Source organism: Chitinophaga caeni (assembly GCF_002557795.1).
Taxonomy (GTDB): domain Bacteria; phylum Bacteroidota; class Bacteroidia; order Chitinophagales; family Chitinophagaceae; genus Chitinophaga; species Chitinophaga caeni.
Genome location: NZ_CP023777.1, coordinates 2,631,716 through 2,747,058, shown reverse-complemented (window position 1 = coordinate 2,747,058; position 115,343 = coordinate 2,631,716). Strand labels below are relative to the sequence as shown.

General features: G+C 42.3%; 92 protein-coding genes, 4 tRNA genes and 1 riboswitch (2 of these 97 running past the window's edge). Of the genes, 37 read left to right on the top strand and 59 right to left on the bottom strand.

Annotated features, from left to right (window positions below; translation table 11 throughout):
• On the bottom strand, positions 1-2,031 hold the 5' portion of the coding sequence (locus tag COR50_RS11665; RefSeq protein ID WP_098194145.1) for a SusC/RagA family TonB-linked outer membrane protein. Its footprint begins 1,041 nt before the window's first position; only the first 2,031 of its 3,072 coding nucleotides appear in the window; its start codon is at positions 2,029-2,031; its stop codon lies off the left edge, out of view.
• Positions 2,032-2,395: 364 nt separating this feature from the next.
• Between COR50_RS11665 and COR50_RS11660 the strand changes: the two genes are divergently transcribed.
• Genes COR50_RS11660 through COR50_RS11650 form a run of 3 tightly spaced genes read left to right on the top strand, consistent with a single transcriptional unit; the run spans position 2,396 to position 6,150 of the window.
• Positions 2,396-3,562, top strand: coding sequence for a glycoside hydrolase family 130 protein (locus tag COR50_RS11660; RefSeq protein ID WP_098194144.1), 1,167 nt, complete (start codon positions 2,396-2,398; stop codon positions 3,560-3,562).
• A gap of 28 nt (positions 3,563-3,590) precedes the next feature.
• Positions 3,591-4,976 carry an MFS transporter gene (locus COR50_RS11655; RefSeq protein WP_098194143.1) on the top strand — a complete coding sequence of 462 codons (1,386 nt, stop codon included), beginning with the start codon at positions 3,591-3,593 and terminating at the stop codon, positions 4,974-4,976.
• On the top strand, positions 4,960-6,150 hold the full coding sequence (locus tag COR50_RS11650; protein WP_098194142.1) for an AGE family epimerase/isomerase: 1,191 nt from the start codon (positions 4,960-4,962) through the stop codon (positions 6,148-6,150). Before COR50_RS11655 ends, COR50_RS11650 begins: the two co-directional genes overlap by 17 nt.
• 1,037 nt (positions 6,151-7,187) lie before the next feature.
• Here the strand turns inward: COR50_RS11650 and COR50_RS11645 are convergent.
• Positions 7,188-7,733 carry an REP-associated tyrosine transposase gene (locus tag COR50_RS11645; RefSeq protein ID WP_098194141.1) on the bottom strand — a complete coding sequence of 182 codons (546 nt, stop codon included), beginning with the start codon at positions 7,731-7,733 and terminating at the stop codon, positions 7,188-7,190.
• Between the two features lie 220 nt (positions 7,734-7,953).
• Between COR50_RS11645 and aqpZ the strand changes: the two genes are divergently transcribed.
• Positions 7,954-8,670 carry an aquaporin Z gene (gene aqpZ / locus COR50_RS11640; protein WP_098194140.1) on the top strand — a complete coding sequence of 239 codons (717 nt, stop codon included), beginning with the start codon at positions 7,954-7,956 and terminating at the stop codon, positions 8,668-8,670.
• 117 nt (positions 8,671-8,787) lie between these two features.
• On the opposite strand, the gene COR50_RS11635 is transcribed toward aqpZ, so the two are convergent.
• Positions 8,788-10,194 (bottom strand): acyltransferase domain-containing protein, encoded by a 1,407-nt coding sequence (locus COR50_RS11635; protein ID WP_098194139.1) that lies wholly within the window; start codon positions 10,192-10,194, stop codon positions 8,788-8,790.
• A gap of 379 nt (positions 10,195-10,573) precedes the next feature.
• On the opposite strand from COR50_RS11635, the gene COR50_RS11630 reads away from it, so the two are divergent.
• A complete protein-coding gene (locus COR50_RS11630; RefSeq protein WP_098194138.1) occupies positions 10,574-11,023 on the top strand; it encodes a GNAT family N-acetyltransferase in 450 nt (149 codons plus the stop codon).
• A gap of 83 nt (positions 11,024-11,106) precedes the next feature.
• Here COR50_RS11630 and COR50_RS11625 read toward each other — a convergent pair whose 3' ends face one another.
• The 10 genes from COR50_RS11625 to COR50_RS11580 all read right to left on the bottom strand — a co-directional run bounded on the left by COR50_RS11625 (position 11,107) and on the right by COR50_RS11580 (position 27,574).
• Complete coding sequence (locus COR50_RS11625; RefSeq protein ID WP_098194137.1) at positions 11,107-12,726, bottom strand: PKD-like family lipoprotein; 1,620 nt, start codon at positions 12,724-12,726, stop codon at positions 11,107-11,109.
• 29 nt (positions 12,727-12,755) lie between these two features.
• Positions 12,756-13,577, bottom strand: coding sequence for a DUF4843 domain-containing protein (locus COR50_RS11620; protein WP_098194136.1), 822 nt, complete (start codon positions 13,575-13,577; stop codon positions 12,756-12,758).
• 29 nt (positions 13,578-13,606) lie between these two features.
• Positions 13,607-15,010, bottom strand: coding sequence for a RagB/SusD family nutrient uptake outer membrane protein (locus tag COR50_RS11615; protein ID WP_098194135.1), 1,404 nt, complete (start codon positions 15,008-15,010; stop codon positions 13,607-13,609).
• 16 nt (positions 15,011-15,026) lie between these two features.
• Positions 15,027-18,329: a SusC/RagA family TonB-linked outer membrane protein gene (locus tag COR50_RS11610; protein ID WP_157760773.1), complete on the bottom strand. Its 3,303-nt coding sequence runs from the start codon at positions 18,327-18,329 to the stop codon at positions 15,027-15,029.
• 375 nt (positions 18,330-18,704) lie between these two features.
• On the bottom strand, positions 18,705-19,892 hold the full coding sequence (locus COR50_RS11605) for a FecR family protein (protein WP_098194133.1): 1,188 nt from the start codon (positions 19,890-19,892) through the stop codon (positions 18,705-18,707).
• Positions 19,893-19,948: 56 nt separating this feature from the next.
• Positions 19,949-20,545 carry an RNA polymerase sigma factor gene (locus tag COR50_RS11600; protein WP_098194132.1) on the bottom strand — a complete coding sequence of 199 codons (597 nt, stop codon included), beginning with the start codon at positions 20,543-20,545 and terminating at the stop codon, positions 19,949-19,951.
• Positions 20,546-20,797: 252 nt separating this feature from the next.
• Entirely contained in the window at positions 20,798-22,366 is a 1,569-nt protein-coding gene (locus COR50_RS11595) for a PKD domain-containing protein (RefSeq protein WP_098194131.1), read from the bottom strand.
• 18 nt (positions 22,367-22,384) lie between these two features.
• The gene (locus COR50_RS11590; protein WP_098194130.1) at positions 22,385-23,530 is read right to left on the bottom strand and encodes a YncE family protein; all 1,146 of its coding nucleotides are present in this window, start codon (positions 23,528-23,530) and stop codon (positions 22,385-22,387) included.
• Between the two features lie 30 nt (positions 23,531-23,560).
• Positions 23,561-25,570, bottom strand: coding sequence for a TonB-dependent receptor (locus tag COR50_RS11585; protein WP_098194129.1), 2,010 nt, complete (start codon positions 25,568-25,570; stop codon positions 23,561-23,563).
• Between the two features lie 124 nt (positions 25,571-25,694).
• A riboswitch (cobalamin riboswitch) is annotated at positions 25,695-25,894 on the bottom strand.
• A 111-nt stretch (positions 25,895-26,005) separates the two neighbouring features.
• On the bottom strand, positions 26,006-27,574 hold the full coding sequence (locus COR50_RS11580; RefSeq protein WP_098196203.1) for a beta-N-acetylhexosaminidase: 1,569 nt from the start codon (positions 27,572-27,574) through the stop codon (positions 26,006-26,008).
• 197 nt (positions 27,575-27,771) lie between these two features.
• Here COR50_RS11580 and COR50_RS11575 point away from each other — a divergent pair, with 197 nt between their 5' ends.
• The 3 genes from COR50_RS11575 to COR50_RS22310 all read left to right on the top strand — a co-directional run bounded on the left by COR50_RS11575 (position 27,772) and on the right by COR50_RS22310 (position 32,250).
• A complete protein-coding gene (locus COR50_RS11575; RefSeq protein WP_098194128.1) occupies positions 27,772-30,432 on the top strand; it encodes an alpha-L-rhamnosidase in 2,661 nt (886 codons plus the stop codon).
• A gap of 108 nt (positions 30,433-30,540) precedes the next feature.
• Positions 30,541-31,593 carry a cyclic nucleotide-binding domain-containing protein gene (locus tag COR50_RS11570; protein ID WP_157760771.1) on the top strand — a complete coding sequence of 351 codons (1,053 nt, stop codon included), beginning with the start codon at positions 30,541-30,543 and terminating at the stop codon, positions 31,591-31,593.
• Positions 31,594-32,064: 471 nt separating this feature from the next.
• A complete protein-coding gene (locus COR50_RS22310; RefSeq protein WP_157760769.1) occupies positions 32,065-32,250 on the top strand; it encodes a hypothetical protein in 186 nt (61 codons plus the stop codon).
• Between the two features lie 380 nt (positions 32,251-32,630).
• On the opposite strand, the gene COR50_RS11560 is transcribed toward COR50_RS22310, so the two are convergent.
• Positions 32,631-33,077, bottom strand: coding sequence for a carboxymuconolactone decarboxylase family protein (locus COR50_RS11560; RefSeq protein WP_098194125.1), 447 nt, complete (start codon positions 33,075-33,077; stop codon positions 32,631-32,633).
• 104 nt (positions 33,078-33,181) lie between these two features.
• Here COR50_RS11560 and pdxR point away from each other — a divergent pair, with 104 nt between their 5' ends.
• Positions 33,182-34,645 carry a MocR-like pyridoxine biosynthesis transcription factor PdxR gene (gene pdxR, locus COR50_RS11555; protein ID WP_098194124.1) on the top strand — a complete coding sequence of 488 codons (1,464 nt, stop codon included), beginning with the start codon at positions 33,182-33,184 and terminating at the stop codon, positions 34,643-34,645.
• Positions 34,646-34,780: 135 nt separating this feature from the next.
• Positions 34,781-38,236, top strand: coding sequence for a DEAD/DEAH box helicase (locus COR50_RS11550; protein WP_098194123.1), 3,456 nt, complete (start codon positions 34,781-34,783; stop codon positions 38,234-38,236).
• Between the two features lie 105 nt (positions 38,237-38,341).
• On the opposite strand, the gene COR50_RS11545 is transcribed toward COR50_RS11550, so the two are convergent.
• The 3 genes from COR50_RS11545 to COR50_RS11535 form a co-directional block, all read right to left on the bottom strand.
• On the bottom strand, positions 38,342-39,601 hold the full coding sequence (locus tag COR50_RS11545; RefSeq protein WP_098194122.1) for a metallophosphoesterase: 1,260 nt from the start codon (positions 39,599-39,601) through the stop codon (positions 38,342-38,344).
• 232 nt (positions 39,602-39,833) lie between these two features.
• Entirely contained in the window at positions 39,834-40,643 is an 810-nt protein-coding gene (locus COR50_RS11540) for an HAD family hydrolase (RefSeq protein ID WP_198405634.1), read from the bottom strand.
• Between the two features lie 16 nt (positions 40,644-40,659).
• Entirely contained in the window at positions 40,660-41,289 is a 630-nt protein-coding gene (locus COR50_RS11535) for a helix-turn-helix transcriptional regulator (RefSeq protein WP_098194121.1), read from the bottom strand.
• Positions 41,290-41,362: 73 nt separating this feature from the next.
• On the opposite strand from COR50_RS11535, the gene COR50_RS11530 reads away from it, so the two are divergent.
• Together COR50_RS11530 and COR50_RS11525 are read left to right on the top strand one after the other, a co-directional pair.
• Positions 41,363-41,974, top strand: a complete 612-nt coding sequence (locus tag COR50_RS11530; protein ID WP_098194120.1) for a superoxide dismutase — start codon at positions 41,363-41,365, stop codon at positions 41,972-41,974.
• 134 nt (positions 41,975-42,108) lie between these two features.
• The gene (locus COR50_RS11525) at positions 42,109-42,657 is read left to right on the top strand and encodes an NADPH-dependent FMN reductase (RefSeq protein ID WP_098194119.1); all 549 of its coding nucleotides are present in this window, start codon (positions 42,109-42,111) and stop codon (positions 42,655-42,657) included.
• 72 nt (positions 42,658-42,729) lie between these two features.
• Here the strand turns inward: COR50_RS11525 and COR50_RS11520 are convergent, their stop codons facing one another.
• The 7 genes from COR50_RS11520 to COR50_RS11490 form a co-directional block, all read right to left on the bottom strand.
• Positions 42,730-43,569: a pirin family protein gene (locus COR50_RS11520; RefSeq protein ID WP_098194118.1), complete on the bottom strand. Its 840-nt coding sequence runs from the start codon at positions 43,567-43,569 to the stop codon at positions 42,730-42,732.
• A gap of 455 nt (positions 43,570-44,024) precedes the next feature.
• A complete protein-coding gene (locus COR50_RS11515) occupies positions 44,025-44,861 on the bottom strand; it encodes a universal stress protein (protein ID WP_098194117.1) in 837 nt (278 codons plus the stop codon).
• Positions 44,862-45,075: 214 nt separating this feature from the next.
• Positions 45,076-48,282 (bottom strand): ABC transporter permease/M1 family aminopeptidase, encoded by a 3,207-nt coding sequence (locus COR50_RS11510; protein WP_098194116.1) that lies wholly within the window; start codon positions 48,280-48,282, stop codon positions 45,076-45,078.
• Positions 48,264-49,157, bottom strand: a complete 894-nt coding sequence (locus COR50_RS11505) for an ABC transporter ATP-binding protein (protein ID WP_098194115.1) — start codon at positions 49,155-49,157, stop codon at positions 48,264-48,266. Before COR50_RS11505 ends, COR50_RS11510 begins: the two co-directional genes overlap by 19 nt.
• Positions 49,158-49,291: 134 nt before the next feature.
• Complete coding sequence (locus tag COR50_RS11500; protein ID WP_098194114.1) at positions 49,292-49,513, bottom strand: helix-turn-helix domain-containing protein; 222 nt, start codon at positions 49,511-49,513, stop codon at positions 49,292-49,294.
• Between the two features lie 3 nt (positions 49,514-49,516).
• Entirely contained in the window at positions 49,517-50,029 is a 513-nt protein-coding gene (locus COR50_RS11495) for a DUF2975 domain-containing protein (RefSeq protein WP_098194113.1), read from the bottom strand.
• A gap of 87 nt (positions 50,030-50,116) precedes the next feature.
• Positions 50,117-50,596 (bottom strand): DUF6265 family protein, encoded by a 480-nt coding sequence (locus COR50_RS11490; protein WP_098194112.1) that lies wholly within the window; start codon positions 50,594-50,596, stop codon positions 50,117-50,119.
• Positions 50,597-50,865: 269 nt separating this feature from the next.
• Between COR50_RS11490 and COR50_RS11485 the strand changes: the two genes are divergently transcribed.
• The gene (locus COR50_RS11485) at positions 50,866-51,897 is read left to right on the top strand and encodes an OmpA family protein (RefSeq protein ID WP_098196201.1); all 1,032 of its coding nucleotides are present in this window, start codon (positions 50,866-50,868) and stop codon (positions 51,895-51,897) included.
• A gap of 53 nt (positions 51,898-51,950) precedes the next feature.
• On the opposite strand, the gene COR50_RS11480 is transcribed toward COR50_RS11485, so the two are convergent.
• From COR50_RS11480 to COR50_RS11460, 5 genes are all read right to left on the bottom strand, one after another.
• Positions 51,951-52,022 (bottom strand) — tRNA-Met (locus COR50_RS11480).
• A 233-nt stretch (positions 52,023-52,255) separates the two neighbouring features.
• A complete protein-coding gene (locus tag COR50_RS11475) occupies positions 52,256-52,783 on the bottom strand; it encodes a hypothetical protein (protein ID WP_198405633.1) in 528 nt (175 codons plus the stop codon).
• Between the two features lie 412 nt (positions 52,784-53,195).
• Positions 53,196-53,507, bottom strand: a complete 312-nt coding sequence (trxA, locus tag COR50_RS11470; protein WP_098194110.1) for a thioredoxin — start codon at positions 53,505-53,507, stop codon at positions 53,196-53,198.
• Between the two features lie 130 nt (positions 53,508-53,637).
• The gene (locus tag COR50_RS11465; protein ID WP_098194109.1) at positions 53,638-54,405 is read right to left on the bottom strand and encodes a sulfite exporter TauE/SafE family protein; all 768 of its coding nucleotides are present in this window, start codon (positions 54,403-54,405) and stop codon (positions 53,638-53,640) included.
• Between the two features lie 99 nt (positions 54,406-54,504).
• Positions 54,505-55,143, bottom strand: a complete 639-nt coding sequence (locus COR50_RS11460; protein ID WP_098194108.1) for a Crp/Fnr family transcriptional regulator — start codon at positions 55,141-55,143, stop codon at positions 54,505-54,507.
• Between the two features lie 235 nt (positions 55,144-55,378).
• Between COR50_RS11460 and COR50_RS11455 the strand changes: the two genes are divergently transcribed.
• On the top strand, positions 55,379-57,526 hold the full coding sequence (locus COR50_RS11455) for a GH116 family glycosyl-hydrolase (protein ID WP_098194107.1): 2,148 nt from the start codon (positions 55,379-55,381) through the stop codon (positions 57,524-57,526).
• Between the two features lie 58 nt (positions 57,527-57,584).
• Here COR50_RS11455 and COR50_RS11450 read toward each other — a convergent pair whose 3' ends face one another.
• Positions 57,585-57,983 (bottom strand): hypothetical protein, encoded by a 399-nt coding sequence (locus tag COR50_RS11450; RefSeq protein ID WP_098194106.1) that lies wholly within the window; start codon positions 57,981-57,983, stop codon positions 57,585-57,587.
• 354 nt (positions 57,984-58,337) lie between these two features.
• On the opposite strand from COR50_RS11450, the gene COR50_RS11445 reads away from it, so the two are divergent.
• The 3 genes from COR50_RS11445 to COR50_RS11435 all read left to right on the top strand — a co-directional run bounded on the left by COR50_RS11445 (position 58,338) and on the right by COR50_RS11435 (position 60,694).
• Positions 58,338-58,413, top strand: a tRNA-Gly gene (locus COR50_RS11445).
• 46 nt (positions 58,414-58,459) lie between these two features.
• Positions 58,460-58,532 (top strand) — tRNA-Gly (locus COR50_RS11440).
• A 311-nt stretch (positions 58,533-58,843) separates the two neighbouring features.
• The gene (locus tag COR50_RS11435) at positions 58,844-60,694 is read left to right on the top strand and encodes an ABC transporter ATP-binding protein (protein ID WP_232516154.1); all 1,851 of its coding nucleotides are present in this window, start codon (positions 58,844-58,846) and stop codon (positions 60,692-60,694) included.
• A gap of 70 nt (positions 60,695-60,764) precedes the next feature.
• On the opposite strand, the gene COR50_RS11430 is transcribed toward COR50_RS11435, so the two are convergent.
• Entirely contained in the window at positions 60,765-60,962 is a 198-nt protein-coding gene (locus tag COR50_RS11430) for a hypothetical protein (RefSeq protein ID WP_098194105.1), read from the bottom strand.
• 239 nt (positions 60,963-61,201) lie between these two features.
• On the bottom strand, positions 61,202-62,254 hold the full coding sequence (locus COR50_RS11425; RefSeq protein WP_098194104.1) for a glycosyltransferase family 2 protein: 1,053 nt from the start codon (positions 62,252-62,254) through the stop codon (positions 61,202-61,204).
• A 154-nt stretch (positions 62,255-62,408) separates the two neighbouring features.
• Between COR50_RS11425 and COR50_RS11420 the strand changes: the two genes are divergently transcribed.
• Both COR50_RS11420 and COR50_RS11415 read left to right on the top strand, forming a co-directional pair.
• Positions 62,409-63,557: a sensor histidine kinase gene (locus tag COR50_RS11420; protein WP_098194103.1), complete on the top strand. Its 1,149-nt coding sequence runs from the start codon at positions 62,409-62,411 to the stop codon at positions 63,555-63,557.
• A 73-nt stretch (positions 63,558-63,630) separates the two neighbouring features.
• Positions 63,631-63,714: transfer RNA gene (locus tag COR50_RS11415), tRNA-Leu, on the top strand.
• A 424-nt stretch (positions 63,715-64,138) separates the two neighbouring features.
• Here the strand turns inward: COR50_RS11415 and COR50_RS11410 are convergent.
• Together COR50_RS11410 and COR50_RS11405 are read right to left on the bottom strand one after the other, a co-directional pair.
• Positions 64,139-66,511, bottom strand: a complete 2,373-nt coding sequence (locus tag COR50_RS11410) for an ABC transporter permease (protein ID WP_098194102.1) — start codon at positions 66,509-66,511, stop codon at positions 64,139-64,141.
• Positions 66,512-66,761: 250 nt separating this feature from the next.
• Positions 66,762-67,154, bottom strand: a complete 393-nt coding sequence (locus COR50_RS11405) for a DUF1801 domain-containing protein (protein ID WP_098194101.1) — start codon at positions 67,152-67,154, stop codon at positions 66,762-66,764.
• Positions 67,155-67,385: 231 nt separating this feature from the next.
• Here COR50_RS11405 and COR50_RS11400 point away from each other — a divergent pair, with 231 nt between their 5' ends.
• Entirely contained in the window at positions 67,386-68,660 is a 1,275-nt protein-coding gene (locus tag COR50_RS11400; protein ID WP_098194100.1) for a DUF2130 domain-containing protein, read from the top strand.
• 1,150 nt (positions 68,661-69,810) lie between these two features.
• Here the strand turns inward: COR50_RS11400 and COR50_RS11395 are convergent.
• The 6 genes from COR50_RS11395 to COR50_RS22740 form a co-directional block, all read right to left on the bottom strand.
• A complete protein-coding gene (locus tag COR50_RS11395; protein WP_098194099.1) occupies positions 69,811-71,220 on the bottom strand; it encodes a thioredoxin domain-containing protein in 1,410 nt (469 codons plus the stop codon).
• 194 nt (positions 71,221-71,414) lie between these two features.
• A complete protein-coding gene (locus COR50_RS11390; protein ID WP_098194098.1) occupies positions 71,415-72,734 on the bottom strand; it encodes a RagB/SusD family nutrient uptake outer membrane protein in 1,320 nt (439 codons plus the stop codon).
• A gap of 10 nt (positions 72,735-72,744) precedes the next feature.
• The gene (locus COR50_RS11385; protein WP_098194097.1) at positions 72,745-76,281 is read right to left on the bottom strand and encodes a SusC/RagA family TonB-linked outer membrane protein; all 3,537 of its coding nucleotides are present in this window, start codon (positions 76,279-76,281) and stop codon (positions 72,745-72,747) included.
• Positions 76,282-76,540: 259 nt separating this feature from the next.
• Positions 76,541-77,773 (bottom strand): FecR family protein, encoded by a 1,233-nt coding sequence (locus tag COR50_RS11380; RefSeq protein ID WP_098194096.1) that lies wholly within the window; start codon positions 77,771-77,773, stop codon positions 76,541-76,543.
• Between the two features lie 202 nt (positions 77,774-77,975).
• Complete coding sequence (locus COR50_RS11375) at positions 77,976-78,542, bottom strand: RNA polymerase sigma factor (protein WP_098194095.1); 567 nt, start codon at positions 78,540-78,542, stop codon at positions 77,976-77,978.
• Positions 78,543-78,760: 218 nt separating this feature from the next.
• Positions 78,761-78,856, bottom strand: coding sequence for a DUF1493 family protein (locus tag COR50_RS22740; protein ID WP_157760765.1), 96 nt, complete (start codon positions 78,854-78,856; stop codon positions 78,761-78,763).
• Between the two features lie 206 nt (positions 78,857-79,062).
• On the opposite strand from COR50_RS22740, the gene COR50_RS22605 reads away from it, so the two are divergent.
• From COR50_RS22605 to COR50_RS11355, 3 genes are all read left to right on the top strand, one after another.
• Entirely contained in the window at positions 79,063-79,275 is a 213-nt protein-coding gene (locus tag COR50_RS22605; RefSeq protein ID WP_232516153.1) for a helix-turn-helix domain-containing protein, read from the top strand.
• Between the two features lie 613 nt (positions 79,276-79,888).
• Entirely contained in the window at positions 79,889-80,536 is a 648-nt protein-coding gene (locus COR50_RS11360) for a DUF4136 domain-containing protein (RefSeq protein WP_157760763.1), read from the top strand.
• Positions 80,537-80,559: 23 nt separating this feature from the next.
• Positions 80,560-81,180, top strand: a complete 621-nt coding sequence (locus COR50_RS11355; RefSeq protein WP_098194092.1) for an outer membrane beta-barrel protein — start codon at positions 80,560-80,562, stop codon at positions 81,178-81,180.
• 117 nt (positions 81,181-81,297) lie between these two features.
• Here COR50_RS11355 and COR50_RS11350 read toward each other — a convergent pair whose 3' ends face one another.
• The gene (locus COR50_RS11350; protein WP_098194091.1) at positions 81,298-82,302 is read right to left on the bottom strand and encodes an FAD:protein FMN transferase; all 1,005 of its coding nucleotides are present in this window, start codon (positions 82,300-82,302) and stop codon (positions 81,298-81,300) included.
• 13 nt (positions 82,303-82,315) lie between these two features.
• Complete coding sequence (locus COR50_RS11345; RefSeq protein WP_098194090.1) at positions 82,316-83,494, bottom strand: acyl-CoA dehydrogenase family protein; 1,179 nt, start codon at positions 83,492-83,494, stop codon at positions 82,316-82,318.
• Positions 83,495-83,619: 125 nt separating this feature from the next.
• On the opposite strand from COR50_RS11345, the gene COR50_RS11340 reads away from it, so the two are divergent.
• Positions 83,620-84,048, top strand: coding sequence for a YciI family protein (locus COR50_RS11340; protein WP_098194089.1), 429 nt, complete (start codon positions 83,620-83,622; stop codon positions 84,046-84,048).
• A gap of 439 nt (positions 84,049-84,487) precedes the next feature.
• Here COR50_RS11340 and pyrF read toward each other — a convergent pair whose 3' ends face one another.
• The 3 genes from pyrF to COR50_RS11320 all read right to left on the bottom strand — a co-directional run bounded on the left by pyrF (position 84,488) and on the right by COR50_RS11320 (position 87,249).
• Positions 84,488-85,300, bottom strand: coding sequence for an orotidine-5'-phosphate decarboxylase (gene pyrF, locus COR50_RS11330; RefSeq protein ID WP_098194087.1), 813 nt, complete (start codon positions 85,298-85,300; stop codon positions 84,488-84,490).
• A 122-nt stretch (positions 85,301-85,422) separates the two neighbouring features.
• Positions 85,423-86,052 carry an FMN-binding negative transcriptional regulator gene (locus tag COR50_RS11325; RefSeq protein ID WP_098194086.1) on the bottom strand — a complete coding sequence of 210 codons (630 nt, stop codon included), beginning with the start codon at positions 86,050-86,052 and terminating at the stop codon, positions 85,423-85,425.
• Positions 86,053-86,151: 99 nt separating this feature from the next.
• A complete protein-coding gene (locus tag COR50_RS11320; RefSeq protein WP_098194085.1) occupies positions 86,152-87,249 on the bottom strand; it encodes an Mrp/NBP35 family ATP-binding protein in 1,098 nt (365 codons plus the stop codon).
• A gap of 238 nt (positions 87,250-87,487) precedes the next feature.
• On the opposite strand from COR50_RS11320, the gene COR50_RS11315 reads away from it, so the two are divergent.
• From COR50_RS11315 to COR50_RS11305, 3 genes are all read left to right on the top strand, one after another.
• Complete coding sequence (locus COR50_RS11315; protein WP_232516152.1) at positions 87,488-88,126, top strand: carboxypeptidase-like regulatory domain-containing protein; 639 nt, start codon at positions 87,488-87,490, stop codon at positions 88,124-88,126.
• 106 nt (positions 88,127-88,232) lie between these two features.
• The gene (locus COR50_RS11310) at positions 88,233-89,126 is read left to right on the top strand and encodes a 3-hydroxybutyryl-CoA dehydrogenase (protein WP_098194084.1); all 894 of its coding nucleotides are present in this window, start codon (positions 88,233-88,235) and stop codon (positions 89,124-89,126) included.
• A 47-nt stretch (positions 89,127-89,173) separates the two neighbouring features.
• Positions 89,174-90,433, top strand: coding sequence for a DUF6786 family protein (locus COR50_RS11305; protein ID WP_098194083.1), 1,260 nt, complete (start codon positions 89,174-89,176; stop codon positions 90,431-90,433).
• Positions 90,434-90,656: 223 nt separating this feature from the next.
• On the opposite strand, the gene COR50_RS11300 is transcribed toward COR50_RS11305, so the two are convergent.
• Positions 90,657-91,259, bottom strand: a complete 603-nt coding sequence (locus COR50_RS11300; RefSeq protein ID WP_098194082.1) for an IMPACT family protein — start codon at positions 91,257-91,259, stop codon at positions 90,657-90,659.
• A gap of 2 nt (positions 91,260-91,261) precedes the next feature.
• Positions 91,262-92,317, bottom strand: coding sequence for a bifunctional diaminohydroxyphosphoribosylaminopyrimidine deaminase/5-amino-6-(5-phosphoribosylamino)uracil reductase RibD (gene ribD, locus COR50_RS11295; RefSeq protein ID WP_232516151.1), 1,056 nt, complete (start codon positions 92,315-92,317; stop codon positions 91,262-91,264).
• A gap of 66 nt (positions 92,318-92,383) precedes the next feature.
• On the opposite strand from ribD, the gene prmC reads away from it, so the two are divergent.
• Positions 92,384-93,238, top strand: coding sequence for a peptide chain release factor N(5)-glutamine methyltransferase (prmC, locus tag COR50_RS11290; protein ID WP_098194081.1), 855 nt, complete (start codon positions 92,384-92,386; stop codon positions 93,236-93,238).
• Between the two features lie 21 nt (positions 93,239-93,259).
• Here prmC and COR50_RS11285 read toward each other — a convergent pair whose 3' ends face one another.
• From COR50_RS11285 to COR50_RS11270, 4 genes are all read right to left on the bottom strand, one after another.
• The gene (locus COR50_RS11285) at positions 93,260-93,664 is read right to left on the bottom strand and encodes an ExbD/TolR family protein (RefSeq protein ID WP_098194080.1); all 405 of its coding nucleotides are present in this window, start codon (positions 93,662-93,664) and stop codon (positions 93,260-93,262) included.
• Between the two features lie 62 nt (positions 93,665-93,726).
• Entirely contained in the window at positions 93,727-94,440 is a 714-nt protein-coding gene (locus COR50_RS11280; protein WP_098194079.1) for a MotA/TolQ/ExbB proton channel family protein, read from the bottom strand.
• A 163-nt stretch (positions 94,441-94,603) separates the two neighbouring features.
• Positions 94,604-95,848: a peptidase T gene (gene pepT / locus COR50_RS11275; RefSeq protein ID WP_098194078.1), complete on the bottom strand. Its 1,245-nt coding sequence runs from the start codon at positions 95,846-95,848 to the stop codon at positions 94,604-94,606.
• Positions 95,849-95,939: 91 nt separating this feature from the next.
• A complete protein-coding gene (locus COR50_RS11270; RefSeq protein WP_098194077.1) occupies positions 95,940-96,368 on the bottom strand; it encodes an FKBP-type peptidyl-prolyl cis-trans isomerase in 429 nt (142 codons plus the stop codon).
• Positions 96,369-96,677: 309 nt separating this feature from the next.
• On the opposite strand from COR50_RS11270, the gene COR50_RS11265 reads away from it, so the two are divergent.
• Together COR50_RS11265 and fmt are read left to right on the top strand one after the other, a co-directional pair.
• Positions 96,678-97,844 carry an exo-beta-N-acetylmuramidase NamZ family protein gene (locus COR50_RS11265; protein ID WP_198405632.1) on the top strand — a complete coding sequence of 389 codons (1,167 nt, stop codon included), beginning with the start codon at positions 96,678-96,680 and terminating at the stop codon, positions 97,842-97,844.
• A gap of 4 nt (positions 97,845-97,848) precedes the next feature.
• Complete coding sequence (gene fmt / locus COR50_RS11260) at positions 97,849-98,781, top strand: methionyl-tRNA formyltransferase (protein ID WP_232516149.1); 933 nt, start codon at positions 97,849-97,851, stop codon at positions 98,779-98,781.
• A gap of 181 nt (positions 98,782-98,962) precedes the next feature.
• Here fmt and COR50_RS11255 read toward each other — a convergent pair whose 3' ends face one another.
• The 6 genes from COR50_RS11255 to hemH form a co-directional block, all read right to left on the bottom strand.
• Positions 98,963-99,985, bottom strand: a complete 1,023-nt coding sequence (locus COR50_RS11255) for a LysM peptidoglycan-binding domain-containing protein (RefSeq protein WP_098194075.1) — start codon at positions 99,983-99,985, stop codon at positions 98,963-98,965.
• 125 nt (positions 99,986-100,110) lie between these two features.
• Positions 100,111-101,505, bottom strand: coding sequence for a methyltransferase RsmF C-terminal domain-like protein (locus tag COR50_RS11250; RefSeq protein WP_098194074.1), 1,395 nt, complete (start codon positions 101,503-101,505; stop codon positions 100,111-100,113).
• Positions 101,506-101,549: 44 nt separating this feature from the next.
• The gene (locus tag COR50_RS11245) at positions 101,550-102,953 is read right to left on the bottom strand and encodes an NAD(P)(+) transhydrogenase (Re/Si-specific) subunit beta (RefSeq protein WP_098194073.1); all 1,404 of its coding nucleotides are present in this window, start codon (positions 102,951-102,953) and stop codon (positions 101,550-101,552) included.
• A gap of 33 nt (positions 102,954-102,986) precedes the next feature.
• Positions 102,987-103,301 (bottom strand): NAD(P) transhydrogenase subunit alpha, encoded by a 315-nt coding sequence (locus COR50_RS11240; RefSeq protein WP_098194072.1) that lies wholly within the window; start codon positions 103,299-103,301, stop codon positions 102,987-102,989.
• Positions 103,302-103,328: 27 nt separating this feature from the next.
• On the bottom strand, positions 103,329-104,462 hold the full coding sequence (locus COR50_RS11235; protein WP_098194071.1) for a Re/Si-specific NAD(P)(+) transhydrogenase subunit alpha: 1,134 nt from the start codon (positions 104,460-104,462) through the stop codon (positions 103,329-103,331).
• Positions 104,463-104,603: 141 nt separating this feature from the next.
• A complete protein-coding gene (hemH, locus tag COR50_RS11230; protein WP_098194070.1) occupies positions 104,604-105,632 on the bottom strand; it encodes a ferrochelatase in 1,029 nt (342 codons plus the stop codon).
• Between the two features lie 154 nt (positions 105,633-105,786).
• Here hemH and hemA point away from each other — a divergent pair, with 154 nt between their 5' ends.
• The 7 genes from hemA (at position 105,787) to hemL (ending at position 113,072) form a co-directional block, all read left to right on the top strand.
• Positions 105,787-107,109: a glutamyl-tRNA reductase gene (gene hemA / locus COR50_RS11225; protein WP_098194069.1), complete on the top strand. Its 1,323-nt coding sequence runs from the start codon at positions 105,787-105,789 to the stop codon at positions 107,107-107,109.
• A gap of 3 nt (positions 107,110-107,112) precedes the next feature.
• Positions 107,113-108,033: a hydroxymethylbilane synthase gene (gene hemC, locus COR50_RS11220; protein ID WP_098194068.1), complete on the top strand. Its 921-nt coding sequence runs from the start codon at positions 107,113-107,115 to the stop codon at positions 108,031-108,033.
• Positions 108,023-108,751, top strand: coding sequence for a uroporphyrinogen-III synthase (locus COR50_RS11215; RefSeq protein WP_098194067.1), 729 nt, complete (start codon positions 108,023-108,025; stop codon positions 108,749-108,751). Before hemC ends, COR50_RS11215 begins: the two co-directional genes overlap by 11 nt.
• Positions 108,748-109,782 carry a uroporphyrinogen decarboxylase gene (gene hemE, locus COR50_RS11210; protein ID WP_098194066.1) on the top strand — a complete coding sequence of 345 codons (1,035 nt, stop codon included), beginning with the start codon at positions 108,748-108,750 and terminating at the stop codon, positions 109,780-109,782. The genes COR50_RS11215 and hemE overlap by 4 nt, the downstream gene beginning before the upstream one ends.
• Positions 109,783-109,794: 12 nt before the next feature.
• Positions 109,795-110,709 (top strand): oxygen-dependent coproporphyrinogen oxidase, encoded by a 915-nt coding sequence (gene hemF, locus COR50_RS11205; protein WP_098194065.1) that lies wholly within the window; start codon positions 109,795-109,797, stop codon positions 110,707-110,709.
• Positions 110,710-110,788: 79 nt separating this feature from the next.
• Entirely contained in the window at positions 110,789-111,763 is a 975-nt protein-coding gene (hemB, locus tag COR50_RS11200) for a porphobilinogen synthase (protein WP_262496293.1), read from the top strand.
• A 22-nt stretch (positions 111,764-111,785) separates the two neighbouring features.
• Positions 111,786-113,072 carry a glutamate-1-semialdehyde 2,1-aminomutase gene (gene hemL, locus COR50_RS11195; protein WP_098194064.1) on the top strand — a complete coding sequence of 429 codons (1,287 nt, stop codon included), beginning with the start codon at positions 111,786-111,788 and terminating at the stop codon, positions 113,070-113,072.
• A gap of 126 nt (positions 113,073-113,198) precedes the next feature.
• Here hemL and COR50_RS11190 read toward each other — a convergent pair whose 3' ends face one another.
• On the bottom strand, positions 113,199-114,026 hold the full coding sequence (locus COR50_RS11190; RefSeq protein WP_098194063.1) for a hypothetical protein: 828 nt from the start codon (positions 114,024-114,026) through the stop codon (positions 113,199-113,201).
• 1,123 nt (positions 114,027-115,149) lie between these two features.
• On the bottom strand, positions 115,150-115,343 hold the end of the coding sequence (locus tag COR50_RS11180; protein ID WP_098194061.1) for an O-methyltransferase. 604 nt of this gene lie beyond the right edge of the window; the window shows 194 of its 798 coding nt (coding positions 605-798); its start codon lies beyond the right edge, outside the window — the gene reads right to left on this strand; the stop codon is at positions 115,150-115,152.

The window sequence follows — 115,343 nt, the reverse complement described above, 5'->3', positions numbered from 1 at the left end:
GCCTGCCAACCCGGGGCCGAAACCTGTTTCAAACACGGAACCCGTGAAATATTTGTAAGAGCCGTAGCGATCGAGTGTTTGATAAGGACTGATACCTTGGTTTCCCGTTAAGCCGTAACTAGCACGGAATTTCAACTCGGAAAACAATCCCATGTCCTTAATAAATTGTTCCTCCCCGGCTTTCCATGCGAAAGCTGCGGATGGGAAGAAAGCCCATTTGTTATTGGCGCCGAACTTGGTGGAACCATCAGCCCTACCGGTAACCGTTAATAAGTAACGATCTTTGAATACATAGTTCGCACGACCGTACCAAGACGATAAATTGAACCGTTGCAAATCGTTCGATATCAACATCGTTCCTGCGGTTGACAAGTTCTCATTAGTCAATACATCATTCACGAAGTTTTGACCGGTTAAAGTACTGAAGCGGTTGATCGTTTTTTGGAATGAATAACCCGCTACTAAAGTCAGTTGATGATCTTCACCGAAATTCTTATTTGCCGTGAAATAGTTTTCGGTTAATAAATCAAAGTAATTTCCGTTCGCGATAGAGCCGTAACTACCTTTATTATCTAAAGCTCTTTGCGTACTATTTTTCGGATCGTATTGATCTTGTACGCTGTTACCGAATTTAGAATTTAGAGACGTACGGAACTCCAACCAATCTGTAATCTTGGCATTCACATATACATTTCCCAACACATCGGTAGTTTTGGTTTGATTCAGTAACTGGTTGGCTAATGCGATCGGGTTACCAAAATCGGTATTACTGGTGCGGAAAAAGTTCCCGGTAGAATCATAAGCCGGGAAAATACGGGACCTGCCCACGCCAAGTTGTTGACCCTTGGCCTTTGTATAAGCCAGGATCACGTTAGCGCCAGCGGTAATATTTTCGGTTAATTTTTGATCTAGGTTTAAGCGGGATGTATATTTCTCATAGTCATTTTTGATGACCATCCCTTGTTCTTTATAATAGTTGCCCGAGATGGCATAACGTGTTTTCTCACTACCGCCATCAGCAGTCAGGGTATAGTTTTGAGAATACGGGCTGCGGTAAACCAAGTCTACCCAATCCGTGTCGTAAGGCCACTGCGGCTTATTAGGATCTAAGCCCCTCAATTCCGCGATAGAAGGAAAATATACCATCCCGTTTCCTACCGGCCTGAAAATACCGATGTAAGGTACATCCGTAGCGATGGCGCCACCTGTTATGGCAGCTTCATTTGCATAGGTCGCTTCCTCGATTGGATCGCGCCAAACATCCGGTTTATTAGCCAGGAAAGATTTAGTTTGCAAGGTGCTGAACAATATCCTGTGTTGATCGAGCTTTCCTTTCCGGGTAGTAATTACGATTACGCCGTTGGCGCCACGGGAACCGTAAATCGCCGCAGCAGAAGCATCTTTCAAAACCTCGATAGATTCGATATCGTCCGGGTTGATCTGTTTCAAGTTACCTGCACCGCCCCAGGGATAGCCGTCCACCACTAACAACGGATCTTTAGAACCGTTTAATGAACTGGCGCCACGGATACGGATGGTAGCACCTGCGCCCGGGGCGCCGCCACCGGTAGTAACTTGCACACCGGCAATTTTACCTTGTAGTAATTGATCAACGGAAGCAGCCGGGGTTTTATTCAGCTCGCTACCCTTCAGCGTGGCAACAGCGCCCGTAAGATCACTTTTCTTTACGGAGCCGTACCCCACGACTACCACATCATTCAAGCTGCCCGCCTTGGCTTGCAACTGGATATTAAATGAAGTTTTAGCGCCGACTTCCACTTCTTGCGTTTCCATACCGATGTATGTAATCACCAAGGTTTTGCCACCGGCAGGAAGGTTGAGGGAGAAGTTACCATTCTCGTCACTGATGGTAGCCACCTGTGTATTCTTAACGAGGATCGTGGCACCGGGAAGCGGATTAGATTGGTTGTCTAATACCTTTCCCGATATCTTTTTCTGTTGCGCGACTGCAACGAATGAGCATAGGAACACCAAAAGGAAGGTATTACAGCATGCAATGAATCTTTTCATACAGCATTCAGTTTTTATACGTAGAATTATGAGGACAAATGTAACCGAGTATGAAAAGCGATATTGGTGTTATTCTAGCATATTCTTATCCTAATCCGCAAAATGGGCGTTACTAGGCAAGAAAACATACATTTTTCATTGATAAAAAATCATTATATCGAAGCAGGGTATTTTCCTATCAAAATCCCTATTTTATTGAGTCTTGATGGAATAAAAACGTTTCAAAAACGATAATTCACCATCATTCGTGTTGAGAAAGCATATTAAATTGATAAATAAGTACTACTATCCAAAGCCTGATTCGAAATAGATTTGTAGCCGTCCTCCACATGGATGCATCATTCATAAAATCAAACAAAAGACAATGAACTTCGAGGCTAGGCTAGCTGCTTTAAAGGAAGCACATGAGCAATTAATAAACACACCTAATCAAATTGAAAAACTGGGCAACGGCATTTTCTCACGTTATGAAAACCCGGTATTAACCGCGGAACACACCCCGCTATTCTGGCGTTACGACTTCAACCCTGCCACTAACCCCTACCTGGTGACCCGCTTCGGCATCAATGCCACGTTCAACGCGGGAGCCATCAAATGGAATGGTAAATACCTGGTGGTAGTACGTGTAGAAGGTTGGGATCGCAAATCATTTTTTGCTATAGCAGAAAGTGACAATGGCCTGGATCATTTCAAATTCCGGGATCGCCCTATTACGATTCCAGAAACATCAGAACCGGATACCAACATATATGATATGCGCGTGGTGCAACATGAAGATGGCTACATTTACGGCCTGTTCTGCACGGAAAGACGGGATCCTAATGCACCGGACGGTGATCAATCTGCCGCGGTGGCGCAATGCGGGATCGTACGCACGAAAGACCTGTTGCAATGGGAAAGATTGCCCGACCTTGTGACCCGCTCCGCGCAACAACGCAACGTAGTGTTACACCCCGAATTTGTTAACGGCAAATATATGTTGTATACCCGGCCCCAAGATAGCTTTATCGAGGCAGGCAAAGGCGGTGGCATCGGTGTCGGTTTTTGTGACACGATGGATGGCGCCGTTGTGAATGAAGAAAGGGTGATCGATAATAAATTATACCATACCATCGCGGAATCCAAAAATGGTCAAGGCCCCGCGCCCATCAAAACGGCTAAAGGCTGGCTACACCTCGCGCATGGCGTAAGGAATACCGCCGCAGGATTGAGATATACCCTGTATATGTTCATGACGGACCTGCACGATGTAACGAAAGTCATTTACAAACCTGCCGGGTACTTCATGGCGCCGGAAGGAACCGAAAGAACCGGCGATGTATCGAACGTAGTGTTCTGTAATGGTTGGATCGCAGATGAAAACGGAAAAATTTTTATATATTATGCATCGAGTGATACCCGTTTACATGTTGCGACAACCAGCATCGACCAACTATTAGATTATTGCATGAACACGGCAGCAGATGGATTGCGATCCTTTACCTCCGTACAAACATTACAAGGCATTATCGATAAAAACTTATCCCTGTAATTATTTAGCACTGATATAAATTCCACTTATGCACAACAAGATCACTTTAAGGGAAAAAGTCGGTTACGGCTTCGGTGATATGGCCTCTTCCATGTTTTGGAAGCTCTTCGGTATGTATTTATTATACTATTATACCGATATTATGGGCATACAGGCCGCCGCCGTAGGAACCATGTTCCTGATCACCAGGATCTGGGATACCGCTTTTGATCCCGTAGTGGGCATCATGACCGACAGGACACAATCCAAGTGGGGAAAATTCCGCCCTTATATTTTGTATGTAGCCATACCGTTTGGAATCATAGGCATACTTACATTTACGACACCGGATTTCAGCATAACGGGTAAATTGGTATACGCCTATATCACCTATTCGGCAATGATGATGGTATACTCGTTAATCAACGTACCATATGCTTCATTGTTAGGAGTGATCTCTCCCTTAGCATCCGTGAGGAACACCTTGGCATCTTATAGAATGGCGTTCGCATTCGCGGGAAGCTTAATCGCGCTGGCCATCTTAGAGCCTATGGTATCGAAGTTTAGTTTGCGGTTCAGCCTACAAACCAGCTGGCAATTGTCCGTTAGCGTGATAGCAGCCATTTGCGTCATCTTGTTCTTACTTTGCTTCGCATGGGTGAAAGAACGCGTGGTGCCAAAACAAGCGCCATCAGCCCTGAAAGACGACTTCAGGGATTTGTGGCAGAATCGCCCTTGGTGGATATTGCTTGGAGCTGGCGTGGCGGCGTTAATATTCAATTCCATTAGGGATGGAGCTACATTGTATTATTTTAAGTATTATATCGCCCAATCAGAAGCCTTCAACGTGCTGGGTTTCGAGGTGACTTACTCTACCTTGTACTTGGTTATCGGGCAAGCTGCCAATATTATCGGTGTGATTATCGCATCGCCGGTAGCCAATAAATTTGGAAAAAAATCTACTTACTTGGGCGCGATGCTAATCGCATCGGTACTGAGTATTATATTTTACTGGTTAGAAAAAGACCAGGTAGTAACGATATTTATTTTCCAATTCGTGATCAGCATTTGCGCCGGGATAATTTTCCCACTATTATGGTCAATGTACGCCGACATTGCCGATTATTCGGAATGGAAGACCGGAAGAAGAGCCACCGGGTTAATATTTTCCTCCTCCTCGATGTCACAAAAACTGGGTTGGACAATCGGTGGGGCGCTCACCGGTTGGTTATTGGCTTTATTCGGTTTCAAGGCCAATGCCATTCAAGGAAGTACTACGGAGAACGGCATCGTTATGTTAATGAGCTTACTGCCCGCGATCGGTGCCATTTTATCGGTCGTATTCATAGCCTTGTATCCATTATCGGAATCGAAGATTGAAAATATTACTGCAGCATTAGCTGCCAAAAGAGAACAAAATGCCATCAAGCAATAATCAACTGGTAACAGAAATGAAGGATGAATTAAAGAACATCCTTCATTTCTGGAAAGACCATACAATAGATCAAGATAAAGGAGGATTTTACGGACGTTTGTTGCAGGATAATAAAGTAGATCCATACGCACTGAAAGGTTCCGTATTAAATGCCCGCATTTTGTGGACATTTGCCGCCGCCGCACAGGTAACGGGCGATCCAACCGATATATTAATAGCTGATAAGGCTTATCAATATATCTCGGATCACTTTGTTGATAAAGAATTCGGCGGGGTTTACTGGACAGTTGATTATGCTGGCAATCCCGTTGATTCGAAAAAACAAGTGTACGCCATCGCCTTTACTATTTATGCTTTAAGTGAATATTATAAAATAAAACAGGAACAGGACATTTTACAAATGGCCCAGCAATTGTATCAAGACCTGCAGCGCCATGCATTCGATCCGGTACAAAAGGGGTATTTCGAAGCGTTCTCCCGCGAATGGCATGAACTGAAAGACCAGAGATTGAGCTTAAAAGATGCGAACGAGAAAAAGTCGATGAACACCCATCTGCATGTCTTGGAGGCTTATACTAACCTTTACAGGGTTTGGCCGGATCAAGGTGTAAAAAATCAAATCATTGATCTTTTACGCGTATTCGATGAGTATATCCTGGATGAATCGAAAACACATCTGCAACTGTTTTTTTCTGAGGATTGGAGCGTAAAAGGAAACACTGTTTCGTTCGGTCACGATATAGAAGCAGCTTGGTTAATGCAAGAAGCAGCTGAAGTGATTGAAGATCCGTATTATACAGGATTATTTAAAGCCATCGCGTTGAAAATAGCCGATAGTACAAATTCCGGTTTTGATGCTGACGGCGGATTATGGTATGAATTTGATATAGACAAAAATCATCTTGTAAAAGAAAAACATTGGTGGCCCCAGGCGGAAGCAGTAGTCGGTTATGTCAATGCTTGGCAAACATCCGGTCAACCCGGATATTTAGAGCAAGCATTAAAAACTTGGAATTTTATTCAACGATACATTATCGATCATAACTACGGGGAATGGTTCTGGGGGCTTGATGCCAATTACAAGATAATGCCGGAAGATAAGGTGGGCATTTGGAAATGCCCTTATCATAATGGCCGGGCTTGTATCGAAATTATTAAAAGGTTGGATAAATAAATTTGTTACGCAGCGGTATGTACCAAGCCCGGTTTGGGACTTGCTATTTTATCTTAAACATCTCTCAAAACCATTGATAGTTTTTGGGGCATAGCGGCAGAATTTCTAAATACGAACACACGTTTCGATATCAGAAATTGGAAGCCCCGCTGTTCGAAAACTATTTTCCCCATGTTGACCTTAGAATTTTATCCTCAAACATCTCAAAACCATTGATAGTTTTTGGGCATGGCAGCAGAATTTCTAAATACGAACCCAGGTTTCGATATCACAGATTTGGAAGCCCCCGCTGTTCAAAAACTATTGCTAGTTCGAGCTTCCAAGCTCGGACTCCCCAATGGGAAAACGCCCTACTGGCAGTACTGCTTGTTCGGTAGCATTAGGAATCCAACTATTTGCGGGTAATGGTGAGTGGAGTTAGTTCCATTTCGTTTTCGGTACTTATGGAAATGTCCTTAACTATGCGTGGGTCCGAGCTTGGAAGCTCGAACCAGCTCATTTTTTGGGCATGGCGGCAGAATTTCTAAATACGAACACACGTTTCGATATCAGAAATTGGAAGCCCCCGCTGTTCAGCTTGCTTTTTGGGGCATAGCGGCAAAATTTCTTAATACGAACCCAAGTTTCGATATCAGAAATTGGAAGCCCCGCTGTTCGAAAACTATTTTCCCCCAGTTGACCTTAGAATTTTATCCTCAAAAATCTCAAAACCATTGATAGTTTTTTGGGTATGGCGGCAGAATTTCTAAATACAAACCCAAGTTTCGATATCAGAGATTGGAAGCCCCCACTGTTCGAAAACTATTTTCCCCCTGTTGACCTTAGAATTTTATCCTCAAAACATCTCAAAACTATTGATATTTTTTTGTGCATTGCGGCAAAGCTTTCAAATAATACTCCGGGTTTCGAACACGAACATCTTGAAAACTCGAACCGGCGAAGAGCCTAAAATATTGCAACATAAAATCCAATGTCAATAATAAATTTTTCAAGATCATTAAAATTTTAATAGCGCATAACAACTCCTAAGCTTCATACTATAATTCATCAATTTCAAGAATACCCTTTCCCCCTGCAAAATCAATTGCGCTACTGTACTTCCAAAAAAATGGTTCCAAAACAAAACCTGCTTCAACAGGGTTATTATGGATATAATCAACCTTCTGCTGTATTACATGTGATGACCAAAGTTCTATAGGCTGATTATGTTGCTGCCAAAATTGTCTAAACCGGATATTACTATTTAAACTACCCGCATGCTCTGCCATTGACAGTATCCATTCCTTCCTGCTTTCTTGGGGATTTTCTGCTATTGCCATTAATATCTTTCTCGATGTAAATCCTTTCAACGACTTCAATAAATTACCAGGATCAGTTTCCTTTGCCCTAAAAATTATATGTACGTGGCTCGGCATAATACACCAAGCGTATATTTCCATGCCCAAATTCATCCTACAATAAGCTAAACTTTCAACAAATAATTGACAGTAAACCTCCCGTGTAAATATATCTATCCAACCAATAACAGGAAAACTCACGAAATACAAACCATGCGCATCCCGAAACTTATATTTTCTTGACATAACAAACAATTAATAATTAAATACAAGTTAGGAATTATTAACGATGGACAACCATTACTTAAAAAAACTTTATTGCGCATATTGATATATTAATTATATTTATTAAAATATCATAAGCTGAATGTTTGAAGAATAGCCCTGCTCTAATCACGACACTTGGAACAATTGCAAGTTAGACCAAAACTCAAAGACAAAAACAATAAACCTCAAATTAAACGCTATGAAAGCTACAAGCTCGCAGAAATTCTTAGCCGAAATGTTCGGCACCTTCGTATTGGTATTCATGGGTTGCGGTAGTGCTGTAATTGCCGGAAGTTTTGTTGGCAACCTGGGTATCGCATTTGCCTTCGGTTTATCGGTTCTAGCGATGTGCTATGCTATTGGTCATATCACCGGTTGCCATATTAATCCTGCTATCAGCATCTCGATGTGGGCCATGGGTAAACTTCCCGCTAAAGATATGGTGGTATATATCATAGGGCAAGTTGTGGGTGGTATACTCGCTGCTGGCCTGTTATATTATATCGCTCAAGGCAATCCTAACTACAATATCGATATGAACGGGCTCGGGGCCAATGGCGTTGGAGAAGCTTCCCCGGCAAATTACTCGATGGTTAGCGGGATGATTGCAGAAGTAGTGCTTACGGCATTATTCCTATTCGTAGTTCATGGCGCTACCAGCAGTTACAACGGCAATACCAGTTTTGCAGGGCTCGCCATCGGTTTATGTTTGACCTTGATACATATCGTGGGCATCCCGATCACGGGTGTTTCTGTAAACCCTGCCAGGAGCATCGGGCCAGCTATTTTCGTTGGCGGCGCTGCCCTTTCGCAACTATGGATATTTATCGTTTGCCCGATTGTTGGTGGACTTATCGGCGGCCTGCTTTGGAAACTGGTAGATAATCCGCCCGCGGAGAAGGCTTCTAATTACTAATGATTTTGATTGGCTGGCAATAAAAAGAACAGGTAAAATATTTAAACGCTTTCAAATATTTTACCTGTTCTTTCATTTTATTTTACAAGTATGTTGTGCTATGCCGCATGCTAAATTTTAGCAGCATTGGCAAACATCTTCTCCTTCAAATAATGATATTTTCAAACGCTCGCCTGTTAAAGACGTACTGAAATTTACCGGCACTCCAACACCCATCGAGCGTTCCAAGTTATTTATCAACATCGGCAATTCGGATGTGCCTTTCTTTAAAGAAAAGAAGGTATGGATTTCTTTCCCTTCGGCCATCGCAGTTTCCTGCAAAGCACTTCTTAATACCGGGTGTGGGCCTATCTCTATAAAATTGGTGTACCCCTGCTTCAACAACGAAGCTACCACATCTTTAAAATATACCTGTTGGCGGATGTTACGCCACCAATAATCGGCATCATGCAAGGGGTGTTCAACCAGTTCCGCCGTAACAGTGCTGTACATCTTATGTACGGGCTTAAGCGGTTTCACAAAACCCAGGGCGTCTTTTACGGCATGCTCCAGGTAAGAAAGTTGCGAAGAATGATATGCCACGTCCACCTGCACAAACCGGGCCGCAATTCCGTCATTTTTAAGCATTTCTTCCAAGCGGGACAACTGGTCCCTATTTCCTGCCACGGTCATAGAACGCGGCGCGTTGATTGTAGCGATTTCGAGGCCCGGCAAATCTTCCAGGTAAGGCACAGCTTCATGTTCACCCAAGCCTACCGATAACAGTGTGCCATGACCCGCCACCTGCTCTAATATACTTCCCCAATGGTGCACGATCTTGATACCATCCTCCAGGGAGATGCCCCCAGCGATCACCGAGGCAGCTATCTCGCCAACACTATGTCCCACTACAACGTCCATTGGTAACCCCATGGAATGCAGCATTCTTGATAAACTTACCTGGATAAAAAAGTTAGCGGTTTGAGCGAGGTAGTTTCCCGTCACGACCTTGTTTACAGGTTGAAAGAATAATTCACCCAATAGCGAATATCCAGTGTATTCCAGTAACAAGTGGTTACATTCGTCCATCACCTGGCGGAATACCGCATTTTCCCGGTACAACTGCCTGCCCATGCCGTACCATTGCGGTCCCATCCCGGTAAAAATCCAGGCTAACCTGTTGTCCATCTGTTCGGCAGGCGCAGGATGTTGCTTTTTGGCCAGTTTTTTTTCTAAGCCCTGGACTAATGCATCCTTCGTTTCAGCATACACCAGCCAATTATACTGTTGGTTAGTTTGCAGCCCTGCTAAAGTGTAAGTAATATCCCGCAGCGACCATCCCGGTTCCGATTGGATCCTTGATAGCAGCTTTTTTGCTTGCAATTGTAAATCTTCCGGGCTGGCAGCAGAAAGCACATGGAGTCCATGCGAATATAGCTCATCGTCAAAACCATGTTGGTATTGATTTCCGAGAGGATCATCGTTAGTATTACCCGGGTACGAATCCGCCGGGTCCGAATCATTTGTATTAATCTTGCGCGTCATTGGTGGAGCAGCTTTGGGCTAATTCGCGGCTGTTTGAGCAATCAGCATGCCATTTTTTTACCGATGTCCATTTTTAATTAAAATCTAATATCGATCCAGAAAGATCCCACCGGTACTTGAAAACTTGCCGGCTCATAAACAGCCAAACTCTTCAAGGTAAATAGATATTGGTTCTAATTATATACGGGTAAATGTGTAAATAAGTTCAAATTATTGTTGAATAAAAACCGGGGTTAACCGTCATTGCCAACTGACAAATTTGGCAATTCAGCCAAAAAGACATTTTATCTGGCAGGTTCGCAATGAAAGAATGATTATTTTACCTTTATAAAAACCTTCAAAAAACAGGGCATAACAACAGAAAATAACACTTTACAGCATGTTTACTATCAGCAGGACCAATGGTCAAAACCCGGAATTTATAACGCTCGCAAAACAATTAAATGCAAAACTTGCCGAAGTAAACGGCGAAGATCACGATTTCTTCATGCAGTATAACCAGTTAGATGAATTGAAATATGTGATCCTCGTTCACAAGGAGGCAAAAGCCGTGGGATGCGGCGCTATAAAAGCTTTCGATGCCAAATCTATGGAAATTAAAAGGATGTTCGTGTTACCTGGAGAAAGACGCAAGGGTATTGCGCAACTGGTTTTACAGGGATTGGAAACTTGGGCTAAAGAACTGGGTATGGAAAGGTGTGTATTAGAAACCAGCATTGACTTAATCCCGGCAGTAAAACTATACCGGGGCAGCGGTTATGCAACTATTCCCAATTACGGGCAATACGTAGGCATTGAAACGAGCATTTGCATGGAGAAATTGCTATAAAGGAAATGGCCATCCCAAATAGGACGGCCGTTTCAATTACAATCAAACCTTGTGAAAAAAAATTGAAAAATTAACTACCAAGATTAGTTGTTGATATAAACAGCATCTACAACTTTCCCGAAGCCCGTTAAAGTATAATAAGAGTCTGCCAATTGCGTGGTATTTGGAATCTTAATCACGTCCACGATACCGGAGGCGTCGGGATTAGCCGGGTCGTATACGCCAGCCATAATCCCCAATGCAACCGGTTCCAATTGCGGCAGGTTAAAATTATTTGGCCGGCTGCTGATGGAAGACCAGTTAGTATAACTGATATTAGGCGATTTCTTCAACATACTGATACGCATATTAGCGCCGTAATCTTTAATTAAAATGGTTATACCCGTGTCCAGGTTCATACGGTATAGTTTACCTTCAGACTCGTACACCAGGTAACCATAGTAATTGTCCACCACGAAACGGGTCATCTTGTCCATGCCCGGTGCATCATCGACAGGTTTGAAATCAACGATATGAATCTTATTATAAGACGCACCCTCGAAATTAAACCGCACCATGTAGCGCTTAGATGTGCCGGGATCTTGTAATATAGCAACAGCCATGTATCCGTATGCCATCGTTGCATCCATCCATACGAGATCCATCTTGGTGTCAGAAGGATCGAATGTTGACCTGGATGTATCTTGCGGAACCAAGGCCATGCTGCTATTGGTAGATCCGCTGTGAGAAACGAAGCGCTTTTTAGTAATATCGAACCCAACAGCATTAGGAATTAAAAAATCAAGAATAGCTAAGGAAGGATGCAATTTTATAGGCTCAGATGTTACGGCAAGCCTGTTTAATGACAAGCCGAATTTAGCACGCTGGGCATAATCACATACGAATAGCTCCTCTCCTTTGAAAGCATAGCCAGTAGCGGAGGTAACGGATTTAACCCAATCAACTGTTTCAGGATAAGTACCGGTAGCGGTTTCCAATTTGAACTGATATAAAATATCCTTCCAAATCAAACCATTGGAAATGTTGATTTTCTCTGTCATTTCATCCGTGCCAATATACAGGTATGCCTTATATCCTGATTCAGCAGCGGCAACATTGTTCATAAAATAATTGATAAACTTCGGCTTCCCTGTTAACATAAGTTGTTTGCCGGAGTTTGGATCTAACAACAACTTGGTAAAATCGAAGTATTTCTGCGGGTAAGTTCCCAAGGCATCGAGATCCTCGATAAAATAATCCAACCTCGATTGCTGGTTCACTTCTGATAATACGAACCAACCTTTAGGTTTTATGTTCCCTTCCACTTTTACACTAAATTCACGGATCCATGATACCCTGGTCAGTGTATCTAATACTGTATAATAAATGGTATAATCCCCAACTGACAGTGGTAATACCCCTTCCAAGTTACGGCTGGTGCTAATTGTACGTAGCCTGTATAAATCTACCAACCGTGGATCCGATACCGTCCATGTATATGAAAATGCGGCTGTATCCATTTGTTGCCCTTCTACCTTACTGAAATTAGGTATGATGGAAACCGTATCTCCGAGTACTAAATTGTATGAATCTTCAATGCCCTGAATCTCCATATCAAATGTTTCATGATAATCATAATTACCCAGGTCTTTCTTGCAAGAAAACATCGTTAACAAGGCAAGGAAGCATACCGGTATTATGGATTTATATTGAAATGATTTCATAATTTAAATTTTAGCCAAATGCTGAAAAACTATAAATGAAATTTGATGAGTTCCCCGAATTCATCATAATAATAATTGCCTTTTGCCGCTTCCGCTTCTAACCAAGTTGTCATGTAAGCTTTCCAAGCAAAGTAATAATCAAGGCTGAAATATTGCCCGGGGGGCGGAGGAACGGTGACCAGGTTAATATCGATGTTCATCACCTCGATCATCAATAGCAATTTCGTCCTGGAAAAAGTACCGAGATAATACGGGGTAAAGGAACTGTAAGGAGGATCTGTCCAAAGGAACGGCACACCTGTGATATCATCTACCTTAAACTCCATGTGTGTCAATTCGTAAGTATATTTACCATTTTCCGCCTTCGATTTCATCACGGGAATATCCGTGTTAAAATTCTCGTTAGGTTCCAGGCGCAGCGAAACAGTGAAAGTACTGTCTTTCATATCTTCAGTTCTATTGAACTTGATCTTGATCGTATCGGTTATGCTGTTTGCCTTTATGGTATAAGATTCATTTAAAAGCTCGTAATGCACCCCTTCTTTTGCCGTAGAACTGCCAAGTACCGTTAACTTATACGTCCTATCATGATCCATCTTCTCCCCACTGATGCGCACTACCTGTTTTACAATGGAATCATGTTTATTCTCGCTTACATAACCGAAGCTCGTCCACAGTGTATCTTTTGGAATGCTTTGGTAAAGATCATTCGCTTGCTCGTATTTATCTAGGAAGTAAATACTCCCCCCTGAAGATGCTTGGTCGTAAACATCCAAATTATCCTCGGAGCAACTAGCAAAATTGCCGGCCATGCAAAGCGTTATTATATATAATATCCAACTTCTTTTCATTGTACTGGTTTTAATAGTGATGAAACCATTTAGCGTTGCTGTGTTTCTGAATCCGGGTAGTCGAAAACGTATTTCCCTAAGCTAATAGCCCTGTTTCCAGCAGGTGAAATCATGCTCGTTGCTTTCGTTCTTTTATAAAAAAACCAAAGTTGTCCTTCCCCGTAAAACTCCTTGATATATGACTTTCTTATCTCGTTGGTGAGTTGTGCCGGATCGGAGATCTCCGTATCCAAGCCCCTATGTAACCTGATCTCATTAATGTAAGAGAGACCTTCTGCCGGATCAGGCGCTGTTTCTGCGGCGATGAGGTACATTTCACTCATACGGATAACAGGAACCGTGTAGTTAAACTTATAATGTGCGGCATCACTAACAGGTGCGTATTTAAAGAATGTTCTATAGGAAACACCGTCGCTGGCTTGCAGCCATGTATCACCGTACCTAAAATCGCCTAGTAAAGATTCGTAAACCGTGTTTAAAAAATCCGGCCCGGCAGCTAGTAAAGAACCTTCATTTAACGTTGATAAGAACACACCCTTATATGCATCGTATAAATTCCTGTTGTAGACGCCAAATAGCACTTCTGTTCCGAATATCCTGTCGGGGTTTGTTCTATTGGAAGCGATATTCAGACGTAGCACCCAAGGAAATTTATCCTGTACTTGCATCACTTCCTTTGCCATGGAATAAGCCCCCGCTTTATCTCCCCTATACAGGAGTACCCTAGCCTTTAATGCCTTCGCCGCATAATAGTTCAATCTCATGTTATTGTCGTCATCATAATTACTTTCGATTATGGGATCATTCGCCATATAAGCAATAGCGGAGTCCAAATCAGCAACGATAAAGTCCATTACTTCGTTTGCCGGGGCATAGTCCGGATAAACATGTGTGATTGTTGAATACACCGGGATGGATGCTGCCGTTGAATCATCTCCATCATAAACCGGCCCCCACATCCTGAGCAGATCAAAATACAATAAGGCCCTGATTGCATGAACTTCCCCTTTCGCCTGTTGGTAGAATTGTTCAGAATAATTGGCTTTATACTGCTCGGTCATTTGCAAAAACCTGTTGGTATTTGCGACCCCCTGGTACATTTGTTCCCAAAAACTCTGCAAAACATTTTTAGCCGTGCTTTGAGATAGATCGAGCGTATAAAATGAGTAATAGGGAGAGGCATCATTTGTTACCCGGTACCGTTGCGCCAATAAGTCAAGATAAACGCCTGTTAAGTTCATCCCGTATAAACTACCGCTGGATATTTTCAGTAAAATCCCGTTTAAAGCATCCTTCGTTCCTGCCTCGGTTTTATAGATCATTTCCTCGGTAAAGGTATCATCCGGTTTTACTTCGAGCCATTTTTTACACCCTGCTGTTGACAGGCATACCAGGCAGATGACATAAATATATATTGGTCTTATTCTTAGCATTTGAATACACTTTTTATTATTTAAAATTTGCCGTCAAGCTCAATTGGAAAGCCCTTGAATAAGGATAGCTTGTCCCGCGCTCCCTGCGTACCGTCGTAAAACGGAATATATCTGAAGTACGACCACTGATCTGCAACCTAGACAGGCTCAGCTTGTCGAGGAAAGATCCCCGGGTTAAATTATAAGTAATATTGGCAGACTCTAAACCGAAAGAATTTTCGGTTTGAACAAACCTGGAGCTCCTATATGTCCTGGTAGCATCAGCAATATCTTTATACATCGCTAGGTCGCCCGGCTCCTTCCATCTTTCATAGAGGGCTCTTTTATCCAGGTTATTATTGATTATATAGCTTTTGGAAAGGTTCTCGATTGTATTAAACAGAACCGTATTAAATGCATCCTGCCCAAAAACATATCTAAAACTGAAGTTGAGAAGAAAATTCTTATACGTAAATTGTGAACCGACTACACCCTGGATATCGGGTAGGGTATTCCCCACCACGACCTGGTCATTTATGTCATAGTCAAAGGACTGCGTTCCATCTTTCTTCAAGTAGATCTCGCGCCCCGTTGCCGGATCAATGCCCAATGAGCGAACGGCCCAAATGTCGTTTTCACTGTAGCCGTCTTTATATTGAACAAAGGAATTAGAGGTTTTTAACTTCTCGTTTAATCCCAACAAGCGATTTCCCAAACCGGCGTATGTCTTCTTATACTTTGATCCCATTACCGATATTCTCCAGGAAAAATCCTTGGTGCGAATAGGAGTTCCATTCAACATGAATTCGAACCCTTTCACTTTCAATGAACCAACGTTAAATGGGTAAGAAACCAATGCAGTAGAAGAGGGAAGCGCTACGGGTACCACTAAAGGATCTGTAAGCTTATCGTAATAATCTACCACTAAACCCAACCTGTTTTTAAATATGTTCAGATCAAGCCCGGTATTAAACTGGTAGGTAGTTTGGCTTTCTAAATTCGGATTGCCCAACCGGCTTAATAATACTCCTTGACCGAATGAATTGAAATCACTTAAATAAGTATATGTTGAAACGGATGAAGTGGATGAGAAATTCTGGTTGCCGGTCATACCATACGACACTCTCAACCTGGCATTATCGATCCAATCGCGTTTAAACCATTGGGCATTATGCAAATTCCAGGATCCCGCTATACTATAAAACGGTGAATACGGGTTATTTATACCATAAACCGAGCTACCATTATATGTGAAAGTAGCATTGAGGTTATAGATATTCCTATACGAATAAGTACTGATAAAACTAACGTTATTGTACCTGGAAATGGAAGTCCTCGCGTAAGGTGCTCCATTCTCCGGGTAATTATAAGCAAAGCTAGGGTTACCGTTAGATGTCAATGGAAAACCTATAGCACTATAATCTTGTCTTATAGATTTAGACTCGCTAATCTCGGACCTTAGGTTAACGCCCAAGGTATGATCCCCGAAACTCTTGTTATAAGATAAAAGTGCATTATAAGTAAAACTGCTAGTGGTAAACCTAGTATTGGTATATTTTCCTTTTTCCTCGGGAACAGTGGATATAAAATCTGTGTGCAAAGGAGATTTGAACGTTTCAGCTTCTTTAACATCTTTCCGCACTTGTAAGTTAGTTTCGAACCTCAGGTTATCGGTTACCTGGTAAATAGCTGATAAATTATCCCAAAGAGAATACAATTTACTCCTGTCATAGCTGTTTAATTTCGCATTGTACAGGGGATTATATACCACCTTTTCCGCGCCGTTTGATCCATCTCTATACTTTTCCAGGTACATTTCTGACGCGGGCTGCTTCCTGTAATACGGGTTAACATTTACCCAGGTACTAAAGCTACCGTACGGCGATTCATCCTCGCTATTTCCATTCACGGAAACATAATTATTGAATCTGAATTTGCCTGTATTATAGTCTAATTTCAAGTTTCCACTCCACTCTTTCCTACCGCTGCCTATCATCACGCCTTTTTCATCTTTATAACTAATGCCCGCCACAAATAAAAGGTTATCAGCTCCCCCGTTTACCAGCAAGCTGTGCCTTTGCGAAATACCGTTCTGCAAGGGATCACTCAACCAATATGAATTGACTCCCCTTAAAACCTCCTGCTTGCGCATGGAATATAAAGGGTCGTATAACTCGTATTTATACGTGCTCATATCGAATCTTTCGTTAGGTAAATACCTCCCCGACAAGCGCTCAAACTCTAGCTTCTCCGAGGCATCCATCCTGTTGTAGCTACTCAGATCCGGGAACTCGAATCCCCAGTCTGATGTATAAGACACCCTGATTTTCCCAGGGAGGGGGCGGACGGTTTGTATTACGATCACACCATTCGAAGCCCTGTTTCCGTACATGGCCGTAGATGCAGCATCTTTCAGGATCGTTACGGATGCGATCCTGTTAATGTCCATATCTAATATTTGACGAAGGCTTGCAGGGAAACCATCCAGGATAAAAAGCGGTTGGTTAGGGTTCTCTGAGAAATCATCCCTCAACTCGTCCGTCGTGATACTGGTTTGTCCTCTTAATTCAATATTGGGCAGCACGTTAGGATTACTCCCCATGATATTATTTTCCAATACCATGAAAGAAGGATCCAATGTTTTCAGGGCATCCACGATATTGGTATTGGTAATCGTTTTAATTTGCTCCTGGCTGTAAACCGCGGCGGCGCCGGAGAAAGTTTGTTTATCCAGGTTTACCATACCGGTCACCACGACCTGGTTTAAATCCGCATCTTTCAACCTCATATGAAAGGTTACCGGTTTATCAAGATTTTTCACGCGGTAATCCAAGCTCTCGTACCCGATAAAGCTGATCCTGACAACTACGCCCAGCTTATCTATTTTCAGGTTAAACCTACCGTCTTCGCCGGAGACTACCCCTTTTTTCTCACCGAGCACAAAAATACTTGCACCGGGAATGGGGGTTCCCTTTTCATCCAGCACCTTTCCCCTAAAGATCAATTGTTGTCGATTATCTTCGCTAGGTAATATCTTTATCAACTGTTCCCTTTTCTTCAGGATCACGGTTTTCCGCAAAATCATATAAGTAAAGGGTTGATCTTTAAAAGTCAACTGCAAAGCTTGCTCCATGGGAATATTCTGCACTTGCAGATCAACAAGTTTGGCCTCTCTCAGCCATTCGGTATTATACACGAAGGTGTAACCGGTTTGAGATTTGATCTCTTGAAACACAGCTTCTAACCTGGCCCCTTTTGCCGAGATAGAGACCTGTTGTCCATAGCTTTTAGCGCTAATATGGAGAGAGCATCCTAATAGTAAGCACATCACTAATTTCATAATCAGCCAAATTTTAGCTGTACATCGAAGTGGCACGCCCAGGCCCAGGGTAAAACGGGACATAGGTTGACCATTTGCAAATAATTGCATAGATTTGATAATGTTTGGTTAGATAATAACAGCGTTTAATTGTTGTACTCGATACCAAGCGTTTGGCCGATTATGCTGCAACATTTTCGGCCATTTTAACAATAATGGCAATAAGCCGGTATCAACCGGGTTTGGCCCGGCAGTTACTGCATAAAGAAATCATGTTGAATAAGATTTGATTGATAAATTTTGATCTAAATAATGGTTGGTTTTGATTTTTGAAACTATGACTAATGAACTTTGGTTGATCTTATCTCATGCTTGATCGTATGATTAATTGATTATTTATTTCTTTACTATAATTGTCCTGCCTTCCAGCTCACATTTTACGCCGCATATATCCATTACTTTCAACACTTCTACCAGTGTATAGTCGCGCGGAATTTCCCCGCTGATATGTTCCACCGAAAAGCCGTCTTCATATTTCACATCAACATCATACCAGCGTTGTATTTGGCGCATTATAGTTTGTACCGGGTCATTATCAAGGATAAAATAGCCGTTTTTCCAGGCCACGATTTTATTCACGTTCACTGATTTCACCTGCATCTTCTCTGTTTTTGCGTTCACGATGGCTTGCTTACCCGGTTGCAGTACTACGGATTCCCCGGTAGATTCTATACTTACCTTAACAGCTCCTGATTCCAAGGTCGTATTAATCGTCGGTTCATCCGCGTAAGCCATTACATCGAAACTCGTACCCAGGGCCTCGATCCTGGTATTGCGTGTTTTTACTATAAAAGGTTTCGAGGCGTCTTGCGCGATATCAAAATTCACTTGACCTTCTATTTCCACAAGCCGTTCATTGCCGGTGAATGCCGTGGGAAAACGAATAGATGAAACTGCATTTAGAAAAGCCTTGGTGCCATCCGGCAATACTAGTTGAAACTGACCGCCCCTCGGTGTTGACAAACGGTTATAGGCGATCTCTTTAGATCCCGGGCTTTTAGCGGCCTCGTATTGTAATACCCCGCTTAATTGTTGAACGGCAGTATTCCCTTGTTGTATATTTATATGGCCATTACTATCCAATACCACTTGCTTTCCATCATCGAGCGTAAGTATAGCTTTATCGCTTCCCGGTAAAATATCAACTTGCTTGGAAAGTGCGCCAGCGGTTTTAGCATCTTGACCGGAGTACCATCTCCAAAAGAAAGCGGAGCCGGCCAACAGCAATACCGTCGCAGCAATCCCCAACCATTTCCTCCAATCATGCCGCGGTTGCATCTGCACGATGCGAACTTCTTCCTGCTTCAATATTCCCGGCAGCTTGGCAGCTAGCATTTCCCGCACAGCAGGGTCAATATCAGTGGAAGACGCCGATTTATTAAATTCCTCAAGTATCAATGAAGCGGCCAAGGGGTCTTGCTCTTCGCTTCCCAACCACTGCAATAATACCTCCGTATCTGTGGGGGAGCAATTCCCTTCTAATAACCTATTAAACAGGTCAATATAATAACCCTTTTGTTCCATTCTATAAATAAGACAATTAAAAAAAATAAATGGGGGGATCGGGATAAAAAATTTTATTAAAACTTCCGGATTTCAAATAACATTACTAACAATACCAAGACATCCAAGTTATTATCAAAATAATTCCTGATTTTCTTATTGGCATATACGAGGTATTCTTTTACAGTATAAGTTGATAATCCCAATTGCGCTGCCGCATCCTTATAACTACGGCCTTCGATGCGGATCATCTCGTAGACTTTCCTTTGCTGTTGGGGCAATTTGTCTAATACCTGCTGTAAAATATCCCGGCTCTCCTCGTAATGCAAGGCTTCCTCAACATGCGAATAATGCGCTTCGGCATATACTTTAAAGTCCTGCAATTTTGCTTTATCCTGTTGTAGCTTCTTGTAAAAATTAAACACTTTGTGCTGACCGGCTTTAAACAGGTAGGCTGATAAATTATTAATCTCTAACGAGTTGTGCTTCCGCCAGATGGTCGAAAAAACATCCTGTACAATTTCTTGCGCCGTGGTTGGATCCTTTACCATTTTTAGTACGGCAACATAAATAATCGGGCTATAATGATGGTATATACTGGTAAACGCATCCGCGCTTCCCGCTTGTAATTCTTGCAGGATCGAGGCCTCATTATTTAAAGGTAATACCGTCATCCGGGATTAAAAATGATTTTTGGTTGATAAATTTGCTGATTTTTGATCTCGATTCAAACAAATCTACATATTTAAACCATAAAATAATAATTGTTCACCGATCTCGATATAATGGGATTTCTTTCGAAAACCGGCGATAGAATCATCTTACACCATTATTGACTTAACACTAAAGTTGTAATATCTTTCCCAATAAAAAATTGCCCACCCCTTAGAGGCAGGCAATCGGTTTTGCATGGTTATGTAAAATTTTTATAGGTTCAGGTCCTTTACCCCTGTTATTTCAGTGGATACTTCTCCCAGCCATCCGGCTTGAGCCAATTGCCCTGCATATACCTTGATAAAATCAATTCCTTTTAATTTCACCGGGTTACCATCTTTGTCGATGGCCCAATCGATATGTATCTTGGCTTTCTCATCAGCGTTCGGCCAGTTATCTGCATAACCGTAATCGAACGGGATACTTACATAAAAACTACCGCTGCCCGATTGATCGTACACCTTATCCGCTGATAGCCGCGTTCCTTTAAAGGTAATGCTATCGGCTGCCCAGCCGGGATAATAACTTTGCCCGTGGAAAGAATTTTTGTAGACGTAACCGGTTTGACCTTGGTTGTCTTTCCATTTGATATAAGTAGTATCGGTTATATATGCATAATCCGGATCGGGAGTGGTTGCCTTGTTAGGATCCGGCTTATAATACGTGATCTCGTAATTAGCAATCGTGTGGGGATCATCATGTCCCGAGCCTTTAATTTCATACCATTCATCATCGGGCAATCCGTTCTGGTTGGCATCGTACGACACCATTATTACCCCGGGTTCTGCCCAGTTGGAAAAAGCGTTGCCATTTACTACGAAATTTGCTTGGCCGCTTACATTCACAATAGTATGATCAAAGCCCATTACTACGTAACCACCAAAACTCCCCAGGTGAATCAATGAATTATCCAGGAGTGCATTTTCCGCTTTCACGCGCATAGCTTCCGCATCATCGCCTTCAACCCAAGCCGGCATGCTATTGACAAACTGTCCTGGGGCAGGTAAAAATTCGAAAACTTTCGCTACGCCGTTCGTATATGTTTTTTCAGCAATTTTTACATTTACATCCTTAAAACTACTACCGATTCCATTGCTGACGGTAAGTCTTAAGGTATAATTCCCAGGGGTCAAAAATACATGCATCAAATCTTTGGCTGCGGATAAAGTATCGCTGCCCGAAGTCCAAACAAAACTTGCATTATCACCGTAATTGATTGCAGGGGTAATCTTCATCCACTTCATCATATCGAAATTGAATCCGCCCGTGGGAATAGTAATATTAATTTCAGGAGACATCGATTTTAACGCTACCGTTCTGCCATCTCCGAAAACAAAAGTCATCCTTTCATCAACGCGAACAATAGCCATGATGCTATAATCCGTTGCAGGCAGTAAAGCCCTGATGCCGGTATCCGTATCACCGATAAACCAGTTACCATTAGCGCCCCTGCTCAACGCGGGATAAAATCCTTCCGTGGCTACCTGCGTATCCTTATTATCGATATACCAATGCCCATTTTCACCCCTTGTTACGAAAGCCGGGGAATCCCCGATTACCAATACGGTACTGTCGCTCAAGGTCAAGGTATATTTATTGCCGGATTGTTCATACCCTGTCACGTACAGCCGGTCATTCATCGCGTTGAGCAAGGCTTCATATTTAGCCATCTGTTCTTTCAGGTCCTTGACATCATCTTTCAGGGCATCGATATCGGATTTATAACATCCGGAAAAAATGGTGGTCAATGCCACTGCGAGAAGTAAAGTAATTTTTTTCATACGGTTTTATAGATTGAATTATTCTTCTTCGATTACAAAAGCAATATGTGCAGGGATATCGCCCGTGGTAACAGACCACTTCTTTTTGCCGGAGGGGTCAAAACAGAACAATGTGCCGGGAGATACATAGTCTTTTGCATCGGTCACAAAGATGTCCCTTGTCACCGGGTTAACAGCTAGACCGTAGGGCATCTGTATCTCGGCTTCCGTTCCGTCGGTAATAAAACTTTTATTGAGTAGTTGTAAATTTTTAAGGTCTATCATATTGTAAGTAACCTCGAAGCTCCCCGTATTGTAATTAAATTCGCTCCCGTATAAAAATGCTGTATCACCTGCTACAGCAAGGTTACTGCCCGCGATATCAAACCGGTGAATGACTGTTTCCGTTTTAGTATCTACCACGAAAACCTTCGAAGGGGTATTGTAATAATCGCCGCGGGAAGTAACAATTAAATGCCCGTAACGATCTGCTTTTAAGCGGTGTAGATTGATCGCAACATTGATCTTTTTCAGCTCCCGGAAACTGGAAATATCTATAACGGAAATCGTACTATCATAATTGGGCGGCCTATAGCCACCGCTGTTGGCAACATATATTTTATTATCAACGATAGCTAGCTCCTCCGGTTGATAGCCGACGGAAACTTCCCTCGTAATGGCTAAAGACGCGGTATCAATTTCAGCAACTAAGCCTAGGGGTGCATTCGGGTCAATGCTCACCGGACCGGTATAGGCGCTTACATATGCTTTACCATTTGCAAAAGTGATGTAACGGCAATTGGGAATATCGATCTGCCCTAACCTTTTGGCCGTTTTCACATCCATTACTTCCACCTTGTTCGACACGTTGATAACCGCGTACAATTTGCTACCGTACACCCGGATATCATTACCAACATCGCCCAGCTCTTTGACAACACCAGGGTTTGCCGTAGGGTAGATATTCTTATTATAGTTACCCGTGGTATAATCGTAATAATCAATTGAAGCTTTATTACTTCCCATGTTGGCTTCATTCAGCAAGTAAAAACCTTTTACCACGCTGATTTTGGCTGTATCAACAGGCGTAGTCACCGGGGGAACTACCGTATCGTCTTTCCGGCAAGAAATCGTATAGCTGACCAGTAACAATACAGCTACAACTTTGTGGATCCGTGTAAACATTTAATTAGATTAAAAATGATTGATTAAATTTTATATCTGTAAACTGATAATGAATTTGTAGTTCCTTCCCGGCATCGGGTAGTTCAGCACTACGTCATAATATTGGTTGAAAATATTATTAACCTGCGCGGTTAACCGGAGTTTATTGCGCTTCAAGACCATGTACTTCGAAAAAGTAAAATCGCTCGTGTACCAGGGTTGTACATAGTTTTCAGGAATATTAGCCTTCGCATTGTACCGCTCCCCGGTATAAATAAGGCTGTAATTCAAGTCCCATCTTTTATAATTCGCAGATAAAATACAGGAACCGCTATGCCAAGGGATATAAAGAATTTGATCACCGTAAAAAGAATCCTTCTTATCCGTAAAATCCTGCGCTTTTTGATAAGTATAGCTGAACCTGGCGGAGCCGATCAAGCCGCTTTCGAAATTGTATGTAGCATGGGCTTTCACATCTATACCACGTATTTCTACATGGCCCAGGTTCATCATCGTCCAACGGAACTGGCTGGCCGTAGGCATCGCCACGATCTTTTGACTTACTTCATTATAATATCCGTCTACTTCAATACCAACTTGGTGCTGCGCCTCCGTACCGAAGTTGAGCGCATAACGTAAGCCGAGGTTATACTGCGTGGCGAACTCCGGTTTCAAACCCGCATTCCCGATTTCCGTATAATACAAATCGTTGAACGTAGGCATCCTGAAAATCCTTTTATAAAATGCATTGATTTTAAAAGGGCTAATTGAAAATGGTTGCCAATCGACAAATAATGCCGGCGTTAACTCATCTTGTGGATTGGCAGGCTTATTTTTTTCGACCCGCTCCCTTGTTTTAGTACCCAGGATATTTCCTTGCAACCTAAACCGGTCCCAGTGCAAGGTGGTTGATAAAGCCGCTAAGTAGGAATCCCTCGTAGGATAGGAGAAGTTGACCAAGTTGGCTGTCATGTTTTGATGTACCCAATCCGTGGAGAGATTGATATCCCAAAATGATGTTAACACGAATTTTTGAGCGAATGAAATATAATACTCCTGTTGTTTGTACCGGTTATCCAAATAAAGTATCATCGTATCCGGTGCGAGATACCGGGTATAATCGGAAGCAAACTTCGTATTCAGCATGAAACTATACCGGGAAGCTACCGGCTTCTTGAAAGAAGATTGCACGAAAAAATTGCGATCCCACTGACGATCAACATGGCCGAATACACCGTTTACTATGAAGCCGGGCAAGCCTTTCTCCGCATCGTAAAAGTAAAAATGCGTGTTCCACTGACCTTTCCATACATGGGCGAACAAGCTCATTTCTGCCCTTAAAGCCTCTACATCGCCGTTTTTTCTATAAGCAGTTGTATCGTACCCATCCTTCTTGCGGTAACGGAATTTATAACGCCCCGTAGCCTGCACCCATTCCAGGTTAAAAGATGCATCCAGCTTTGAATGCAACTTTCTTTGATACAACAATGAAGGGTTCATTAATCCGAAAGACCCCGTTTTAAAACTTCCTTTCAGCATGGAGTTACGACCCGCTTCAAAAGTTGGTTGCTTCGTTTGTAAATAGATGGATGCAGCGGTAGCATAATCCCTTGCTGTTTGTAACGATTGGGCTAATTGCCCGTTTACGAGTGCAACGGACTCCATGTTATCCAATGAAAATCGCCCCAGGTCAACCTGCCCATTCTGGGCATTCCCTACCTGTACACCGTTGTAAAAAACGCCGGTATGATTGGTTCCCATGCTGCGGACATCCACCGTTTTCAGCCCCCCGATCCCTCCATAGTCCTTTACCTGCACACCGGAAAAATAACGGATGGCATCGGCGACCGACTGGCTGGCCAAACGTTGTAAGGCGCCTCCTTGTAAAGTTTGCACCGGGGATAATCCCGAATATACCTTCGAGCCGAATACCGGCACTTCTTTCAACTGCCTGACTTGCGAGGAATCCTCCTGGGCAAATAGCTGAACGCAGCAAAAAAGACAGCATAACAGGCATAGCGATGCCGTTTTCAAGGAACGCTTTTGTTCGATGAATTGCATAATTGAACTGTTTGATAAAAAATATCAACAGCCTTCGCAGTGAAAAAACTACATCAAGAAAATAATCAACCTACGGTATAAGACCATGTAATGCTGGTACTTCCAAGCTTCATTCCACGAAAGCTTAAAAACGATTCACACGGCAGGTATTCTGACTTATCTCTACCCTGGCGGTCTTCCCATGTAGTACACAGTGACCATAGATTTGCCGGGTATTGTAACGAGAATTACAGCAGCGGGACTGTCCGGGATTTGCACCCGAGTTCCCTTTTAATCCTACTAATCAGTAATTGACAGCAGGAACCAATGTGCTGCAAATGTAAATGAATCCCGTATTTCCACCAAAAGAGGTTTCATGGCTCAAAAAAAGGGCTACAATAAAAAATCCCGGTAGCATTGTTTACTACCGGGATGTCATCCATAATATTCTAACCGTTAAGGTTTTTCTTCACGGCCAGGTTTGTAATAATAGATATGTGCCTGGTCGAATAATTTGTACTGGTATTTCATCCGTTGCTGGAATGAAGGAAAATCCCGCGATGCCGGTAAAGACCAACAGGCTTCGGATAAAGCGCAGATCCGGGGAAATAACATGAATTGCAACCTTTGCACATTCTCAACCCTTTCCGTCCACAAGTTCGCCTGGATACCCAGGATTAACTGCTGTTGCGAGCTTGGAACTAAAGTAGCCGCATCAAAACCGTAGACCCTTTCCAAGGGAACATATTGTTTACCCCATTTGCGGCCAACCTTGTGCGTACTGTCCTGCACGAAATCAAAATAAAAAGGCAACCTCGGGCAAATTACCGTTCTATAACCATTGTCCAAGGCTTTCTTTAACTGCTTGGGCTGATCATGCCGCCACCAGTAAATGATGGTACTATCCCTTGGCAAATCAACATCCGCCATTTCATCCCAGGCCAATACCTGGCTGCCCATGGCCATTACAGAATCAGCCATACGTTCCATGAAATATTGTTCAACAGCTTTCAGATCTTTCAGCTTCCCGGACTTCATCAATTGCTGAATGCCGGGATCTGTTGCCCATTTCCCGTTACCGAAACTCACTTCGTCACCCCCCAGGTGAATCTTTGCCGCAGGGAACAAGGTATTCGTTTCCCTTAAAATCCTGCTCAAATAGCTGTAAGTACCTTCATTCCCGGGGTTAAATGTAAATTCGGGGTGATCTTTCGAACCGCCGCCGCTAAACTCGGGATAAGCCTTGTTGGCAGCCGTTGCATGTCCGGGCATATCGATCTCGGGGATCACCTCGATCTGCCTTGCAGCAGCATACTCGATTATCTCGCGTACATCATCCTGCGTATAAAACTGTGCAGGCAGGTACGGGTTCGACCAGCTTCCTACCCCGCCCACGTAAGCCAGGAAAGGATATCCTTGTATCATCAAACGCCAGGCAGGTTCATCTGTAAGATGCCAATGAAATTTATTCAACTTATAATAAGCCATCCAATCCAAGATATCCTTCACGGCATCCTTACCGAAAAAATGGCGCGATTCATCGAGCATAAAACCCCGCCATCCATATAGCGGCTCATCGGTCACCAAGCAGGCCGGCAACAACATTTTGCCACCATCCTGTTGTGCTGCCGCTACCATTTGCAACAAGGATATACAACCGTAAAAGGCACCTTTTTCAGAGTTGGCAGCGATAATAATTTCCCCGGGACGAACTACCAATTCATAACCTTCCCCCGGCATATCCTTGTCCCTCGTACGGGTAAACTTGATACAGTTCTCCCCGCTACCCGCATTCCTGTTAGCCAGGTTAATCCGGAAACGTTTTTGAAGTTCCCACTGCAAATATTGAGATGAGTTCTTGAAAAGTCCATCCGCATTTACAATCTCCGTATTGAAATCGATTGCAAAATTTCCGTTTAAAAATTCAACATTCCGCGGTTGCGGCACTATGGGCAGCTCTTCCTGGGCCAATGCCGGTATCGCTAAGACCGATGCTAACAGGATCGCCTTTAATTTTAAAAACATGTCACACAATTTTGAGAACAACATACAAAATTTATTAGAGCATTCTAAGCATTCTTCATATTCTTTTATACCGGGATAAAAAGCTATTATTACCATAGAATAATCCATCATCTTATCGATGAAAAACGCGATTTTGCGGCGTTAATTACCTTGACTAGATACCGGTTCCACAAATTCTACCGGGAAAATGATAAAACATGAAACGTAAGCTGGCAGGACTTCTTATCGGAATAATATCGATCATGCAACCAAGTTATTCACAACCACGGAACCTTCGCGTGGAATACTTAGAAACACCATTGGGGATCGATGTTCCCCAACCGCGTTTCTCGTGGCAGGAAACAGGGTCGGGAAATGATAACTACCAACAGGAAGCCTACCGCGTATGCCTCGCCACGGATCCAAGCAGCTTAAAAAATCAGCCTTTATGGACAAGCGGGCGACAACATTCTCCCGGTATCTTAACCAGTTACTCCGGCCCCGAACTACAATCATTCACCCGCTATTATTGGAGCGTGGAAACCTGGGGCAGGGACGGAAAAAAAAGTGAGGCGGTAATTTCCACTTTTGAAACCGGTATGATGCATCAAAGTGACTGGCAAGGCTCATGGATTAGCGACAGGTATTCAAAGGATGAAAAAAGAGCTCCCTTATTCCGGCGGAGCTTTATCAACCATAAGAAAATAAAATCAGCACGGGCTTATATCGCGGTGGCCGGTTTATACGAAATGTACGTAAATGGTAAACGGATCGGGGATCATCAACTGGACCCGATGTACACCCGTTTTGATAGGAGAAATTTATATGTTACCTATGATATCACTGATCATTTACTACCAGGTGAAAATGTTGTTGGAGTGGAGCTGGGCAATGGCTGGTACAATCACCAATCTACCGCGGTTTGGTTTTTCGACCAGGCGCCTTGGCGCAATAGACCAGCATTCTGCATGGATATCCGGCTCATGTTTGAAGATGGAAGTACGGAAACGATCGGTACAGGCAGGGAATGGAAATGGACTTTAGGCCCCACCCTATTCAACAGCATTTATACGGCGGAACATTATGATGCACGCTTGGAACAACCGGGTTGGAACAAGCCGGGATTTGCTGATAGCACTTGGCATGGCCCCATTTACCGGTCGGCGCCATCTGGCAACATCGTGGCGCAAAGTATGCAACCGATCCGGATCACCCGGGAAATTCCGGCTGTTAACATGAAGAAATTCTCGGATAGCAACTACGTTTTTGATATCGGCGAAAATATTGCCGGGATCAGCAGCATACAGGTTTCCGGTAAACCGGGAACAGTAATCCGCGTGAAACACGGCGAATTACTCGATAGTTTAGGTCATGTCGATTTATCAAACATCATCGTCCATTACCGCCCGAAAGATAGTACGGATCCTTTCCAGGAAGATATTTACATCTTATCGGGAAATGGCCGGGAATTTTTTATGCCGAAATTTAATTACAAAGGATTTCAATATATCGAGGTAAGCAGTGATCAACCTATTTCTTTACAACGCGAAGATGTAAAAGGTTATTTCATGCATAGCGATGTAAAACCTATCGGCAAGCTGCACACCTCCGATCCGGTGATCAATAAAATTTGGGCTGCCACCAATCAATCTTATTTATCAAACCTGTTCGGGTATCCCACCGATTGTCCGCAGCGGGAGAAAAACGGCTGGACAGGTGATGCGGCTATCGCGGTAGAAACAGGATTGTACAATTTTGATGGTATCACCGTATATGAAAAATGGTTAGCCGATCACCGCGATGAACAACAACCTAACGGGGTGTTACCATCCATCATCCCGACAGGCGGATGGGGCTACGAATGGGGAAATGGACCGGATTGGACCAGTACCATCGCGGTCATCCCATGGAACATTTACCTTTTTTACGGAGATGCCCAATTATTGAAAAAATCGTACGGGCATATCAAGAGTTATGTAAATTATATTGACAGGATAAGTCCGACAGGCGTTACAACATGGGGACTGGGCGATTGGGTACCGGTGAAGTCAAGAACACCCGTGGCCTTAACGTCCACCGCGTATTATTATGCCGATGTAAAAATACTTGCAACAGCGGCAAAGCTTTTCGGCAAATCGGGAGATTGGGAACATTACAATGCCTTGGCAGAAAAAATTAAAACGGCCTTTCACAAGGAATTTTATAATGCCGAAACGGGAGTCTACGCTGACGGTGTTCAAACAGCATTGAGCGTGCCATTGTTTTGGGGTATTGTGCCCGATAGTTTGCAAGCTAAAATTGCGGCCAAATTGGCGGAACGGGTAGCAGCAGATAATTATCACCTCGATGTAGGTTTGCTCGGCACCAAGGCTATTTTAAATGCACTCAGCCAAAATGGCTATGCGGATGTTGCTTACAAGATAGCGGCACAAAGGGATTTTCCTTCCTGGGGATGGTGGATCCAAAATGGCGCTACTACATTATTTGAAAACTGGCCGCTCGATGCCACCTCGGATATTTCTAAAAACCATATCATGTTCGGGGAGATCGGCGCATGGTTGTTTAAAGGAATCGGTGGCATTTTACCGGTAGCGGAACATCCCGGCTTCGAGCAATTCTATCTGAAACCACATTTCGTTACCGGCCTGGATAGTTACGAATCCAGTTACCAATCGCGGTACGGCGAAATTATCTCTACTTGGAAAAGGAAAAAGAAGAAAATCGATTATCATTTTAGCGTTCCGCCCGGTGCAAAAGCCTTGATACAAATTGATATAAAAAAAGGACAGAAAATAATTGAAAACGGCCATAAGGTTGAAATTTCCGGTAGTGACGCTATTGAACGTGGTTCCGGCGATTACCATTGGGAAATAAAATAATATCCGTTTTTGCATAAACCCGGATTTGTACTACATTTCCAAATTTTTACAGGAAATGTTGATATTGAACATTTTATTTCTACAATTGTTGAAAGTAAAATCCGGGTTATGCATAAAGTGCTGCTGATTAGCCACGATGAAAAACTGTTGCTTACACTTCAAAGCATCTTGAAGTTGGCCGGGTACGAAGTGATGCCTGTACAAGAAGGTCATGCCGGGATTCAGCAAGCGCTAGCTTTCCAACCCCAGGTAGTTATTTGCCACTTAAGAATGCCGGTTATAGATGGATTCGGTGTTCTGCATGCATTCAGAAAAGATAATTTCCTATCTACGATTCCCTTTATTATTTACCATGAACAATGGGATTCGGCCGCTTTCCGTAAAGCGATGAACCTCGGTGCGGATGACTTTTTAGTTTCCCCATTTGATAATGAAGAACTGTTGGGTCTTGTTTCCAATAGAATACAAAAGCAAGAACAGCTTCGCAAAGCATATTCCCATCAACATAAAGAAAATATGTCGGCTGAAATAGCGATCAAAATGTTGATTAAAAACCGTAATTCCATCCGTTTGGCCGCCTATGAAACGGTTTATAAACAGGGCGGAACTCCCAGGGATTTATATTACATCAAATCAGGGAAAGTAAAAACGGTAAAGTCGCACCCGGATGGGAAAGAGTTGGTTATAGGTTTATACCGCGGTAAGGATTTCTTCGGGTATATGGCGCTGCTGGAAGAAACGCCTTACCTCGCCACCGCCATCACCATGGAAGAAACCGAACTGATCGTAATTCCTAAAGAAGATGCGGAACAATTACTCGATAATTCACCCGAAATCGCGCGGCGATTATTAGTCATGATGGCTCATAACCTGACGGAGAAAGAAGAGCGGCTGGTAAGTTTAGCATACAATTCATTAAGAAATAAAGTGGCTACTGCCCTTATTCACCTGCGCAATAAATACCAGGGCGACAAATCCGTTCCTTTTAAAATATCTATCCCTAGGGATGAGCTTGCCTCCATAGCGGGTACTGCTACCGAGTCGTTGATACGAACTTTACACGACTTCAAGGAAGAGGAGCTCATTGATATTACCAAGGGAAAAATTCAACTGGTCAATGAGAAAACCCTAGAGCAAATCGCGCATCAAGCCATCCGTTGAGGGAACATTCTAAAAGCCATAGTTATTGATTTATAAAATGAATTTTTCTACTATTCTTAATTTTTTGGGAGCTGCACATGCTGATAATAATATGGTATAAACCATTGAAATTTCATGTCGCTACAATTTAATTGTTACAAAATCATTATTGTCCGACTAAATTTTAACCGGGGAGCAATTTGATCCCTCAATAGTTCGATTCAATGTTCATCTGCTCGTTTCTTGTACTTTTTTGCTTGCCCAAAAACGAGTACCAAAAAAGGGCACAAATTGGCCATCACGGCCGCCAATTTGATCGCTCGATCCAGCTTTTGTACTACTGTATGACCCAGCTACCGTTCGCTATCAACAGTGCGAAGTTCCACAGTTTTGTTGGCTGGGCTGAATAGATCATCATTCGCTTATATCCTTGAACAGGTAAGGAATCCAAGTATATTTAATGCAATTTTAGTCGGACAGCAATGTTACAATATGATCATTGATCTTTCCAAATTCCTTTATCCCGGACACGCTACAACGAAAATTGACAATGCAAAATTGCCGCTGCCCGATATGCCGGACTATGATAAGCATCAATCCACCGATGATTATTATCATATCAAAAAAACCACAGGAGGATACCTGTGGTTTGCATTGGGGGACAATGATGAATACTAAAGCAATGTATATATGTTCAATTCTTATTAACTAGTTGTACACGCCGTGCAGCAAAAAAACAACCTGCCGGGATCGACCCAGCAGGTTATTCTCTAAATATGGGTAATGTGTATGACGCAAAATAATTCCAACTTCCCGGTAAGCAACCCGGCGTGTATATATCCGCCAGGTTGCTGCTTGTTTTGGTGTATGAAGTAACTTATAAGAACTTATGTTGATACCGGTATTATGCCACCGGTTATGTATACAAAAGTAGTTTGCAATTAATTCTTGGCAAATGATGGTGGTCAAACTAAAACTGACAACGATCAGTTATAAAAAAAAACCACCCTTTGCAGGGTGATCCTTTGAAAATATAGCATGAATGGTGTTATACTTAGCTACCGCTTCACCGGGTTTAAATGCGTACTGACCCCTATCCTGTTCCAAATGTTTATCACGCCTACGCACATAATGATTTCAGCCACTTTCGTTTGCCCCATTAACGCAATTGCCTTCTCATAGGTATCACCAGGTAAACCATCCGGCCCCATGATTGTAACCTCCTCGGTAATTTGTACAATTAACTTTTCTTCAGTTGTCAAGACATCGCCCGCTTCCCGCCAAGCAGCTAAAACAACAAGTTTTTGTAAGTCGGCCCCCTTTTGTAAAGCATCATGAAAATGCTCGTCCAAGCAATATCCACAGCCATTTATTTGGGAGGCACGGATACGGATGTATTCCTGTTCTACCGCGCTCAATGAAAATTCGGCCAAAGTATTTTCCAAAGCTACCAAGGCCTTATAAGGCTTAGGTAAAACATGTCCCATACGGAATCTAGTACTCATCTCAACAATATTTTATAAATATCAAAGAATTAATTACCCTGCAAATCTCTACCTTTATTGGTATATTACAGTAGTCCAGTTTTAATATAGTAGATAGACCAGTTATGATATCATTAGGTGAATTATTGTCAATTGATAAACAATCGGATACACCGGTGTACCTCCAAATCAGCAACGCGATCATCATGCTGGTAAGGCGCGGTATCTTTAAAATGGGGAGCAAATTGCCTAGTTCAAGGGATTTAGCCAAGCAACTGTCTATCAACAGGAATACTGTAAATGCAGCATACGAGGAACTCGCGGCGCAAGATTGGATCGAGATCAGGGCGAGGGTAGGTTATTTTATCTCGGGAAAATTGCCCGGGATACAGCCCAGGGAATTAGGGAATACTAATACCGGCAATGCCGCGGCAACAACAGGTAATTTTCCGCTCAATGAACTCCCCTTCCAGTTTATTAACCCTGTACAGGGTGGATATTTCCCATACCGGATTTACGATGGGTTTCCGGATCCCAGGCTTGCGCCTTTAGAAGCTCTCCTGCGCGAAGCCAAACGGCAAGTAAGCCTGGCTTCATTTCAACCATATTTAAGGTACGGTTCCCACTTTGGCCCGGCACCATTACTGGATGCACTAAAAAATTACTTGCATAACTCCCGTGGTTTAAAAATCGGGGAAGATAACCTGATGGTAACAAACGGTGCGCAGATGGGCATATACTTGGCTTGTAAAGTCCTCATCAAACCCGGGGACACCGTGATCGTAGGGGAACCGGGATATTTCATAGCCAACGATACTTTTAAAACCGCCGGCGCGAAGTTAATCCAAGTGCCCGTGGATAATGACGGTTTACAGGTAGAAAACCTGGAGCGCATCTGCAAGAAAACATCACCCAAATTGTTATATGTCATACCCCACCATCATCATCCCACCACGGTAACGCTATCCCCAGAGCGGAGGTTACAATTGCTGGCCTTAGCCGCCAAATACCGGTTCGCGATACTGGAAGATGACTATGATTACGATTATCATTATAACAGTAACCCTATATTGCCTATGGCTAGCTTAGACGATCATGGAAATGTTATTTATATAGGAACGTTGAATAAATTACTCGTTCCCGCCGTCAGGGCAGGATTCATGGTGGGACCGAAGAATTTCATTCAACAAGCGGCACAATACCGTCGCATCATTGACTGGCAAGGCAATTCCTTTATAGAAAATGCATTAGCAACAATTATCGATAACGGGACATTGAACAGGCACGTACAGAAAGTGCAGAAAATTTACCATGAGCGCCGTGATCATTTTTGCCGGTTACTAGGTGATGAACTTGGAGATGCTATTCAATTTCAAATACCGAATGGCGGCATGTCGGTTTGGACAAAATTCCTGTATCATCCCTTAAAAAAAATCAGTGCGGCAGCCGCGAAAAAAGGTCTAAAAATGAGTGATGGCAGTGAATACAATACCGCCGGGATAGATTATAATTCCTTGCGAATCGGGTTTACATCTTTCAATTTCGCAGAACAGGAGAGCGTGATAAAAATTTTGAGATCCACCCTGTAGATCCAAGGCATACCATGGGTAAATCCCTTCGATTCACACCCTCGATATACGGCACGAATGCGACCCTATCCCGATTTATTCCCCCAAAAATACCGTAACATTGCCCATTGAACTGAAAAAACGGCCATAACAACAATGAACGGGATCGCATATTTCAAGGAATTAACCAACTGTTTCGAATCCAAGCTCGATATAAAAAGCAAGTATAGGCGATTGCGCAATCTCCTGGAAGCCATTTGCAAGCAATTAACAGCGAAGGATAGCATCCAATTTTCTAATTTCTTTTCCCGCTTAAATTATGTTTGCCGCGAATTAAACTTACCGGCTTCAAAAACATACTTATTGCAAACATTCCGGTATCATTCGCAGCAAGTATTGCACCATCAATTCGAACCCGGTGAAGCGCAGGTTTTACAAGACATAAAATCGATCGGTTACGCCATTGAGCATTTTTACCAGGTACCTTTTCCCCCTTCGCTTCTGGAGGGGTTGCCGGAAGTCGACATATTCGAACCTAGCCGGAAGATAAAAGGGAAAAAGCTACCATTAGTGCGGGTCGAAGTTATAGAAATCCTAGACGAAATTATTTATGCATTAGATAAAGATGGGTTATCGGACGAAGCACTATGTATATCGTTGCAACGGGATGAATACGCCAAAAATTTTCAACAGCTAATATGGAAAGGAGCCCAACTGAATCTCGTCGATGTAACCGTGGATGAAGATTCCGTATATTACCCGGAGATGCTCATCCTGGAGCCTAACTACCTGGTAGATATCAGCTCCCTTGCCGAATGTTGCAAGGAATATGGCTCACATCCTCTATATTATATCCAGGGAAGGCTTTCGGCAGTACCCAATAATAAACACATCTTGCTCGGACATGCCGCTAATTTATTCCTGGATGAATTTGTTACGGCAGAACCTGGCGGCAACGTCGATTATGCAGACGCTATGAAAAAGGTGTTTAAATCATTGCCGTTCGAGTTTTCTACTTGCGATGATCTATTGTTACCGGAAAAATCTCATGATTTTTTCAAGGAAACCAAGCAACAATTTTTGAACATACAACGAATTGTAAACAAAAGCTTTTCAGAACACCGTATTAACCGTGAAGAAGGACTGCTGGAACCTAGCTTTATCTGCGAACAGCTAGGCATACAGGGACGGCTGGATTACTTGCAAGTCGGCGGGAAGAAACAGGATAGTTTCGTTATTGAATTAAAATCCGGCAGGGCGCCATTTCCGGCAGACGATTATAGTTTAATCGGCATGAATCACCGTTCACAAGCATTTTTATACCAGGTAGCGATCCAGAAGATACTGGGTGTGCCCTATAAAAATTTATATACTTACATCCTTTACAGCAAATACGGGCAGGAAGCAGCCAACATGAGATTGATAAGGCCCTTCATGGCTAATATTAAGGAGATATTACACTTACGTAACGAAATCGTTTCATACGAACATTCAATCGTCCAAGCAGCAGACAGTTCGCATGCCGTATCGCGGTTGCTGGATCAAGTTACAGCGTCCAATATGATCTTACCACAATTTTTACCAGGTAAGTTCGTGCAGCAATACATCGTTCCGCAACTGAAAGAGTTTCAAGCGCCATTGCAGTTAGCAAGCCCCTTAGCCAAAGCCTATTTCAATGCTTTCTATGCTTTCGTTTGCCGGGAACAATACCTCGGCAAAGCGGGAGACCCTCAATATGATACGCACAGGGGCGTATCTTCCTTATGGGAAGCTGCATTTGACGATAAGATGGAATTAGGGGAAATCCTAATCGATCTTCAAATCATGGAGCACCAAGCCGCATCAGGGCAACCTTACCTCGTTTTATCTATTCCAGCAATCGACGGCGAATCTTTGCAAAATTTCAGAACCGGGGATATCGTCATACTCTACCAACGTAACCAGCCTTCCGACAGTGTTGCCAATAAGCAGATTTTTAAGGCAGCGATAGAATGGGTACAACCGGGAAAAATTAAGCTACGCCTGAGAAGCAGGCAACATAATTTATCGGTATTGCCATTGGAAAGTTTTTACGCGGTAGAACATGATTACATCGATGTTTCTTATCAACATATGTTCCGCGGTTTGTACCAGTTCTTAAAGGCCAACCGTGACCGCGCAAGTTTAATACTGGGCCAGAGGCAGGCGATGATGGATCATGAAAGGCCGTTAAAAATACCTTTCCATCATTCCGAAGCCATCACCGAAGTTGTAAGGAAGGCCGTGCAGGCAAATGATTATTTTTTAATTGTTGGACCACCCGGAACCGGGAAAACTTCGATCGCGTTAAGACATTTGATTTCGGAATTATTGGCAGATGAAGAAGAGCAAATACTACTGGTGGCATATACCAACCGCGCTGTTGATGAAATCTGTGCGAGCTTGGATTGTATAGATTCGCAACCTGGTTATATCCGCGTTGGCTCTAGCCTATCCTGCGATCCACAGTTTCAACCGCGGCTATTGCACCAAGTTATAGCCGGTTGTCAGAACCGGGAAGAGGTAAGGAATTGTATCAAGCAGCACCGTTTATTTGTTGGCACCGTTGCTTCGATAGCCGGCAAGATGGATCTATTTAAATTAAAGCATTTCCATCACCTTGTTGTTGACGAAGCCTCGCAAGTTTTAGAACCTCAACTTCTGGGCATCCTCACGGCAAAAGACGCCGAGCATCATAATGCCATTGATAAGATCATCATGATCGGGGATCACAAACAACTCCCGGCTGTTGTACTCCAAAATGATGGTCAAGCAAAAATAAAAGATGAAAAATTACATGCCTGCGGTTTGACCAGCTTGAACAAATCGCTTTTCGAACGCTGGCTACTAATGGAATCGTCTAAAATGGAGAACCGGTGTTTTGCTCAATTAACCGTGCAAGGCAGGATGCATCCGGAAATAGCGGCATTTCCCAACCGGGCATTTTACGGTGGTGCCTTGCAGCTGGTACCTACCCAGCATCAAATAGCCCAGCTCCCTTACCTCCAGGTACCCGGAAACAATCCACTCGCTAGCATTTTAGCCAAAGAAAGACTAATGATGTTCGCCTCACACGAACAGAAAAACGCTAAAAGCAACAAGATACATGAAGAAGAAGCCCGCATCGTGGCTAGCTTGGTACGGGAATTTTACTTGTTATATCAACATAATAATTTATCTTTTAATCCTGCCAAAACTATCGGGATTATTACTCCGTATAGGGCGCAAATTGCATTGATAAAAAGGCATATCCATAGCTTGGATATAGCGGTACTCAATGATATCGTTGTGGATACCGTGGAACGTTTTCAAGGATCGCAAAGGGATATTATTCTTTATGCAACCTGTGTCAACCAAGGCTATCAAATGGATTATCTCGCGAATATGCTGGAAGGGAGCGATCCGGACCAGGTGGTGGATCGAAAATTGAACGTGGCCATAACGAGGGCTAAGCAACAATTAGTTATTATCGGGAATCCCGGTGTTCTCTGCCAACACATGGTTTACAAAGCGTTTATAAACCATATTAAGGACAAAGGATATTTTAGTGATTTTAATTCCGTGGAAGGCAGCGCCTTGAAGACCCCGGCGTAGAACCTTGGTTCGGAAAAGGGAATAATGCTATCGATGGTAACTCAAATTGTTTGCGAAAACTATTACTTCGTAATATTGACACGTACATCGACATATAACCGGGCCTTAGTTATTCACCGTCTTTTTCTTTAAGGTGATCACGGTTATCTCCGGCAAGATACCAACGCGACCGGGGAAACCGAGGAAGCCAAAGCCTCGGTTGACATACAAAAACTTACCACCTTTTTCATAGATACCCGCCCATTGAGGATAAATATATTTAGCGGGACTCCAACGCATGCCCAATGCTTCCAGCCCAAACTGCATACCGTGCGTATGCCCTGCCAACATTAATTGAACATCCTGAGAATGATCTAATACCTCAGCTTCCCAATGCGATGGGTCGTGCGACAATAATACTTTAAACATATCACCCGGGATACCATCCGTAGCCAAGCGCAGGTCGCCGTATTGTGCAAATCCCTTCTTCCCCCAATTTTCTACACCTGCCAAGGCAATCCTTTCACCATCTTTCTCCAGTAAAATATATTCATTCTTTAAAAGCCGGAACCCGGTTTGTTCATGGATTTGCTCTAAATGTTGTAAGTTTGCAGCCTTCTCTTCCGTATCTTTCCAAGGAACATAATCGCCGTAATCATGGTTTCCAAGGATGGAATATTTCCCCATCGGCGCTTGTAAACCGGAAAACGTTTCGATCCAGGGAAGCATTTCCGTGGCCACGTTATTTACCATATCTCCCGTAAACACGATGATATCGCTGCCTTGCTTGTTAGCAACACGGATACCTTCTGCAACAGCCGCGGGATTATCAAAACTTCCGGCGTGAATGTCGGATAATTGCGTTATCTGGAAGCCGTCAAATTTTTCGGGCAGGTTATCAAACTCTAGGCTTAACTTGTGGACTTTATATTGATATTTGCCTTTCCAAATGCCGTGCAATACCCCAACAAACGGGATCGCGGCAACTAGGAACGCTACCTGGCTAATCATTGCCGTTTGAAATATCGGTGTATTCAAGGCGCCAGGATCTCCCCAATGCCCAACACGGGCCACGGCATGTTCACCTAACCTGAGAATATCGCCTACAAGCAACACCAGGTCACCGGCCAACTTGGGTAAAAATGATAACATCACTAAACCCATTCCCCAATTTTTTATTTGCTTGTCACCGATATTCTTACCCGGACGCTGTTGCATAGCTACCCACAAAACTATTGCTAAAATAATATCGAGTGCCCAGTAACCAACTTGAATCGTCGTTCTCCAAGGTTGTTGTAACGATGCCGTTAAACTAATAACCGCCTGGAAGAAATATAAATTCACGAGGAACCAAATAGCTAATATACTGATGTACCGTTTTTGCATGATTTTTTAATTGGTATAAAATGGCAGGGATAATTTTCGCATCCCCGTTATAATAGTTGACGAACAAGTGGGAGGAATATTTTAAATACGGGTAACATTTTAGCAAATCTAGCGGAAAAAATAAAGTGCAGCTGTTAAGGAAAAACTAATAAAAAATCCATTCAATATATGAAAAAATCACATACTAAATGGATTATATTCAGCAACTTATCAATTAATATTTTTTGTTACTTCAGTTTGATTTAGAGCGTAATAATTCTTTCAAAACGGTCATTACCCCATCTTCCTCGTTAGAAGGGGCGATATAGGTGGCAGCAGCCTTGATTTCGGGATGGGCATTGGCCATAGCATAACTAAATTTTGCCGCCCCCATCATCTCCAGATCGTTTAAGTAATCACCGAAAACCATCGTTTCTTCCGGCCTGATCCCCAGTCTTTTTTGTAAAGCAGATAAAGCCACGCCCTTATTAGCCAGGCGATCTGAAAGATCCAACCAGGTTTTACCGGAAATCTTTACCTGTAACTCCTGTTCATATTGCTTGAAATGTTGGTAGCTATTGCTTTCGGCGCCTTTCGTATCGCAAATGGCGATTTTTAACAAATCATCATCCACGACTGATTTCAAATCCTTTACAATTTGCTGCCTGTCGTAATATTGATTAACATGAACGAGGAAGGCTTCATCCGTACTTTCCAAATAAGCTTGTTTCCTACCGCACAAAATAATATACGCGCCGGGAATTGACCTAGCAATATCGATCAAACCGTGCGCAACCGTAGTTTCTAATCCTCTTACTAGCAAGGTTTCATCCTTGTATGCAACATAGCTACCATTTTCCGCCATGAAATACATATCGTTTTTCACAGGTTCGAATTGATGCAATAAATTGTAGTATTGTCTTCCGCTTGCCGCGGCAAATTGTATGTCGTGTTTTCTTAAATCTCGGAATACCGTGTAAAATTCAGGGCTCTTCTGTCCATTGGCATTTAACAACGTGCCATCCATGTCAGTTACGACTAATTTAACCGAATCCATATTCATGCCGCAAAGATAATTCTTACTTCGCTGTAATTCTATAGGCGCAACGGTGATCACCTTTAATAATATGGGCAACCCTTTCTATCTCGACCCCGGTACCTAATACTTCGCGGAAAGCTTTCAGTTCGGAATTGCAAAATCCTTGGCATGCCTTGGCGGCAGCGCAGATAGGGCAATGGTGTTCTATTAATAAAAAAGCGTCCCCCTCTTGCTCCGCAATGGCCATATAACCTTCTTCAAAGCGCAAGCGGGCAAGTTGCTTCACCTTTTCTTCTAGGCTTCCCTCGCTAGCCAAGCTCGATTTATATTTTTGAATAGCGCTTTCCCTGTGGCCATCAATGATGGTTTGCAAGGCCGTTTCTCCCAGCTTTTCCCTGGTCATCTCTATTAGCCTTACCGTTAAATCAGCATGTGTATCGGGAAAACGGGATTGCCCAAGATCCGTAAGACTCCATACCTGCTGCGGCCTTCCACGACCTTTTACTACCGACGATGCAACCACTAATCCTTCGGCAGCCAATTTTAATAATTGAAACCGGGCACCCTCCACCGTTACCTGCAACTCCCCCGCTATCGGTTGTAAGGGCATCGGCCCTTTCAACTTTAATATCCATAAGGCCCTTTCATGCTCCGGTAAATTATTTATCATAATAAACAAAGTATTTATTTGGTTTATTAGCAAATATACTATCTTTGTGGCACAGTATAAAACAAATTTAGCTATGAAACACGTATTACCTACCTTGGATTATGCTTACGGTGACTTGGCTCCTTATATTGATGCCCGCACCATGGAGATACACTATACGAAACACCACCAGGCATATGTCGATAATCTTAATAAAGCTATAACCGGGATGCAGGAGCTACATGATGCTTCATTGGAAGATATCATGCACAAAGTTGGCACCTTACCGGCAGCGATCCGGAATAACGGCGGTGGCCATTATAACCATTCCCTGTTCTGGAAAATTTTATCTCCCGCCAAGCAGGAGATTCCGGCCAAACTATCCGAAGCGCTAGTATCTACTTTCGGTTCCATCGACGCTTTTAAATCTCAATTCGCCGCGGCAGCCATGGGCCGTTTCGGCTCCGGTTGGGCATGGTTGATCGTTGATCAACAGCAAAAGCTCACGATTACCAGTAGTCCTAACCAAGATAATCCCGTTATGGATATAGCCGAAGTGAAAGGTATACCGATCTTGGGATTAGATGTATGGGAACATGCTTATTACCTTAATTATCAAAATAAAAGGGCAGACTACGTGAATGCATTCTGGGATATTGTGAATTGGGATACCGTGTCAACATTTTACGAATCTGCAATCTCTTAATCGCGCGATATGGATGCAAAACTACCCGGAACCGAGTATGGGGCGGCCCGGGTCTGTTTTGCCCGGCGATTGCAAACCTGCACCCTTCACAGGTACAGGATATCCTTTAATATTTATACAAACTTGGAAACGATATGAAAATTTTAATCTTCAACGGTTCCATGGAGCCGCACGAAGGTTCCACAGCTCGCAAGATCAGTCAATATTTCGCGGATTATTTACAGGGTGCCGGTGTCGAGGTGATACAGTACAATATTGCAGCAGCGCAAATTCCTTTATTAGATTTGCGTAGTAAGACTGTACCGGCAGCAGTAAAAGATATGGCGGAAAAGTTCCGCGAAGCGGATGCCCATTTTTGGTTGAGCCCACTATACCATGGAAGCATCCCGGGCGGTATGAAAAACTGCCTCGATTGGTTAGAAATCACTTCCCGATGGACTTCACCTTATTTAACCGGTAAAGTTATCGGGTTCGTTTGCTGGGGCGAAGGCACCCAGGCAATGCAGGGTATAAACACGATGGATGCAGTTGCGAAGGCTCTACGGGCATGGACTTTGCCGTACTCCGTACCTATATACAAAAAGCATTTGCTAGATAGCCAACAACAAATCGGTGAAGAGTATAAGCATAAATTTGATCACATGTTACACATGCTGCTGAACTGTTTTCAACTGAAGCAATAATTTTTCGCTGTTTATAGCCATTTTACAGCGTCGGCGGGCAGTAGCAGTAAAATATATTGTTTATTGCCCGTTTTATAATTCCCAGTTACCCATCTCCCCGCTCCTGTAATCTTCGTAGGCTTGTTGTATTTCAGCTTCGGAGTTCATCACGAAGGGGCCATGAGCCACGATAGGTTCGTTAAATGGTTTGCCATGACCATACAGCAACAATGCTTCCCCCTTTGCCATCACTTTTATTTCATGCCCGGGATGTTCAAATTCCACCAGTTGGTGCGCCCCAATTTCAGATTGATTCACGATCAATGCTCCCCTGGTAACATAGAAAAACACCTGGTGATCTTTAGGCACATTTAAGACAATTTGTCCACCGGCTTTAAAATGAATTAAATTCAACTGTATGCTCGTATGGAATGCAGCACCGTCTTCCCCCGCGATCTTATCTATTTGCACTTTATCATCATCCAGGTAAATCTTCGGGATTTCGCTGGCCTGCAAGCCCTTGTACAACGGTTCCGTCATTTTAAGTTTTGACGGCAGGTTTAGCCACAATTGAAGTATTTCTAATGAACCACCTTCTTCCCGGAACTTGGGAGAGGAAGTTTCGGAATGGATCAATCCCTTCCCGGCTGTCATCCATTGCACACCACCTTTGTTGATTACACTTTCGTAGCCGCTGCTATCTTGGTGCATGATATCACCTTCCAAGATAAACGTTACCGTTTCGATGCCCCGGTGCGGATGCGGCCCGAAGGGTAGGCCACGGTTACCCGGAGCGAATTCCTGCGGACCGTGATGGTTTAGGAAGAGGAATGGATCTAAATACTGTACCGTGTGCGTGGGCAAGGCCCTGAAAGTAACTAGGTCTGCGATAGGTGCAGCTACGGCAGCATGAACCTGTTTAATTTTTTTCATATCAACAATATGATGGCATTCTTGTAAAACTTTCACCTGTCAGAATGAACATAAAATAGGGTTGCCATTATAACAACCCCATTTACATGTAATTCTCATCAAAAAAATATAATTATTGTCCGACTAAATTTTAACCGGGGAGCAATTTGATCCCTCAATAGTTCGATTCAATGTTCATCTGCTCGTTTCTTGTACTTTTTTGCTTGCCCAAAAAAGAGTACCAAAAAAGGACACAAATTGGCCATTACGGCCGCCAATTTGATCGCTCGATCCAGCTTTTGTACTACTGTATGACCCAGCTACCCTTCGCTATTAACAGTGCGAAGTTCCACGGTTCTCTTGGCGGGGGAGACCCCGGATTTCGAATGTATCATCCTTCGCTTATATCCTTGAACAGGTAAGGAATTCAAATACCTTTAAAGCATTTTTACTCGAACAGCAATGATAAAATATAATTATTTATGCGCTACAAATAGCGGTAAGTTCAACTTATCCATCACAACATCTGCCATGCTGGCCCTGAACCAACGTGATACGTTTGACCTCCGGTATGCGCCCATGATAACCAGCGTATTCGGTTTCTGTTCCGCGAGGTGCTCCAGGATAGTTTGCTCCGGCTCCCCGGGCAAAACTTTAAACTGCGCGGCAGGAAAGTGTCTTTCCATGAATTCGCTCATCAACCGTGTATTCTCATAATGTAAAAATTCCGGGGCATTTTTTACGGAAACTACTTCCGTCTCCATGGTTGTATCAATGGGCCCCAGGTAACTAAACATCTTGATTGCATATACTGCTGACGGTTCCCCATCATAAAGCAACACGATCTTTTCGATCAAGGGAGTATTAGATGTAACCAGGAAAACCGGGCATTCCACATCTGTCAAAAGGTTACGGATAAATGTAGTTGGTTTCTCCTCCCTTCGGTATTTAAAGCATTCTTTCTGGTCTATAATTAGTAAATCTGCATATATACTTTCGTGGATCAATTCCTGCAAGGCGGGATTAGAATTTCTATGAATGCTGAAATTGATTGCCTCTTTCTTGCAGGCTTGTTCGAAAGTACGAACGGATTCCTCGCGTGTTTGATCATCCTCTACCTGCAATGAAAGTATATCATTGGTCCAAGTACCTTTCTGCTGTACAACTTCATAAATATCGTAACTATTGTAAAGCTTATCGTCCAAGAATAATCCTTCCAAGTGCGCGTTCATTTGCTTCGCTAGGTAGATCGCATGCACTAGTGTAGCTTCCGAGAAATATAATCCGTCAAAAACAGCTATGATCTTTTTCATAAAATATTCTATTAATATCCCACAAATTTAATGGCCGATCCTAAAGGGAATCATGATTTACCTAGCGACTATAACTGATCTTAATCATAATATGCTCAAACAATACATTCCCCTCCGGCAATTATACCCATCAATATAACGCGGTAATGAATGGAGCAAATCATCCGCGAACCGGGATATTGAATTTACGAATACTTCCTGAATTTTCCCCGAATTATTCCATGAATAAACTATCAATTTTCGGATGTAATTCCAAGGGGCTTACCCGGTGAAAAGCATCGATCAAATCCAGTACCGTGGCAGGCTGGCCAGGGTAAGCGTGCATCCTTAGTAAATTCTTTAAAGCCTTGTTAACACTTGCTTCCCCGATAATTTCAGATAACCGGTACATCCGTACCGCCCCGAGGTTGTAATAAATGAAAGGACTACCGGGATCTGCGCGGTACAATGGCCTCGGCTCGGACAGGCCCTTTTCGGTGTCATATATTTGCTGGTGCATGCTAACTAATTTTTCCGTCTTTAATTTCCCGTAGTCATGTTGATATAACATTAACTCTGTATACATGGCGAGCGACTCCGTTAAAACCTGTCCCCCTTCCATCTCCGGCGGGCTCAATTGTGCCAATCCCCACCATTGATGCGAAAGTTCATGGGAAGATAAGTTTGCCACCAGGTCTTGTTCATCATCTGCATGCGTATCAACCGTGAACGATGAATTTTCATTCATAAAAATTGTTGCGGGATAAGCAGTAGCATCAAATCCCCTGGTGAATGAGGAAATTTCTGCAAAACGTATCGTATCGTATGGATAAGGCCCGAAATTGTGCTGGCAATATTCCAGGGTTTTCCTTGATTTGCTTATCAAGGAATCGACATTCCAGGCATGATCAGCATGGTAGTAAACCGCGATACCAATATCTTCAAATTGTCCGTATGCTACTTTATATTCTGCACTCGACAAAGCAAATCGAAATGGAATATCGCCGGATGTATATTGAAAATAATGCCTATTGTTTGATACCCATTCCGCTTTCAAGTTACCAATTCCCACCACCCACTGCGGTTGCTCCGTTGAGATGGTGGCATCCCATTCAATGAATTTATACGGGAACGGGTTTGCTAGCGTATCTTCTAAAGTTTTCAAGGGACTTGCCGGGCCAAGTTTCCATTTTTTTCGATCCGTAGCGGCGCTAATTTCCCAACCGGGCTGATAGCCGAGCGATGGATAATAATTGCTGATCCGCATAAATGCGCCGTTTGCGACAATCGCATTAAAAGGATCGATATTGCCGTTACCATACCAATGGTATTCAAATTCAAAAAGCAATTTCGTGGAATCACCGGGTTGCAGTGGCTGATCGAGTGTAAATTTATATTGGCCAAAAGCGTCATCCTGCATACTTAGCTTGGAACCCTTCAATACGAGGCCCTTCCATTGCAGATCTTTATCTACAGCAATCCATGCTTCGTGTATTGGAATGTTATTCTTATTCACCAAATTATACGCCCCGCTCACGAGGTAATAATTCCGCGAAGGATATAAATCTATGTTCGTCCGCACTTTTGTTACCGTCAATAGCGGTAAACGGTCTTTATCCCTGTATTTTTTCTCATAAGCGGCTTTCCATGCATTCCTGGCATCGCGGGAAGCCCGGATATCTCCAGCTAGTAACTTATAGGCAAATATGGCACATCCCAAGCAAGCCAATATAGTGACATACCTAAAATAAGGCTTGATCTTCCACCGCCCCAACCAGGTTCTCCCCTTCTTGACGTACATAAGTAGGCAAAAGACAAGCAAGGCCAAGAAAAACGAATAAAACATTGCAATGGAGAAGGCCGGTAAGTAAGCTCCCCAAGCATTCATATCGCTGTAAATCTTACCGTAATATTCCGCCCATCGCAATAGGGGATGATCTAAATAAATTAACTTGCCCAGCTTGGATTGAAAAGCAAATAACAACAGCATACTGATCCCCAGGGATAGGTATTTCTTGGAAATGAACAGCGTGGACGAGCTTATGAGAAGTATCGATATTATGGCAGGTAAACCTACAATGTAATATAGTTCAGCATACACCTCCCATTCAATAACAGGATGATGATAAGCACATTGCATGACGATGGCAATCAAGATACTCCAGGTAATTAATAATAACGGAATGCAACTAATCGTTACCCAATTTGCAACCACCCTGGTTAAAAGCGATAATGGGCTAGCTTGTTCCAAGGCATCTATCTTTACATCTTTCGGTTTCCAGGTAATTTCATTGCTATAAAAAAGTATGACAAGCATCATAGGGATGCCAGACATCGACAAGATCGTGTTTACCATTAAACCGGTCGTCGCGAATTTTTCCGGTATTCTTATCCCCGAATCGATAGCACTGTATATCTCTATCATTAAGAAAAAAGCCCAACCTACCAGGATTAATATCCATGAAATACTTTTACACAAAACATCTAACTCTATAGCAACAAAACTTTTTATAACCCGGAAATGATACAAGAAACCTTTAGCGTTTACGGGGACTGCAACATAACTTTGAAGCATCGCTGCAATTGATGAAACCTGTTTTGCTTTCCTTTTTCTCCTTACAACATTACCGGTAACCATTTTAAATTTCCATAAAACGGAGCATAACAATATTGAGATAATGCCGGTATAAAACAAACGGTTCACAAGCAAATGCCCCTGTAGTTGAAATAACTTCGTATTGCGATCCGCGATGCTCCAATACCGGCTCTGCTCAAAAAGAGCTGCCAAGCCAAAGGGATCCAACCTCGCGGCCCAGGCCATCGCTTCGGGGGACGGCGGTGATGCATTGGCCATTACCGGGGAATTGGAGAAAAGGGAAATAACGATATACAACACGTACAATAATAACCCGGATAGGTAAGTCGACATTTTATGCCTTGATACAACAGCGATACTGAAAATAGTAGCGGCGCAAAGGAAAACGTTTGGCCATACGAATAAAAGGAAAGGGTACAGGTAAAACATCAAGTTAAATGCCAAATACTCGTTACCGCTTCCCAAGTGCAGGCCATGGGCCAGGGCAACACCCAGTAGGCAAAAGAGCATGTAAGCAGTACTGACCATTACCACGATTACAAATTTGCTGCCTATATAACTCCATTTTGTTAATGGACTAGCATATAATATCGACGCAAATCCTGCATCTTCTTCCCTGAAAAATGTTTGTGCCACCAAAATTGTAATAGGAAAAATAGCCGTTAACGATATTAGTCCTTCGAGGAAAGCGATCGCATACGGAGCATTGTGGTACATCCCCGGGAATGAAAATTTTGAAATGATGCCGCCCCCTATTCCCAACAAAAAATACAAGGCAGATAATATGTAAAATGACCAACTATGCTTGTAAAAAAGTGATTCAAAATTTAGGCGGGCTGCAAACATACTTCCAAATTTTTAAGATATGTAAAATAAACATCTTCCAAGCCAGCCTTGGCAGCAACAAAACCTTCTCCCGGCATATTCTCCGAATACACCCTGATACTGGGCTTTCCACCGATTAACTGTGAAGAGATTACCCGGTAAGACTGGATAAAATGTTGCAAATCGTCCCGGTTTACACCGCGTTGCCATACTTTCCCTTCGATACGGTTTATAAATGTAGCGGGTTCACCGGTCGCTAATATCCTGCCCTTATCCATGATAGCCATTTTCGGGCAGAGGTTCCTGACATCTTCCACGATATGGGTGGATAAAATTATAATGACTTCTTCCCCGATTTCGCTCAGAAGATTGTTAAACCTGTTTCTTTCTTCCGGGTCTAAACCTGCCGTTGGTTCATCTACGATAATGACGCCTGGATTTCCTAACAGCGCTTGCGCAATCCCGAACCTTTGCCGCATGCCCCCAGAATAAGTATGGACGGCTTTATTACGATGTTCGTACAAATTTGTCATCTGCAATAACGCCAGAACTTGTTCCCTGCGCTCGGCCTTGTTTGCAATACCTTTTAACACGGCCATATGCTCCAGTAATTGGCTCGCCGTGATCTTGGGATACACACCGAAGTCTTGCGGCAAATACCCCAGTTGTTTTTTAATATACCCGGGTTCGGCCAAAATATCAGTTCCATTTAAGAAAATATTGCCGCTGGTAGGTAACTGTAGGCTTGCGATTGTCCGCATTAAGGAACTTTTTCCCGCGCCATTAGGGCCTAGTAACCCGAAAAGTCCGGGACCAATATCAAGATGCAAATTATTTAGCGCACATACACCACCGGGATACGTTTTCGTAATGTTTTGGATTAATAAATGGTTCATAACAATTTATTTATGGCATGGGACTTCCTATACAAAAGTGGGCCCCTTGTTTAAATTTTGACAATAGAATACCATACAGGTCAATAGCCTACCTGTAATTATTTGTTGTTACTATGTAAGGATGGAATAATTGCCTATGTACCTTGAATAGAGCCGGGCTCATAAACCAGGATATCTCCCGGTTGACATTTCAGTGCTTCGCAGATAGCAGCCAGTGTATCGAACCGGATACCTTTTGCCTTGCCGGTTTTCAAGATCGACAAGTTGGCTTGGGTGATATCCAAAATCTCCGCCAATTCCTTTGACTGCATCTTCCGCTTGGCCAACATAACATCAATATTTACAATAATCGGCATCTGCTAAATATATAATTCTTGGTCTTTTTGTAATAAATATCCTTGCTTGAATATCGCTGTCATGAAGTATGCGAATATCCCCAATATGGCATGTAACACGACAATCATGAACATGATACTCAATTCACTTGATATAAAGCTTAGCAAGATAGCAACCGCGACAGGTACAGTTAAGTTTGCAAAATAAAACCGGGTGAGATGGCTGATTCCCTTCGCGGTAAATAAAGGTTTATCCCGGAATATTTTGAACACATTGCTTAATAAATAAAAAAATACGGCATACAAACCGATGCCCAGAAACATCTCGCAAAGGAAAGCCATATCTAACCATCCTAAAAGAAATGCCCTGCCTGTAAAAGGATAATTAATTATAAAACGGTTATTGTCTTCCAAGACCAGCGTTGCAGGCTCGAATATTAAATTATACGCAGCATACAATACCGTAATACCGTATAAATAAGCGCAAACCCTGACAACCCAAAATAATATCCCGGATAACCACCTAACTGTTTTCATGTAAGGCTAAATTTAATGTATATAGCAAAAATACAATTAATTATCGTAAAACAATAATTAATTATTAATTTTCTTGAATTGGCTTTATTAATAGTTGATTCGCTGAAGGTCAAAAGTGACCTTTTGGTAGCCATTGGGGGTTTGACCAGAAATGGTGGCTTGTAGCCAATCGGGATTATTCAACTGGTATATAATCTCCTGGGGAAAATCATGCCGGGGATTGTTGAATGCCATTTTCTTGGCTTGGTTTAAATAAGCTTTGAAAATCACCGCCTTTCCATTGTTTTGACTTGGAACCGTTGGGACAAAATACAGGATACCGTTCCGGGATAACAATTGCATCTTTTCCGTAACCACCGTATCCGCGGCTTGAAAATAGAACGAGATACCGTTAAAAGTGCTATCATCCTGGACCGACCAATGTTCAAACAATTGGTATTGCGAGGGGCTGACTTTCCAGGTACCGATAATCCAATAAGCGGATTCCCTCAAGCAAGTGGCTTGTTGCGCATGCATTTGGATAGAAAGGAATCCTATTAGCAGGATAAGTATAGTTCTTTTAAACATGGGGTTTTGTTGATATAAAGTTGAAAAATTCCAAACATCAACATGTATATAAAGATACCGTTAATTTGCTGATCCGCATTTAAGAATTTATGGTGCCGAGGGGTGAATGGCATCAAACTTGCGAATAGCCGGAAAGGGAAAGCAATTTGGAATTTAAACCCAGCTAATTTAATATTGTAATGAATCCTATTGATTATTATTCAAAGTTGATGGAAAACTTCACCCTGCCAGCAACTATTAAACAATACTTTTTAACCAAACTTTTACAAATGAACATTCAAAGGAAACTATTGCTACCGGTATTAGTATGTGCAATGACAGCGTGTAATAATTCCGGGAAAGAGTCCCAACAAAACAATGCGGATAGCTCTACCGGCAATACGGCCGCACAAGAAGCGCCAGGTGCGAATACGCAAACCCCAGCTAAGCAAGAATCGACTTTCGATATCAATAATTTGCCTGTATCAACAGCATCGTTCGAAAAGTTCCCGTATTTCAGCATGCCGGAAGATATTAAACCCCTCAATAGACCTATTGAAAGGAAATACGACCAGTTGTTCTTCCCGATAGACGGGAAAATGGTTCCGCTACAAGGTAAGGTTTATAAGACATACCTGACACCGGCTAGCAACAGGCTGGATGATTGGTCATTGATCTATGTTCTGAAAAGCTACGATGATGCCATCAAATCAGTAGGTGGCGTGAAAATATCCGATAGTAAAGTCAGCAAGGAAGAGCTGGATCGAATCAAGGATGAGGCTACGTATTTCGGTGAGGATGGCTCTATAGATTATTACAATGAGCCTGTAAAAGTTTATGCCATCCACAGGGAAAATGGCGATAACATATATATTCAAATTGCAGGAAATACCGCGGGCGGTAGCATACAAATATTGCAAGAAGCTCCTTTCAAACAAACTATCAGCCTATTGAAGGCAGATGAGCTGAAGAAAGAAATCGAGCAAAAAGGCAAGGCAATCGTTTATATAAATTTTGATACCGACAAGGCCAGTTTACAAGCCAGCGGCAAAGAAGCGGTAGATGAAATTGCCAAGCTCTTGCAGCAAGAAAGCGGGTGGAAGCTTTCCGTGAATGGTTACACCGATAATACAGGTTCTGCCGATCACAACTTGGAACTTTCCCAAGCCAGGGCTAAATCAGTCGTCGATGCACTTGTATCAAAAGGCATTACTGCCGATAGGTTAACAGCGAAAGGCTTCGGGCAAGAACAACCCATAGCCCCTAACGATAATGAAGCCGGTAAAGCGAAAAATAGGCGCGTTGAACTGGTGAAGATGTAAAGAAAATATATAAAAAAAGCCGTTCAAGTTGTGAACGGCTTTTTTGTTTCTTGTAGCGAGGAGCGGATTCGAACCACTGACCTTCGGGTTATGAGCCCGACGAGCTACCTCTGCTCTACCTCGCAATGTGATTGCAAATGTATAGCATTTCAACTTGAATAAAAAATCATAACACATTTATTTTCAATCATTCCTGCTATATTTTTTTTCAACATACGGTGTGAATAAATATTACAAGCGCCCAAACTTGCCACGGTCGCACTTTTAGAATAAAAGCACAAACACCGATTAAATAAATACAAGTCAATATTTTTTTTATTGGAAATTTTACCACCCTGGGTAAAGCAATTAGATGCGCTTAAAACAACTCTCCTTCTTCTTTACCACCGGGAAAAGGCTGCTGCCCTTTGGCGTTAACAAGCTTGTTCAAAATCCTCTTGTCATTTTCAAAAACCGTGGTAATACATTGAACACTATCGCAGACTTGGAAAAAGTGAATTAGCTTTTTTGCAGATTCTCCCTGTGCATTCCCCTGCCCTGTTAATCCATCTTTACGTTTATACTGGTAAAGAATGGTCCATTGACGTGATTCCTTGATGATTGAGCAAGTGTATAAAATTAAACCCGCAGCGGTAAGTTGACCCTCATCCAGGAACACTTTCTTCAAATAATCATTCCCGGGCAATTCGAATTGCTTCCATTCAGCAGTATAAATAAAATTGGAATCCTGGCTGCGAATTTTTTGTAAGATCGAATCTTCGGCGGTGGTAAGTTCGGTGGACTTCCCACTGCCGCTATGCCGTGAACAAGCATAACAGGAAATTATAAAGATGAAACTGATAGCAGAAAATATGGATATACTGGTTCTATTGAACATTCGGTGCATGATTTATACTTAAAGATATAGATAGTTACACCTCACTAAGATAGAAAAATAGCCAGGTAATTATCCTGTCCGGTAAAAATTTCTTATCACTATTGTCCGACTAAAAATGCTTTAAAGGTGCTTTAATTCCTTACCTGGTCAAGGATATAAGCGAATGATGATATATTCAATATCCCGGGTAGTCCCGCCAAGAATACCGTGTATCTACGCACCGTTGATAGCCAACTGTAGCTTGGCCAAATAGTAGTAGAAAGGCTAGATAGAGCGATCAAATTGGTGGCCGTAATGGCCAATTTGTGCCTTTTATGGGTAAGCAAAAAAGTACAAGAAACGAGCAGATGAATATTGAATCGAACAATTGAGGGGTCAAAAGTACTCCCCGGTTAAAATTTAGCCGGACAACAATGATTTCTTAAGATAATTTTTCCAATTGTGCTTTTAATGCTTGCGCCGGCAATACACCGCTTTGCCTCCATTTGACAACCCCGTTGCGGAAAGCAATCATTGTAGGTATACTTTGAATTTGGTATGTAGCCGCTACAGCCGGGTTTTTATCTACATCGATCTTCAAGATCGTAACGGCATCTCCCATCATCGACTTCACCTCTTTCAAAATAGGCGCCATCGTTTTACAGGGGCCACACCATTCTGCAAAAAAATCAACCAACACCAATTGATCGCCGCTGATAATCTCCTTAAAACTCTTTTTAGGTTGAGTATCCATATTCGAAATATTTCAAACTATTTTAAAAATTGTTAGTATCCCGCTTAAGATTGTTTAACAAATGAAGCCCGATCCGGTTGCCTGGATAGCTTCATTTCTTTTATTCAACAAATATTCAACAAAGCTAAGATTAAATCTTAACCAGGATAAATACTGCCATCACCCATAGGAAATAACCGAACCAGGATTTTAACCGTACCGCATCAACACGGGTACCAATTTTTGTGCCACCCCACAAGCCCAATAATGCCATGATCGTAATTCCCAGTAACAAAGGCCAATCAAAATGGATATGGGTCAGATCACTTGCGAAACCTACCAAGGCATTTAACGCGATTAACAACAGCGAGGTACCAACAGCCTCTTTCATGGGGAGTTTTACAATAAGCACCAGCGCGGGAATCAATAAAAAGCCCCCGCCAGCTCCTAATAACCCCGTGATCAGGCCGGTTAAAGCGCCGTAGAAGATCAATTTTGCCTTGGATGGATGCACCTGTTCATTATGCAGCCTATTTTTCTTAACCATCGCATAGCCAGCCCAAATCATGAGTACCGCGAACAGTATCATCGTGAATGCGCCGGATGTAAGGGTATAGCCTCCTATAGTAGCGATATTTGCTGGTATATGTGGCACCAGGAAGCTGCGGGTTATTATGACTACCAACATCGATACCAGGCCAAACTGGAATGCAACCTTGAAATTGAGCGGGTGGTCTTTATGATGCATGAAAGCTCCAACTGCACTGGTAACTCCAACAATGAAAAGCGAATACGCCGTAGCGATCATGGGATCAACATGGAATAGGTAAACGAGCAAAGGCATCGTTAAAATAGCACCTCCTCCACCGATCAAGCCTAATGATAAGCCAACGAATAATGCAGCAATAAATCCAAGCATAAACTATTTATTTTATGCAAAGATTCATGTTATAAAAGGCTTTATTCGTGATAATGGTCACGGTGGGCCCAGGTTGCGGTGAATCGGCTCAATGCCGCTTTACAATGTTAAATCAATGATCTCGATTTGCTGGTTTTTCAATTGCCTAATCATACCGCGCTCTGCCAACTTTTTCATCAAGCGGGAAATTACTTCCCTCGACGAATTTAACTCTTGGGCAATCTCGGTATGGTTCACGGAAATGATATTGGTATTTTGAGTAGACTGGTACCTTGATAAATAAAATAATAGGCGCTCATCCATTTTCCTGAAAACGACATGATCGATCGTTTGCAAAAGTTCTTCAAATCTACCACGGTAAGACTCCAACACGAAATAATACCACGATTTATACAACTGCATCCACTGATCCATAAACTCCAAGGGGAAACTCACCACCTGGACGGGGGTTTCGGCTTTGGCCATGACCTGGCTCGTTTGTTGGCGGGTCGCACAAATCATTGACAAAGCGCAGGCTTGCCCGGGTTGCAGGTAATACATTAAGAATTCATGCCCTTCATCATCTTCACGGTAAACTTTTACTGTGCCATCCAATACCAGCATCGTAGATCTAAAATATTGACCCGTCCTCATCAATTGATCGCCCGGTTCATAAGTATGAAAACTGGCATGGTCCATCATTTCATCCAGTAGCTTCTTTTCAAACTGGGGAAACCGCTCCTGCAACAAACTTTGCATAATATTCTTAATTAATATTTAATAAATTATTAAAAAAATAAATTTATCATAAAAGGCGATATTTTACATATCCCCTGCCCCGCTATTACTTTTCACACGGATGGTAATATTAATTTGCTATTAGAAAGTGTTAAAAGTACATATAATTGAAGCGAAATAATTTGTAATATTACCTGATGGTTATAAACCATTAAAATTCATCAGCTTCAACTAGCCAGAATTTAAATTCCAAAAATTGCAGCATTCAACCAAATCAGCCTTTACCATGATGGATGGTACGGAACAACTTTTATCCACGGAAATAACGAAGTCTTGCCAATTAGGGAAACCCTTGGGCTTGGGCCCATCCGCATATTGGAAATGCAGCGGGAACCGCCCTGGTGGCCCAGCGGCTGACGGGTTTGCATTATCAATACCCCGCCCAGCTTCCGCGCCTTCCCAAGAATTTACTTTGTTCCATGGCTTCGCGCTACGCCTAAAGCAACCCGGGCTAACCGTAACCCGGAAATTGCAGTCTTCCGCCTGGCCTAACTATGAAATTGAAGATCAATTTCCCGTTACGGCCATACATTATTTAGATAAAGAGCTGCCCTTTGATTTAAAGCTTGAAAGCTTTAGCCCATTTACACCGATGAACGAGCAGGAATCTAACCTGCCTGTATTGATTTGCTCTTGCCAAGTTACAAATTTATCGAGTTCACCGATGGATATCGATTTATTATGCTGGTTACAGCCGGGGCAAAAAGCGGATAATAAGGTGATGGTATTGCAAAAAAAATGGCGCGGCATTCAACAAGTGCATTCAAATAACAATACTTCATTTCAACATTGCTTGTCGGCCCTGAGAAATGACGCGCGGTTATTCCCCCATTTCGAAGAAGATTCTTGGGAAGATTATTTTGAGCTACCTGGTGCAGAGTGTACAGCCAATGACACCCCTGGAATTGCCGTTTGCAGCAGTATTCAAATTCTTCCCGGGCAACATGCCACCTGCCATTTTGCTATTAGCTGGTGGGATCCCGCTCCCGGCTTATTACTACCCAACCCGGCACCTTTTACAAGCGCTACCGATGTTATGGCCTATGTAAGCGATCAATTGTCTAAATTGATATATCAAACAATGTTATGGAAGAAGAATTGGGTAGATAGTAGTTTGCCTTCCTGGTTACTGGAGCAAACCTTTACCCTTGAGCAATATCAACATGATTTGACGGGGAACGTTTCCGAGGGAGAAACAGGCTTGGAAACTGTAGCGATTAGTCCTGCCGTGGCGCGTTTATACCCTAACACGGCCAAATCATTTGTTCAATTATACGAGCTCCCTTCCGTTTTACCTACGCATCAAAAGGATCACGACAGCCCTAGCTTCACTGTTGTAAAACTACAGGCTTTATCGATCTTACATACTTATAGGGCGCATCAATTAAGTGAAGATATGCAGTTTCTAAGGGTTAATTGGGCACAACTTACACAAGTCATCCAGTTTATGTTGAATCATGCAGAAGCATTGTACAATGCAACGGGAGAACAGGGTCAAAAGCTTGAAGAAGTCCTATGGCTCTGCATAACAGCAGCAAAGTCGGCATATCAAATGGCCATGGAAATGGATAGCCATTCATTGGCAGACCGTTGTATGCAATTCATCAGTCCTATCGAGAAGAAGATTAGCGCTAATTATAAATTTGAACAAGAACAGGAAGCGTTTCAATATCTATGTAAATACTTGGCAGCAAAGAATTGGTCACAACAACTCAACCTGGGTCAATTATCGAATCAATCGCCACCGGACGACCAAAGGCTGGAGCTATCGGGGTTTATACTGCGAAAATTAACGGATGATAACTCCCCGCCTGTAAATTACGAAACGATCGAGCAATGGGCCGCGCATTTAATGTCTGAAGATCAATACCAGGAATCCTTGCTACTCTTAAAACGATATGCCGCTTTGCGTAGCCAATGCGGCCAAGTAAAAAATATATTGGTCCAATCTTCACCGGTCATTAATTCATGCAATAGTTATAATACCTTCTTGGCAGCATGTGGGTTTTCATACCACGGCCCCAGGGGATTTATCCGTTTTGCGCCGATAACAAGCCAAGACAATTTCAAGGCGCCCTTCCTAGTAGCGAACGGTTGGGGATCGTACAAACAACAAAAAAAACACCGGAAGCAAGTGCATGAACTATATATAAAATATGGTCACCTCAAGGTGCAAACTTTAAGCTTCGACGTGGAACAACCCGGAAATATTCACATTGCGACCGTCGCATTAGAAGGGAAAAAAGTACCTGCAAAACTTACAAAAGAAGGTAACTCGGTTTTTATAAGTATTAAACCAACGCAGGTGATAGCCAATCAATCCTTAACAATTACATTGACATAAAAAACCCGGTCCACATTTGAAACCGGGTTAAAAGAAGTTTTTTAGTTCGCCTTAAGAGTTAGAAATCGGATCTTACGATGACAACTTTTACGAGTAACCTAGGCGGGTTTCCGGCTCCTACGCTACCTACACCTTGCGCTTCCAAGGTAAGCTGCCCCTCTTCGTATACATAGGTATAACTGATATCATTATAAACATTCGGGATCGCTTCGTACACTGTCCCATCAGGGTTAGAGATATACACCAATACACCATCGATATCCCTTACATCGACATCAATTTCTGGTATACTAATTGGCGCAAAATAACTATTTGTATTAGCATCAAAACTCCATTGATCCGCCCCCAGGTCAAATAAAATAGTTTGGTTGGGCACTACATACTCGTTTGTAGTTTTGGTACAACTCACCGAGAGCATCGTGACCAACAAAAGTGGTAGAAATAAATACGCTTTCATAAAGATGATTTAAGATTGAAAATGCTGTTGTTTCATGGATTCCGGTGTGGGCCGGATTTGTCTAAATATCACCAAATAAGATGCCATTTTAACAATTTCTTTACTTACATAGTTTAAAGATAAGGCATTGTGATCCAAAATACCGATTTCGCGGATCAAATATTTATCTTTATATATATTTGATAATCAAGCGTATAAATTTAAATTTTGATACAAATATTGACTTCAAATTATCAACTATATTTTAACACTCGATAACACTTGCCAGGAAGAATCGCGAAAAAAATTTTGTAAAATCATTCACTTTCATATCTTTGCAATCCCAATTCAAACGGGGATAGTTCTTACACTTATGCGGAAGTAGCTCATTTGGTAGAGCACAACCTTGCCAAGGTTGGGGTGGCCGGTTCGAGCCCGGTCTTCCGCTCCAGGTTGATTCGAGATTTTACAATTTCTTTCAACAAATTTTCACTTCCGCGGAAGTAGCTCATTTGGTAGAGCACAACCTTGCCAAGGTTGGGGTGGCCGGTTCGAGCCCGGTCTTCCGCTCTAAAGAATCCAAGTCTGTGTAAAGGCTTGGATTTTTTTTACAGATTTGATGAAACGTACTTCTATTCTTTAGTCACGTATTTAGGTAAAGATTTTAGGATTTCACGGATTATTTTGCTTAGTTTTTTTACCCTGTTTTTGTTGTTTGTTGTTTAATTTATGAATTAGGCCCGGGCTATATTCTTGTGTATTTTTATTTTCCATCTTCTACTTTTTAACGGGCTCTTTTAAATGTTAATTCGAAGCTTTTATTGCTTTGGGTTACAAAGATTTTACACGGGGTGATGCCGTTTATTTATTACATTTAATATATGAGCGCTAAAATGCGATACCGCGACCAGGTGGGTGGCGAGACGCTTTCTTTCAAGCAGCGGGTTGATGCAATCCGCAACCTTCCCCCCTTTTTAAAAATGGTTTGGAAAACAAATCCCAAGCTGACTTTAATCAATATCTTTTTAAGACTCATTCGCTCCGCGTTGCCGGTAGCTTTATTATATGTTGGGAAGCTAATTATCGATGAAGTGGCCTTCCTCGTGATGCATCCCGGTCATGACATGCAAAATTACAACCACCTCTGGCAACTGGTGGCGATCGAATTTGCATTGGCCTTTATCTCGGATGGTAGCGCAAGGCTCGTGTCACTACTCGATGGATTAATAGGGGATCTGTTTGCCAATTACTCCTCTATTAAGATTATGGAACATGCCGCCACGCTGGACCTGGAACAGTTTGAAGATGCGAATTTTTACGACAAGCTTGAAAGGGCACGCCAGCAAACATCAGGAAGAACCGTCTTATTGTCGCAAATGCTGGGCCAGGTTCAAGATTTAATTTCTATCGTTTTCTTCACTACCGGTTTAGCCGTTCTGAGCCCCTGGCTGATCGCATTATTAGTAGTTGCCGTCCTACCTTCTTTTTTAAGCGAATCCTATTTCAACAGGAAGAAGTATGAATTGTATTTTGGTCAAACCAGCGATCGTAGGGAATTGGATTATGTTAGATACCTCGGCGCTAGTGATGTGACAGCCAAAGAAGTAAAAGTATTTTACTTGGCTGATTTTTTAATAGACCGTTTCAAAACAATCTCGAACAAATTTTATGAAGATTCTAAGCAGATAGCAGTTCGCCGTTCTTCTTGGGGGACCTTCTTCGCACTGATTGGAAGTGCCGGATACTATACCGCGTACGTAATCATTATCAGTCAAACCATCCATGGAAAATTGTCGCTTGGCGACCTCACTTTTATGGCAGGATCGTTTCGGCAGTTACGTGGATTAGTAGAAGGCGTACTAACACGGTTCAACGTAGTCTCGCAGGGTGCTATGTATTTAGGTGATTTATTTGAATATTTTAATATTAAACCCACCATCATCTCGCCTACAACTCCCAGGCCTTTCCCGGTACCAATCCGCGAAGGTTTCCGTTTCGAAAATGTAAGTTTTAAATATGTCCATTCAGAAAAATGGGCTGTAAAAGATTTGAATTTCACGCTGCCGGTAGGAGAAAAGCTAGCCCTTGTAGGGGAGAACGGGGCCGGGAAAACTACGTTGGTTAAATTATTAACGCGGCTCTACGATCCCACGGAAGGACGAATTTTATTAGATGGTCATGATTTACGGGAATACGACTTACAAACCTTGCGGCATAATGTTGGCATTATATTCCAAGATTTTCTTCGTTACCAGATGAATTTTGCCCAAAATATAGCAGTCGGTAATATCCGGGAAAAAGAAAACCGCGAGCTTATTAAATCGGCTGCAACGCAAAGCCTGGCTAATTTGTTAGCGGAACGCTTGCCCGGTGGTTATGATCAGATGCTGGGTAAACGGTTCCATAACGGCATCGATTTATCAGGCGGCGAATGGCAGAAGATCGCTTTAGCCAGGGCTTATATGAAGGAGTCCCAGTTATTGATTTTAGATGAGCCGACATCGGCCCTGGACGCGAAAGCCGAATACGAAGTATTCTTACGCTTTGCAGATCTTACGAAGGGAAAAACTTCGGTATTGATCTCGCACAGGTTCTCAACTGTTCGTATGGCAGATCGGATCATGGTGCTGGATAAAGGGAAGATCATCGAATTGGGGCATCATGCGGAGCTATTAGCTCGAAACGGTCGTTATGCAGAACTCTTCAACCTGCAAGCGATGGGTTATAGGTAACCCGGTCGATACAAAAAGAGCCGCAACATAATGAATGCCACGGCTCTAAAGAAGTATAGTAAATAGTAAATTATTTATATTTAGGATTGTACAAGGTGCTTTCCGGAACCTCAACTTTCGGTTTTCCTTTATAACGATGTTTGTACAAGTTATAACATCCGCCTAAAACGAAAGCGATTATGCAAGTAATTTTCACATAAAAAAGAAAACGGGAAGCGCTTACTTTGCTTCTAGCGATGTCGTTCTTATTTTCAACGTAATTCTCCATATTTAAAATTTTCGCACTGCAAACTTACAAAGTAAAAAAGCAAATCCCAAATCGAAAAATATGATTTTTTTCATGTTTTGATGTTCCGCCTCTCCTACCAAAACCTGTCCTTTCAATATCAAATTATTATTTAATTGATTTATTTTTAATTATTTATATCAAAATAAAAATTAAAATACATATAAACAATAGTCTAAACGGAAGCTAATTAGCCAATAGTGCAGATCATTAAGATGATATTAACTGGGTTTATAGACAACCTTGTTACCTTCCAATAAGGAGAACTTTTTACGCCGTAAAAAATAATAGCGCCAGATCATGATACCGTGAAAAACACCGTCTAACGCAAATAATTTCTTTTCCGGCAACGTATCCGCAGGTAAATCTTTGCTTAATCTCCGCCAACGGTAATAGTCGCGGTAAGCTTTAAATACAGCGATCATATCTTTCGGTTTACCGGATACCAGGCTTTTAACCGCTGCCAGCAGATCGAGGAAATGTCGCTGGGATAGTACGATCCACTGTTCTTTCGGATGCAAGTTCTTTTTCAACATCACGAGGTTATTGCGGAAATTGAGATATAACTTCCTCGGGTTACCTTGCGGTAAGCTGCCACCGCCTACATGGTACACGGTAGACCCCGGGCAATAAGCCACCTTGTAGCCCAACCGTTGGATGCGCCAACACAGGTCCACTTCTTCCATATGAGCGAAAAAATAGGGATCAAATCCACCCAGCTTATGAAATATCCCTGGCCTGATAAACAATGCCGCCCCGGTAGCCCAAAATATATATTGTGGATCATCATATTGCCCCAGGTCTTTTTCGATAGTATATAAAATCCTACCCCTGCAAAAAGTGTATCCCAAGATATCCATCCAACCACCCGCTGCACCTGCATACTCAAAGCTTTCCTTATCGGCAAAAGCTCTCATTTTAGGTTGGCAAGCAGCGATCCGGGGATCCTTTTGCATCATTTCTATCACGGGTTCAATCCAGCCGGCTTCCACTTCCACATCTTGGTTCAGCAACACGTAATAGTCGGCATGGACATGTTGCAGCGCTTGGTTATAACCGCCGGCAAAACCATTGTTATCCGGGTTGCGGACAATTTCGATGCCGGGATAATTTTCTTGTACAAAAGCGACACTATCGTCGCTCGAAGCATTATCTGCCAGCACGATACTCAAATTCCCGTATGTAGAAGCACACACGGAAGGAAGAAATTGTTGTAAAAACGATTTTCCATTCCAATTGAGTATAACCACCGCTACTTTGGGTAATGCTGACAAATTCTGATTTTTATGGTCTGTACAAAAATATTGGCGTTGCAAATATGCAACAAAGCATTCGAAAAATTTAGAACTACCTCTGAAAATTAAGATTCAAACGCAACAAACATGTTATATTTATAGTTATATCCGGCAAACATAATCAAGAATCTACATGTTAAGGCAATTAATTGGTTGGCGTTTTATATTAATCAGCATAGCGATCATAATTATCGTTACAACTATCTGGTTTGTTAACAACCTATCCAAGGAAATTCAAGCCGAGGAAACCAAGAAAGTAGCTGCCTGGGTATCTGCCAACAAAGAATTGCTAACTGCGTCCCCGGATGCAAACTTAAACTTGGCCATCGAAATTATCACCACGAACACCACGATCCCTATCATCTTAACAAATGAAGAAGGACAAATCGTGGACCACCGTAACCTCGATTCTGCCAAAATGGCCAGGAATACTAGGTTCCTGCCCCAACAATTGGAGAAATTCCGGAAGCAACACCCGCCATTCGTGATGACAATAACTGATAAGCCATTGGTAAACAACTATATATATTATGGAGATTCCGTCATTCTGCAACAGATACGTTTTTATCCATACGTGCAGTTGATAGTTGTTACATTATTTATCGCGATTGTATTATTTGCGCTGCGCAGCAATTATAAAGCCACTCAAAACCAGTTATGGGTTGGTATGTCGAAAGAAACAGCACACCAATTGGGCACACCGCTATCTTCCATGGAAGCCTGGTTAGAAATATTAAAGGAAAACCCCGGCAGTGAGGATATCGCATCGGAGTTAAAAAAGGATGTAGATCGGCTTAAACTTATCTCCGACCGCTTTTCGAAGATTGGCAGTGTGCCCAGCCTGGAAGAAACAGAACTGGTGAACCAAATTAGCAGCATGATATCCTACATACGGAAACGCGCGCCCCAAAAAGTAACCTTAACTGAAAGCAGTAATGAGCCCCAAATATTGGCAATGATTTGTCCCCCGCTATTCGACTGGGTCATTGAAAATCTACTCAAAAACGCCCTGGACGCGATGGAAGGCAAGGGAAACATCTCGATCAATATCGAGAACCATCCTGCACATATAACGATAGACGTAACGGATGATGGAAAAGGCATTCCCAAGTCTATGCAAGAAAAAATCTTCCATCCCGGGTTCAGCACGAAGAAAAGGGGATGGGGGCTCGGGCTGTCCCTGGCTAAAAGGATTATAGAAGAATACCACCAGGGACGCCTATACGTAAAATGGTCCGAGCAACAGAAAGGTACAACCTTCCGGATATGGCTCCGCAAATAGGTTATAAAAAAATTTTGATACAAACTTTGTACATTCTCAAAAGAATTATACTTTTGCATTCCCAATAAAAACCGCGGAGGTGGCGAAATTGGTAGACGCGCTACTTTGAGGTGGTAGTGTCCGCAAGGACTTGGGAGTTCGAATCTCCTCTTCCGCACAGATTTTTGAAAACCCGCAACCACAGCGGGTTTTCATTATTTAAATCGATAACGGGGACAAAAAAGGGACAAAAATGTTCCTCTGCCATCTTAGTACTTTTGTTAACATTTAGCCGCAGCAATTGACCCTCCCGATCTAATTTAAATACCCGGAAATAACATGAAGCTTGCAGCTATAAGATATGCGGGAAATATCTAGCCACAACGCTATCATAGCCTACCACTCATTTAAACATGGGAAACTGGGCTTAACCTTGCGACCCGAATCCGGGGAAACCGACAAAAACAATAGTAGTATCTGTAAACTACCAGGCTGCACATTAAAACATGTTTGACTTTCGATTCGTTGATATTACATCAGCATTCTTAAAATGCTATATAAATATTTACTGCTTACTTCACCGGGAAGTGTAAAACGTAATCTTACTCATCTTTTAAACAATTCAACGGGTTCACTCTTGCAGCTTTTATCACCTGTACACCTATGGTAAACCATGCAGTTAGCAACGCAAGTAATGCGGCTACTATAAAATACAACGGTGTTAACTTTATCCTGTAAGCGAAATCATTTAACCAATTGCTGGTTAAAATATAGCTCAAAGGCAAGGCTATGATGATAGACAACAATATCGTCTTAGTAAAGTCAGCGGAGAGCAGGAACACGATATTTGATTCGCTGGCGCCCATCACTTTCCTGATGCCGATCTCCTTCACCTTTTTTTCTACCGTGAATGTGGCAAGGCCAAACAATCCGAGGCATGAAATAATGATCGCTAAGCCTGTAAAATACTTGGAAAGTCTAGCGACCAGCCTTTCTGATGCATATTGCCGCTGGTAGTCCTCATCAAGAAATTTATAATCGAAAGAGAATCCCGGGTTAAACTTGCTGTAAAAGTCCTTAATGCTATGAATAGCCGCTGTCTCTACTCCCTTTTTTACTTTGACCATAACTAGCGCGGTTCCTTTAGGATCTAGCCAAAAAATGAAGGGTTTAATTCCCTCATGAAAAGAATTGAAATGAAAGTTTTTCGCGATGCCTAAAATCTTCCTTGGAACACCATCCATGTCAATCTGTTTCCCGATTGGATCCGTCAGTTCCATGACCTTAACAGCAGCTTCATTTAGCACCACCCCGGCAGTATCTGATCCGAAGCTCCTGGAAAAAGACCGGCCTTCCGCCATCTTTATACCAAGTGTCTCCAACAGGTCATAATTTACCGGCATTTTATAGAAGCGGATCTTGTCATCTAAATTCTTTCCATCCCACCGGACGCCAGGGCCGGGTTGAGTGGTTGGTAAAATAATTTTTTGCTGTATACTTGAAGCATTAATAACACCGGGAATATTTTTTAACTCTGCAAGGAAGCTTTCTGTTTGCTCGGCAACACGCCCTTCCATTTCAAAATAGATGACGTTATCTTTATCATAACCCGGCTGTTGCGACTGTACAAATTTCATCTGGTTATATACAACCATGGCCGCCACTATAAATATAATAGAGATAGCGAACTGAAAAGCAACCAATCCTTTACGAACCCATATGGCGCCGGGAGAACGATCAGACGTTCCCTTTAATACTGAAATAATCTTGAAACGGGAGAGGTAAAAAGCGGGGTAACTGCCGGCTACCAGTCCCACGAACCCGGCAATTCCAAGAATAGACAAAATGAACTTCATATCAATCTTTACATCGATATGCTTGCCGATAATTTCATCGAATTGCGGTAAAAAAATAGCAACCAAAATCAATGCTACGACCAGGGAAATAAAACTCATCAATATAGATTCCCCCAGGAACTGAAAAATTAGCGCATGCCGCTCTGCCCCTAATGCTTTCTTAACACCTATTTCCTTCATCCTCCTGATAGCCCTAGCTGTTGACAAGTTCATAAAATTGATGCAGGCAATGGCTAGTATGAATATTGCTATAATTGCAAACAGTCTTACATATTCAATTTTTCCACCTGCCTGCACACCGTTCTCATACTTTCCATATAAATAGGCATCAGAATACTTTCTTAAAAACAGCGTTGTTGTTGATCCGCTGAATTTATCTTTAAGATAGGCCGCAAGTTTTTCATTAAATCGCCCGGTATTCGTACCATCCTTTAATACTAGGAAGGTATTAAAAGGACCGCTGCTAACATCCCCCGTAACCGGCACGATATCTTTCCATGCATCCAGTGATAATACAAAATCAAACTGGTAGGATGATTCTGGCGGAAAATCGTCATAAACACCTGTAACCGTACATGGCTTCGTAAAAGATAACCATCTCCATTGCAAAACCTTGCCTACTACATTATCAGTAGTGTTAAATATCTTCTTTGCCAACCGCTTAGATAAAACGATGGCCTGCTTATCATTCAATATACCCGACGTATTCCCCTGGACAATCCTGTAAGAGAATGCTTTAAAGAAATCTTTGCTGACAAAATTTCCAACGGCGCCAACCGCATTGTTCCCATTTAGAATATTAAATTTCTGGAACCACGCCGGCGGAATCATGGTTACCGCATATTCAACTTCCGGCATATCCCTTTTTAATGCTTCCCCGAGGCCGCCCCCGGTGTTAGCCAATGTATTGATGCGCCCCTCCCGCTCTACATTCCCCATTACCTGGAAAAGCCGCTGATCGTTCTCATGAAATTTATCAACCCTTAACTCGCTTGTTATCCACAAAAATAGGAATAAGGCACTGGCAAGCCCCGTGGAAAGACCTATCAGGTTAATGATAAAAGTTCTTTTGAATCTCTTAAAGTTCCTGAGGATGATTTTAAAATTGTGTTTGAGCATATATTGAGTATGGGTTAATAATTATTGCTAACTATATTCAAAAAGGTTTCCATTGTAATATCAGTTATTGAATATACAAATATTAATCTGTTAACTTATAACAGGAATCTCCATGGCTATTAAGCATTAAATCTCCTTTTTGAAATGCTTACTTGGCTCAATCCCCAACGCTTTTGTAATTTCATCGACCGGAACATCAAAATCACGCATTTTCAAATACGCCTTTATACTTATCAAGTATATTGTTTCATCATTTCAATCGTTCCAATCTTCCCTTCCGTTTAACGACATTTTTATAATCCCACTGGATCTCGATCGATTTCTTTAACCATCTTTTCAAATCGTTCACATCTATTTGATGCACAGATGTATACCGGGCAGATGCATCCTTAAACTTCCCGGTTCCCGGTTGGAGAGCCGGCTCATCGAAATCTGCACCGCTCCAAAACATCAGGCGAATACAATCTTTCAACTTGCTATACCCCACGATTGGATTACCATCCAGAAACCATACTGGGTGTGCATGCCAGATCTTACTTTCCGCGGTGGGGAGCTCCTTATCAATCTTACGGCATAGATAATCACAAATTTCCTTACCCGGTGGCAATTGTTGATTATTATATGATAATATATCGATATTCATAACAGGAATTTCATATAATTATAATAAGGATGATTAAACGGGCAATTTCCATATTAAATTAATAAAAAACTGCAATACTCGGCGGTTTACGTGAAACCGTAAAGAAAAACAGCAGCACAAGAACTTCTTAACTGTTTCTATTTCAATCCTCAAAAGCTGCATTGAATAGCATTAAAATTTCCAGTACCTTTATTTCTTAATTTTTTATTCATTCTAACTGCCTCGTGATTTATGGGAACTGCAATAACTTGTCCGAACTGCCAACATCAATTTGTGATCGAAGATGCTTTCGCTGCTAACATAGAAAAGGAAATGCGTAGCAAGATGGAAACGGAATGGCGCAAACGGCTGGAACAATTGCAAAAGGACAAAGCTGAGCTAAGCCAGTTGAAATCTAGGATGGAACAACAGGCACAACAGCAAGAGGCCGAACTGCAAAGGCGGCTGGATGCTGAAAAACTCCGCTTGCAAGAGAGCTTACAACAAGATATCCGGAAAAGGCTCAGCCAAGATTTTGAACAACAAATACAGTTACTCCAACAAGCTAATGCCGACAACGAGGAAAAACTGAAACTGGCTAGGCAAGAACAGGTCAATTTCCTCAAAAGGGAGCAAGAACTAAAGAATAAAGAACAGGAACTCGAACTCTCGCTGCAAAAGAAATTATTAGAAGAATCTTCCAAATTGCGCGAACAAATTAAGCAGGAAGAATTGCAAAGGAATAGCTTGAAGGAGACCGAATTTCAATTCCGGATCAAGGAGCTGGAAAAACAGGTGGAAGACCAACGCAAACTGGCTGAAGAGATGAAAAGGAAAGCTGAACAAGGATCTATGCAACTGCAAGGCGAAGTGATGGAGCTTGCCTTGGAAGAACTGCTGCAATCCGCTTTTCCTTTTGACCAGATCGAGGAAGTGGGTAAAGGTGTTAAGGGCGCGGATTGTATCCAGGTCGTGCGCAATCAATTCGGACAAGAATGCGGGAAAATAATTTATGAAAGCAAAAGAACGAAAACTTTCGCCCGCGAATGGATAGAAAAATTAAAAGCTGATATGCGCGCCCAGGGCGCTGAAGTTGCGATACTCGTTACCCAAACACTCCCGCAAGATATGGATCGTTTCGGTGAAAAAGAAGGTATCTACATCTGCACTTTCGCCGAGGTGAAAAACCTCGCTTTCATCATGCGGGAAGCAATCCTAAAGATCAGCTTAGCCACCAAAAGCCAAGAAAATAAAGGTGATAAAATGCATCTTTTATACCAATATCTTACCGGTGGTGAATTTGGCGAACAATGGAAAGCCATCAGCGAAGGTTTCCGCGCCATGAGAACTTCTATCCAAAAAGAACGCGATACCATGGAAAAACTCTGGAAAGCCCGTGAAAAACAATTGGAAAAAGTGTTGCTCAATGCTGCCCATATCCAAGGATCTATTGAAGGGATTGCGGGTACCGATTCCGTTGATATGCATTTGCTTGATGAAGCTGCTGATAACCTGCTAAATGATTAAGGAAGTAGCTACCCAGCTATATCCGAATTTCAATTAAACTGAAATACAAAATTTTATTAAATGAATTGTTACAGTATACCGGTAGGATGCCTATCAAATAGTATCACTTTTTCTAGCAAATGTCTCTATCTCATCTAGGTAAAAAGAGTTATGCTAGGAATGAAAATTAGAGTCCATTATGACATTTTTTGTTGTAATTAAAGTAAGAGGTTCAAGATTTTCTATTCCAATACCATATTTCTAGTAAATTTTTAATTCTAACAACTGAACATACAGAGCTCATTCAAGCCTTATTAGAACTAGCTTGCATCACTGTGTAAAGGGAAATCATGGCATTAGCCAAGAGAAACCATTTCAAATTACCAATACTGGAAATGAGTATGTTGGATATTTCCTAATGCTGAAAGTTAACCTGAACGCTTAATCAGAAGTTGGCACCCTCGCTCTCTTAGTCGTTAGGTATCAATAGCTCTTGTGTTCATAAGTATTTATTCTAAGAAAATATACATATCGGTTAACTACTTTACCCTCTTCTTTCCCCTTGTAAAACATAGCATCTAGCCAAATAATGCATTAGTGAGATTCTCGGGGACAGGCCAGCTATTCTTATAATGGGATAACCCTATGGTTATAGAAGACAATGTTGCACATTAAATCTAAGCGTCACACATCACATTGATATGACCAGAGATGTCCAGTATACTCGTTCCATCACCATATTTGCTGATAATTTTACTCTCAAAGCTCTAAATTAAAATGGTAACTACTTTTTGATCCACTTAAGCTCAAAGCTACCTGCTCCATCATTAGGCATCTTAATGTCCATAGTCCCATCAACAGTTTTAAGCCGTCTACGGTTTTGCTATACTTTCTATTCTAATTACCCAATTCCCATAGTCTAAATGACTTATCTTACCATCCAATGCAGCTTTAAGAAAAGCTTTCAATAGAGGTGTAAAAGTACCATCTTTACCAAAACAGCGACTTACTAGAGTGCAGTTGCTCCAATTTCTTCAATATGAGTTCTTAGAAGTCAAATTTTTCTCTTAGTCTTATAAAAAACGGTGTTAAAGTAAAGATACTTTTGCCTTAAACACAGTTTATCTAATGTCTGATGCGAAACAATTTATACACTTCTAAGTTTTATTATTCAATTTGCCTTCACAATGACAAGCCTTGGGATTAGTCCAATTTTTTCTTTCATTGAAATTCCTGAATTTCCAAGTACTTGGATTAAATCATTAAGGCTATCTAATTGATTTGGAGCAAGCAGTGTTACTTTATATCTTTTCTTACTGTTATTATTGATGATAATCGGATAATTTGATATTATATTTTTATCAACTTGGCTAAAGTATCGTTCAACGATTGATTTTAATCGATATCCATCAAAAGTCATATATTTTTTACCATTTTTTCTAGTTTCAAATTTTAGTGATTCGGAAATCGAAGAACTCTCTGAATAAATTGAATCAATTATAGATAGTTTAAAGTAGTGAGATTTAACTTCTCGAACTTCTCCTTTTATTCCTTTTTTATTTTCAAAGTAAAGATTAAGATCTCGGATCATTAAGTCCTTTTTTAATGAATCACTATAACTTAGCGGCACAATTTGCTCATATATGAAGCATGTATTAATTAAGGATTCATCAGTTATTTCTCTATCTACAGTGCTTGGATTGGTACTTACTTCTGATTTATCTGGCAGGTCAATTATAGGTTGAAGAAAATCGATTATTGAGTCACTCCTTCTTAATGTCGGCCGAAATGCGATTTTATAAAGGGTTTCAATTGACAAGTTTAAGTATGTATTTCTTGATGTACAATTTATTGAATCAAGGATACCCTCGGTTGAATATCCATATGGATTGGCAAAATCCGAACTAAACTTGTCAATTATTGAAGATTGTTGAACTGTTTTGGATTTAAAATTAGAAAAATACGGACGCTTGCTATTATAAATACCCCGTGCTTTGTCTGTAATAAATGTAATTTCTTCTCCCAATAGATACTGTTTGATTTTTTTTTCATTGGTATTGTTCGGTATTCCCCTAAGAATGACTTTTCCACTTTTGCCAATCCAAACGTTGTATCCAATTTCAAATTTAATTGGAAAATACTCTTCAAATTTTGGGGTGGAAAAAATGATTGGTATATTATTAGGAATTGGACTTCGTTTATTCTCGATTTTATAATACTCTATCCATTTGCGTATTTTAGAACTATCATCGTAATTGTTTACCAAGAATATCTGAATTTTTCCGTCAAACTCTTTTTGCAATCTTTCTAATTTTGGAAACCCTTTGATGCAACTTGAACATGTGGTAGTCCAGAAGTCCAAGATTATTAGTTTTTCCTTGAATTGTAGAAGTCTATTTTTTTGTTGATATATATTTGTAACGATTCCATCTTGATTCATGAAATAGCTAATTATAAATTCTGGAACATGACTTCCAATTTGTAATTGCTGGGGAATTAACGATTTATTTTCTTGTGAGAACGAAGTAACAGGTATTATAAAAATCGATACTGAAATAATATAATCAATTATTTTTTTCATCCTAATGCATTTTCGAAATTATTTATATTTGGAAATTTTGTTAAATTTCTTTAGTTGCCAACTGGGGTGAGGAATAATGGTAAGCAAATAAGGACATTTGATTTTTTAGGTTAATTAAAGATGCATTTTATAAATTATTTCCCGATCGATAATAACCGATAAAATCGATTGGGATAGTGAAGTTCTTTTTACTCCTATCGCCTGTTTTGCTCCCATTTATTTAAGATTATGGCTTCAGACGGAATAAGCCAAGTCCAACGTAAATCGTTTGGCGGCAGTGTGAAAACTTCATTGCCGATCAATCTCGACAGTGATATATTTTGACCTTCTAAATTCAATCGCCTTACATCGCTCCACCTGAGCCCTCTAAAGGCAAGTTCTTTGCGACGCTCCATTAAAGCTATTTTCAGTAGTTTGCTACGGTCATCTTCTGTGATTTTCGTGAAAGTTCCATGCTTATATCGATTACTAAGTAAATAGTTTAAATCATCTAATGCTGTTTCTTGTTCTCCCATTCTTATTGCTGACTCCGCGTGAATTAATAATATTTCACTAGTTGTAATGCCATAGAACGTCGTGTATCCAGATCGTCCATTATAGCTTCCTTTGTATTTTATTTCACCGTTTGTACCATTGTAATAGAAAATTACTTTCCTTAGGTCGTTATCATTATATAAATCGTAAAGTGAAGTGTCAACAATAAATGACGTTGCAGGAAAACCATCGACAAGAGTATAAAAGGTAGTTTCAGGATTTTCAATTTGAAATGCAGGGTTTGACGTTTCATTAATTGAGTTATAGTCTAGTAACGTCCTACTTTCCTTTAAGTACAAACTTGAGTACTTTAAGGCATTCTCATAGTCCCTCATCGAAAGGTATATCCTTGCCAACAGTCCTAAGACTGATTTGTGATTCCCTCTATTTAAAGCGAATTCCGAATTCAAAAGTAATTGCTCTGATGTTTTAAGATCGCTAATCATTCTGTCATAAGTTTCTTTCAAAGTTGATCTTGCAAAAGAGACTTCAACATCTGGCAAAACTCTTAAAGGAAGCCCCAATTCGTTCGATGCGTTTTTTGAGTATGGAGTGCAGTATAATTGTGATCCAATGTAGAATGCAAACGCCCGCAGAAACAGCCCTTGTCCCATCAAGTAATCGTATTCTTTTTCCTGTTTGAACCTTTTGATTTCTGTGATCACAATATTAGCTCTATATACATAGCTGTAAATTTTGGCCCATGCTTCAATGTTGTCTGTATTGGCCTCCCATGTATAAATATTTCGATCGAGTTGGGATCGTGAATCATATGTTGACTTCGTAAGATAATATTCATCTGAACCTGCCGTTAATAGTGCATCATACGATAAAGTTAGGTTGTCTAGGATTGACTGCAGATCCTTTGTTGAATTTATTGTTGTTGTACTTTTGTCTGGTTTCTCATTCAGGTAATCTGAGCAAGAAATAGAATATAGGCAGATAGCCAATAATATCATCTGAATGTTCTTGGAGCGCATGTGATTATTTTTATAGATTTGCTTTAATACCAAACGAGAAGTTTCTTAGTGGTGGAATTGTTTCTGCTGGGTAATCTGGATCATATCCCGATTTGGTGTGTTTAAATAGAAATATGTTTAGATTATTTGCATAAAAGTATAATTCCACTGATTTAAATGGATTTGGTTTACTCTTCCTATTTATCCAACTGTATGATAATCTAATATCTTGTAACCTCGCATTGTCTCCTTTTTCAATATTAACTTCGGAATTCTGATAAAATATTTCTCGAGATTCGTTGACAGGATATGGCATTGATGGAACATTCGTGTTTTTTTCGTCACCCGGCTTTTGCCAGCGATTTCTAAAATCTGAATGTCCTATCCATCTATTATACAAATAATCATACCTAATTGAAGGCTTTCTGAAATAGTATTTTCCTCGATAAACTATATTAAAAGATAAGTTGAATGCCTTAAAAGATAAGTTATTGAGAATATTTCCAAATAATAATGGAAATGATGAACCTATATACTTTTGGTGATTCGCCGTGTCTTGAAATATTTTATTATAGTCTTTGCTTACTTTGCCATTTAAATAACCTTGAGGGTCACCAGTTGCTGGATCTAACCCTTTCCAGATATACGCGTATAACGCGTCATATAAATCCCCCTGTCTGATTGTTGGGTTAGTTGGAGTTTGGATACTATTGTCGAAATAGTTGGTTACTACTGTCTTTGCGTAACTAAAATTGAGGCTTGTATTCCATTTTATACCTCTTGTTAAATTTTTTGTGTTCAATAGCAGTTCAAAGCCATTTCCTTTTGTGTTTGCTGAGTTTTTGACTATGCTGCTGAACCCTAAAGTACGATCGACTTTAACATATGAAATTAAATCGTTTGATTTTTTGGTATACCAATCAATCGAACCAGATATTCTGTCGCGAAGTATTCCAAAATCAAGACCAATATTAAATGTCCCAACTTCCTCCCACTTTAGATCTGGATTTGGGGGGCCTCCAATTGTGCTGTAAGGTTGGCCAAGGAAATTCTTATTTGGAGAATAGGTAATTGTTGCTAATGATGAAATTGTGTTGTTAACGTTTCCAGCATATCCGTATGATGATCTCAGGACTAGACGTTCTATTGTGGAGATATCAAAAAATGCTTCATTTGATATGTTCCATCTGGCTCCAACTGACCATAATGGCTTCCATTTATTATTTGATTTAATACCCAATATATTAGCTCCATCTTTTCTTCCACTTAGATAAAAGCTATATTTTTCGTTGTATGAGTAAGAAAGATTTGCAAGGAATGATACGAATTTGTCAATTCTATTTGTAACTGAAATGGGATTAGGGATTCTTAGAGAGCCGCCATAGAAGATAGGATAGAACTTTTGAAAGTCTAAATATTGTGAGTATGTAAGGTTTTCTTCATCATATCCATATATCCTTGATCCGTCATTTTGATTTTTAGCGCTGCTAATTTCTCCGGCTACTAATGCATTAATTTCGTGACGTCCAAATGAATTTTTATAGTTCAATTGACCACGTATATTTTGACTTTGAATTTTGGAATTGGTTCTATCAATTATTCCGCCTATTGGTAAATTGTTTTTATAAGTTCCTTTTTCCGTAAACTTGTTAATTTCATTTCTGGCATAATATGAGTCAATACTATTAAAATTCTTTCCTTCTGAATTCTGAATGGAATATTGGTACTTAAGAGCAGTCGTCAAACCTGGAAATAATTTTCCAGCTAATTCAAATTTTATCCTTGTAAATTGGTCATTCAGAATTACATTCGCACTTTCGTTTTCGATTAAGGGATAATATTTCCAGTCTAATAGGTTTCCTCCTCCAACAGTATCGACATAGGAGGGCGCATAATCTCTCGGGGTTGAGGCGGGGAGCCCGTTTTCGTCTATTAGACTTGCATAAGGATAAATTTCGCTTTTCCCACCTCCTGGTGAAATTCTATATCCCGGCCCGTCACTACGATTCTGATTACTTGTATAGTCAATTGATGCAGAAATCTTTAATTTATTTATAGGAGCAAGCTGAATAGAGGATGAAATCGTGTATCTATTTGCAGAACCAGGGCCTTTAATACTTGTTTTACCATTATCAGAACCAAATGAAATATTATAGGCAATTTCTGAACCACCTCCATTGATATTTAAGAAATTCTGTGCATTGAATCCATTTCTTAATACAAATTTTTCATAATCCTTGTTAATGTCATGATGTCTGAGTATTTCAATTTTTGATTGCGCATCTTCCTGTGTTACAGTACCGTTTCTTTCTTGGTTTAATAATTCTACAACAGGTGACAACGGTGTTGCAAATGGATATTGGATGTATATATCATAGAATCCCTGATTGAATAGGTATGTTTCTACATCTATAAATTCTGAACTTGTCATCCTAGGAAAGTAAGATAAATCGGGCTTTTCTTTAACTGAGAAATTTGAATTAAAGGATACTGCCATTCGCTTATTGTACAGTCCTTTTTTTGTCTTTATTACTATTACTCCATTTGCGGCTCTCGTTCCCCAAATTGAGGTTGCTGCTGCGTCTTTCAATACTGATATCGATTCGACGTCATTCGGATTTAGATTGTGTATGTCGCCATTGTAAGGAAAATCGTCAACTATAATAAGTGGATTTTGGGTGGGGCTTCCAGTAATGTCAGAGGCTCCCTTAATGGAGTTTATTCCTCTTAATTGAATCCTAGGGATTCCTCCAACCTTATTGAATAGGACACCATTAATTGTACCATCAATTCTAGATATTATATCAACACTATTATTTCTTGAAAGGATTGAACTATCTACAGTTACAGCTGAACCAACAAATCTTTCAGGTGAAACTTCTTGATATCCTGTTGAAATTGTGACTCCTTTTAATTGTTCGTTTGATCGTTTCAAGATTATTTTTTCAGTCTTCGAATTATTTACAGTAATAGTTTGTTCAATAAACCCAATGAATCTGATCCGAATTTTTAAACTATTTTTGTTGCCAATAACTAGTGTGAAATTCCCATTATTATCTGTGATTGTTCCCTTATTTATTTCCTCTGCCCAAATGTTTGCGCCTATTATTGGATCTCCATTTTCGTCTATAATGGTCCCGGAGACTGCTTTCTCCTGTTGTAAATTAATATTTAAGTTTTCTTTTGATTTAGAAAATACAATCACCAGATTTCCTTTAATATCATATGACAATGACAATCCCTGCAAGCATGCATCCATCGCTTGTTCTATAGACGCATTCTTTATCGACAATGTAACGTTGTACTTATCCACCTCATCATTTTTATAGGAGAACAAGTAGCCTGTTTGCTCCCTTATTGAAGCAAATGCCTGTGTTAACTTTGTATTTTTTAGTTCCAAATTAATCTGTTGTGCATTGGCTATCGAACTCCCGAAAGAGGAAAAATTAATGAGGATAAAAAGAAGGACTGCTATTTTCTTCACTGATTTGGGGATGTTTTGAAAATACGCATAGCTTCTCCCATACGTTATCCAATCCGGATAACGGGCATGAAGGTAATTAGTCATACATTCGACTTTTTGAATTAATAATAGTAGTTGTTACTTAAGATCTCATAATAGGTATGATATCTACAGAACATCCATAATGAATAGACTCAATTTAGGGTCGCACCATTTGCATTCATGGTGCTTTTATTATCAATATTTTTGGTTAGCTCTTGATCATCATATTCTTAGACCTTCCAATTTCCGGCTAAGAATTATTGCTTCCTTAGGATCACAATAGGGATAAAACGGATACTATGCATGATCAGAAATATCGCCTTTACTTCCTTTTTATAAACAATGTTCTATGATTATCTTGACTTTTTACACCCTCACTATTTTCCAGACTACAAACAAAACCCAAATTTTCAATGATGCTTGTAAAGGTTTTAAGTCCCTTATCCCTTTCTAATGTTATGGTGTATTTCTGGCTTAGATTGATGTTATCTTCAAATTTTATATCCACATCATACCACCTGGATGCTTCCGCCATAATTGTCTCCAATGTTTGATCTTGGAATTCGAAAAGATTTTTTGTCCAAGCTATATCTGATTCCATTAATTTCTTGATTGCCAATGAACCATTAACCAATATAGATTTCTGGCCAGGTAAAATTGTCTTGGCATCTGCTTTTGTAGTAACTAATACCTTTCCTTCTACTAATGATGTTGTAATCGGAGTATTTGGCCGAGCCAGCACATTGAAATGTGTACCCAGGACCTTAATATTCTGAACTTGCCCAGTGGCAACTTGCGCCTTAACAATGAAAGGCTTGGACATGGCGTTTCCCTCGAGTAATTGATGCTTTACTTTGAAGAATACCTCACCCGTAATAGTCACTTCCCTTTTGTCTTGTTCAAAAGGAACCGGGAACGTAATTGAAGATGCTGCATTAAGCATGACTTCTGTTCCATCACCCAATGTCACATTGTAAGTTCCTCCCCTCGGAGTCGATATAGTATTTATGCTTGGTATTTGATTTTCTGATAGATTTTCATAGGATTGGTAAACAATAGTATTAGGGGATGGAGCTTTTACTAAAGCGCCATTTACCATCGCAATGGAATCTTTAACACTCCCTGTTAGTTTGTATGATTTTGCTGAATTGTTAATGGTTAAACGTGCTTTAAAAGTCGCCGGTTCGACATCAGATAATTCCTTAGCAATATGAACAGGGATCGCTTTTTTATACTTAAATTGTGAAATGAGCCCTACCAAAAGCAACACGCTTGCTGCAGCTCCAATTGCTATTCTAATATAATAAATAGAAGTCCTTCCCTGATTTTCTATATGACCTTCCGACGAATCGGCATATACTCCGGGATTAACCCCGGTTTCCATCAATCTTTTAAGAACCCTATCCTTTGATTCTTGAAGATCGATACTATGAAAAGTGTGTTCTTCCATGATATCAATTTCCATCAATGCCCTTTTCAGAGATTGAATTTGATTTTCTGACAAAGTTCCCTTTTCATATGCTTCTAAAAGTTCTATAATTTGGTTTTTGTCCATATAATTATTTTAGTATCATCTCCACGGCAAATAACTTAGTTATGTTAACAGGCCTATATGATTATAGGCCTATACATTCAGTCTTACCGAATTTAAACCGTTTAATGAAATGGATTACTCATATTAACTGAGCTGATTACCCTTTTAATATAAATCTAAAACGATTGAGATTTCATTTAGGGTTACTGGGAGTAGAATTTTTTTAAAAAAAATAGAAGGTAGTGAAGATCCGAAGGTGCTTCCGCATTTTTTTTAACCCTTTTTTAACCTGGGCTTTGACTGTTTCAATACTAACCCCATGGGCTGTGGCAATCTCTTTGTAAGACATATCTTCCTCGTACCTAAGCTTAAATACTTCTTTAACTTTTGACGTATTTAAATTAATAGCTTCATCAAACTTTGCCTTCAGTTCATCCTCAAATAATTGTTGTTCAATAGGATCTTCACATTGAGGATAACTAAAAGCCAGCATCGAAACCACGGTATTCTTGTTTTTAAGCTTTTTAATTCGATCTAAAATTGCATACAGTGTGCATTGGTATAAAAAAGATGAAATATTTTTATTTTCAATCTTAAATCGACGTTCCCAAAACTTCGTAAAAACATCATGAACAATGTCTTCTGCATCTGCTAGATCATTTGTTCGTTTAGCGGTGAAATAGAGTAAGGGCTTAAAATATCGACCATAGAGCTCCTCGAAGGCTTCACTATTACCTTCTTGAATTAGCGCCATTAGTTCGTGATCTGATTTAAGCTCTAACATTCTCATTGTTCAAATATGGGTCACGGGATTTTGTGAAATTTAAATGGAATGATCCATTGGCACGAAAAAGTACGTAGCTATTATAGCCGTTTGATTTTGCTTGTAAAAAATGGATAGACCTGATTGATATTTACTGTAAAAAAAAGAAAATAGTTTGGTTTAGCAAAAAAATTTTGGTCGGATAATATTTGATCAACTAAATATTTTGATCAATTTTAACCTGTTCAATATTTTGAAAAATTAAAGCTACCTATATCAACATGATACCTTTTGCCAAATTGCAAGATAAAAGCTTCAGCATCATCTCCGGTTATGCTCAAATCATCTTCAATCAGGCTATTCTGACTGATCGTATTGCCAAAATTTTTATTACCCGCAGTTTATCACCCGTGGCAATGTTAATAGGGACATCCTATGCGATTTGAAAATTTATTGAATGATTATTTCTGCTTTGACAAACCCTGGCCACTAGGACTTTCCACGGCAATTTATCGCGCAGAATCGCTGCATCTTTTAGCGAATTATTTTGGATATATTATCAAAAAAAGAAACCGGTAATACGGCATTAGGCTATTTACAGTCAAAATTAATCGACGAAGCGAAATTGAAGATTTTTGATCATTCCAAATCGATCAATGATATAGCCTCCGAACTTGGGTTTAAATATCAACAGCATTTTTCCCGGTTATTTAAACAAAAAACGGGTATAACCCCCAATGATTACAGGAATTTGAATTAAATCAATCCGCACACTTATAATCCCCCATATTATTTTATTTTATATCCATCAGCGAAGGTTTCCGCGCCATGAAGCTGCTGATTTGATTGACTAAACTCATTTATTGAATCGAACAGATAACCAACTGCTGGTTGGGCTCGCGAGCCCAACCTACAAATCCCGACCTACAAATCCGACCTACAAATCCCGACCAGCAATTCCGACCAGCAAATCCCAACCTACAAATCCAACCTACAAATCCAACCTACAAATCCCGAACCAGCAATTCCCGACCAGCAATTCCCTACCTACAAATCCGACCTACAAATCCGAACCAGCAATTCCCGACCAGCAATTCCCAGGATACAAATACTAAGCTGCCTCCGTTCGCCTAATTAATATACAAACAAATATATCATTCCTGATATATTAATTCTTATTGCTATATCAATTAAATTGGCAACCTTCTTGTATTAACAATTTCTTAGAAAAGAATTAACAAAACACTTGTAAACATGCCGTAACATCTCGGTGTCTAATACGTTTGAAATGAAGAAGATAATTGCAACGACACAACCGTACGGTGAAGATGCAAATTAGCAATGAGTTTTACACACTCGAAAAAAAGTACATTATGAAAAAGATTTGGATCTTGATGGGTGCTTCCCTCGTAATAGCCTCCCTAATATCCAGTTGCAGGAAGGACCCCATCGATAATTTATCGGAAGAAGAAACAAGAATTTATGTTACCAATTACGACAAAGATGTCGATTTTGGAACTTACAGTACGTTCAGTATCGTGGATTCGGTGGCTGTTGTCACGAATAATGGCGATTATAGCAAAGAACTGACTAACTACGATCAACAATTGATCAACACCGTAAAACAATCTTTCATTGACCGCGGGTATAAACTGGTAGATAAAACGGCAAGTCCTGACCTGGCAGTTAACTTGACCCGCATCGACAATACTTACAGTTCCGTAGTGATCGGTGGCCCCGGTTACTGGAGCGGATGGCCCGGCTATTGGGATCCCGGTTATTGGGGATATCCCGGTTGGGGATATTACTTCCCTCCTTATTATGGCGTTTTCAACTACAAGGAACGTTCCGTAGCGATAGATTTAGTAGATCTTAAAAATGCTGCCAAAGAAGGCGATAACCAGTTGACAACAATCTGGAATGCCATGTTAAGGGGCCAAGGTGTTTGGAACAGCAATAACATTGAAAGCATGGTAAAAGCTGTTTTCGATCAATCTACCTACCTGGAAACAACATTATAGTTGGACTATTAAATGGATGAAAGATGAAAAGTTTAAAGATATTATTAGCCGTATTCCTGGGTGCTTTCGCTTTGCAAGGCGCACAGGCCCAAACAAGACCTCCTGTTAGTTTTCAATTAAACTACAGCATTGCCCAACCTTTAAGCAGCTTGAAGGATTATGCGAACAACACCAGCTTCCGCGGCTGGAAAGCGGGATTTCAATATGCCATCAACGACAATTTAAGTGTCGGCTTGAATGTTGGATACCAAGATTTTTATGAAAAATCTGCCCGGGCAGTTTACCCTATCAAGGATGGTGATATTTCTGCCGTGCAAACACGTACGCTGCAAACCATTCCAATCTTGGCTGCTGCACAATATAATTTCACGAAGCCCGGCTCTAAGGTTATCCCTTACGGGGGCTTAAACATCGGTGTGGCTAATTTCCAATATGAGAAATATTACGGTCAGTTCGTGGATGATGATAATAGTTGGCAATTCATGGTAAGCCCGGAACTGGGAATAAACGTTCCTTTCGGGAAATATTCGCCGGTACTTTTTAATGCCCATGTACAGTATAATTTTTCACCGTACAAGGTGGCAGAGTTAACAAACTTCAATACAGTACAAGCCAATGTAGGTGTGAAATTTCACCTCCGGTAAGTAGTAAAAATATCCGTGTTAACGGAAACCATCGAATCTTGTGAGAATGTGGCCCCGGTTTCATAAAGCCGGGGCTTTTTATCTAAAATACCGTGGTATTAAAATTTATACCGACAGCTATTTCTTTAGAAGTAATTGCTCAAATGCGGCGCTATACTTTTCCCGCGTTTGCCCATTTCCATCTTTAAAAACATAGTGAACAGCCAGTTTCAATTCAGGGTGTTGCCGTGCGAACTTCAAGCCTTTCTCTACACCCATTAAGAAAAAAACATTATCATATGCATCGGCGGTAATACAATCGGGCGCAACAACGGTTACGCTGATCACCTTATGATGCAATGCTTCCCCTGTTTTAGGGTTAATAGTATGCGTATAACGTATTTCGCCTTCATCAAAGAACCTGCGGTAATTGCCACTTGTGGCAACACCTTGCCCATTTAAAACGATCGTGGCCATAGAAGGATAAACCCGGTCGCCGTCAGATTCCGGTCGCTCAATCCCGATGGTCCAATTTCTATTTTTAGGGTTCTTTCCTTTAGATCTTAACTCCCCACCCACATCGACCAGGTAATTCTCTATACCGAGCGATGAGAGGTATTCACAGATTACATCTACCGTGTAACCTTGCGCGATACCGTTGCAATCGATCTGGACTCCCGGCTTCTTTTTTAGTAAAGAATCTCCATCGATCAACAGGTAGCGGGATCCTACATGTTTCAATATTTCCCGGATATTTTCTCGCTTTGGCACCTCCCGGTGCCTTTTTACCCCGAAGCCCCAGGCATCAACCAAAGGCTTTACGGTAATATCAAATAAGCCGCCAGAAATCTTATACACCTCTAATGATTTTCTTAAAACTGCTGCCATATAACTATCCATCCGCACACCATCTCCCTGTTCGTTAAACCTGTTAATTAAAGAACCCGGTTTATATAAGGAAAGTGATGCATCCATCTTGTTAAATATCGTGTCGATACCTTGCCGGCAATTCACTTCCTTTACAGCAACATACTTGATGATATAATAAGTTCCTTGCGCTTCTCCTTTTATCGTAAACAATTCTTGGGTTGATAACCATTGGGTCCAACAGCAGGCCAAAAGCAACATAAAAAATCTTGGCATAGTAAGTTATCTATTATTTAAAAGCATTCATCCCTGTAATATCCATACCGGTAATCAGCAAATGTACTTCATGAGTTCCTTCATAGGTAATAACGCTTTCCAGGTTCATCATATGGCGCATGATCGAATATTCACCGGAAATACCCATTGCCCCCAGTATTTGCCGCGACTCCCGGGCGATTTGAATCGCCGTGATGCAGGCATTTCTTTTAGCCATCGAAATTTGTTCTGCGCTGGCTTTCCCTTCGTTCATCAAAACTGCTAATCTCCAATTCATCAGTTGTGCTTTCGTGATTTCGGTAATCATTTCAGCTAACTTCTTTTGCGTCAATTGAAAGCCTGCTATCGGCCTTTCAAATTGCACCCTTTCTTTAGCATAACGTAATGCCGTATCGTAACAATCCATCGCGGCGCCGATAGCTCCCCAGGCAATACCAAACCTGGCCGAAGAAAGGCATGATAATGCCGTTCCCAAACCCTTGGCGCCGGGTAATATATTCGATTTCGGAATCCTCACATTATCAAACACCAATTCCCCGGTGGCGCTGGCCCTTAAACTCCATTTATCTTTTGTTTCCGGGCTTGTGAAACCTTCCATGCCTCGCTCCACGATAATGCCTTGCACTTTCCCTGTTTCATTTTTAGCCCATACGATGGCGATATCTGCAAAGGGTGCATTGGATATCCACATCTTGGCGCCTGTCAATAAAATATCATCTCCATCTTCCTCGAAATACGTCAACATCCCGGCAGGGTTGGATCCAAAATCCGGCTCCGTTAAACCGAAGCAGCCCATCATTTCTCCCCTGGCTAATTGCGGCAAGTATTTTTGCTTTTGCTCTTCCGTACCATATTTATAAATCGGTAACATCACTAACGATCCTTGTACTGATGCCGTGGAGCGGATACCGCTATCTCCCCTTTCCAACTCTTGCATCATCAGCCCGTAAGAAATGTAATCTAGTCCGCCACCGCCGTATTCAGCAGGTATAGTAGGACCGAAGCAGCCCAAATTACCCAAGCCCTTTATTATTTTTGACGGGAAAGTTGCTTGCTGGCAATGCTTATCTATGATAGGTGATATTTCCGTTTTAATGTAATCCCTCACCGCGGCGCGAACCATCTTATGTTCTTCGGACAGCAAATCATCTAATTGGTAATAATCGGGAGATTGGAATAAATCTTGGTGCATGGATCTTAGGATTTTGTGTTAACGATGGTTGAAATACCGCATTTTATGGCGCGGGAATAGCAAGATACTAAATCTACTAGGAAGTAAAACTGATCTTTATTATCTTTCTACAAACCAAGTAGCCAATGTCTAAATTAGTACCAACCATCTGCCTTTTGGCTGTATTGGTTGCATTTTCTGTAAGCGATCCCCCGTCATTACAACATTCATTCGGGATTAAAGATGAAGTAGTCCCGGTAATACTGGCAAGCGAAAAATCTAGCGCGGGCAAATGCTGGTTTATTTCATTTGAACTGAACCCGGATTTTAATCCTACACCGGATCGGTTATACAATGATCACCATCAATACATAATGCAATTGCAAGAGGATGGAATCATTTTGGCAAACGGGACAACAAATCCAGGTGATGAATGGAATAGCTTCCTGCTAATGAAGCATCTCGACAGTTTAGAAGTAATAAATATTTTAGAAGCTGACGTTGCAATATCGAGCGGTAAATTGTCTTACCAAGTAAAAGCTTGGTATCCTTCACAACCGGTAGCATATAAATAATAAAGTCACCTTTCGTTCCCAGCAAAAATCCGGAGGATATCCAATCATAAAAAATAATAGCCAACCGCGATCGGCTGGCTATAAATAATTTATAAAAAATACATTATTGTCTGACTAAATTTTAACCGGGGAGCAATTTGATCCCTCAATAGTTCGATTCAATGTTCATCTGCTCGTTTCTTGTACTTTTTTGCTTGCCCAAAAAGGGCACAAATTGGCCATTACGGCCACCAATTTGATCGCTCGATCTAGCTTTTCTATTACTGTATGGCCAAGCTTCCCTTCGCTATCAACGGTGCGAAGTTCCACGGTTCTCTTGGCGGGAGGTACCCCGGATTTTGAATGTATCATCCTTCGCTTATATCCTTGACAAGGTAAGAAATTCAAGTACCTTTAAAGTATTTTTAGTCGGACAACAATGATAAAAATACAGTGTTTTCTATATTGCATTCCCTAGGTACATGCCCATTTCCGCTTGGTATTTCATGGCCGAATTCCGTGCATCTTCGGCAAAATTCTCATCATTACCAGCATAAATAACCGCCCTGCTGGCATTTACCAACAATCCACCATCCTTATTTAATCCTTTTTCCGAAATATCTTTCAAGCTGCCGCCTTGTGCGCCGACACCGGGAACCAGGAAGAAATGATCCGGCAAGAAGCTGCGTATATGCCCGATAGAATCGGCCTGCGTAGCCCCAACAACGAACATCATATTCTCAACCGTTCCCCAGGAAGCACAAGTCTTCATCACCTTTTCATATAAATATGTATTCCCTACTTTCTGCAATTGAAAGTCCTTGCTGCCTTCATTGGAGGTGAGCCCCAATACGATGGCCCATTTCTGGTTAAATTCCAAGAAAGGCGTTACGCTGTCCTTACCCATGTACGGTGCCACCGTTACCGAGTCAAAGGCATACGTTTCATAAAAAGTTTTAGCATATTGAGTAGCAGTATTGCCGATATCTCCCCGTTTCGCGTCGGCAATGGTGAAGATACCTTTGGGAATATATTCCACGGTGCGTTGCAAGGTTTCCCAACCGCGGATGCCCAGGCTTTCGTAGAAGGCCGTATTAATTTTATATGCTACGCAGAGATCTTTCGTTGCATCAATGATGGCTTTGTTGAATGCGAAAACCGGGTCGGCATGCGAGAGCAGGTGTTTCGGAATCTTGCTGATATCGGTATCTAGCCCGACACATAAATAAGACTTCTTCTCCCTGATGGTGTTCACAAGTTCCTGTCTATTCATAAATTTCTAATTAGGGGCGCAAAAATAAGTAAAAGAGGCTATTAGCCCCGGAAAACTTCCTTATATCGCCAGGCGAATTTCGCGAAACGGGATATTTTTTCAATAATTAATTTGCTAATTTTTCAACTTCGAGCCGATTTGCGCCTTTTCTCCATCTCGGCGGCAATCTGCAAGGAATTTTCGTCCCCCTTAGCTTTCAAATGATCGATGACGCTTTCATAATCGCGATCATGACGATTTTGGCTCAACTTAAATCTTGCTTGCACCCGGTCTACTGCTAACTCGAAAGCGGCAATGGCCTTGATATTACTGGAAAGTTCAGCCGCTTCGATGTCGGCCAACTTCACACCATGCTCCAGCCCGCCTTCATAGCGGTTCACCAGGTTATCTAATAACAGCTCCGACTCTTCTTTGTTCAATAAACGCGTCTGTCCATACACATGCACCGCGATATAATTCCATGTAGGAATCTTATCTTCCCCGTACCAGGACGCCGATATATAAGCATGCGGCGCCGTAAATACGGCCAAAAACTCCTGTTCCGAACCGAAAGCTTGCCATTGTAGGTTTGCCCTGGAAATATGCCCGTGAATTACAAATTTCCCCGGTTCTTTCTCGACCAGCTCCATCGGGATGTGCGTGGCCTCCGGGATGCCGTCCCTCGTAGAAATCAGCATTCCGAAACCGTTTTCCTTGATAAAATTGGCAATGGAAGCCCAATCCTCCTCCCGGTTATATTTTGGAACGTACATAGTATTAAATTAATATGAATTGCTTCGGGGTAAATATACGGGTAAGTTGGCAGGAAATTTCCCGGGAAAAGCTCATTTCTTTCCCCGGGAAAAATATAATTATACAGTAATTTCTACTATTTGAGTTGGATCTATATTGGCATTTCTCATGGCAATGCTCCTGGCTGCATTTCCCGCGAACTCCAGGAATGCTTCCTTGGTAATAGCATCTTGACTTGCCATTACCGGCTCGCCGTAATCTCCTCCTTCCCGGATGCTTTGAACCAAGGGAATTTGTCCTAAGAATGGCAAATCCAGCTCATCAGCCAAGCGTTTGCCCCCTTCTTTACCAAAGATATAGTATTTGTTGCCAGGCAATTCTGCCGGGGTAAAATATGCCATATTTTCAACCAAACCGATGATCGGCACCTTGATCTGCGGGCTGCTAAACATCGCGATACCTTTCTTAGCATCAGCAAGTGCAACATCCTGCGGTGTTGTAACGATTACGGCACCGGTAACCGGCACTGTTTGCACGAGCGTCAGGTGAATATCTCCCGTACCCGGCGGCATATCGATCACCAGGTAATCCAGTTCTCCCCAATGAACGTCCGAAACAAATTGCCGTAAGGCGCTACTGGCCATCGGGCCGCGCCATACGATCGCTTGTTTTTCATCCACCAAAAGTCCGATTGACATGAACTTGATGCCGTATTTTTCCATCGGCAGGATCATATCTTTACCGTTAATCGTTTGCATCATAGGTCGCTCTCCACGTACGCCGAACATGATCGGCACGCTTGGCCCGTATATGTCGGCATCCATCAAGCCCACGGAAGCGCCATCTTGCGCTAAAGCAAGGGCTAGGTTAGCTGCTACGGTAGATTTACCTACGCCGCCTTTACCGGAAGCCACTACGATAATATTTTTCACGCCCGGTAACATGCTCTTCCCGTCTTTGCGGTTAGTACTAACATTAGCAGTCATTTTCACTTCTACTTCGGCCTCCTTGCTAACGTAAATACGGATCGCGTTGATACAGGCCATTTTAATCATTTCCTTCAAAGGACAAGCCGGGGTAGTTAACACCACGGTGAAGGAAACTTTATTGCCGTCAATCGCTATATCTTTCACCATGTTCAGCGTAACCAGGTCCTTCTTCAGATCCGGTTCTTCCACGTTGCCCAGGGCTTCTAAAATCTGCTCTTTCGTGATCATAAATTGTTGTTAAAATTAGTTTCCAGGGTACAAAGTTAACCCAATTGACTTTTAATTTGACAATAAGATTGTGAGAAGGCAGAACTAATACAAGAATATGACCATCCAACACTTCAAAAAGGTTTGTCTATTAAGAAAATTGTAGATTTGTCATTCCACCGTTAAATTCAACCGGGGCCTACGGCAACAATATCCCAAGGGGTTCGCGGCAATATAAATAAAGTACCTTTGAGCTGGCATGATGAAAAAAATCTACATACTGTTATCACTATTTTTAGCTCCTATACTGGCATCGGCACAAATCACGGATTTCCGCGATAGCGTGATTCAAATTTCTGGAATCACGATGACTTCCGATAGCTTGAGGGCCGTTCCGGCAGTGAGTATCCTCGTGAAAGGACAAAATCGTGGTACGGTTTCCAATGCAGCTGGAATTTTTTCCATCGTGGCGTTCAAAGGAGATACTTTATCTTTTTCCGCGGTAGGATTTCATAAAAAGGATTACAAGATCCCCCTCGACCTCGTCGGTAGCAATTTTTCCATGCTACAATTGCTGACAGAAGATACCGTGCATTTGCCCGTGACGGTGATCCGGCCATACCCGAGCCGAAAAGACGTGGAAAGGATCTTCACCAGCATGGATATACCGGATGATGCATACGAAATTGCGCGGAAAAATACCGATAGGGCCAAAATGCGCGCCCTTTCACGTTACATGCCATACGATGGCGGGGAAAACTTCAACAGCCTGATGCGCAAGCAACAACAATCTTTGTATTATGCCGGCCAGGTGCCACCGCAAAACATATTTAATCCACTCGCCTGGGCGCAATTCCTCGATGCCTGGAAGCGCGGCGATTTCAAACGGCAAGATTAACTTTACACTTCATGACACCGATGGTCATATGGGGATAAATTTGTATTGTTGCATATAATCATAGACGACAAAATCAATTTTATCATCATTTAGATTCATCAAAACAATGCAAAAAGTATCGGTAATTGGCGCCGGAACGATGGGTAATGGTATTGCCCACGTTTTTGCCCAAAACGGTTTCCGGGTAAACCTGGTAGATGTATCGGAGAAAGCCTTAGAAAAAGCCCTGGCCACCATCGCTAAGAACTTAGATCGACAAATAGCGAAAGGAACCATCACGGAAGCGGAGAAATCCCAAACTTTAACAAACATTACTACCCATACCAATATGAGCGATGGCGTCAGTGAAGCAGCACTCGTTGTAGAAGCTGCCACTGAAAACACCACCCTGAAACTGGAAATATTCAAGCAACTGGATACTTATGCCCCGGCAGATGCGATACTGGCATCCAATACTTCGTCTATATCCATCACGAAAATTGCCGCGGTAACCAAGAGGCCGGGAAAAGTTATCGGGATGCACTTTATGAACCCGGTACCCGTGATGAAATTAGTGGAAATCATCAATGGCTACGCTACCGACAAGGTCGTATCTGAACAGATTACGGAATTATCTAAAAAACTCGGTAAGGTTCCCTGCACCGTGAATGACTATCCCGGGTTTATTGCCAACCGCATCCTGATGCCGATGATTAACGAAGCAATATATTCATTGTATGAAGGAGTGGCTGGAGTAGAAGAAATTGATACCGTGATGAAGCTGGGCATGGCACACCCGATGGGTCCATTACAACTGGCGGACTTTATAGGGCTGGATGTATGTAAATCTATCCTGGAAGTTTTATATCAAGGTTTCGGTAACCCTAAGTATGCACCATGTCCATTATTAACAAACATGGTAACAGCCGGGTATCTCGGCGCGAAAAGCGGGGAAGGGTTTTATAAGTACACACCGGGTAGTAAGGACTTGGTCGTTAGCCCGATGTTTTCCAAGAAATAAATTATCTTCCCGGTGAAATTAGATGCTCACCGGGATTTTTTTTGCGCATGAAAAAATTCGCGAACTATTGCATAGCCTTAATTTTCCTTTTAGGATTTATTGCTTGCCAGGAAAATAAACCGAGCAGGTTCCATGCCAAGTTGCCCATATTAAATGGCGATACCTTGCACGAAGATCAACCTTATCAAGTGGCGGTAGATTACCTTGGTCAACATGTTCCGATTATTCAATTAAGAGATAGTACGGGTGATGCCGGCATTGCCTTGGCGCCAAAATGGAATGCCCGCGTGCTGACAAGTTCGCTGCTGCAGGGTGGCGATAGCTACGGTTGGTTGCATTTTGACCTGGTGGCACAACTGATGCCTCAATCCTATAATTCGAACTGGGGTGGCGAAGACCAGGTAAACTTATTGTTTCAAAAAATACCCGGCGATACAGGCGTTCATTCCCTCGATAACTTGCATGGTTTTGAAGCCACGGGATTGGATACGGCGAGCTTCCGTCTTATCCACCAATCCAAGTCTGAAATATCCTTGGAAAAAACGCTGAATTTTTTGCAGGATGATAGTATTGCTACAGCTTTAAAACTGAAAAGAAATCTCCGAATCATCGCAAGAAGAGATGTGTCAAATTTTTTAGGCATAGATATTCCCAGGGCTGTAAAAGCGGTTGCTTTTGAAAGTGAGAATATACTCACTAATACCGGTGAGCATCGTTGGGACACCGCTCATGGGAGTATCAGCATGCGGGTGAAGGGTATGTTTCCAATAGATAGTCCAATGGTGGCGTTAATTCCGTTGAATAAGAAGTTCAAATCATTAAAAGAGGTTGAAAGCTTGATAAAATGGGATGGAGATACTTTCCCTGGTTGCCGTTTGATCAACAACAGGATTTTAGCATTCCCGCTTGGAGATAGCTTGGCATCAAGAATACAAGTACCATTTTCTGCCGCGATGAATTTCATCGGTATTTATAACGGAAATCTACAAACCTTAACTATTATACAATTCTCCAAGGCACCGCGTTCTGGATGGTATTTTCCATTGCAGTATGATGGGGATCAGTTTATGGTTGATGGACCTATATTAACGCTCAAAAACTCCGGGAAGATCGAGGATAGTATTTCTACGCGCCCGTATTTGGCAGTTACGACATATGCCCCGATTCAACAACTCGGCAAAGGAAAATCGGCTTGGCATTACCATCGCACGATTCATTTGAATGGTAATAGGCGTCAATTGTCGAATTTGTTGCAGGGGTTGTTTAATGCGAGGTTAAAGGAGCTTGAAGATAAAACAGGTGAATAGTGATTGAAGTGTACTATTGCAATTTTCAGGATTGTGGTCATAAAACAAACGCTGTAGGTTAAGGGTTTATATTCCGGCGTACTGTTGAAGCCATCAATCCAATTTATTACCAAGTTTTAGTATTCCCGCATTCTAATTCAAATTTGATTCCATACATCTTTAACGTATGATTAAGGACTTATGCTCATCCTATTAAAATACAATGACAACTCTCATTCCCCAACTAGCCCTCGATCTCCAGGTTATGAATATCCCCCAGCCTTAGCAAACACAACTCCAGGTTCGCTTTAGGAATACCGATATTCATTGTACAAAACAATTGCAACTCTTGCGAGATGACCGTACAATGTTGCTGTTTAACAATCGTCATCACATCGTTCAGGATCGTATAATCAAAGGTGAGGCGGTAAACGACTTCAACATTTTTCTGGATGACCGGCGTTAATTGAAGTACTAATGCGGTACTCATCTTATATGCATTGATCAGGCCCGGCACCCCGAGCAAAGTACCGCCGAAATAGCGTACTACTATGACCAAGGTATCCGTTAACTGCTTACTGTCAATTTGCCCCAAGATCGGCTTCCCGGCTGAACCTGAAGGCTCTCCATCATCATTAGCCCTGAATTGGTTGCCATCCGTACCCAAGCGGTAAGCATAGCAATGATGCGTAGCTTTCGGGTGTTCCTTTTTCACTTCCTGTAAACATTCTTTCACCTGCTCTGCCGTAGTAACTGGAAACGCGTATGCCAGGAACTTACTGCCGCGATCTTTAAACTCGGCAATAGCTTTTTTCTCGATGGTATAAAAAATATCGGTATCAGTCATGTTTAATAATCCCTTCTATTTCTGTAGATATAAATATTGTCGGCATCCAGGCTCACCTGTTCCTGCAAAACGGGTTCACCGGTTAATACGGGGGCACGCCAACCGGAACCTGCCGCATTTTTTGAAATGATTACGCGGGCTTCATCCCATAGTCCCCTATCGATAAACTGCTGTAAAGTCTTCGCACCACCTTCTACCAGGATGCTTTGTAAGTTTCGCCCGTGTAACATCTCCATCAGCTTAGGCAACAGCGCCTCATCGAAAGGTATCGGCCAATATTCCACCCCTTTTTCCTGCCCCATTTTTTCAGTGACCACGATGGTTTTAACGGCGTTGTTAAATACGTTATGCGTAGTAGGTACTCCCAAAAAAGGATCGAGAATAATCCTAATAGGAGATGCTCCCGGCCATAAACGGGTATTCAGCGAAGGATTATCTTCTATTGCCGTTTTCGGACCCACCAGGATGGCCGCTTCCTGGCTTCTCCACCTATGTACCCAGCGATCCGTGAAGCTGTTGGAAACCTTCATCGCTTTCCTATCCAGCGTGCCGATATAACCATCGGCAGTTTGCGCCCATTTTAAGATTATATAAGGCCGGGAACGTTCATGGAACGTGAAAAACCGCCGGTTCAGATCCCGGCATTCCTGTTCCAACACACCTGTAATGACTTGAATCCCCGCTGCTTTCATCTTCTTAATACCATGGCCGCTAACTTCAGAGAAGGTATCGATACAGCCTATTACGACCTCCGGGATTTTCTCGTTAACAATTAAATCCGCGCAGGGCGGTGTTTTGCCATGATGCGCGCAAGGTTCCAAGCTCACGTACATCGTGGCCAAAGGAATCAATACGCGGTCAACCGAGGCAACATTTTTCACACAGTTCACCTCTGCATGTGCATGACCGTACCATTCATGGTAACCTTCCCCGATGATCCGCCCTTCATGCACGAGTACTGCCCCCACCATCGGGTTAGGCATTACCCTGCCCTCGCCCATCCTGGCCAGTTCAATACATCGTTTCATAAATATTTCGTGATCGGGTGCTGCTGTCATGATGATTGATTATGTTTGCAAAAATATTGTTTCATACCGAGTTTCAAGCCATTCATTTTTCTCCATATGACGATACAATCTGCTTTTGCCTTCGCACTCCAACAGTTGCAATCGATCTATGACAGCCGGGAATCAGCCACCATAGCTAATATCCTGCTTGAACACATCAGCGGTTACAACAAGATGGACCGCATCCTGTTCAAAGATGAAAGCCTGGATGCTTCCCAGGAAGCGAAGTTATTACTGGCTATCCAGTCCCTTTTGGCGCATCAACCGCTACAGTATATTATCGAGGCGGCCTGGTTTTACGGGATGCAGTTTTATGTAAACCAACATGTGCTGATACCTAGACCGGAAACAGAAGAACTGGTATCATGGGTACTGGAAGAGCAACATACGATGCACGGCGAGGTAAACATCATCGATATAGGCACCGGCAGCGGCTGCATTCCCATCTCCATAAAAAAACATTGGGAAGCCGCAAATGTTTACGGGATCGACCTAAGTGAAACAGCTTTGGAAGTGGCCCGGAAAAATGCCGAGCAATTACAAGTCGAGGTGAACTTTACCGGGCAAGATATTTTGCGGGCCAATGCCTTGGAGCAGTTACCAACATTCGATATTATTGTTAGTAATCCACCTTATATCAAGGAGTCGGAAAAAAAGCAGATGCAAAAGAATGTTTTGGATTATGAGCCGGGCATAGCCTTGTTTGTACCGGATCATGACCCGATGTTATTCTATAGAACGATTGCGTCAATAGCTATGGAAAAATTAAGGAAAGGGGGTAAAATTTTCTTCGAGATCAACGAGGCACATGCTCCAGAGGTGGAAGGCTGCTTGCACGATGCCGGTTTTCACAACGTTTTGAGGAAGCAGGATATTTTCGGGAAAGACAGGATGGTTAGCGGCCGGAAATAGCCGCCAACCTATTTTAATTTCTTAATTGCTTTGCGGGTTTGCCGTAGCCAATACGACCCTAACACCTAACTCCCTCGCGATCTCCATCACTTTTACTACTTCTTCGATCGGTACCGATTTTTCGGCATTGATCACGATGGTTGGATCTACATTTTCACGGGCCAAGGTAGGAACCAATGCTGCTTTTAAATCATCGAAAGCCACCTTGGTGGTGCCGATAAAGAACTCGTGGTTATTATCGATGCTAACCACGACCGTTTGTTTGGCCTTGGTGTTCGTTTTAGCTTTTGGCAAGGTAAGCTTGATCACATTGGGATTGGCCAATGTAGATACGATCAAGAAAAACAGCAGCAAGATGAACAGGATGTCGTTCAAAGCCGAGTTATGTACTTCTACCGCATTTTTCCTTCGCCTACGTATATTCATAAAATCGAATCATTTATTATTTAAGAAGTGCTACCAGCAAGGGTAAGAATCGCTCATCATGATCAGCTTGGCTCTTGCAGAATGTCAATAAATTCCGCGGAAGCACCCTCCATCTTGTTCACTACTTTATCGATCTGCGCGTTCAGGAAGCTATAACCGATATACGCGATAATACCGATGATCAAACCCGTGGCAGAAGTCACCATCTTCACGTAAATACCGTCAGCGATAGCGCCCAGGGTGATATCGTTGGTGATAGAGATACGGTAGAATGTTTGGATCATACCGGCGATCGTACCGAGGAAACCGAACATCGGCGCGATACCCGCCACGATGGCCAAGATGACCAGGTTTTTCTCCATCTTGTACACTTCCAACTTGCCTACATTCTCCATGGACTTCTCAATGGCTTCGATTTTCTTACCGATACGCTGCACCCCTTTGTCCAAAACGCGGGAAATGGGCGACTGCGTATTCTTGGTTAAAGAACGGGCGGCGGCAATATTGCCGGCAGTGATATAATCACGCAACATCGGCATGAAATTATCATCTAGGCGCGCCGCTTTCTTGATATACAAATACCTTTCTACAAATACATAAACAGCAATTACAGACAATAAGGCTAAGGGGATCATAATAGGACCGCCCTTATACAATAAGTCCCACAAATTCATGGATTGCTGCGCGGCGACATTCGGGTCGATACCTTGCGCAACCGTATCAGGTTTGGCACCTAATAATGTATCCTGTAGTAAAGTAATGATTCCTAATACCATGTATATTATTTTTACCTTGCAAAAGTATTAAAACGCGGATAGCGTTGAAAGAATTACTAAAATAATTATTCTTAAACGGATCGAGATACAATTTATTTTAACGAAAAGCATCCCGACGTTCACAATACCTCGAAACGCTTAACAGCACAGGCTTTTTGGCATATTACGACTTTTCTTCCCACACCTGAACTAAGTGAACAATGGTATCTACGGCTTTTTGCATATCCTGGATGCTCACGTATTCATGTTTGCTGTGGAAGCTCATTTCCCCGGTAAAGATATTCGGGCAAGGCAAGCCCATGAAACTGAGCCTGGAGCCATCTGTTCCACCGCGGATGCTCATCTTCATCGGTTCAATACCGGCGCGCTTGATCGCTTCTTCAGCATAGGCCGCTACTTGCGGGTATTGGTCCAACACCTCTTTCATATTCCGGTATTGCTCCGTCACGGTGAAAGTTGCGCTGGCGCCTTTATATTTTGACACGATGGAATCCATTGTTTTTCTCAAGTAAAACTCTAAAGCTTCCAGTTCTGGCGTCGTAAAATCACGGATAATAAAGTCTATTTCAGCCGTTTCAACCGTTCCTTGCATCCTAACAGGGTGGATAAACCCTTGCCTTTTCTCGGTTGTTTCCGGGCTTAAAATGTCCTTGGGCAGCGCATCTACAACGGCGGCAGCAATCTTCAAAGCGCTTACCAGTTTACCTTTAGCCATACCGGGATGGGCGCTCACGCCTTGGATCACGACCTTCACGGCATCGGCAGAAAAAGTCTCATCTTCCAATGAACCCAATTCACCGCCGTCCATAGTATAACCAAATTCCGCGCCTAACTTTTCCATGTTCACATATTTCACCCCTTGGCCGATCTCTTCATCGGGGGTAAACAGGATGCGGATGGCGCCATGCTTCACTTCCGGGTGTTCCATTAAATACTTAGCGGCGTCCATAATTTCTGCAACACCGGCTTTATCATCGGCCCCTAGAAGTGTTGTGCCGCTAGCCGTGATAATATCATCGCCCAACTTTTCCTTTAAGTAGGGGTGCTCCTCGGCCTTGATAATTTGCGTATTATCATCCGGCAAAACCAAGTCTTCACCTTGATAGTTTTTATGAACGATCGGCTTAACGTTGGCGCCGCTGCAATCGCTGGAAGTGTCAACATGCGAGCAGAAACAAATTACCGGGACGTTTTTATCAGTATTTGAAGGTATCGTGGCATATACGTAACCGTATTCATCCAGGTGAGCATCTTCAATCCCCATGGCGATCAATTCATCCACCAAAATCCTGGATAAATTCTTTTGCTTTTCAGTAGAGGGAAAGGTATCGCTCAGCGGATCGGACTGCGTATCCACTTGTACGTATCGCATGAATCTTTCTGCGACTGTATATTGATAATTTTTCATGGTGCAACGAGGCAAAACTTATAAGATCAAACCTAAAAAAAAGACCGCATGCATGATACACCCGGTCTTTAAAATATTGTTTTTACGAAGATTATACGATTTCAACTAATTCAATATCGAAAACCAAATCTTCACCTGCTAATGGATGGTTAGCATCCAAAGTGATAAATTCGTCGCTTACGCCTACCACTTTTACAGGGAATACTTGTCCTTGTGGATTGCTCATTTGCAATTCCATACCTACTTCGGGATTCAGGTCAGCAGGCAAGTTACTTTTCGGGAAATCCATGACCATTTCCTCGTTTTTAGGACCGTACGCTTCTCCAACAGGAATGTTAACAGTTTTCTTGTCACCCACTTTCATTTCCAACACACCGTTGTCAAAACCCTTGATAACCATGCCAGCACCCACTTTAAATTCAAGTGGCTGTCTACCTTCTGAAGAATCAAATGTAGTGCCGTTGGTTAAGCGACCGTGATAATGAACACGAACGGTATCCCCGCTTTTTACTGCTTGCATAATTAAAATTTAATAGTAAATAATATGCAAGGTAAGGAAAAAATATTGGTCGGTCGAATCCCCAAGGTTAAAATTGGGAATAATACAGGGGCGGAAATATAGCGGTTTCAGCCGCGTAAACATTCACTGTACTCCTAATTTGGAATGATCTTTTATGGTTATAACAATGATCATAATTGTCCTTAACACCCCTACCACCATTAAGCATTAAACATATTTACAATTTGATTATTAGATTTATATAGACAAATGATTTTATATTACTGGAGAATGCCATTACTTTTACAAGGATCAATCAATTTTGCTCATATGAGAAACTTATTCCTCTCCATTCTTTGCTGCTGCTTCCTTTTGCCTGCCGGGGCGCAAAATACGGTACGGGTAGGCGCCGCACGTATGGAAGCTTACTTGCCCATGCTCAAAAATAAGCGGGTGGCGCTGTTGGTCAACCAAACGGCAACCATCGGTAGTACCCACTTGGTAGACAGCTTACTGAGCCGCGGCATTAAGATCCAAAAGATATTCAGCCCCGAACACGGCTTCCGTGGTGATGCAGATGCGGGAGAGAAAATAGGCAATAGCCGCGATGCAGCAACGGGCCTGCCGATCGTGAGCCTTTACGGCAAACACCGCAAGGCAGATGCAAATGACCTGGCCGATGTCGATATATTGATATTTGATATCCAGGATGTAGGTGCGCGTTTTTATACTTACATTTCTAGTTTGCAGGAGTTGATGGAATCCGCCGCGACGTATAAAAAACCTTTAATCGTGCTCGATCGCCCCAACCCAAACGGGCATATCGTTGACGGGCCAATATTAGATAAAGCGTTCCGTTCATTCGTAGGGATGCAGAGCATCCCGATTTTACATGGTATGACGGTGGGCGAATATGCCGGGATGCTGAATGGTGAATCGTGGTTGACTGGCGGCTTGCATTGCGATTTAAAAGTAATTACTTGCGAAAATTACGATCATCACACGATGTATCAACTTCCCGTGAAGCCCTCCCCTAATTTGCCCAATATGGCATCAATTTACTTGTATGCATCCCTTTGCTTTTTCGAAGGTACAGCCGTGAGCCTCGGCCGGGGAACGGATTTGCCATTCCAGGTTTACGGTCACCCGGATTTTCCAAGGAACCTTTTCTCATTTACACCACGTAGTGTTCCGGGAGCAAAAAACCCCGTACTGAATGGACAAACTTGCTACGGGTATAATCTCAGCGGCACACCGGAAGCGGTTAGAAAGGAAGTAAATGGTAAATTGCAGCTCCGTTGGTTGCTCAATGCTTATAAACTATTCCCTGGTAAGGAACATTTTTTCAATAATTTCTTTAACAAGTTAGCGGGTAACAGCACCTTGCAAGAACAAATCAAAAAGGGATTAACAGAAGATGCGATCCGCAAAAGCTGGGAACCCGGTTTGAAGACCTTCAAAAAGATCAGGGCTAAATATTTATTATATAACGAGTAAAAAGATGGAATTAAAAGATTTGAAGATCGTTTTCATGGGTACGCCAGATTTTGCCGTAGCATCGCTCGATGCCTTGGTACAAGAAGGCTGCCAGGTTGTAGGTGTTGTCACCGCGCCGGACAAACCAGCCGGCAGAGGCTTGAAGCTACAAGAAAGTGCCGTGAAAACTTATGCCGTTGAAAAAGGATTACATCTTTTGCAACCTCTAAAATTAAAAGATCCGGCTTTCCTAGAATCATTAGCCGCATTGAAGGCAGACATACAAGTGGTAGTGGCCTTCAGGATGTTGCCGGAAGTTGTTTGGAATATGCCGCCGATGGGAACGATTAATGTGCATGGCTCCTTATTACCGAATTACAGGGGCGCCGCACCGATCAATTGGGCGGTAATCAACGGTGAAAAAGAAACAGGCGTCACCACCTTCAAATTGCAACACGCGATCGATACGGGGAATATTTTGTTGCAAGACAAAACCCGCATCGATGAAAATGCAACGGCGGGCCAAGTTTATGAAGACCTGATGTACCGTGGTGCCAAATTATTGGTCAAAACATTAGAGGGTTTAGTTGCAGGAGATATCAAGGAACAGGAACAGGCACATTTAGATCCCGGTGATTTAAAACATGCCCCGAAGATCTTTAAAGAAGATGGTAAGATTGATTGGAATCAACCGATAGATAAAGTTTACAACCTGGTTCGCGGCTTGAGCCCATATCCTACTGCATGGACTTTTTTAAACGATAAAAGCATCAAAATATTCCGTGCTGAAAAAGAGTATGCAAATACCAATATCGCAGCGGGACATTTCTTCACCGATGGTAAAACTTTCTTGAAAATAGCGGCGACAGATGGATATTTGAAGTTACTGGACGTTCAGATGGAAGGAAAAAAGCGGATGGATATCGAGAGTTTTTTGCGGGGGGTGAAATTGATATAAACATCCATCTAGTTTGATTAATTAGAAAAGGTTGCAAAGAATACCGCTATTCTTGCAACCTTTTCGATAATCACAATTCAATTTAATTTTTATGTATTACGGCTCAGCCGAACTTATATTGACATATCAAAATTCAAACATCAACCTTGCCACATCATTTTATGTAATGAATAACCGTAGACTATTGCTCATACGACAGTTCGCAATAGAATCGGGTTTCATTTGTACCCAATGCAGCCATCGCCCCATCACTCAATTTGATGATCAGGTTAGCATTCTGCTTCAACTGCGGGATCGCGTCCAACACTTTCGCATAAATAAACTTGCCGTTTAAAGGATTCGTAACTTTCACGATGGTACCCCTCGGCGCCGAATTATGTAAGGCGTAGTATTTTCCGGAGTTGGCAACCGCGTTGCTTCTGAACCAGGCGCCGGGTCCTTTCTCGCTCACGGCATCTTTCCCTGAAGAAGTTTGCTGCATATACAATTGCTCGAAACCTTCCACATCCGGTACATTCATAGAAGCAGTGCTGGCAGCCGCTTTAGCAGGCTCTTCCTTCACAACCTTAACGGCATTTTCCACTGGTGGCGGTGTTGAATTATTTACAGCCAGAGTAGCATTAGCAGTCTCTTCGGCCTGTTGCGCTGTTTTGGCGACTTCCTGGACTTGCGGCGGCGGAGCGGGAGCAGTTTCCTGTTTTGCAGGTGCAGGCGCCGGCGTACTTGTTGCCATGGTACTGGCAGTAGCGCCTTTCTTTTTCAACCAACCTACAATTAAATAACTATCAGCTTGCACGGCATCGCCGCTCAAATTATTCCAAGTACGGATATTTTCGATCGGGACTTTGCGATTATTGATACTGATGCGATACAGTGTTTCTTTATCTGCCACGAGGTGATAAACCGGGGTAAACCCGTTATCGGTATTCGTTTTAGCAGACTGCACAAAATTACTGTTATTCAAAGGAATATTGATTACTTGGCCGAGGTTCAGGCCATTATCCATATTCAATTTATTCATTGCCGCGATATCTTTAGGCGAAACCCCGTAAGTACGACCAATGCTATAAAAATTTTCTCCCTTCTCAACCGTGTGCACGATGTGCAGTTCTGCGCCACTACCCTGTGCCAAGATCCTGTCTTGCGCGCTCAAAGCGGTGGTTGCGAAAGAAAACATTACAACAAACATTAATGGTTTCAACATAATTTCTACTTTACTACTTTAAGAGAACGAATATAGGCGTAATTGGTGAAAAGTGCTTCTAATTTAACAAACGTCAACTTTTCACAATTGTTGTTGCATAGTATTTTTGATATTCTTATGACCGCTTATTGAATTTCCTTGAGAATCCTCAATTCCTTCGGGTAATAATTATTCATCCTGTTGGGAAGGATTTTAGCCCAACCCAAATTCATCTGTTCATATCTCATCAGGTTCCAACCTTTCCGGTCAACATTTACCATCAAATCATCCCTTCTTAAATATTTGAGCGCCTCTTCTTTCGAAAGATCGATGGCAGGTAAATCCCTGGCAATACAATTCGACAAAGCCAACGCATGGGAAGGGATCAATTCTTTGGCAGTTAGCTGCCCCGCGTTGATTCCTGCCTTTTTCAAATATAAATTTTTCTGTAAAATGCTGAACTCGTTGAGCAAATTATGTGGAAAAATTATTACATCATCTTTATATTGTACAAAAGCCATTCCATGTTCCGGCTGCAACCATTTTTCCATCCTCAAGCTATCTTGTTTCGAAATTAAACTAGCTCCTTGCTTCTGTTTTTGGTAAAAATGTTCTCCTTCCTTCTTCCGCAAGCAAGCCATGAACAAGCCCTCCCCTTGCACTTTTCCCGGGTAAAAACGGTAACCGTTTACACCGTGTTTAGCACTTTTACTTTCAACGATGTTCCAATCGGGTTCTAGCGCGATCCCGATACTTTCAAAAGCGCCGTGCTCCATTAACCAATCTAAAATTGCTTCATCTTCTTCCGCAGAATAAGAACAGGTGGCATAAATCAAAATGCCATCTTCTTTTAATGCAGGTAAGGCATCGGCCAAAATGCGCTGTTGCCGCTGGCTACACAATGTCACATTTTCCGGGCTCCATTCATCTATCGCGCCGGGATCGCGGCGGAATAAACCGGAACCGCTACAAGGAGCATCCACTAGCATCACATCAAAAAATCCTGCCAGCTTATTAAAATCCCTGGGATCATTATTGGAGACTACCGTGTTGGCCGTTCCCCATTTCGTCAAATTGTCTGCCAAAAGTGCCGCCCTCGATTTGATTACTTCGTTGGCAACAAGCAAGCTATCATTATCCAGGCAAGATTGTAACAAGGTGGATTTACCGCCTGGCGCGGCACAAAGATCCAACACCTTCAAAGATCGTTCACCGTTTACAGCCTGTTTGAACACCTGCTGTAAAAACATGGAAGAAGCTTCCTGCACATAATAAGCGCCTGCATGAAAAAGGGGATCGAAAGTAAATGAAGGTCTTTCGGAAAGGTAAAAACCGGTATCGCACCAAGGGACAGCCGAAAATTCGGCGGGTTCAAAATGCTTCAAAAGTTGTGTTTGTGCAGCTTCAGAAGCAAATTTAAACGGGTTAATCCTGGTAGAAGTAATACGGTCTTCGCTATCATGCGCCGCGATAAAAGCGCTTGCATCATAACCGGGAAGGCCCTCTAAACTTTGTAATAATTCACTGGGAAGTACTGCCACACATCAAAATTTACGGCAAATTACAAAATTCGTGGAGAACCTATTTAGACTTGCTTGATTTCGGTGATCAATTGTTGTAATACCTGCTTCGCATCACCGAACAACATGGATGTTTTAGGCTGGAAAAATAATTCGTTCTCAATACCGGCATAGCCCGGCTTCATACTTCTCTTGTTAACGATTACAGCTTTTGCTTTTTCAACGTCGAGAATAGGCATACCGTATATCGGGCTGGAGGTATCAGTTTTTGCTGCGGGGTTTACCACGTCATTCGCTCCTAGAACCAGCACGGCATCCGTAGTACTAAATTCATCATTCGCTTGCTCCATCTCCAATAATTTATCATACGGCACATCGGCTTCGGCCAATAGTACGTTCATATGACCCGGCATTCTCCCCGCTACCGGGTGTATCGCGTATAAAACATTCACGCCGCGTTCTTCCAATAGCTTCTCCAATTCATGGCAAGCATGTTGTGCCTGTGCCACGGCCAAGCCATAACCCGGTACGATCATCACTTTTTGCGCATAGGCTAACAATACCGCTGTATCTGAAACTGATATTTCCTTGTAAGTACCACCGCTGGCATGTTGTCCTCCGGCTGATTTATTTCCACCGAAGGAACCGATCAACACATTTTTCAACGAGCGGTTCATCGCTTTACACATCAGGATCGTTAAAATAGTTCCGGCAGAGCCGACGAGGATACCACCGGTCAACATCACCGGGTTGTTATATAAGAATCCGCCGCAAGCTGCCGCCACACCGGTAAAAGAGTTCAATAAAGAAATCACCACCGGCATATCTGCACCACCTATCGGCAATACGAACATTACCCCGTAAAGCAATGATAATGCTATGATGATATAAAATACTTCCTGTTGCCAATTGCCCGCAAAACCGCCCACCGCGATTACTCCCAGTACCAATAATACGATGAGCAATAAAATGTTTACAATATGTTGCCCTGCAAATGCTTTGTCCTTGATACTACCATTCAATTTCCCCCAGGCAATCACGCTTCCCGCGAAGGAAACGCTCCCGATAATCAAGCCCAGCACGATCACCAGCAACAATCCCAACGGGGCTTCCTGTCCCGAGGATTGCAAGTAATTAAATTCAATCATGGAAATGAGCGCGGCACAGGCGCCGCCCATACCGTTAAACATGCTCACCATCTCCGGCATAGCCGTCATCTTAACCTTCCGGGCCACCACGACACCGATGATGCCACCTACTAGTAAGCCAGCGAAGATCCAGGGGTAGTTATGCAGATGTTCGCCATTTTTTTTATACAGGAAAATAGTTCCGAATATCGCTAGGGCCATACCTGCCGCTGCCACTAAGTTCCCTCTCCTAGCCGTGGCGGGAGCGCTTAACATTTTTAATCCTATGATGAAAGATACCGAGGCAACCAGGTAAATGATGGGTAAAAGACTGTCTAACATAAACATAAATTAAGGCAAGAAGCTTGGTTGTAACTATTGTTTTTTCTTCTGTTTAAACATCTCCAGCATACGATCTGTTACCACGAAACCGCCAACCACGTTGAGCGTCCCCAAGATAACGGCTAAAAATCCCAGGATGAGTGCCAGGTAGTTTTCCGGATCTGCTTCCCCCATCACGATGATGGCACCGATGATCACTACGCCATGTATTGCGTTGGCGCCACTCATAAGCGGCGTATGCAAAACGCTTGGCACGCGCGAAATCACTTCTACACCGAGGAATATGGAAAGGATCACGATATACACCATCTCCATATGCGTGTTTAAAAATGCTAAGGCTGTATCCATTTGAAATATTTTAAGAGGGGAAAGAATTTAGACTGCTGCCGTAATTGCTTGTAGCAGGCGCTCATTTACGATCTGTCCACCTTTCGCAATGCAGGCTCCCTGGACGATATCATCTTCAAAGTTGAGGGAAAGTTGTCCTTCCTTATCAATGATTAGTTGCAAGAAATTCAGTACATTTTTAGCGTATAGCTTACTGGCATCAGCGGGCATCTTGGAGGGCAGATTACTGTCACCTATCACGGTAACGCCTTTATATGTGACCGTTTGTTGATCTTTAGATATATCTGTATTTCCACCGGTTGCAGCAGCTATATCGACGATGAGCGAACCCGGCTTCATCATGTCCATCATTTCCCTTGTAATGAGGATAGGCGCTTTCTTGCCCGGGATCTGGGCCGTCGTAATAATGATATCAGCTTTTTTCGCAGCTTCCCCGATCGCCGCGGCTTGCTTGGCCTGGTAATCAGCCGTTTGTTCCACGGCGTAACCACCTGCCGATGAAGCATCTGCCGCGCCTTCAACATCTACAAATTTTGCACCTAAGCTCATCACCTCTTCTTTTACGGCCGGGCGGGTATCAAATACTTCAACTACCGCACCTAACCTGCGGGCCGTGGCGATGGCTTGCAAACCGGCAACACCAGCTCCTAGTATCAAGACTTTTGCCGGGGCAATACTTCCCGCGGCGGTCATAAACATCGGGAAATACCGGCTATAACTATTGGCCGCAAGTAATATCGCTTTATAACCGGCAATATTGGCCTGGGAGCTAAGTACATCCATACTTTGCGCGCGTGTAGTCCGCGGGATATTATCCAGGCTAAAAACGGTGAGCTGCCTTTGGGCCCATTGTTTCATTTTCGCGGTTTGAAACAAGGGTTGATAAACACCCAACAATACCGTGGAAGGATTTAAATTACCGGATTCTTGTTCAGACAGTGGTTGAATGCATAGTAATACCGTGGCTTGTTGCAAGATCGTTTCTCGATTTTGGATGACGGCACCCGCCTGCTCGTACGCTTCATCCGGCAACCAGGCATTGCTCCCGGCGCCTTTTTCCACCCATACTGTAACCTTCGATTGAACCAATTGCTGAACGATAGCCGGCACCAATGAGACCCTGTTTTCCGTAGATGCTTCTTTGAGTACGCCTAAGATCATTTGGTGGAGTTTTATAATTTGAATATAAATAAAAAAACTGGTAGCGCGAACAGCTACTTTTTCACAAGTAGTTGAAACACTCTACCAGTTTGGCATTCAAATATTTTGAACCCGGTTCAAATAAATTCGCGGAAGAAATTTTTACATCCTTTCGCGGCAATATTGCGCTGCCGTATTCACCCAATCTTCCTGCACGTTCATGCACGGGATCATGGTGAATGATTCACCACCGTTTTCCATGAAAGTATGTTTACCTTCTACCGCTATTTCTTCTAAAGTTTCCAGGCAATCGGATACGAAGGCCGGGCAGGCAACTAATAATTTTTTCACACCTTGCTGCGGCAATCTTTCAAACTGTTCTGCCGTATAAGGCTTCACCCATTCATCTTTGCCTAACCTGGATTGGAAAGACATGCCCCATTTCCCCGTGGGGATGCCCAGCTCTTTTGCTACCAACTCGGATGTGACGGTAACCTGGTGCTTGTAACATTGCGTATGGGCCACGGATTCTACATGGCAACAATCGCTCACCTCCATGCAATGATGATGCGTTACATCACCCTTTTTTATATGCCTCACCGGAACACCGTGATAGCTGAATAACAAGTAATCGTAATCGCTTTCAAGGTAAGGACGCATGCTGGCCGCTAAGGCCTTGATATAAGCGGGATCGCGGTAGTAGGGCTGTATGATATTGAGTTTAAAATCGTATTTCTTTTTCTTATGCCAATATTTCGCGTATTCCACGGCGGTCTCGTAGCTCGACATCGCGTAGTGTGGATATAACGGCAGCAGGATCACTTCCTTGAGATTGGGTACTTTTTCTAGCAAGTTATCGAAAGCCATTTCCGGGGAAGGGCTACCGTACCGCATCGCGATCTCTACCGGGATATTGATTTTATCTTGGACCGCCCGTTGTAGCTGTTCCGTCAGTACCATCAACGGCGAACCTTCCGGCCACCAGATCGACTTGTAAGCCTCGGCGGAGTTGGGCGCCCTCTTGGGGACTATCATCCATTCAACTAATACCTTCCTAAACAAATAAGGATAGTCAATGACACGACCATCCATCAAAAACTCGTTTAAATACTTTTTGACATCCGGTACCGAAGTTGAATCAGGGGATCCTAAGTTCATCAATACGACGCCTATACCTTCTTTAGCTTCCATTAATTAACATTGAAATTTGTTGCAAATTTAAGCGCAATTTTGCCCCCCAAATGTCATATAATTGTTGAAATGATGAATTGTACACAATTCCAGCGAAACTGATTAATATCATTTTTCGATCCCCTTTTTTACCACAGGTAGAAATGACACACTAATGACAGCCTACAGCCACGGGATTGGCCGCTATCCAAGTATTTTTGCACCCGGAAGCTTATTAACAATCATGCAGGTCAACCAGCCTAAGAACATATCGAATTTTCATATTGTTGGAATCAACTATAAGAAAACAGATGCAACTACCAGGGGAGCGTTTGCAATTAACCAGGATCAATATCAACAGATCTTGCAAGATGCTAAGCAATCAGGGTTAGATGATTTGTTTATCCTTTCTACCTGTAACAGGACAGAAATTTATGGTTTTGCCGACAATGCCGATCAGTTTTTTAAATTGATCGATCAACATACTATTGGCAACATTTCGCAGTTCCAACAATTAGCCTACGCCAAATCCGGTGAGGAAGCTGTAAAGCACCTTTATCATGTTGGTTCCGGTTTGGATTCCCAGATTTTAGGGGATTATGAAATCGTCGGACAAATCAAGAATGCCGCGAAATTTTCAAAACAGCATGGCTGCGTCGGAACTTTCATGGAGCGCTTGGTCAATAGCGTATTGCAAGTATCAAAGTTGATAAAAAATGAAACGGCCCTCAGCTCGGGTACCGTTTCCGTAGCTTTTGCAGCAGTTCGTTTGTTGGAAAATAAAGTGCCCGATATTACCGGCAAAAAAATCGTCTTGGTAGGTGTCGGCAAAATTGGCCGCAATACCTGCAAAAACATGATGCAATACCTCGGTACAAAAGATATCACGCTGATTAACCGTACTGCTACCGTGGCCGAAGATTTCGCTGCCTGCAACGGTTTAAGATGCGCACCCATCGAGAATTTAGCGGAATCCATTCAAGATGCGGATATCGTATTGGTTGCAACAAATGCACCGCATCCAACTATACATAAGGCACAATTAACAAATGCCAGCCCCAAGCTAATCGTTGACCTCTCCATCCCGTTCAACGTGGCCCCGGATGTCAGGGAACTCCCTCATATCGATGTCGTGAACGTGGATGAATTATCCAAGGTGCAGGACGAAACCCTCGAAAGAAGGATGCAGGAAGTACCGAAAGCCCTTTGCTTGATCGAGGAACATATGCAGGAATTCCTGTACTGGTTCAAGATGCGCAAACATGCCGTGGTACTGAAAGCCGTAAAAGATAAACTCACGGAGATCCACCACCGGGAAATTTTACAACAGAAAAATGGAGCGAATTATCAATTCGAAGACCTCGAAGCCGTGTCATCCAGGATCATCCAAAAAATGATTAACCTGATGGCAGGAAAAGTGAGGAAAGAGGCAGATAAAAGCGACCTCTACATCTCCATGATCAACGATATATTTGAGACTGGCGTTAATCAAGAATAAATCATGCAGAAAATTATCCGCATAGGCACCAGGGAAAGTCAACTTGCACTCTGGCAGGCTAATACTGTTAAGAACTTGCTCGAACAACAAGGGCATGCCGTTGAACTGGTTACGATCAAAAGCGATGGTGACATCGACCTCGTAACCCCGCTGTATGAAATCGGGGTGCAAGGAATCTTCACCAAAAGCCTGGATATAGCGCTGCTCAATGATAAAATCGATGTGGCCGTACACTCCATGAAGGATGTTCCGACACAACTGCCTAACGGTATTATTCAAGCCGCCGTACTGGAAAGGGGACCAGTAAAAGACTTACTTGTATACAAGGATAGCATGGATTTTTTATGCGATCCCCATTATACGGCAAACATTGCGACGAGCAGCATCCGCCGGAAAGCGCAATGGCTTCGCCGGTACCCGCAGCATCAGATGCACAATCTGCGCGGCAATGTAAATACCCGCCTGCAAAAACTGGCCAATGAAAATTGGGACGCCGCTATTTTTGCTACGGCCGGGCTGGAACGAATCGGTGTAAGACCAGCTACCAGTATCGAACTGGATTGGATGTTACCCGCCCCGGCACAAGGAGCTATCATGGTAGTATGTAAAGATCATGACGATGCCATTAAACAGGCAATTGCCCCTTTGAACCACCTGGCTACCGCTCTCTGCACGAGGATCGAACGTGACTTTCTACGTACACTCATGGGCGGATGTACCACGCCGATCAGCGCTTATGCAACGATGGACGGTGAAAGCATCCATTTCGAGGGAAGCCTTTGCAGCCTCGATGGAACCGAATTTTTCGGCATCGAAAAAGTTGTCCCGTTAACAGATGCCCCGGCAGTCGGGATAGAAGCGGCCCAAGAAATTTTAGCACAAGGTGGCGATGCCATCATTGCAGCCATAAAAAATGCACAATAATCCTTTCCATATACTCAGCACCAAGGCATTACTTCCGAATCAATTGGAAACGGCAAGGCAATTGGGTTTATCGATCAACGAAATTCCCGTGCTGGATATCCAACCGGTCATCAGTAAAAGCCTGGAAGAGCGGATATCAACATTAGTCAATACAAATGCCAACGTGGTATTTACAAGCGCCAACGCCGTAAAACCATTGCATACATATTACTTGGAAAAGAATGGTTATTCCCCTAACTGGAATATCTACTGCCTGCAAGCAGGTACTTTGAAATCGGTGCAACAATTATTCCCCGGTTCAAAAGTGATGCAAACAGCGCCCGATGGGAAACAACTGGCGGAGATGATCGTCCGTGAAAATATAGCTAAAGAAATCGTATTCTTCTGCGGCAACCAACGGAGGGATGAACTACCCAGCATCTTGAAAGCACATGGTATCAACCTAGAAGAATGGATCGTTTATACGAATAACGCCATTCCGAAACAGGTGGATACCCGGCATTATGATGCCGTCCTGTTTTTCAGTCCCAGCGGTATCAGGAGTTTCTTTAGTATGAATACTTTAGCTGCGCACACGGTATGCGTAGCCATTGGTCCGACTACGGCTTCGGCCATCGGCTCACATACAAACAACACGGTGATTACCGCGGTGGAACCTTCACCGGAAAACATGTTATCAACAGTTTCAAATTATTTAAAACAACATAGCAAGGCATGACTGCACTTAAAAATGATTTATTACTGAAAGCGTTACGCGGCGAACAAACGGAACGTGTACCTGTATGGATGATGCGTCAAGCGGGTCGTTTTTTACCCGATTATATTAAACTGCGCGATAAATATTCATTCTTCGAACGTTGTCAAACCCCGGAATTAGCCACGGAGATAACCGTAATGCCGGTAGATCAGGTAGGTGTAGATGCTGCTATTATCTTCTCCGATATCCTCGTGGTACCGCAAGCGATGGGTATGGAAGTACAATTGGTCGAAAAAGTTGGCCCGCTCCTACCCAATCCTATCAAAACCGTGGAGGATCTCGGAAGGTTGCATGTCCCTGATGTGCACGAACACCTGCAATACGTTTTCGATGCCCTGGCAATGACCAAGCAAGCCTTGAATGGCCGCGTTCCCTTGATAGGTTTCGCTGGCGCCCCTTGGACATTGTTATGTTACATGGTTCAAGGTAAAGGTTCCAAAACATTTGATGGCGCCAAGGCTTTCTGTTTTCAGCAACCGGAAGTAGCGCATCAATTATTGCAAATGATTACCGATACCACGATCGCCTACCTGAAAGCCCAGGTAAAAGCGGGGGCTGACTGTGTCCAGGTATTTGATTCATGGGGAGGGTTACTGAGTCCTGCTGATTTCAAAACATATTCTTTACCATATATAGAGCAAATTGTAAAAGCTTTGAAAGAAGATGCGCCTGTCATCGTATTTGCCAAAGGCGCCTGGTTTGCATTGCCTGAAATGGCTGCTACAGGTGCGAATGGACTGGGTTTGGACTGGTGCTGCCCACCGGCATTAGCAAGGCAATTTGCAGGAGATCAAATCACCTTGCAAGGCAATTTTGATCCGGCTAAATTATTATCGCCCATCCCGGTAATTCAATCCGCGGTAAAAGAAATGATCGATGCTTTCGGTACACAACGGTATATCGCTAACTTGGGACATGGTATATTACCAAACGTTCCGGTTGATCACGCGAAAGCATTTATCGAAACTGTAAAAGAATATTCTGCTAAATAATTTTATAGATCCATGAATATAAAAGATCAATTCGTCGACTTTATTCACAACCTGCAAGATGAAATCTGTACCGCGTTGGAGCAGGCAGATGGAAAGGCCAAGTTCCGCGAAGACAAATGGGAACGCGAGGGCGGCGGCGGTGGTAAAAGTCGCGTGATCGCGCATGGAAACGTATTTGAAAAAGGCGGTGTCAACACCTCTGTCGTGCATGGACAATTACCGAATACCATGGCGCAACAGTTCGGAGTGCAGCAAGATGCCCGTTTTTTTGCCTGTGGCATCTCCCTGGTTATCCACCCCTTGAATCCTTTCGTGCCTACCGTGCACGCCAACTTCCGTTATTTCGAATTGTATAACGAGAACGGTGAAAAAGTAGATGCATGGTTTGGCGGCGGGGCGGATCTAACACCTTATTATCTTGAATTTGAGGATGGTCAACACTTCCACCGCACCTTTAAAAATGCTTGCGATCCTTTCGGGCAAGAATATTATCCCAGGTTCAAACAGCAATGCGATGAATATTTTGTCAATAAACACCGCAACAATGAAGCCAGGGGAATAGGCGGTATTTTTTATGATTATCAAAGGGTGACGGAAACGAGAAGCGCAGAAGACTTGTTAGCCTTTTCAACTGCAAACGGGAAAGCGTTCCTAGATGCTTATTTACCGATCGTTGAAAAAAATAAGGATAAGCCATATACCGATGAGCATGTCCAATGGCAATATTACCGGAGAGGACGCTACGTAGAGTTCAACCTGGTACACGACAGGGGCACTTTATTCGGGTTAAAAACTAATGGTAGAACCGAGTCAATCCTGATGAGCCTTCCGCCTTTAGCCCGTTGGGAATATAACTACCATACCCAGCCGGGAAGCCCCGAAGCCCAACTGGAGACGTATTTAAAGCCTAGGGATTGGATTTCATAGGCAGGGTGATGGTAGCAGCCGATGATGCAGTTTTACTAGGATCAACATAATCTTTATTCACAAATTAAATAGAAGCGCGATGATGATTAGGAGAAACAGGATATTGAGAACGACGCCAGCTATAAGAGCCATGGTCGCCGAAACAATTTTAACCCCGTCTAACTTTATAGCCCCTTTATTTGTTGTTGAAGGAAACAACATAAAGGAGGAGATCAGCTCCATGCCGGGATATTTTAGGTATTCATTGGATTTGCTCGTTGGTGAAGCGAAAGAACTTTGGTCCTTGGGAGTTAAGAGTGTTTTGCTGTTTATTAAATGTGAGGATAACCTGAAAGATAACAAGGGTACCGAAGCCATCAACCCCGATGGATTGATGCAAAGAGCTATCAAAACCGTTAAGAATGCGATACCGGAAATGGTAGTAATGACGGATGTAGCTTTAGACCCCTACTCCACCTACGGTCATGATGGTATCGTGGAAGGAAACGAAATCGTGAACGATGCTACCGTGGAAGTACTCGCAGAGATGAGTTTGAGCCACGCCCAGGCAGGAGCAGATTTCGTGGCGCCCAGCGATATGATGGACGGAAGGATACTAGCTATACGTGAAATATTGGAAGAAAACAGCTTTACGAAAACCGGCATCATGGCATACAGCGCCAAGTACGCCAGTTGTTTCTACGGGCCTTTCAGGGATGCGCTGGATTCAGCACCGGGCTTCGGGGATAAGAAAACTTACCAAATGGATTACGCCAATAGTTTGGAAGCCATCAAGGAAACCATTATGGATATCGATGAAGGAGCAGATATCGTGATGGTAAAACCGGCTATGGCTTACCTGGATATCATTAAACTATTGAAAGATAATGTAACCGTTCCGATCAGCGCCTACCATGTTAGCGGTGAATACGCGATGGTAAAAGCCGCCGCCAAGATGGGATGGTTAGACGAAAATAAAACGATTATCGAAAGCTTAACCAGCATCCGCCGCGCGGGAGCATCTCTGATAGCGACCTATTTCGCGAAAGATGCCGCCAAATTGATCAACGGATAATTCATCATAAAATCATTCAAACATGTTCACCAATAGTCAAACTTTATTCGAACGTGCCCGCCAGGTAATTCCCGGCGGGGTCAATTCACCGGTACGTGCATTCAAAAGCGTCGGCGGCACCCCGCTATTCATGAAATCCGCCAAGGGAGCTTATATGTATGATGTTGATGGCAATAAATTTGTTGACTACATCAATTCCTGGGGACCGATGATCCTTGGGCACGCATATGAACCCGTGGTGAATGCCATACAGGAATACGCCACCTACTCCACCTCTTTCGGTGCACCGACAGAATTGGAAGTGAAGATTGCCGAGTTAATTATCAGCATGGTTCCGAATATTGACATGGTACGCATGGTGAACTCCGGAACCGAGGCGTGTATGAGCGCCATCAGGTTAGCCAGGGGATATACCGGGAAAAATAAATTCATCAAGTTTGAAGGTTGCTACCACGGTCATGCCGATTCATTTTTAGTGAGCGCGGGCAGTGGCGTGGCGACCCTGGGCATACAATCTGTACCCGGTGTAACTTCCGAAGTAGCTGCCGATACGCTCACGGCGCCATATAATAATTTACCGGCCGTAGAAGAGTTAGTAGCACAACATAAAGATAATATCGCGGCCATCATCATAGAACCCGTGGCCGGGAACATGGGATGCATTTTACCGCAACCCGGTTTCCTCGAAGGCTTGAGAAAAATCTGTGACGATAACGGGATCGTATTCATCCTGGACGAGGTGATGACGGGCTTCAGGCTTGCGGCAGGCGGGGCACAAGAAAGATTAAACATAAAAGCCGACCTGGTTACTTTCGGTAAAATCATCGGCGGGGGAATGCCCGTGGGAGCATTTGCCGGTAAGAAAGAAATCATGGAACATATAGCGCCCGCCGGGAAAGTTTACCAGGCGGGAACCTTGAGCGGGAACCCTATTGCTATGATCGCGGGATATACGCTGTTGCAAACATTACAACAACACCCCGGGATTTACGAGCAATTGGAAGCAAAAACAAATAGCTTGGTAACGGGCATCAAGGAAGCACTGGGAGCCGCGGGTATCATCCACCGCGTTAATCATATCGGATCGATGATGAGCGTTCATTTTACCGAATACCCGATCAATGATTTCGAAGCAGCCTCCGGTGCTAATAACGAATTATTCAAACGTTTCTTCCACGGGATGTTGGAAAGAGGAGTTTATTTACCACCTTCCGCATTTGAATCCTGGTTTATCTGCAATGCTTTGAGCGAAGCGGATATCCAGTTTACAATCGATGCAACCAAAGAAGCGGTACAACATTTGCAGTGATAAAGAAGTTAACATATCAAATCTTGTGAGTAGGGAAACAAGGGGAGTCTTTCGGCTCTCCTTGTGTGTTTCAGGACATTTGTATTAGCCATACTGCGCTAACAATTACTTGCCGGGAAATGCACATTAAAAATTGGCACTAGCCGTTTCCGGCGGTTGCTTTGGCCCGGTAACCCAGTGATAGCCTTTCTGTTGATCAAATTTAAGCGCAGTCGATCCCGTACTTGTATTGATATAAATAGTACTGAAATCTTCCCGGTGACGCCATGCAAAGAAAATGCTTCCAAACGTAACACCGGGCAAATCAGAATAGTCTAAATTAACATCCCTCGACTTGCCCAGTTTAAATCCTTTGCAAGAACCCCGGTAATATTCATTGCTATCTAACAATTTATCACCGTTCCTATCAAATTGATAATAAAATTCGGCCCCGTATACCGCTAAATTTCCGGGCTGAACCGCAGGTAATATCCAGATGCTGATAGATCCGTCAGCATTTCGCCTTAAGAATTTATTGAACCTTGTATAAGACTTGCCCAATAACTTGGCAGCCATTTGATAAGCCTTTTGAATCGATTTTGAATAAGAAAACAGCATAGCGGAATCCGGCTCATTACAATCAAGGTCAATGTTATCCTGTTCTCCCTGCACATAATGGAATACCACTTTATAAGTTGTATCTAAAAATTTGCCGTATACGCCGTGCCATTTCTGATGGATATCCTGGTAGCAAAACCATTCCCTGCCCAACATTTTGGCATCCGGCGTCAATGCCGTTGCAGCCAAATCACTCATTTGCCATGCGATGGCATCGTATTCACACAAGTATTTAGCATCATTGGCCATTTCATCAATAACAGAAAGATTTCCAGAGCCTTTAGCGCTCTTTTGTGCATGGGAAGGCAAAACGCCCGTATACAGCAGGAATATGCCGATTAAATAGGTGTATTTCATAGGTTCTCGGTTTCTGGGTCGACCATTCAAGTCATATTCAAATATAACATTTATTTATAATACAGAAGATAATCCGTATATTCTATTGACCAGTTTACAATGAGATGTATGTAAGTTTCGCCGGTGGGGAAAAGCAAGGCTAAAATTTTATGCCGGTGTCTGGGTGCATCATCGAAAGAGACATCGTCACATTAAGTTTTGTCGCATTTTTACTCATAAAGGGAGTTTGCGTCCTCCCTTGTGCTGTCGTACAAGATGTCCTGCCAGGTGTACGTTATTCCACATGGGAGTCCGAGCTTGGAAGCTCGAACTAGCGAGGGGTTCAGGTTATTTCAAGATAAATTCGATGGTTCGAACAAGAAAATACCGGTGTCGAGTTTCAAAGATCGCAGGCCAAAACCTGATGCGGTTTTTAAATGCTCTGCACAAATCCCCAAAAATCATGCTGGTGTCGAGTTTCAAAGATCGCAGGCCAAAACCTGCTGCGGTTTTTAAATGCTCTGCACAAATCCCTAAAAATCATGCTGGTTCGAGCTTCAAAGCTCGGACCCACGCGAAAGTTAGGTCATTTGCAATTGTACCGAAAACGAAATGGTACTGACTCATCAAACCATAGCCAAAAAATTGCGGAATCCTTTGTGCCGCCGTACAAGATGTCCTGCCAGTTGAATGATATTCAACATGGGAGTCCGAGCTTGGAAGCTCGAACTAGCGAGGGGTTCTGGCTATTTCAAGATAAATTCGAAGGTTCGAACAAGAAAATATCGGTGTCGAGTTTCAAAGATCGCAGGTCCAAACCTGGTGCGGCTTTTGAATGTTTCCACACAAATCCCCAAAAATCTTGCTGGTTCGAGCTTCAAAGCTCGGACCCACGCGAAAGTTAGGTCATTTGCAATTGTACCGAAAACGAAATGGTACTGACTCATCAAACCATAGCCAAAAAATTGTGGAATCCTTTGTGCTGCCGTACAAGACGTCCTGCCGGTTGAAAGTTATTCAACATGGGAGTCCGAGCTTGGAAGCTCGAACTAGCGAGGGGTTCTGGTTATTTCAAAATTAATTCGAAGGTTCGGACAAGAAAACACAGGTTTCGAACACCTGTACCAAGGTATTGACGCTCGATTTAATACTTTAAGATATAATGTTGTTTATGTTTAAAATCCTTTTGGAGAAAGACCATGCCTATAAAAAATAAGTCAACCGTGACCATCGTCTGAGGATGATCTTGAATTACCTGCCAGGCCGCTTCCATATCATCGGTCCAATGAATATCATCGAAGATGAATACCGTCTGATCGTGCGCCTTTTCCAGGCACT

What these genes read in the sequence shown, in the direction of transcription:
- COR50_RS11355 (WP_098194092.1), top strand. Translation starts at nt 80,560, where the DNA reads ATGAAAAGTTTAAAGATATTATTAGCCGTATTCCTGGGTGCTTTCGCT.
- COR50_RS11215 (WP_098194067.1), top strand. Translation starts at nt 108,023, where the DNA reads ATGCACAATAATCCTTTCCATATACTCAGCACCAAGGCATTACTTCCG.
- COR50_RS11395 (WP_098194099.1), bottom strand. Translation starts at nt 71,220, where the DNA reads ATGAAAAAAATAATTGATTATATTATTTCAGTATCGATTTTTATAATA.
- COR50_RS11505 (WP_098194115.1), bottom strand. Translation starts at nt 49,157, where the DNA reads ATGAACCATTTATTAATCCAAAACATTACGAAAACGTATCCCGGTGGT.
- COR50_RS11345 (WP_098194090.1), bottom strand. Translation starts at nt 83,494, where the DNA reads ATGCACCAAGATTTATTCCAATCTCCCGATTATTACCAATTAGATGAT.
- COR50_RS11585 (WP_098194129.1), bottom strand. Translation starts at nt 25,570, where the DNA reads ATGCAATTCATCGAACAAAAGCGTTCCTTGAAAACGGCATCGCTATGC.
- COR50_RS11655 (WP_098194143.1), top strand. Translation starts at nt 3,591, where the DNA reads ATGCACAACAAGATCACTTTAAGGGAAAAAGTCGGTTACGGCTTCGGT.
- COR50_RS11625 (WP_098194137.1), bottom strand. Translation starts at nt 12,726, where the DNA reads ATGAAATCATTTCAATATAAATCCATAATACCGGTATGCTTCCTTGCC.
- COR50_RS11540 (WP_198405634.1), bottom strand. Translation starts at nt 40,643, where the DNA reads ATGAATATGGATTCGGTTAAATTAGTCGTAACTGACATGGATGGCACG.
- hemB (WP_262496293.1), top strand. Translation starts at nt 110,789, where the DNA reads ATGATGATTAGGAGAAACAGGATATTGAGAACGACGCCAGCTATAAGA.
- COR50_RS11520 (WP_098194118.1), bottom strand. Translation starts at nt 43,569, where the DNA reads ATGAAAAAAATTAAACAGGTTCATGCTGCCGTAGCTGCACCTATCGCA.
- COR50_RS11525 (WP_098194119.1), top strand. Translation starts at nt 42,109, where the DNA reads ATGAAAATTTTAATCTTCAACGGTTCCATGGAGCCGCACGAAGGTTCC.
- hemH (WP_098194070.1), bottom strand. Translation starts at nt 105,632, where the DNA reads ATGGAAGCTAAAGAAGGTATAGGCGTCGTATTGATGAACTTAGGATCC.
- COR50_RS11650 (WP_098194142.1), top strand. Translation starts at nt 4,960, where the DNA reads ATGCCATCAAGCAATAATCAACTGGTAACAGAAATGAAGGATGAATTA.
- COR50_RS11535 (WP_098194121.1), bottom strand. Translation starts at nt 41,289, where the DNA reads ATGATAAATAATTTACCGGAGCATGAAAGGGCCTTATGGATATTAAAG.
- COR50_RS22310 (WP_157760769.1), top strand. Translation starts at nt 32,065, where the DNA reads ATGATCATTGATCTTTCCAAATTCCTTTATCCCGGACACGCTACAACG.
- COR50_RS11245 (WP_098194073.1), bottom strand. Translation starts at nt 102,953, where the DNA reads ATGTTAGACAGTCTTTTACCCATCATTTACCTGGTTGCCTCGGTATCT.
- COR50_RS11615 (WP_098194135.1), bottom strand. Translation starts at nt 15,010, where the DNA reads ATGCTAAGAATAAGACCAATATATATTTATGTCATCTGCCTGGTATGC.
- COR50_RS11660 (WP_098194144.1), top strand. Translation starts at nt 2,396, where the DNA reads ATGAACTTCGAGGCTAGGCTAGCTGCTTTAAAGGAAGCACATGAGCAA.
- COR50_RS11270 (WP_098194077.1), bottom strand. Translation starts at nt 96,368, where the DNA reads ATGCAAGCAGTAAAAAGCGGGGATACCGTTCGTGTTCATTATCACGGT.
- COR50_RS11545 (WP_098194122.1), bottom strand. Translation starts at nt 39,601, where the DNA reads ATGCAAAAACGGTACATCAGTATATTAGCTATTTGGTTCCTCGTGAAT.
- trxA (WP_098194110.1), bottom strand. Translation starts at nt 53,507, where the DNA reads ATGGATACTCAACCTAAAAAGAGTTTTAAGGAGATTATCAGCGGCGAT.
- COR50_RS11240 (WP_098194072.1), bottom strand. Translation starts at nt 103,301, where the DNA reads ATGGATACAGCCTTAGCATTTTTAAACACGCATATGGAGATGGTGTAT.
- COR50_RS11385 (WP_098194097.1), bottom strand. Translation starts at nt 76,281, where the DNA reads ATGACTAATTACCTTCATGCCCGTTATCCGGATTGGATAACGTATGGG.
- COR50_RS11645 (WP_098194141.1), bottom strand. Translation starts at nt 7,733, where the DNA reads ATGTCAAGAAAATATAAGTTTCGGGATGCGCATGGTTTGTATTTCGTG.
- COR50_RS11390 (WP_098194098.1), bottom strand. Translation starts at nt 72,734, where the DNA reads ATGCGCTCCAAGAACATTCAGATGATATTATTGGCTATCTGCCTATAT.
- COR50_RS11620 (WP_098194136.1), bottom strand. Translation starts at nt 13,577, where the DNA reads ATGAAAAGAAGTTGGATATTATATATAATAACGCTTTGCATGGCCGGC.
- COR50_RS11400 (WP_098194100.1), top strand. Translation starts at nt 67,386, where the DNA reads ATGGGAACTGCAATAACTTGTCCGAACTGCCAACATCAATTTGTGATC.
- COR50_RS11350 (WP_098194091.1), bottom strand. Translation starts at nt 82,302, where the DNA reads ATGCCAAGATTTTTTATGTTGCTTTTGGCCTGCTGTTGGACCCAATGG.
- COR50_RS11550 (WP_098194123.1), top strand. Translation starts at nt 34,781, where the DNA reads ATGAACGGGATCGCATATTTCAAGGAATTAACCAACTGTTTCGAATCC.
- COR50_RS11340 (WP_098194089.1), top strand. Translation starts at nt 83,620, where the DNA reads ATGTCTAAATTAGTACCAACCATCTGCCTTTTGGCTGTATTGGTTGCA.
- COR50_RS11510 (WP_098194116.1), bottom strand. Translation starts at nt 48,282, where the DNA reads ATGTTTGCAGCCCGCCTAAATTTTGAATCACTTTTTTACAAGCATAGT.
- COR50_RS11485 (WP_098196201.1), top strand. Translation starts at nt 50,866, where the DNA reads ATGAACATTCAAAGGAAACTATTGCTACCGGTATTAGTATGTGCAATG.
- COR50_RS11600 (WP_098194132.1), bottom strand. Translation starts at nt 20,545, where the DNA reads ATGACGGTATTACCTTTAAATAATGAGGCCTCGATCCTGCAAGAATTA.
- COR50_RS11315 (WP_232516152.1), top strand. Translation starts at nt 87,488, where the DNA reads ATGATGAAAAAAATCTACATACTGTTATCACTATTTTTAGCTCCTATA.
- COR50_RS11280 (WP_098194079.1), bottom strand. Translation starts at nt 94,440, where the DNA reads ATGGTATTAGGAATCATTACTTTACTACAGGATACATTATTAGGTGCC.
- COR50_RS11605 (WP_098194133.1), bottom strand. Translation starts at nt 19,892, where the DNA reads ATGGAACAAAAGGGTTATTATATTGACCTGTTTAATAGGTTATTAGAA.
- hemC (WP_098194068.1), top strand. Translation starts at nt 107,113, where the DNA reads ATGCAGAAAATTATCCGCATAGGCACCAGGGAAAGTCAACTTGCACTC.
- hemE (WP_098194066.1), top strand. Translation starts at nt 108,748, where the DNA reads ATGACTGCACTTAAAAATGATTTATTACTGAAAGCGTTACGCGGCGAA.
- COR50_RS11305 (WP_098194083.1), top strand. Translation starts at nt 89,174, where the DNA reads ATGAAAAAATTCGCGAACTATTGCATAGCCTTAATTTTCCTTTTAGGA.
- hemF (WP_098194065.1), top strand. Translation starts at nt 109,795, where the DNA reads ATGAATATAAAAGATCAATTCGTCGACTTTATTCACAACCTGCAAGAT.
- COR50_RS11475 (WP_198405633.1), bottom strand. Translation starts at nt 52,783, where the DNA reads ATGCACCGAATGTTCAATAGAACCAGTATATCCATATTTTCTGCTATC.
- COR50_RS11450 (WP_098194106.1), bottom strand. Translation starts at nt 57,983, where the DNA reads ATGAAAGCGTATTTATTTCTACCACTTTTGTTGGTCACGATGCTCTCG.
- COR50_RS11190 (WP_098194063.1), bottom strand. Translation starts at nt 114,026, where the DNA reads ATGAAATACACCTATTTAATCGGCATATTCCTGCTGTATACGGGCGTT.
- aqpZ (WP_098194140.1), top strand. Translation starts at nt 7,954, where the DNA reads ATGAAAGCTACAAGCTCGCAGAAATTCTTAGCCGAAATGTTCGGCACC.
- COR50_RS11420 (WP_098194103.1), top strand. Translation starts at nt 62,409, where the DNA reads ATGTTAAGGCAATTAATTGGTTGGCGTTTTATATTAATCAGCATAGCG.
- COR50_RS11285 (WP_098194080.1), bottom strand. Translation starts at nt 93,664, where the DNA reads ATGAATATACGTAGGCGAAGGAAAAATGCGGTAGAAGTACATAACTCG.
- pepT (WP_098194078.1), bottom strand. Translation starts at nt 95,848, where the DNA reads ATGAAAAATTATCAATATACAGTCGCAGAAAGATTCATGCGATACGTA.
- COR50_RS11515 (WP_098194117.1), bottom strand. Translation starts at nt 44,861, where the DNA reads ATGAAAAAGATCATAGCTGTTTTTGACGGATTATATTTCTCGGAAGCT.
- COR50_RS11465 (WP_098194109.1), bottom strand. Translation starts at nt 54,405, where the DNA reads ATGCTTGGATTTATTGCTGCATTATTCGTTGGCTTATCATTAGGCTTG.
- COR50_RS11410 (WP_098194102.1), bottom strand. Translation starts at nt 66,511, where the DNA reads ATGCTCAAACACAATTTTAAAATCATCCTCAGGAACTTTAAGAGATTC.
- COR50_RS11255 (WP_098194075.1), bottom strand. Translation starts at nt 99,985, where the DNA reads ATGTTGAAACCATTAATGTTTGTTGTAATGTTTTCTTTCGCAACCACC.
- ribD (WP_232516151.1), bottom strand. Translation starts at nt 92,317, where the DNA reads ATGACAGCAGCACCCGATCACGAAATATTTATGAAACGATGTATTGAA.
- prmC (WP_098194081.1), top strand. Translation starts at nt 92,384, where the DNA reads ATGACGATACAATCTGCTTTTGCCTTCGCACTCCAACAGTTGCAATCG.
- COR50_RS11310 (WP_098194084.1), top strand. Translation starts at nt 88,233, where the DNA reads ATGCAAAAAGTATCGGTAATTGGCGCCGGAACGATGGGTAATGGTATT.
- COR50_RS11630 (WP_098194138.1), top strand. Translation starts at nt 10,574, where the DNA reads ATGTTTACTATCAGCAGGACCAATGGTCAAAACCCGGAATTTATAACG.
- COR50_RS11360 (WP_157760763.1), top strand. Translation starts at nt 79,889, where the DNA reads ATGAAAAAGATTTGGATCTTGATGGGTGCTTCCCTCGTAATAGCCTCC.
- COR50_RS11570 (WP_157760771.1), top strand. Translation starts at nt 30,541, where the DNA reads ATGCATAAAGTGCTGCTGATTAGCCACGATGAAAAACTGTTGCTTACA.
- COR50_RS11325 (WP_098194086.1), bottom strand. Translation starts at nt 86,052, where the DNA reads ATGTACGTTCCAAAATATAACCGGGAGGAGGATTGGGCTTCCATTGCC.
- COR50_RS11380 (WP_098194096.1), bottom strand. Translation starts at nt 77,773, where the DNA reads ATGGACAAAAACCAAATTATAGAACTTTTAGAAGCATATGAAAAGGGA.
- pyrF (WP_098194087.1), bottom strand. Translation starts at nt 85,300, where the DNA reads ATGAATAGACAGGAACTTGTGAACACCATCAGGGAGAAGAAGTCTTAT.
- COR50_RS11430 (WP_098194105.1), bottom strand. Translation starts at nt 60,962, where the DNA reads ATGGAGAATTACGTTGAAAATAAGAACGACATCGCTAGAAGCAAAGTA.
- fmt (WP_232516149.1), top strand. Translation starts at nt 97,849, where the DNA reads ATGGAATTAAAAGATTTGAAGATCGTTTTCATGGGTACGCCAGATTTT.
- COR50_RS11375 (WP_098194095.1), bottom strand. Translation starts at nt 78,542, where the DNA reads ATGAGAATGTTAGAGCTTAAATCAGATCACGAACTAATGGCGCTAATT.
- COR50_RS11595 (WP_098194131.1), bottom strand. Translation starts at nt 22,366, where the DNA reads ATGAAAAAAATTACTTTACTTCTCGCAGTGGCATTGACCACCATTTTT.
- COR50_RS11610 (WP_157760773.1), bottom strand. Translation starts at nt 18,329, where the DNA reads ATGAAATTAGTGATGTGCTTACTATTAGGATGCTCTCTCCATATTAGC.
- pdxR (WP_098194124.1), top strand. Translation starts at nt 33,182, where the DNA reads ATGATATCATTAGGTGAATTATTGTCAATTGATAAACAATCGGATACA.
- hemA (WP_098194069.1), top strand. Translation starts at nt 105,787, where the DNA reads ATGACAGCCTACAGCCACGGGATTGGCCGCTATCCAAGTATTTTTGCA.
- COR50_RS11635 (WP_098194139.1), bottom strand. Translation starts at nt 10,194, where the DNA reads ATGACGCGCAAGATTAATACAAATGATTCGGACCCGGCGGATTCGTAC.
- COR50_RS11300 (WP_098194082.1), bottom strand. Translation starts at nt 91,259, where the DNA reads ATGACTGATACCGATATTTTTTATACCATCGAGAAAAAAGCTATTGCC.
- COR50_RS11560 (WP_098194125.1), bottom strand. Translation starts at nt 33,077, where the DNA reads ATGAGTACTAGATTCCGTATGGGACATGTTTTACCTAAGCCTTATAAG.
- COR50_RS11490 (WP_098194112.1), bottom strand. Translation starts at nt 50,596, where the DNA reads ATGTTTAAAAGAACTATACTTATCCTGCTAATAGGATTCCTTTCTATC.
- COR50_RS11580 (WP_098196203.1), bottom strand. Translation starts at nt 27,574, where the DNA reads ATGTTTTTAAAATTAAAGGCGATCCTGTTAGCATCGGTCTTAGCGATA.
- COR50_RS11530 (WP_098194120.1), top strand. Translation starts at nt 41,363, where the DNA reads ATGAAACACGTATTACCTACCTTGGATTATGCTTACGGTGACTTGGCT.
- COR50_RS11575 (WP_098194128.1), top strand. Translation starts at nt 27,772, where the DNA reads ATGAAACGTAAGCTGGCAGGACTTCTTATCGGAATAATATCGATCATG.
- hemL (WP_098194064.1), top strand. Translation starts at nt 111,786, where the DNA reads ATGTTCACCAATAGTCAAACTTTATTCGAACGTGCCCGCCAGGTAATT.
- COR50_RS11265 (WP_198405632.1), top strand. Translation starts at nt 96,678, where the DNA reads ATGAGAAACTTATTCCTCTCCATTCTTTGCTGCTGCTTCCTTTTGCCT.
- COR50_RS11495 (WP_098194113.1), bottom strand. Translation starts at nt 50,029, where the DNA reads ATGAAAACAGTTAGGTGGTTATCCGGGATATTATTTTGGGTTGTCAGG.
- COR50_RS11235 (WP_098194071.1), bottom strand. Translation starts at nt 104,462, where the DNA reads ATGATCTTAGGCGTACTCAAAGAAGCATCTACGGAAAACAGGGTCTCA.
- COR50_RS11405 (WP_098194101.1), bottom strand. Translation starts at nt 67,154, where the DNA reads ATGAATATCGATATATTATCATATAATAATCAACAATTGCCACCGGGT.
- COR50_RS11500 (WP_098194114.1), bottom strand. Translation starts at nt 49,513, where the DNA reads ATGCCGATTATTGTAAATATTGATGTTATGTTGGCCAAGCGGAAGATG.
- COR50_RS11435 (WP_232516154.1), top strand. Translation starts at nt 58,844, where the DNA reads ATGAGCGCTAAAATGCGATACCGCGACCAGGTGGGTGGCGAGACGCTT.
- COR50_RS11460 (WP_098194108.1), bottom strand. Translation starts at nt 55,143, where the DNA reads ATGCAAAGTTTGTTGCAGGAGCGGTTTCCCCAGTTTGAAAAGAAGCTA.
- COR50_RS11320 (WP_098194085.1), bottom strand. Translation starts at nt 87,249, where the DNA reads ATGATCACGAAAGAGCAGATTTTAGAAGCCCTGGGCAACGTGGAAGAA.
- COR50_RS11590 (WP_098194130.1), bottom strand. Translation starts at nt 23,530, where the DNA reads ATGTTTACACGGATCCACAAAGTTGTAGCTGTATTGTTACTGGTCAGC.